This is a genomic window from Formosa sejongensis (assembly GCF_033447105.1).
GTDB lineage: Bacteria > Bacteroidota > Bacteroidia > Flavobacteriales > Flavobacteriaceae > Formosa.
In genome coordinates, this window is the sequence record NZ_JAWQUN010000006.1 from 1 (window position 1) to 115,343 (window position 115,343).

At 31.8% G+C, this 115,343-nt stretch carries 95 protein-coding genes and 1 other RNA gene (1 of these 96 running past the window's edge); 60 read left to right on the top strand and 36 right to left on the bottom strand.

Annotation, left to right across the window (positions count from 1 at the left end; translation table 11 throughout):
- Nucleotides 1-117: 117 nt before the first annotated feature.
- The 6 genes from R6X41_RS08110 to R6X41_RS08135 all read right to left on the bottom strand — a co-directional run bounded on the left by R6X41_RS08110 (nucleotide 118) and on the right by R6X41_RS08135 (nucleotide 7,914).
- The gene (locus R6X41_RS08110) at nucleotides 118-360 is read right to left on the bottom strand and encodes a transposase (protein WP_318499438.1); all 243 of its coding nucleotides are present in this window, start codon (nucleotides 358-360) and stop codon (nucleotides 118-120) included.
- A 146-nt stretch (nucleotides 361-506) separates the two neighbouring features.
- Nucleotides 507-1,352: a DUF7281 domain-containing protein gene (locus R6X41_RS08115; RefSeq protein ID WP_318499128.1), complete on the bottom strand. Its 846-nt coding sequence runs from the start codon at nucleotides 1,350-1,352 to the stop codon at nucleotides 507-509.
- Nucleotides 1,352-5,050, bottom strand: coding sequence for an ATP-binding protein (locus tag R6X41_RS08120; RefSeq protein WP_318499130.1), 3,699 nt, complete (start codon nucleotides 5,048-5,050; stop codon nucleotides 1,352-1,354). Before R6X41_RS08120 ends, R6X41_RS08115 begins: the two co-directional genes overlap by 1 nt.
- Nucleotides 5,034-5,606 carry a condensin complex protein MksE gene (locus R6X41_RS08125; RefSeq protein ID WP_318499132.1) on the bottom strand — a complete coding sequence of 191 codons (573 nt, stop codon included), beginning with the start codon at nucleotides 5,604-5,606 and terminating at the stop codon, nucleotides 5,034-5,036. The genes R6X41_RS08120 and R6X41_RS08125 overlap by 17 nt, the downstream gene beginning before the upstream one ends.
- 5 nt (nucleotides 5,607-5,611) lie before the next feature.
- On the bottom strand, nucleotides 5,612-6,808 hold the full coding sequence (locus R6X41_RS08130; RefSeq protein ID WP_318499134.1) for a hypothetical protein: 1,197 nt from the start codon (nucleotides 6,806-6,808) through the stop codon (nucleotides 5,612-5,614).
- Between the two features lie 65 nt (nucleotides 6,809-6,873).
- The gene (locus R6X41_RS08135) at nucleotides 6,874-7,914 is read right to left on the bottom strand and encodes a WD40/YVTN/BNR-like repeat-containing protein (protein WP_318499136.1); all 1,041 of its coding nucleotides are present in this window, start codon (nucleotides 7,912-7,914) and stop codon (nucleotides 6,874-6,876) included.
- A 62-nt stretch (nucleotides 7,915-7,976) separates the two neighbouring features.
- Here R6X41_RS08135 and R6X41_RS08140 point away from each other — a divergent pair, with 62 nt between their 5' ends.
- From R6X41_RS08140 to R6X41_RS08170, 7 genes are all read left to right on the top strand, one after another.
- Nucleotides 7,977-9,188, top strand: a complete 1,212-nt coding sequence (locus tag R6X41_RS08140; RefSeq protein WP_318499138.1) for an RsmB/NOP family class I SAM-dependent RNA methyltransferase — start codon at nucleotides 7,977-7,979, stop codon at nucleotides 9,186-9,188.
- Between the two features lie 116 nt (nucleotides 9,189-9,304).
- The gene (locus tag R6X41_RS08145; RefSeq protein WP_318499140.1) at nucleotides 9,305-11,545 is read left to right on the top strand and encodes an endonuclease; all 2,241 of its coding nucleotides are present in this window, start codon (nucleotides 9,305-9,307) and stop codon (nucleotides 11,543-11,545) included.
- A gap of 161 nt (nucleotides 11,546-11,706) precedes the next feature.
- Nucleotides 11,707-15,393 (top strand): phosphoribosylformylglycinamidine synthase, encoded by a 3,687-nt coding sequence (gene purL, locus R6X41_RS08150; protein WP_318499142.1) that lies wholly within the window; start codon nucleotides 11,707-11,709, stop codon nucleotides 15,391-15,393.
- A 32-nt stretch (nucleotides 15,394-15,425) separates the two neighbouring features.
- Entirely contained in the window at nucleotides 15,426-17,450 is a 2,025-nt protein-coding gene (locus tag R6X41_RS08155; protein ID WP_318499144.1) for a tetratricopeptide repeat-containing sensor histidine kinase, read from the top strand.
- Nucleotides 17,451-17,453: 3 nt separating this feature from the next.
- Entirely contained in the window at nucleotides 17,454-18,086 is a 633-nt protein-coding gene (locus tag R6X41_RS08160; protein ID WP_318499146.1) for a response regulator, read from the top strand.
- A gap of 153 nt (nucleotides 18,087-18,239) precedes the next feature.
- Entirely contained in the window at nucleotides 18,240-18,653 is a 414-nt protein-coding gene (locus R6X41_RS08165; protein ID WP_318499148.1) for a hypothetical protein, read from the top strand.
- Nucleotides 18,654-18,927: 274 nt separating this feature from the next.
- Entirely contained in the window at nucleotides 18,928-20,346 is a 1,419-nt protein-coding gene (locus R6X41_RS08170) for a T9SS type A sorting domain-containing protein (protein WP_318499150.1), read from the top strand.
- A gap of 95 nt (nucleotides 20,347-20,441) precedes the next feature.
- Here R6X41_RS08170 and R6X41_RS08175 read toward each other — a convergent pair whose 3' ends face one another.
- Together R6X41_RS08175 and R6X41_RS08180 are read right to left on the bottom strand one after the other, a co-directional pair.
- Nucleotides 20,442-22,187, bottom strand: coding sequence for a chondroitinase-B domain-containing protein (locus R6X41_RS08175; RefSeq protein ID WP_318499152.1), 1,746 nt, complete (start codon nucleotides 22,185-22,187; stop codon nucleotides 20,442-20,444).
- A 102-nt stretch (nucleotides 22,188-22,289) separates the two neighbouring features.
- Nucleotides 22,290-22,955 (bottom strand): TrmH family RNA methyltransferase, encoded by a 666-nt coding sequence (locus R6X41_RS08180; RefSeq protein WP_318499154.1) that lies wholly within the window; start codon nucleotides 22,953-22,955, stop codon nucleotides 22,290-22,292.
- Nucleotides 22,956-23,015: 60 nt separating this feature from the next.
- Between R6X41_RS08180 and R6X41_RS08185 the strand changes: the two genes are divergently transcribed.
- The 12 genes from R6X41_RS08185 to R6X41_RS08240 all read left to right on the top strand — a co-directional run bounded on the left by R6X41_RS08185 (nucleotide 23,016) and on the right by R6X41_RS08240 (nucleotide 38,723).
- Entirely contained in the window at nucleotides 23,016-23,696 is a 681-nt protein-coding gene (locus tag R6X41_RS08185; protein WP_318499156.1) for an SIR2 family NAD-dependent protein deacylase, read from the top strand.
- A 76-nt stretch (nucleotides 23,697-23,772) separates the two neighbouring features.
- Nucleotides 23,773-25,989: a RelA/SpoT family protein gene (locus R6X41_RS08190; protein WP_318499158.1), complete on the top strand. Its 2,217-nt coding sequence runs from the start codon at nucleotides 23,773-23,775 to the stop codon at nucleotides 25,987-25,989.
- 28 nt (nucleotides 25,990-26,017) lie between these two features.
- A complete protein-coding gene (locus R6X41_RS08195; RefSeq protein ID WP_318499160.1) occupies nucleotides 26,018-26,473 on the top strand; it encodes a Fur family transcriptional regulator in 456 nt (151 codons plus the stop codon).
- A 12-nt stretch (nucleotides 26,474-26,485) separates the two neighbouring features.
- Nucleotides 26,486-27,757: an adenylosuccinate synthase gene (locus tag R6X41_RS08200; protein ID WP_318499162.1), complete on the top strand. Its 1,272-nt coding sequence runs from the start codon at nucleotides 26,486-26,488 to the stop codon at nucleotides 27,755-27,757.
- A 128-nt stretch (nucleotides 27,758-27,885) separates the two neighbouring features.
- Nucleotides 27,886-29,694, top strand: coding sequence for an OstA-like protein (locus R6X41_RS08205; RefSeq protein ID WP_318499164.1), 1,809 nt, complete (start codon nucleotides 27,886-27,888; stop codon nucleotides 29,692-29,694).
- A 4-nt stretch (nucleotides 29,695-29,698) separates the two neighbouring features.
- On the top strand, nucleotides 29,699-30,880 hold the full coding sequence (locus R6X41_RS08210; protein ID WP_318499165.1) for an aspartate aminotransferase family protein: 1,182 nt from the start codon (nucleotides 29,699-29,701) through the stop codon (nucleotides 30,878-30,880).
- 141 nt (nucleotides 30,881-31,021) lie between these two features.
- A complete protein-coding gene (locus tag R6X41_RS08215) occupies nucleotides 31,022-32,407 on the top strand; it encodes a tetratricopeptide repeat protein (protein ID WP_412176261.1) in 1,386 nt (461 codons plus the stop codon).
- A 55-nt stretch (nucleotides 32,408-32,462) separates the two neighbouring features.
- The gene (locus R6X41_RS08220) at nucleotides 32,463-33,470 is read left to right on the top strand and encodes a DUF368 domain-containing protein (protein WP_318499168.1); all 1,008 of its coding nucleotides are present in this window, start codon (nucleotides 32,463-32,465) and stop codon (nucleotides 33,468-33,470) included.
- Nucleotides 33,470-34,489: a DUF368 domain-containing protein gene (locus R6X41_RS08225; RefSeq protein ID WP_318499170.1), complete on the top strand. Its 1,020-nt coding sequence runs from the start codon at nucleotides 33,470-33,472 to the stop codon at nucleotides 34,487-34,489. Before R6X41_RS08220 ends, R6X41_RS08225 begins: the two co-directional genes overlap by 1 nt.
- Nucleotides 34,482-35,219 (top strand): shikimate dehydrogenase family protein, encoded by a 738-nt coding sequence (locus tag R6X41_RS08230; protein ID WP_318499172.1) that lies wholly within the window; start codon nucleotides 34,482-34,484, stop codon nucleotides 35,217-35,219. Before R6X41_RS08225 ends, R6X41_RS08230 begins: the two co-directional genes overlap by 8 nt.
- 101 nt (nucleotides 35,220-35,320) lie before the next feature.
- Nucleotides 35,321-37,240: a DUF349 domain-containing protein gene (locus R6X41_RS08235; RefSeq protein ID WP_318499174.1), complete on the top strand. Its 1,920-nt coding sequence runs from the start codon at nucleotides 35,321-35,323 to the stop codon at nucleotides 37,238-37,240.
- A gap of 214 nt (nucleotides 37,241-37,454) precedes the next feature.
- Nucleotides 37,455-38,723: an NAD(P)/FAD-dependent oxidoreductase gene (locus R6X41_RS08240; protein WP_318499176.1), complete on the top strand. Its 1,269-nt coding sequence runs from the start codon at nucleotides 37,455-37,457 to the stop codon at nucleotides 38,721-38,723.
- A 239-nt stretch (nucleotides 38,724-38,962) separates the two neighbouring features.
- Here R6X41_RS08240 and mazG read toward each other — a convergent pair whose 3' ends face one another.
- The 4 genes from mazG to ruvX all read right to left on the bottom strand — a co-directional run bounded on the left by mazG (nucleotide 38,963) and on the right by ruvX (nucleotide 41,860).
- Nucleotides 38,963-39,736 (bottom strand): nucleoside triphosphate pyrophosphohydrolase, encoded by a 774-nt coding sequence (mazG, locus tag R6X41_RS08245; RefSeq protein WP_318499178.1) that lies wholly within the window; start codon nucleotides 39,734-39,736, stop codon nucleotides 38,963-38,965.
- Between the two features lie 107 nt (nucleotides 39,737-39,843).
- Nucleotides 39,844-40,296 (bottom strand): DUF5606 family protein, encoded by a 453-nt coding sequence (locus tag R6X41_RS08250; protein ID WP_318499180.1) that lies wholly within the window; start codon nucleotides 40,294-40,296, stop codon nucleotides 39,844-39,846.
- Between the two features lie 55 nt (nucleotides 40,297-40,351).
- Nucleotides 40,352-40,942 carry a peptide deformylase gene (gene def / locus R6X41_RS08255; RefSeq protein WP_318499182.1) on the bottom strand — a complete coding sequence of 197 codons (591 nt, stop codon included), beginning with the start codon at nucleotides 40,940-40,942 and terminating at the stop codon, nucleotides 40,352-40,354.
- Between the two features lie 507 nt (nucleotides 40,943-41,449).
- Nucleotides 41,450-41,860, bottom strand: a complete 411-nt coding sequence (gene ruvX, locus R6X41_RS08260; RefSeq protein ID WP_318499184.1) for a Holliday junction resolvase RuvX — start codon at nucleotides 41,858-41,860, stop codon at nucleotides 41,450-41,452.
- Nucleotides 41,861-42,001: 141 nt separating this feature from the next.
- Here ruvX and R6X41_RS08265 point away from each other — a divergent pair, with 141 nt between their 5' ends.
- From R6X41_RS08265 to R6X41_RS08275, 3 genes are read left to right on the top strand one after another with little or no spacing between them, the layout of a single operon-like run.
- Entirely contained in the window at nucleotides 42,002-42,817 is an 816-nt protein-coding gene (locus R6X41_RS08265) for a 2,3,4,5-tetrahydropyridine-2,6-dicarboxylate N-succinyltransferase (protein ID WP_318499186.1), read from the top strand.
- Complete coding sequence (locus tag R6X41_RS08270) at nucleotides 42,818-43,876, top strand: glycosyltransferase family 9 protein (RefSeq protein ID WP_318499188.1); 1,059 nt, start codon at nucleotides 42,818-42,820, stop codon at nucleotides 43,874-43,876.
- Nucleotides 43,877-43,892: 16 nt separating this feature from the next.
- Entirely contained in the window at nucleotides 43,893-44,648 is a 756-nt protein-coding gene (locus R6X41_RS08275) for a glycosyltransferase family 2 protein (RefSeq protein WP_318499190.1), read from the top strand.
- A 3-nt stretch (nucleotides 44,649-44,651) separates the two neighbouring features.
- Here R6X41_RS08275 and R6X41_RS08280 read toward each other — a convergent pair whose 3' ends face one another.
- Together R6X41_RS08280 and R6X41_RS08285 are read right to left on the bottom strand one after the other, a co-directional pair.
- Entirely contained in the window at nucleotides 44,652-45,422 is a 771-nt protein-coding gene (locus R6X41_RS08280; RefSeq protein WP_318499192.1) for a Kdo domain containing protein, read from the bottom strand.
- A gap of 11 nt (nucleotides 45,423-45,433) precedes the next feature.
- A complete protein-coding gene (locus tag R6X41_RS08285; protein ID WP_318499194.1) occupies nucleotides 45,434-46,438 on the bottom strand; it encodes a glycosyltransferase family 4 protein in 1,005 nt (334 codons plus the stop codon).
- Nucleotides 46,439-46,708: 270 nt separating this feature from the next.
- On the opposite strand from R6X41_RS08285, the gene R6X41_RS08290 reads away from it, so the two are divergent.
- From R6X41_RS08290 to R6X41_RS08310, 5 genes are all read left to right on the top strand, one after another.
- Complete coding sequence (locus R6X41_RS08290) at nucleotides 46,709-47,818, top strand: glycosyltransferase family 4 protein (protein ID WP_318499196.1); 1,110 nt, start codon at nucleotides 46,709-46,711, stop codon at nucleotides 47,816-47,818.
- A 31-nt stretch (nucleotides 47,819-47,849) separates the two neighbouring features.
- Nucleotides 47,850-48,410: an L-threonylcarbamoyladenylate synthase gene (locus R6X41_RS08295; RefSeq protein ID WP_318499197.1), complete on the top strand. Its 561-nt coding sequence runs from the start codon at nucleotides 47,850-47,852 to the stop codon at nucleotides 48,408-48,410.
- A gap of 75 nt (nucleotides 48,411-48,485) precedes the next feature.
- Nucleotides 48,486-49,907, top strand: a complete 1,422-nt coding sequence (locus tag R6X41_RS08300) for a CCA tRNA nucleotidyltransferase (protein WP_318499199.1) — start codon at nucleotides 48,486-48,488, stop codon at nucleotides 49,905-49,907.
- A 115-nt stretch (nucleotides 49,908-50,022) separates the two neighbouring features.
- Nucleotides 50,023-51,042, top strand: coding sequence for a COX15/CtaA family protein (locus R6X41_RS08305; RefSeq protein ID WP_318499440.1), 1,020 nt, complete (start codon nucleotides 50,023-50,025; stop codon nucleotides 51,040-51,042).
- Between the two features lie 37 nt (nucleotides 51,043-51,079).
- A complete protein-coding gene (locus R6X41_RS08310; RefSeq protein ID WP_318499201.1) occupies nucleotides 51,080-51,601 on the top strand; it encodes an IS1096 element passenger TnpR family protein in 522 nt (173 codons plus the stop codon).
- Here R6X41_RS08310 and R6X41_RS08315 read toward each other — a convergent pair whose 3' ends face one another.
- Nucleotides 51,602-52,663, bottom strand: coding sequence for a hypothetical protein (locus R6X41_RS08315; protein ID WP_318499442.1), 1,062 nt, complete (start codon nucleotides 52,661-52,663; stop codon nucleotides 51,602-51,604).
- Between the two features lie 96 nt (nucleotides 52,664-52,759).
- Between R6X41_RS08315 and R6X41_RS08320 the strand changes: the two genes are divergently transcribed.
- The 5 genes from R6X41_RS08320 to uvrB all read left to right on the top strand — a co-directional run bounded on the left by R6X41_RS08320 (nucleotide 52,760) and on the right by uvrB (nucleotide 63,924).
- A complete protein-coding gene (locus tag R6X41_RS08320; RefSeq protein WP_318499203.1) occupies nucleotides 52,760-53,656 on the top strand; it encodes an ABC transporter ATP-binding protein in 897 nt (298 codons plus the stop codon).
- A gap of 16 nt (nucleotides 53,657-53,672) precedes the next feature.
- Nucleotides 53,673-54,497, top strand: a complete 825-nt coding sequence (locus tag R6X41_RS08325; protein WP_318499205.1) for an ABC transporter permease — start codon at nucleotides 53,673-53,675, stop codon at nucleotides 54,495-54,497.
- A gap of 71 nt (nucleotides 54,498-54,568) precedes the next feature.
- Complete coding sequence (locus tag R6X41_RS08330) at nucleotides 54,569-57,304, top strand: T9SS type B sorting domain-containing protein (RefSeq protein ID WP_318499207.1); 2,736 nt, start codon at nucleotides 54,569-54,571, stop codon at nucleotides 57,302-57,304.
- 143 nt (nucleotides 57,305-57,447) lie between these two features.
- Nucleotides 57,448-61,863, top strand: a complete 4,416-nt coding sequence (locus R6X41_RS08335) for a T9SS type B sorting domain-containing protein (protein ID WP_318499209.1) — start codon at nucleotides 57,448-57,450, stop codon at nucleotides 61,861-61,863.
- A gap of 57 nt (nucleotides 61,864-61,920) precedes the next feature.
- Entirely contained in the window at nucleotides 61,921-63,924 is a 2,004-nt protein-coding gene (gene uvrB / locus R6X41_RS08340; RefSeq protein WP_318499210.1) for an excinuclease ABC subunit UvrB, read from the top strand.
- A gap of 2 nt (nucleotides 63,925-63,926) precedes the next feature.
- On the opposite strand, the gene R6X41_RS08345 is transcribed toward uvrB, so the two are convergent.
- Nucleotides 63,927-64,328, bottom strand: coding sequence for a TerB family tellurite resistance protein (locus tag R6X41_RS08345; RefSeq protein WP_318499212.1), 402 nt, complete (start codon nucleotides 64,326-64,328; stop codon nucleotides 63,927-63,929).
- A gap of 384 nt (nucleotides 64,329-64,712) precedes the next feature.
- On the opposite strand from R6X41_RS08345, the gene R6X41_RS08350 reads away from it, so the two are divergent.
- Nucleotides 64,713-65,060 (top strand): DUF1456 family protein, encoded by a 348-nt coding sequence (locus tag R6X41_RS08350; RefSeq protein ID WP_318499213.1) that lies wholly within the window; start codon nucleotides 64,713-64,715, stop codon nucleotides 65,058-65,060.
- A 41-nt stretch (nucleotides 65,061-65,101) separates the two neighbouring features.
- On the opposite strand, the gene sucC is transcribed toward R6X41_RS08350, so the two are convergent.
- The gene (gene sucC / locus R6X41_RS08355; RefSeq protein WP_318499214.1) at nucleotides 65,102-66,292 is read right to left on the bottom strand and encodes an ADP-forming succinate--CoA ligase subunit beta; all 1,191 of its coding nucleotides are present in this window, start codon (nucleotides 66,290-66,292) and stop codon (nucleotides 65,102-65,104) included.
- 178 nt (nucleotides 66,293-66,470) lie between these two features.
- Here sucC and lysA point away from each other — a divergent pair, with 178 nt between their 5' ends.
- Nucleotides 66,471-67,676, top strand: a complete 1,206-nt coding sequence (gene lysA / locus R6X41_RS08360) for a diaminopimelate decarboxylase (protein WP_318499215.1) — start codon at nucleotides 66,471-66,473, stop codon at nucleotides 67,674-67,676.
- 166 nt (nucleotides 67,677-67,842) lie between these two features.
- Here the strand turns inward: lysA and nadB are convergent, their stop codons facing one another.
- The 3 genes from nadB to R6X41_RS08375 all read right to left on the bottom strand — a co-directional run bounded on the left by nadB (nucleotide 67,843) and on the right by R6X41_RS08375 (nucleotide 72,098).
- Nucleotides 67,843-69,420 (bottom strand): L-aspartate oxidase, encoded by a 1,578-nt coding sequence (gene nadB / locus R6X41_RS08365; protein ID WP_318499217.1) that lies wholly within the window; start codon nucleotides 69,418-69,420, stop codon nucleotides 67,843-67,845.
- Nucleotides 69,421-69,422: 2 nt separating this feature from the next.
- Nucleotides 69,423-70,418 carry a quinolinate synthase NadA gene (gene nadA / locus R6X41_RS08370; protein ID WP_318499219.1) on the bottom strand — a complete coding sequence of 332 codons (996 nt, stop codon included), beginning with the start codon at nucleotides 70,416-70,418 and terminating at the stop codon, nucleotides 69,423-69,425.
- Nucleotides 70,419-70,862: 444 nt separating this feature from the next.
- Complete coding sequence (locus R6X41_RS08375) at nucleotides 70,863-72,098, bottom strand: ABC transporter permease (protein WP_318499221.1); 1,236 nt, start codon at nucleotides 72,096-72,098, stop codon at nucleotides 70,863-70,865.
- 9 nt (nucleotides 72,099-72,107) lie between these two features.
- Here R6X41_RS08375 and R6X41_RS08380 point away from each other — a divergent pair, with 9 nt between their 5' ends.
- Nucleotides 72,108-73,331, top strand: a complete 1,224-nt coding sequence (locus R6X41_RS08380) for an exo-beta-N-acetylmuramidase NamZ family protein (RefSeq protein ID WP_318499222.1) — start codon at nucleotides 72,108-72,110, stop codon at nucleotides 73,329-73,331.
- A 121-nt stretch (nucleotides 73,332-73,452) separates the two neighbouring features.
- On the opposite strand, the gene R6X41_RS08385 is transcribed toward R6X41_RS08380, so the two are convergent.
- On the bottom strand, nucleotides 73,453-74,352 hold the full coding sequence (locus R6X41_RS08385; RefSeq protein ID WP_318499224.1) for a hypothetical protein: 900 nt from the start codon (nucleotides 74,350-74,352) through the stop codon (nucleotides 73,453-73,455).
- 3 nt (nucleotides 74,353-74,355) lie between these two features.
- On the bottom strand, nucleotides 74,356-74,847 hold the full coding sequence (locus R6X41_RS08390) for a YkgJ family cysteine cluster protein (RefSeq protein ID WP_318499226.1): 492 nt from the start codon (nucleotides 74,845-74,847) through the stop codon (nucleotides 74,356-74,358).
- Nucleotides 74,848-74,914: 67 nt separating this feature from the next.
- On the opposite strand from R6X41_RS08390, the gene R6X41_RS08395 reads away from it, so the two are divergent.
- Nucleotides 74,915-75,619, top strand: a complete 705-nt coding sequence (locus tag R6X41_RS08395; RefSeq protein ID WP_318499228.1) for a class I SAM-dependent methyltransferase — start codon at nucleotides 74,915-74,917, stop codon at nucleotides 75,617-75,619.
- Here R6X41_RS08395 and R6X41_RS08400 read toward each other — a convergent pair.
- From R6X41_RS08400 to R6X41_RS08410, 3 genes are all read right to left on the bottom strand, one after another.
- The gene (locus tag R6X41_RS08400; RefSeq protein WP_318499230.1) at nucleotides 75,609-76,142 is read right to left on the bottom strand and encodes a DUF2059 domain-containing protein; all 534 of its coding nucleotides are present in this window, start codon (nucleotides 76,140-76,142) and stop codon (nucleotides 75,609-75,611) included. The genes R6X41_RS08395 and R6X41_RS08400 overlap by 11 nt on opposite strands.
- Nucleotides 76,143-76,309: 167 nt before the next feature.
- Nucleotides 76,310-78,043, bottom strand: coding sequence for a TonB-dependent receptor (locus R6X41_RS08405; protein WP_318499232.1), 1,734 nt, complete (start codon nucleotides 78,041-78,043; stop codon nucleotides 76,310-76,312).
- Nucleotides 78,044-78,073: 30 nt separating this feature from the next.
- Nucleotides 78,074-81,091, bottom strand: a complete 3,018-nt coding sequence (locus R6X41_RS08410) for a tetratricopeptide repeat protein (RefSeq protein WP_318499234.1) — start codon at nucleotides 81,089-81,091, stop codon at nucleotides 78,074-78,076.
- A 183-nt stretch (nucleotides 81,092-81,274) separates the two neighbouring features.
- Between R6X41_RS08410 and R6X41_RS08415 the strand changes: the two genes are divergently transcribed.
- From R6X41_RS08415 to R6X41_RS08425, 3 genes are read left to right on the top strand one after another with little or no spacing between them, the layout of a single operon-like run.
- Nucleotides 81,275-81,958 (top strand): cell division ATP-binding protein FtsE, encoded by a 684-nt coding sequence (locus tag R6X41_RS08415; RefSeq protein ID WP_318499235.1) that lies wholly within the window; start codon nucleotides 81,275-81,277, stop codon nucleotides 81,956-81,958.
- Nucleotides 81,959-81,982: 24 nt separating this feature from the next.
- Nucleotides 81,983-82,870, top strand: coding sequence for a glycosyltransferase family 2 protein (locus R6X41_RS08420; protein ID WP_318499237.1), 888 nt, complete (start codon nucleotides 81,983-81,985; stop codon nucleotides 82,868-82,870).
- The gene (locus tag R6X41_RS08425; RefSeq protein WP_318499239.1) at nucleotides 82,863-83,795 is read left to right on the top strand and encodes a glycosyltransferase family 2 protein; all 933 of its coding nucleotides are present in this window, start codon (nucleotides 82,863-82,865) and stop codon (nucleotides 83,793-83,795) included. Before R6X41_RS08420 ends, R6X41_RS08425 begins: the two co-directional genes overlap by 8 nt.
- Here R6X41_RS08425 and R6X41_RS08430 read toward each other — a convergent pair.
- Nucleotides 83,771-84,205 (bottom strand): sugar 3,4-ketoisomerase, encoded by a 435-nt coding sequence (locus R6X41_RS08430; protein WP_318499241.1) that lies wholly within the window; start codon nucleotides 84,203-84,205, stop codon nucleotides 83,771-83,773. The two genes, R6X41_RS08425 and R6X41_RS08430, sit on opposite strands and share 25 nt — an antisense overlap.
- Nucleotides 84,178-85,281, bottom strand: a complete 1,104-nt coding sequence (locus R6X41_RS08435) for a glycosyltransferase (RefSeq protein ID WP_318499243.1) — start codon at nucleotides 85,279-85,281, stop codon at nucleotides 84,178-84,180. Before R6X41_RS08435 ends, R6X41_RS08430 begins: the two co-directional genes overlap by 28 nt.
- A 29-nt stretch (nucleotides 85,282-85,310) precedes the next feature.
- On the opposite strand from R6X41_RS08435, the gene R6X41_RS08440 reads away from it, so the two are divergent.
- Nucleotides 85,311-86,450, top strand: coding sequence for a glycosyltransferase (locus tag R6X41_RS08440; RefSeq protein ID WP_318499245.1), 1,140 nt, complete (start codon nucleotides 85,311-85,313; stop codon nucleotides 86,448-86,450).
- Between the two features lie 4 nt (nucleotides 86,451-86,454).
- Here R6X41_RS08440 and R6X41_RS08445 read toward each other — a convergent pair whose 3' ends face one another.
- Genes R6X41_RS08445 through R6X41_RS08465 form a run of 5 tightly spaced genes read right to left on the bottom strand, consistent with a single transcriptional unit; the run spans nucleotide 86,455 to nucleotide 92,270 of the window.
- Entirely contained in the window at nucleotides 86,455-87,819 is a 1,365-nt protein-coding gene (locus R6X41_RS08445; RefSeq protein WP_318499246.1) for an O-antigen translocase, read from the bottom strand.
- Nucleotides 87,820-88,920 carry a DegT/DnrJ/EryC1/StrS family aminotransferase gene (locus tag R6X41_RS08450; protein WP_318499248.1) on the bottom strand — a complete coding sequence of 367 codons (1,101 nt, stop codon included), beginning with the start codon at nucleotides 88,918-88,920 and terminating at the stop codon, nucleotides 87,820-87,822.
- Nucleotides 88,917-89,894: a GNAT family N-acetyltransferase gene (locus R6X41_RS08455; protein WP_318499250.1), complete on the bottom strand. Its 978-nt coding sequence runs from the start codon at nucleotides 89,892-89,894 to the stop codon at nucleotides 88,917-88,919. The genes R6X41_RS08450 and R6X41_RS08455 overlap by 4 nt, the downstream gene beginning before the upstream one ends.
- Nucleotides 89,895-89,912: 18 nt before the next feature.
- Complete coding sequence (locus R6X41_RS08460) at nucleotides 89,913-90,821, bottom strand: hypothetical protein (protein ID WP_318499252.1); 909 nt, start codon at nucleotides 90,819-90,821, stop codon at nucleotides 89,913-89,915.
- Entirely contained in the window at nucleotides 90,822-92,270 is a 1,449-nt protein-coding gene (locus R6X41_RS08465) for an MBOAT family O-acyltransferase (protein WP_318499254.1), read from the bottom strand. It lies immediately after the preceding gene.
- Nucleotides 92,271-92,612: 342 nt separating this feature from the next.
- Between R6X41_RS08465 and R6X41_RS08470 the strand changes: the two genes are divergently transcribed.
- Together R6X41_RS08470 and R6X41_RS08475 are read left to right on the top strand one after the other, a co-directional pair.
- The gene (locus tag R6X41_RS08470) at nucleotides 92,613-93,902 is read left to right on the top strand and encodes a hypothetical protein (RefSeq protein ID WP_318499256.1); all 1,290 of its coding nucleotides are present in this window, start codon (nucleotides 92,613-92,615) and stop codon (nucleotides 93,900-93,902) included.
- The gene (locus R6X41_RS08475; protein WP_318499257.1) at nucleotides 93,899-95,050 is read left to right on the top strand and encodes a glycosyltransferase family 2 protein; all 1,152 of its coding nucleotides are present in this window, start codon (nucleotides 93,899-93,901) and stop codon (nucleotides 95,048-95,050) included. Before R6X41_RS08470 ends, R6X41_RS08475 begins: the two co-directional genes overlap by 4 nt.
- Nucleotides 95,051-95,060: 10 nt before the next feature.
- On the opposite strand, the gene R6X41_RS08480 is transcribed toward R6X41_RS08475, so the two are convergent.
- Both R6X41_RS08480 and typA read right to left on the bottom strand, forming a co-directional pair.
- A complete protein-coding gene (locus R6X41_RS08480; protein ID WP_318499259.1) occupies nucleotides 95,061-95,291 on the bottom strand; it encodes a uroporphyrinogen decarboxylase in 231 nt (76 codons plus the stop codon).
- Nucleotides 95,292-95,401: 110 nt separating this feature from the next.
- A complete protein-coding gene (gene typA, locus R6X41_RS08485; protein WP_318499261.1) occupies nucleotides 95,402-97,201 on the bottom strand; it encodes a translational GTPase TypA in 1,800 nt (599 codons plus the stop codon).
- A gap of 457 nt (nucleotides 97,202-97,658) precedes the next feature.
- Between typA and kdsA the strand changes: the two genes are divergently transcribed.
- Genes kdsA through R6X41_RS08505 form a run of 4 tightly spaced genes read left to right on the top strand, consistent with a single transcriptional unit; the run spans nucleotide 97,659 to nucleotide 100,656 of the window.
- Entirely contained in the window at nucleotides 97,659-98,477 is an 819-nt protein-coding gene (kdsA, locus tag R6X41_RS08490) for a 3-deoxy-8-phosphooctulonate synthase (RefSeq protein ID WP_318499263.1), read from the top strand.
- A gap of 18 nt (nucleotides 98,478-98,495) precedes the next feature.
- The gene (locus tag R6X41_RS08495; RefSeq protein WP_318499265.1) at nucleotides 98,496-99,353 is read left to right on the top strand and encodes a hypothetical protein; all 858 of its coding nucleotides are present in this window, start codon (nucleotides 98,496-98,498) and stop codon (nucleotides 99,351-99,353) included.
- Nucleotides 99,354-99,369: 16 nt separating this feature from the next.
- A complete protein-coding gene (locus R6X41_RS08500) occupies nucleotides 99,370-100,185 on the top strand; it encodes an META domain-containing protein (RefSeq protein WP_318499267.1) in 816 nt (271 codons plus the stop codon).
- Nucleotides 100,186-100,188: 3 nt separating this feature from the next.
- Complete coding sequence (locus tag R6X41_RS08505) at nucleotides 100,189-100,656, top strand: GNAT family N-acetyltransferase (protein WP_318499269.1); 468 nt, start codon at nucleotides 100,189-100,191, stop codon at nucleotides 100,654-100,656.
- Nucleotides 100,657-100,934: 278 nt separating this feature from the next.
- On the opposite strand, the gene R6X41_RS08510 is transcribed toward R6X41_RS08505, so the two are convergent.
- Together R6X41_RS08510 and R6X41_RS08515 are read right to left on the bottom strand one after the other, a co-directional pair.
- Nucleotides 100,935-101,300, bottom strand: a complete 366-nt coding sequence (locus R6X41_RS08510; protein WP_318499271.1) for a DUF1801 domain-containing protein — start codon at nucleotides 101,298-101,300, stop codon at nucleotides 100,935-100,937.
- A 23-nt stretch (nucleotides 101,301-101,323) separates the two neighbouring features.
- Nucleotides 101,324-102,529, bottom strand: coding sequence for an NAD(P)-dependent oxidoreductase (locus tag R6X41_RS08515; protein ID WP_318499273.1), 1,206 nt, complete (start codon nucleotides 102,527-102,529; stop codon nucleotides 101,324-101,326).
- Between the two features lie 291 nt (nucleotides 102,530-102,820).
- Here R6X41_RS08515 and ssrA point away from each other — a divergent pair.
- From ssrA to R6X41_RS08585, 14 genes are all read left to right on the top strand, one after another.
- Nucleotides 102,821-103,217: a transfer-messenger RNA gene (gene ssrA / locus R6X41_RS08520) on the top strand.
- Between the two features lie 143 nt (nucleotides 103,218-103,360).
- Nucleotides 103,361-104,446, top strand: coding sequence for a hypothetical protein (locus R6X41_RS08525; protein WP_318499275.1), 1,086 nt, complete (start codon nucleotides 103,361-103,363; stop codon nucleotides 104,444-104,446).
- 90 nt (nucleotides 104,447-104,536) lie between these two features.
- Entirely contained in the window at nucleotides 104,537-104,827 is a 291-nt protein-coding gene (locus R6X41_RS08530; RefSeq protein WP_318499277.1) for a hypothetical protein, read from the top strand.
- Nucleotides 104,828-105,100: 273 nt separating this feature from the next.
- Nucleotides 105,101-105,544, top strand: a complete 444-nt coding sequence (locus R6X41_RS08535) for a helix-turn-helix domain-containing protein (protein WP_318499278.1) — start codon at nucleotides 105,101-105,103, stop codon at nucleotides 105,542-105,544.
- Nucleotides 105,541-106,227 carry a P-loop NTPase family protein gene (locus tag R6X41_RS08540; RefSeq protein ID WP_318499280.1) on the top strand — a complete coding sequence of 229 codons (687 nt, stop codon included), beginning with the start codon at nucleotides 105,541-105,543 and terminating at the stop codon, nucleotides 106,225-106,227. Before R6X41_RS08535 ends, R6X41_RS08540 begins: the two co-directional genes overlap by 4 nt.
- A gap of 252 nt (nucleotides 106,228-106,479) precedes the next feature.
- Nucleotides 106,480-106,986 carry a BfmA/BtgA family mobilization protein gene (locus tag R6X41_RS08545; protein ID WP_318499282.1) on the top strand — a complete coding sequence of 169 codons (507 nt, stop codon included), beginning with the start codon at nucleotides 106,480-106,482 and terminating at the stop codon, nucleotides 106,984-106,986.
- A gap of 1 nt (nucleotide 106,987) precedes the next feature.
- Nucleotides 106,988-107,908 carry a DUF5712 family protein gene (locus R6X41_RS08550; protein ID WP_318499283.1) on the top strand — a complete coding sequence of 307 codons (921 nt, stop codon included), beginning with the start codon at nucleotides 106,988-106,990 and terminating at the stop codon, nucleotides 107,906-107,908.
- Nucleotides 107,862-108,452: a ParA family protein gene (locus R6X41_RS08555; protein WP_318499285.1), complete on the top strand. Its 591-nt coding sequence runs from the start codon at nucleotides 107,862-107,864 to the stop codon at nucleotides 108,450-108,452. The genes R6X41_RS08550 and R6X41_RS08555 overlap by 47 nt, the downstream gene beginning before the upstream one ends.
- Nucleotides 108,453-108,502: 50 nt before the next feature.
- Complete coding sequence (locus tag R6X41_RS08560; protein ID WP_318499287.1) at nucleotides 108,503-108,739, top strand: hypothetical protein; 237 nt, start codon at nucleotides 108,503-108,505, stop codon at nucleotides 108,737-108,739.
- Between the two features lie 16 nt (nucleotides 108,740-108,755).
- Nucleotides 108,756-109,121 (top strand): hypothetical protein, encoded by a 366-nt coding sequence (locus tag R6X41_RS08565; RefSeq protein WP_318499289.1) that lies wholly within the window; start codon nucleotides 108,756-108,758, stop codon nucleotides 109,119-109,121.
- Nucleotides 109,122-109,315: 194 nt separating this feature from the next.
- Entirely contained in the window at nucleotides 109,316-110,770 is a 1,455-nt protein-coding gene (locus R6X41_RS08570) for a DUF3375 domain-containing protein (protein ID WP_318499291.1), read from the top strand.
- A complete protein-coding gene (locus R6X41_RS08575; RefSeq protein WP_318499293.1) occupies nucleotides 110,767-111,345 on the top strand; it encodes a DUF4194 domain-containing protein in 579 nt (192 codons plus the stop codon). The genes R6X41_RS08570 and R6X41_RS08575 overlap by 4 nt, the downstream gene beginning before the upstream one ends.
- Nucleotides 111,329-114,724 carry an ATP-binding protein gene (locus tag R6X41_RS08580; protein ID WP_318499295.1) on the top strand — a complete coding sequence of 1,132 codons (3,396 nt, stop codon included), beginning with the start codon at nucleotides 111,329-111,331 and terminating at the stop codon, nucleotides 114,722-114,724. Before R6X41_RS08575 ends, R6X41_RS08580 begins: the two co-directional genes overlap by 17 nt.
- Nucleotides 114,721-115,343: the 5' portion of a Wadjet anti-phage system protein JetD domain-containing protein gene (locus tag R6X41_RS08585; RefSeq protein WP_318499297.1), read on the top strand. Its footprint extends 526 nt past the window's final position; 623 of the gene's 1,149 nt are visible here — the first part of the coding sequence; it begins with the start codon at nucleotides 114,721-114,723; its stop codon lies off the right edge, out of view. Before R6X41_RS08580 ends, R6X41_RS08585 begins: the two co-directional genes overlap by 4 nt.

The following is a 115,343-nucleotide window of genomic DNA, read 5'->3' on the forward strand; positions in this document are numbered from 1 at the left end:
ATAGAAAGACCTATAAAATCAAGAAATAGTACAAAAATCTTTTTTTTAAGATAAAAAGTAAGTCAAATCCATTTAAAAAACATGGAACTTAGAAAATTATTAAATATTGCAACGGTCTTAAATTTTAAAATTCAAATTAGGGTGAAGCCTACATTCCCGCCCGACTTCTAATTCAATCTCATTGTTGCTAAGTAGCTTGCGTAATATTCTATTCTCCTCTTCTAATTGTTTTAATTCTTTGCCATGAGTATCATAAGTAACTTTTAAACCTGCTTCTCCTTGATTCTCATGCTTTTTCCTCCAACTATATAGCGTTCCTGTATTAACAGAGTATTTACGATAAGCCTCAACAGCTCCTATTTCCTCTTAAATAGCTAGTATCTATAATTTATCTTTTAAAGTCCATTTCTTGTATTTCACATCTCAAATATATAAGTTTTGAAATTTAAAATAGCACTCCGAACTTATACGGGGCTAAACTAATAATCAGTAACACAAAAAATTCACTAGATGTAAAACTCTTGATCCAATCCTTTTTTCTCGATGTTTATCAATGCTATTAAGTCTTTAATTTTTGACTCCCGTATCTCTTCTATCTTGAAATTTGGTTTTTGCTTATCAAATCTTACTCTATTTCCATGTTGTCTTAAATCATTTTTAATATTTTTAGGAATAAAGAACGTTGCCTTATCATACAAATATTTTTTGTATTCATTCAAGTAAATACCAATTCCTGCCATATCAAAATCTCCAAAATGTAAATAATTATTAGGAATAGATTTCATCCATTTTATAAAATCTTTATTTTGATTTTGTGGATAACGGGAAACAAACAAAGGAGTCAAGTGTTTAAACAAATACTTCTGTTCTTGAATTCTACTAAAATTTTTAGCATTTTCAACTCCTATAATGGTTACATGCTCTGGAATTTTAAATGTCTCATAATCAGAAATAAACACAAAACTTCCTAAGACAGGACAAATGGTAATCTTTTGATTGTTTAACTCTGCCTGAATTGACTCATAACTATTCACTAAAAAACCTTTAAAAGCTCTTTCCTTTGAGTTTTTCGAATCAGTAGTAATCTTCACAAAATCCGATCTAGTTGATTCATTATTTTCTAAAGCTAAAATATAGTTAGTTAAATTATTTATTTGCAACTGATTATGCAAATACTCATACAAATCCTTTTTACAGATAAGTGCAATTTTTTTTTGGTGTTTCCCTTTTCTTATAATTATATTCTCCGTAACTAAAACGTCAATAACTTCACTTTTAGCAGCACTATTAGGGATGGTTTTTCCTTCTATTAACTGTACTAATACTTTTGCTATTTTTAATGTTAATTCCATTAATTAAGAACTTTAGTCTTTATTTTAACCAAACGATTAATTTTTGTAATGTATTTTTTCGCCTCTGTTTTAGACTGTTCTTTGGCTAATTTATAGGTGTATTTATAATCCGTTGCATTTTGACTTGTCGGAGAACCATTGATTAACAAGATATTTCTTTCATTAGCAAATCTTAAAATCCCTTTTACATTATTAGGATGAAGCCTTCCTATTTCGTCCATCATACAATGCAATTTAAAATCTTTTATTTTTTTTGATGCACTCTCTTTAAAAACATTTAAAAGCAAAATATTAATCATTGCTTTAACTAGAACATCTGTTCCTTCACTACCAACATTCGACAATTTTTCTACCCAACCAGAATCATTATCATTTTCGACAATTCTAAATTGTAAATCAAAAGATTCTGACAATGTTAGACTGGAGTTTTTGTGTTTTCCGAGTTCATTTACCAACTGTTTTAATAAATCTACTGCTTTTTGATTTTTCGAATTACTATTCGAACATGTAAAAAGATTGGTTTCTCCTAAAATCAAACTATTTTCGTCATTAAAGTCTTTTATTTCTATTAACAACTTAACTATTGGGTTGGAACTTTTTTCTGTACGCATTTCCATTTCTTTAATGGCTTCTACAAAATTCTTAGTTAAAAAATCATCATTAATTTTCTTAATAATCTTTTCAATCTCCGCTTCTTTAGAATTTAGCTCCGTGGTTTCTCGACCTATTAACTGAATAATATCAGCAAATCTTCTATTTACTCTTGTTTCATACTCACTAATTTTATCTGCTTCTATAAATTCTTTTAGGTCAGCTGAAAAAATTAAAAAATCCTCTTTTGAAATTAGTTTTATTACGAATCTAAAAACATTATGTTCATCAAAATTTCCGTTAAAAAGATTGACAGCCTGCCTTAAATCCTCATATACTTGTAGGCTTCTTGAATGTTTTTCAAAAATATCTTTGATTAATACAACTGCTGTTTTAAAATGATTATCAACTATTATTGGATTAAAAATAAAGGACTCAATTTCTACAAAGGCATCCGATTTTTTAAATTCCACAAATGCATTCAAATCTGCTTCAAACAGATCTATTTTAAGTTTAATAGATTCAACCATCTCTTTTTGATGCTGATATTTATGGATAAATTTTTGCAATTCAATTCTATGTTCTTCAAGAATTGTAGCTTGTTTTTTTTCCAAACTTATTTTATCGGCCTTTAATTGTGGGACTTTATCAAATAGCTCTCTTTTATCTTTTTTAAATTCTATTACAATGGTTTCTTTTGTATTAATATCATTTAATAAACGATTTATTTCATTTAAGTTATCATCAATTAAGCTCAACCTTTTGGTATCTGCACCTTTGTCATCAAGCTCAGTAATTTTATTTTTTTGCAACACATTAATCCTTAGCTCAGACTCTTCTTTCAACTTAAAAACAGATGTATTTATATTCTCAATTTTATCACTTATTATTTTTTCTAAAACTGAAATTTCTTTATTTCGCTCTGTTTCTTTTAAACTTATTTTTCGGTTGATCCCTTTCTTAAGTTTTTCTAAATTTTCTTGGCTTTTTGATTTTCTTACTACAATTTTATCTAAATCATTTTCAGAATTTTGAAGAATAGTCGCTTTTTCAGAATTCGATTTTTCCATCCAATCTTCTAACTCTATTTTATTTTTCTTTAATCTATCTTCGCTTTGCGATGCTATGTATTCGTTTTCTGCAATAGTTTCCTTAAGCTCCTTTAGTTTTTTCTTAAATCTTATTTTTAACTTTTGTAAATCAGTTTCGTTAACACTATTTAATTCTGAAATTGATTTTTGAACGTCATTAACTTTAACGTTATACTCATCAATTTCTTGATGATATTCTTTTACCGTTTTAACACGACTTTTAATCGCACTTAAGTTCAATTCCAACCCATACACATTAGACGACTTATTATCACTTAATTTCGGATTTAATTCAGTATTAAAAAGCACCTGCTCTTCATCTATTACTTTACCTATATTGTTTTCCCAATTAGGAATATTATCATGTAACCAACCGTAAAGTGAAGATTTACTTTGTTTAATTTTATTTTCAATGGCTTGAATTTTCTCCCTATATTTTAGTTGTGTAATTTTATCTTTATCAACTTTTAGATCAAAAACTCTTTTTACATCTTTTACTTCTAAATCCCATTCTTTACGCAGTGTTGTTGTTTCGTTAATTGCATTAAAAACGATGTTTTTTGAACTTGATATTTTAGCATTCAATTCTTTTGTTTCTTCTTTACAATTTTCTATCTCAGTAACAAAAAAGATTTGATGTTTTAGTTCAGCCTTTTTTCTTTTAATCCTATTTTCATCATCAACAAATCCTTGTAGTTCATTTACAAATTGTTCTTTTTCTGCTTTATTATCTTCTTTAATTTGCTTGATTAAGTTCTCATAAATCTCAAAAAGCGAGGTTTTATCCTCTACAAAATCACTTCTTAATTTATTTATTTCAGCATCTTTATGATTCGTGAACTCTTGTTGTTTATTTTTTAATTGAGAAATCAACGCTTCATATTTTTGATTGACTTCTGTAAATTTAGAAGTCAATAGGTTTTTTTCATTTTCCAGCGTTTTTTGTTCTGTCATTAAGGTTTCTTTCTTAGACACCTCTTCAATAATTACATGAATATTTTTAGCATTATATTCAGCTTCTTTTTTTGCAGTTTCTTTTAATTTTTCAGAAATCGAATACATTTTTGAGATCAAATCTTGCTCTCTTCTTTTATGTATTTTTTCTAAATTTTCTTTTTTATTAAATAATTCATTTAACACCTTATTCTCTTCAATAAAACTTACAGATAATGTTGGTTTTTCCTTTTCTATAAAATCCATCCTACCAGCCAAGTTTAAGGCTAATTCTTTCTTTTCTCTTTTTAAAAAATTAAAAACTCGGTATTTATCAATAATTTTATCTGCCTGATTTCTAACAACAATTTGTCCTTTTTTATTTTTTTTGAACCATATTTTAATATCATTTATTTGAGATTCAAAATCACGTAAATGATTTTTAGAATAGTTCTCTATATCTATGGTAAACTCATCTTCATTTAAAGAATTTATAATGGTATCCTTTATAAACTTTGCCTCTAAATTAGAATTCAGCAGTACATTTTGAATGGTTCTAGGTATGTTTTGATATTGTTTACTTTCAACTAAAGCATACTTTCTAAAATCTGATTTTAAACCTTTATTATCTCCATAAATAATTTTACGAAATTCTTCATAGCTTGAAATCAATGAGGTATAATGAATTTCTTTTCCAAATGCATTTCTAATTTTATCCCAACTTTCAAAAGCTCTATTGTTATCATCAACAAACAATGCTCTTTTGTATCCCGAATTAAAAAATCTAAAAGCAACTTTACCATTTACTTTATATGCCAACACACAAAAGGGAATGTTGTCTTTTATGATTTCGTAAATAATATATGAGTTCTGATATTCAAAATAATAATCATCAAACCCTTTTTTCTCTCTAGGGATTCCTAGTTTAGATTTATTGGCATTGTAAAAAAACAAAATTGCACGTAACAAAGTACTTTTCCCCACTCCCTGCGTGCCTATTAAATGCACATTCCCATCTAATTCTATCTCTGCATACTTTACAGATGCGCTATTTATAAAAACTATTTTATTCAGGTATCTCATTTTCTGTTTCTTCTGGAATATTAATAGTTGTTACTATTTCTTTTAAATAATAAAAAGAAGTTAACACTTTATAAGTTTCTGATATTTCACTTTCTAAGGTGATAAAATTTTCCTTTTCTAATTTTTCAATTATTTTTTTTATTCTATCTATATAACTTTTTTTATCACCACTGATTTTTTTTAAATAATCCAGTTTGCTTTTTAAATCCGCATTATTTTTTAACTGATTTACAACATCCGAAGGGGTAAATCTAAATCCAACATCAAAAGATGAATCAAAAGTTTTAAAAAAATCTAAAATATCAATCCAATTAAATACCTTCTCTAGCTTTCTATCAAGATCTACATTCTTTTCTAGACGACTAAAGTAGAAATACTCATTCCCCTGCTCTAGAATATAATTTATCTGTTTAAAATAATTATGTAAATCATTAAAAGTATCTTCATCTTCTAACACTTTATACAAAATCTGAATATTGTCTTTGGGACTATTAGAACAAATAAACTGACCTCTTCTAAGAACATCAAATATTTCTGAAGTATATTTTGTTTTCATAAATTTTATTTAGGGTAAATCAGTGCATACTCAACACCATTTGCTGTTTCAAAAACATCCTGAAAGTTAAATTCTAACTCATATTGCGAAGCCATTTGACAAAATATGGTTACTCGTTCGTCAAAATCAACCTTTTTTAAAAAATCATAATTCATAATAAAGTTAAACAAATGATCACTTGTAGGTATAAAATGATTTCTTACTTCTTCTAAATTAATCATCACTTCCTCTTCAATATTATCTTGAAGATACGCTTCTGAAATACCACCTGCCAATTGTGGTTTAAAGTATTTTCTGTTTTTATGATTTTTGGAAATTCGCTTAATAACATCAAAAGCTTTTTCGTCATCTCTAAGAAAGTCCAATGACAAATTTAAAGACTCACTTATTCTAGTCTCAAAAACCAATTGATTCTTATTCGTTAATACTTGCTTTATATCTGTTTCTGCTTCAATGGTAAAATGATCCTTTAGATATTTTAATTTTCTAAGTTTCTCTATAAATATCCCTTGATGCTTGGTTTGATTTATATAATCAATGATCTGTTTCTCAATTTCGATCAAATTATGAGAACACTCCCTAAGTTGGTATTTTAGTTCTGTAATAATCTGATGTAATTCTTCATCTAAAGCTATTTTAAAAAAGGTTAGCTCCTTTTCATTAATCAACAACAATGTTTGTTTGATGAGATTGGTCACTACAGTTCTTTTTTCATCAAAATTTTCTAACTTTAATTGTTTGTTCTTGTAGTTGGCTTCGTTTTTAAATGTATTCTCTATGTTTCTTCTTAAATCTACTACACTTTTAAGTGTAATAATTCCCATTTTCCTGAACGTCTTTTTTATAAATTGTAAATAGGTATTCTTTCTATTTTCATTCTTTTCGTTCAAATAATAAAGAATCTTCTCTCTAATATTTTTGATATTTTCATCAATATAGGACAAGTTAATTTCTTCATTCACATCTAGTACTTGTTCAAAAAATTCTTGAAACTGATCGTCAAGTTCTAAAAAACTACCATTTTCTCTAATAACAGATCTTTGTATTAAAAAATCAATGCGATTTTCATCATAATCTACCAGTTCCAAGGCATAACTCAATTTATAATTAAGCGTTTTTCTTTTACCAAACATTTCAGTAATTAACTTTTCCTCTCTTTTTAAAGTTGAAATTAATTCTTTTATATCGTTAAAAGTGTCCATTTTTCTTTATCTATTTCCTGTAAATCAAGTTAATATTAGTAATTTAATTTTATTATTAAACCTTCTTACTCGGTAAACGTTAATTTAGAAATACGACCTTGTCCTGCGGCATACGTAATCGAATCATTTACAAAACGAATGGTATAAAATGGCTCATCACTTATATGTTGCCAAGACATTCCACCGTCATTAGAAAGATCTATACCGTTAAAACTAACGGCAACTAAACCTTCTGCATTGCTGTTCGGGATATATTGCACACAACTCTTATAACCCGGTGCTTGTCCATCGGCAACTAACTGCCAAGTTTTCCCACCGTCTGTTGTTTTCATTTTATTGTTTGTATTGCCTTCAGGGTTTGTGTAATCTCCACCGATAGCAAAACCGTTTTGTTCATCATAAAAATCGATAGAATAAATGCCTTGAGTCGCTTCAGTATTCTGCATTGGTGTTTCAATTGTACCCCAAGACGCTCCTTTATTTTCAGAATAGTAAATGGTTCCGCTAGTCGTTCCTATCCAAGCTTTATCTCCTAAAACTTTAATATTTGTATTACTTGCTGCAAAAGCACCTTCACCTTCGATAGTTTTAGGCAAGTTCTCGCAAGGGAATGGCGACCAAGTTTCTCCACCATCTCGAGTTATAATTATGGACAAACAACCATTAACACTATCGCCCACTGCAATACCATCTGTATCGTTCCAAAAGGTCATGGCATCATAAAACACTTCTTCTCCTTCTTCTTTATAGACGAGTTTCATAGATCCATCGTCTCCCGTTTTATATAATAAGGCAGGACTTTCAATACTCAACATAAAAAAATCGTTTGCTGTATGCGCAACGGCTCTAAAATGTAAAGGCACAGAGTCATAAAGTTGTATAGATGTTGCTAACTGTTCTTTCTTCGGAAAATATAATCCGTAAGTCCCATTATCTGCAGCAAAGGCCAACGTTCCGTCTCCCATTAACTCAATGGCACGAATGCTAAGGGAATCATTATAAACATCCTGAATTTCAACAGATTCATATATTTTTAAAGGTTTCTGAACATCTTGTTTACAAGAACTGATTAAAACAAAAAGTAAAAGGCTCGCTATTAGTCGCATTTATTAAAATTTTGGCTAAAAATAATTAATTAAACTTACCTTTGTCCTCTTAAATACACAAAATGCGATTACATAGAAATTTATGCTTTGCGGTAGTAGACGGATTAATGCTCATTTTTAATGAAGGAGTTTATGCCGACAAAGTTGTTCAACAATTATTAAAACGCGATAAACGCTGGGGAAGTCGCGACCGCGGTTTTGTAGCCGAAACGACTTACGAGATCGTTCGCTGGAAACGCTTATATGCTGAAATAGCAGAAGTAAAAGAACCTTACGATAGAGATAACATTTGGAGAATATTTGCCGTATGGGCAACCCTTAAAGGTATTAAATTACCGGATTGGAGCTATTTTGAAAAAACACCGACACGTAAAATTAAAGGACGTTTTGATGAGCTTTCTCAAATTAGAAAATTTAAAGAATCTATTCCTGATTGGATGGATGAAATTGGTGTTAAAGAATTAGGCGAAGAACTTTGGACAAAAGAGATTGCTGCTTTAAACCTTCAAGCCGATGTTGTTTTAAGAACAAACACTCTAAAAATAACGAAAGACAAGTTACAAGCCGATCTTTTTGATAATGACATTGAAACTGAATTTATAAAAGGGTATCCTGATGCACTTAAATTAAAAGAGCGTGCAAACGTATTTACTACAGAGTCTTTTAAAAACGGACACTTTGAAGTGCAAGATGCATCTTCTCAATTAGTAGCTAAATATTTAGAAGTTGAACCTGGTATGCGTGTTATAGACACCTGTGCTGGTGCTGGAGGAAAAACATTGCACTTGGCTTCTTTAATGGAAAACAAAGGTCAGATTATTGCTTTAGATATTTATGCGCATAAATTGCATGAGCTGAAACGTCGTGCAAAACGTGATGGTGCTCATAATGTTGAACCTCGTCATATAGATACTACTAAAGTCATTAAGAAATTATACGATAAAGCCGATCGCGTTTTAATCGATGCGCCTTGTTCTGGTTTAGGAGTTTTAAGAAGAAATCCTGATGCGAAGTGGAAATTACAACCTGAATTTTTAGATAGAATTCGTGCAACACAGCAAGAAATTATTCAAACGTATTCTAGAATGGTTAAATCTGGAGGACAAATGGTTTACGCTACATGTTCGGTTTTACCTTCAGAAAACAGACAACAAGTTGACACTTTCTTAACATCAGAATTCGGAAAAGATTTTACCTTAGTGCGCGACGATAATATCTACGCTCACAAAACAGGATTTGATGGATTCTATATGGCATTACTTAAAAGAAACTAAGGCTAAAAAGAATATTCAATAATAATTACGAGCTAGTAGAGATTTTTCTTTACTAGCTTTTTTTATTTTGTAAATTGAGCAATAAAACTTAATAAATTAAATTTAAATAACTCCCTATGAAACACTTTTACTTTACATTTTTCTTACTTTTTATTACAGCATTGGGCTTTGCTCAATTAAACCCGCCCGAAGATTTACAATCGTACTATAACACGGTAAATTTCACAAAAACAGGTGTAGAACTTAAAACAGATTTAAGCGCTGTTACCATTGCAAAGCATGTTAACGAACTGATTTATACGCCAGGTGTATGGGAAGCTCTAAAGGTTACTGATTTAGATCCTGACAACCCTAACAATGTACTTTTAATGTACGGTTACGACGACACGGATAACGATATTACGACAGATAGAAGCCGAGGTAAAAACAATAACGGAGGTTCTGATGGCGAATGGAATCGTGAACACGTCTACGCAAAGTCTTTAGGAACTCCTAATTTAGGAGAAGAAGGTCCTGGTTCTGATGCACAAATGTTGCGTCCGAGTGATGTTAATAGAAATGCCGACCGTAATAATTTAAAATTTGCAGATGGTAATGGTACTTCAAATTTTTCTAACAGTGGCTGGTATCCTGGTGACGAATGGAAAGGTGACTGTGCCCGTATAATAATGTACATGTATATTAGATATGGTGAGCGTTGTTTACCAACTAATGTTGGTTTTGGAGATGCAGCTCAAACACCTGACGACATGATTGATTTATTCCTAGAATGGAATGTAGAAGATCCTGTTTCAGATTTCGAAAAACAAAGAAACACCTACCACGGAGATACGTCTAACACCTATGCACAAGGAAACAGAAACCCATTTATCGATAACCCATATTTAGCAACTGTTATTTGGGGCGGAGCAGATGCACAAAATTTATGGGATGGAAATAGCGGTATTACAGATACCGAAGCGCCAACTGTACCTACAGATTTAGCTTCAAGCGAAATTACTGCGTCTTCAATTACATTAACTTGGACGGCTTCTTCAGACAATATTGCTGTCGCTTCATACAATGTTAATAAGGATGGTGCATTTTATGCAAAAGCCTATACAAACACGATTACAATTTCAGATTTAACAGCTGAAACGTCTTATGCTTTTACTGTATCTGCAGAAGATGCTTCAAATAATGAGTCTGCTGCAACAGGGTCTTTAACGGTTACAACTACAGAAGAAATTGTTTACGATTACTGTGTCACACAAGATTTCGAAGATATTACAGGTGAAATAAACACCTACTACGATGAAATTTCTTGGTCAGGAGAAGATCGTTTACGTTGGTCTGCTACAGACGCAAGAGTAGATCAGACTATTGACGGAAGTAAAGCAATTACTATAAGAAATGGTGTTTTAACTGCACCTCAAACCACTGATGGTATTGGATTTTTAACAGTGACCACACTACGTGTATTTGGAGGTGGATCGGGAACCTTCGATTTGGTTGTAAATGGTACCGTAGTCGGACAAATTCCGTATTCTGGATTTGAAGAAACGACTACTATCGAAAATATTAATATTGAAGGTAAAGTTTCAATACTTTTCAATAATAAAGAGTCAACCGAAGACCGTGTGGCTTTCGATAATTTAGCATGGACATGTTATGAAGTTTCTAATGAAGTAGACTACTGTACTGAAGAAACATTTACTAATTTAACTTCAACTCAAGATGTTAATGATAACTCATATGCATTAAGAACTTGGACAGGAGATGATGGACTTGAATGGTCTGCTACAGATGCTAGATTAGATCAAAGCATTAACGGGACTAAAGCTATCACCATAAGAGATGGTGTTTTAACTGCTCCCCAAACAGCTAATGGTATTGGCGCTTTAACTGTGACAACGCAACGTTTTTTTGGTGGTGGATCTGGGACTTTCGATCTAGTAGTTAACGGAACTGTTGTTGGAGAAATTCCTTACGGAGATGAAGCACAAACTGTAACTATTGAAGATATTAATATTGCAGGTGAAGTTTCAATACTTTTCAATAATAAAGAGGCAACCGGAGACCGTGTTGCTATTGATAATTTAGCGTGGACTTGTTATGATTCTTCTTTAAGTATTGAAGAAGATGCTTTATCAAGTATAAAAGTCTACCCTAACCCTATAAAAGATGTATTAAACGTTGCAATGCCAAACGGTGAAGCAACTCAGCTTGACATTTACAATATGTTAGGAAAATTAGTACTTTCTAAAACCATTCAGAATAACACAAGTATCAGCACTCAAAATTTACAATCGGGTGTTTATATTTTAAGAGTTACTCAGAACAATAAAACGATTAGCAAGAAATTAGTTAAGCACTAATTCTTTAAAAATCTATATTGAAAAGCGACCTTAACGGGTCGCTTTTTTTATGAAAAAATCTCTGGTATGAGGCATATAAAAGACTACATATTTTTTTGAAAAAATATCGCTAAAAAACACTAATTTTGTGCTTTCTTAAAAAATAATACAAACCACATTATATGATTCATTTCTTTGGAAACGTAAACAGCAAATTATTTGCTGTACAAACAGTTAAAGAATTATCGACTGAAACTATTTCAAAATTATCATGGCTTTTTGGCAACCAGCCTAAGTTAGAACAAGCATCAATCGATGCTTTTTTTGTTGGTCCTCGTGCCGCTATGATTACGCCTTGGAGTACAAATGCTGTTGAAATTACTCAAAACATGGGTATCACAGACATCATTCGAATTGAAGAATTTGAAGCTGTAGCTGAAGACTTTTCAAATTTCGACCCGATGATTTCTCAGAAATACGATGCCTTAAATCAAGAGTCATTTACAATAGATATCAAGCCAGAACCAGTTTTAAATATTGAAGATATTGCAGCTTACAACGCAAAAGAAGGATTGTCTTTAAGTGATGAAGAAGTAGCCTATTTAGATGGTGTTGCAAAGAAAATTGGTCGTCCTTTAACAGATTCTGAAGTCTTCGGATTTTCACAAGTGAATTCTGAGCACTGTCGTCATAAAATTTTCAACGGAACATTTGTTATCGATGGTGAGGAAAAAGAAGTTTCATTATTCAAAATGATTCGTGAAACATCAAACAAAAATCCTAACGATATTGTTTCGGCTTATAAAGATAATGTAGCATTTGTAAAAGGTCCTGTTGTAGAACAATTTGCACCGAAAACAGCAGATAAACCTGATTTTTACGAAACTAAAAATTACGAATCTGTAATTTCATTAAAAGCAGAAACACATAATTTCCCTACTACAGTAGAGCCTTTTAACGGCGCTGCAACAGGTTCTGGAGGAGAAATTCGCGATAGACTTGCAGGAGGAAAAGGATCTTTACCTTTAGCTGGAACTGCGGTTTATATGACGTCGTATTCGCGTTTAGAAGAAAACCGTCCTTGGGAACAAAAAACACAAGCACGTCCGTGGTTATACCAAACACCAATGGACATCTTAATAAAAGCTTCAAATGGAGCATCTGATTTTGGAAACAAATTCGGGCAGCCATTAATTACAGGTTCTGTATTGACCTTCGAGCATAACGAAAACGCTTCCTCAAGTACAGCAAGTCCTAGAAAATTAGGTTACGATAAAGTCATTATGCAAGCGGGAGGTATTGGTTACGGTAAAGCCGACCAAGCTTTAAAAGACACTCCTAAAGTAGGTGATAAAATCGTTATTCTTGGTGGTGAAAACTACCGCATCGGAATGGGTGGAGCTGCAGTATCTTCTGCAGATACTGGAGCATTTGAATCGGGTATTGAATTAAATGCCGTACAACGTTCTAACCCTGAAATGCAAAAACGTGCTGCAAACGCCGTTCGTGGTATGGTAGAAAGTGAAGAAAACTTCATCGTTTCTATTCACGATCATGGTGCTGGTGGACACTTAAACTGTTTATCAGAATTAGTAGAAGATACAGGAGGAAAAATTAATTTAGACAGTTTACCTGTTGGAGATCCTACCCTATCGGCTAAAGAAATTATCGGTAACGAATCTCAAGAACGTATGGGATTAGTGATTGCCGAAAAGCATTTAGAAACACTTCATAAAATTGCAGACAGAGAACGTTCTCCAATTTACGATGTTGGAGAAGTTACAGGAAACGACCGTTTTACTTTCGAATCTAAAACGACTGGTGAAAAACCAATGGATTTAGCTTTAGAAGATATGTTCGGGAGTTCTCCAAAAACAATACTAACTGACAGTACAATTGTCAGAAAATATAAAAATCCACGTTACAAGTCTAAAAACTTAAAAATCTATTTAGAGCAAGTGTTACAGTTAGAAGCTGTGGCTTGTAAAGATTGGTTAACAAACAAAGTAGACAGATGTGTTGGTGGTAAAGTGGCCAAACAACAATGTGTTGGACCATTACAAATTCCGTTAAATAATGTTGGTGTTATGGCACTAGATTATAACGGAAAAGAAGGTATTGCAACCTCTATTGGGCACGCTCCTATTTCAGCTTTAATTCAGCCGGATGCAGGAAGTAGAAATGCCATTACAGAATCGCTTACCAATATTGTTTGGGCACCTTTAAAAGATAATTTAAAAAGTGTGTCATTATCGGCAAACTGGATGTGGCCTTGTAAAAATGAAGGTGAAGACGCCCGTTTATATAAAGCAGTTCAAGCTGTTTCAGAATTTGCAATCGACTTAGGTATTAATGTGCCTACAGGAAAAGATTCTCTTTCTATGAAGCAAAAATATCCTAACGAGGATGTTATTGCTCCTGGAACTGTAATTATTTCTGCAGCAGGAAACTGTAATGAAATCTCTAAAGTTGTAGAACCGCTTTTAAAAGCTGATGGTGGAAATATCTATTATATTAACATCTCTCAAGACGACTTTAAATTAGGTGGTAGTTCATTCTACCAAGCATTAAACGCTATTGGAAATGACACGCCAGATGTTAAGAGTACAGATTTCGTTAAGAATGCCTTTAATACAATTCAAGATTTAATTAAAGCTGATAAAATTGAAGCGGGTCATGATATTGCTTCAGGTGGATTAATCACAACTTTATTAGAATTGTGTTTTGCCGATATGAATTTAGGAGCTGATTATGACTTATCTAGCTTAAATGAAGAAGATTCACTTAAAATATTATTCTCTGAAAACGCAGGACTTGTATTCCAAGCAGATGCTTCAGTAGAAGAAAGCTTTGCAGCAAACGGTGTTGAGGTTTTCAAAATCGGAACAGCGAACAATTCAGGTCAAGTAAGCATTAAAAATAACGAGGAATTATTCTCTTTTAATGTTTCTGAAATGCGTGACGTTTGGTACAAAACGTCTTACTTATTAGATAAAAAGCAAACAGCAAATAACGTTGCGGATGCGCGTTACGAAAACTATAAGAATCAGCCACTTCAATATACATTCCCTAAAAACTTTACAGGGAAGTTACCTAAAATAGATGCTAGTAAGCCAAAACCAAAGGCTGCTGTTCTTCGTGAAAAAGGAAGTAATTCTGAACGCGAAATGGCAAACGCTATGTATTTAGCTGGTTTTGATGTGAAGGATGTACATATGACCGATTTAATTTCTGGTCGTGAAACACTAGAAGACATTCAGTTTATTGGTGCCGTTGGTGGTTTTTCTAACTCGGATGTTTTAGGTTCGGCTAAAGGTTGGGCCGGCGCTTTTATGTATAACGAAAAAGCAAACACTGCATTACAAAACTTCTTTAAAAGAGAAGATACACTTTCTGTTGGAATTTGTAACGGTTGCCAGTTATGGATGGAATTAGAATTGATTAACCCTGAACACGACGTTCACGGAAAAATGTTACATAACGATTCTCATAAACACGAGAGTTCATTTACTTCAGTAGAAATTCAGAAAAACAATTCTGTGATGTTATCGAGCTTAGAAGGTAGCACACTTGGGGTTTGGATTTCTCATGGAGAAGGAAAATTCAACCTTCCTAAAGAAGAAAGCGAATACAATATTGTAGCTAAATATGGTTACGAAGGTTATCCTGCAAATCCTAATGGTTCGGACTTTAATACAGCCATGATGTGTGATGCTTCAGGAAGACACTTAGTAACAATGCCACATATCGAGCGTTCTACATTCCAATGGAACTGGGCAAACTATCCGGCAGGTAGAAAAGACGAAGTTTCTCCTTGGTTAGAAGCTTTTGAAAATGCTAAAAAATGGATTGACGGAAATAAACAATAAATTTCATTACATTCGTTTTATAAACGGAGTGAATGAAATTTATATTACTAGTCTTTATATTACTGACTAACACAATTATACTTGCACAAGACACAACGCATCAGCTTGAAGTTGATGCGTTGAAAGTGCAAATAAAATCTGAAACTAATAAAGGTCAGAAACTAAAATTACTTGATAGTTTAACAGACATTATTTATCAGAAAACAGAATTGGGTTTCGACTCTATCTCTAGATTCACTATAAATTATGCTATCCAATTAGATTCCTTTAATATTGCCTCTCGCAACACTCAAAATCTTATAAATTATTACAATAATGTTTTAGGACAACCCGAAGAAGGTGTTATACTTTTCAAAACCTATTTCAACACTTTTAAAAATCATTTAACCGACAGAAACCTTGCCGGAATCTACATCGATGCTGGAGATAGTTATTATTTCGTAAAAGAAGTCGACACCGCTATGTCTTATTATAGCAAAGCCAAAGACTACGCGACAAAAGCAGGTAACGATCACGTAAAGGCCTTTGCTATTTTATACCAAGGATACACCTACACCGACGAAGGTGATTTTGCTAAGGCATCTCAACACATACAGGAAGCTTCAAAAATTTTTCAAAAAGTTAAGGATACCTTCAATATTATTACCTCAAGAAATGCCTTATCTATATTATATAGTGCCAACGGATTTTTAAAGGAAGCAGAACTAGAACGTAAAGAAGCTATTGAGCTGGGAGAGCTTTCAAAAAATTACGGGGTATTAATTTCAATTTATGCCAATTCTGCAACCGATAATAAGAAACAGGGTTTACAAAAAGAACGTTTAATTAATATACATAAAGCGGTTGCGGCAAGTGAAAAATCAGATCACCTTGATTATTTTAGACCGATACTTCTACATACCTTAATTATTGCGTATGCGGAAAATGACAGTCTAGACAAAGCTAGATCGTATTATAAAACATTAAAAGCAGATAAAAAAAACACTGAAGGCATCTATGAAAGTAATTACTATAGAGCTTCTAGCCGTTTAGCTTTTGCTGAAAAGGACTATCCTTCTGCTGTAGAATGGGGTAAGAAATATCTCGATCTTGTTAAAGCGACAAACAACATTAACAACATAGAAGATGGCGAATCCTTTTTAGCTGATGTTTACGAAAAACTCAATCAATATAACGAAGCGTATACACATTTAAAAGCATCTAAAAAGATTGAAGATTCTTTAAAATCTGTTCAGAAAAATAATGCCTTAAGCTATTACCAAACGCTTTATGAAACCAATAAACGCGATCAGAAAATAAAAGATCAGAATAGTGAGATAAAATTATTAGACGAACAACACACGCGTAAAGCACAATTAATGTGGCTCAGCATAATTATTCTTATTGCTTTATTTTCAATCATTTATTTGTATCGTTCACGGAAGTATTCACAAAAGAATGCTCTACTTCAAAAAACTTTCGCTGAAGATCTAATATATAGCGTAGAAGCAGAACGTAAACGTATTTCTAGTGAGCTTCATGATAGTGTTGGACAAAGTCTCTTACTTATTAAAAATAAAATCTTTTTAGAAAGCGAAAATAAAACCGATACGAGTTTAGTTGATAGTGCTATTGATGAAGTAAGAACGATATCGCAGCAATTACACCCTTTTCAATTTGAAAAATTAGGTTTAATAAATTCAATAAAGAATACGATAGAAAACTTTCAGAAAAATTCTAATATTTTCTATTCAGAAGATATTGAAATTGAAACTTTAGAGATCTCGAAAGACAAGGAAATATTTATTTATAGAATGCTACAAGAATGCTTAAATAATGTTGAAAAACATTCTGAAGCAAAAGCCTGCGTTATTAATGTTGAAAATTTAAAAGATGCTGTTCTTTTCGAAGTTAAGGATAATGGTACTGGTTTTGATGTTATAGAAGACTCTAAATTACTTAATAGTTTAGGTATGAAAACGCTAAAAGAGCGTGCACAACTTATTGGTGCACAATTAAGCATTAATTCTGTTAAAGGAAAAGGCACAACGATTCAAATAAAAATTCAAAAAAAATAAGCTATGTCTACCACTATTCTACTTGCCGACGATCACCCTTTATTATTAAACGGTACTAAGGAGTTTTTAGAAAAAAAATGGTTTAAAGTCATTGCCACCGCAACTGATGGTAATACTGCTTATAATAAAATTGTAGAATTGCAACCTGATATTGCCATTCTAGATTTTGATATGCCAAAACTGAACGGCCTAGAGGTTGCACATGAAATTCAACGTAATAAACTAACTACAAAAGTGGTTATTTTAACCTTACACAAACAAGAATCTATATTAAAAGAAGTTGGAAAATCTATACATGGCTATGTTACAAAAGATAGTGCTTTAGAAGAATTGGAGGCCTGCTTGGAAAGCATAAAAAGCAATACTAATTATATTGGTGAAAAATTAAAAAGTAATATCCAAATAAATAGCGATTCAGATTCTAGCGTTAAAAATCTTACGCCTACAGAACTAAAAATTTTAAAGTATTTAGATAAGAATTTCAGCAGTCCTCAAATCGCTGAGGAATTATTTATCTCGAAACGTACAGTTGAAAAACATAGAAGCAACATTATTAAAAAATTAGATATAGATACAACTAAACAGAACGCACTCTTTTTTTGGTTAAAAAAACATCCAAACATATTCAATACGTAATCTTACGAATAGTATAATAATGCGAAATTATTTATATTTAGAACAACTTTAAATCAACGCATTATACATAATAAACATACATATTACACACCAATTAACTACTGGGTTCTGAATGTTTTTTCTATTGAATTACATGATGGTGAAACGTATGCAATGCAGCCAGATGGTTATAGCTACATTATTTATAAACTAGAAAAGGTAAGCTCTATTACCTACTATAAACCATTCATTACACCTTTAATTCTTAAATCGGAACATGAAAGCATGTATTATATTGCAAGGTGTAGACCAACTTACATTGGTTATTTAATGAAACAAAAAATTAAAATGACCCCTAACAAACCAAACGATTTTTTGATTAGTTTATCTTCAGTAAAATTAAAATCTATAGTTCCTACCATCTTAGACAACATTTTGATTCATTTACATTCTAAAGACGAAAAAGCATCTTTACCTCAACTAAAAAAACAATATCAGTGCAATCACCTTAATATTGACTCTCTTTTTAAAAAGAACACAGGAATAACGTTTAGCCAATATCAAAATATTTTATTAAATATTACGTAATCCTACGCATTGTAATACATTGATAAAATTTATAATTTAGCAGTAATAAAATCTATTAGACATTTTCAGGCTTTAGAAAACTTTAAAGTAAAAAAGACTGAAACGCTATAAAAGTGCTATTAATCGAAGGGTAAATCAGGTTGAGACAATTTTGTTCTTAACCTGATTTTTATTTATAAAGTTATTCATAATCAATTTTAAAATTGATATTTTTTAAAAGCTTCTACAGATGTAGAGGCTTTTTTTATTCCTAAAAATAATATATTTTCAACTTGTGAAATTATTTATTATTGGTTTAATCCTTTTGTGGTCAATTGGAAACCTTAGTGCTCAAAATACAGACAGTCAAAATAAACGTATAGAACAATTTTTCTATCGTGACAGTGTCATCTCCATGCAACAATGGTATAATACTGATAACGACTTGGATAGTTTAAAAACTTACCACAAAACGGGCGAACTGGACGAATCTTTTTATTTGTCTAATAAAAAATTTCATGGCACTAATTATAAATATAATCAAAAAGGGAAGCTCGTAACCACTTGGGTGTTTGACCATGGAAAACTAATTAAAAGAACAGATCACATTCTTGAATACACTAAACAGAATGAAGTAAAAATCATACAATTTCACACCGATTTAGTTGCTGTTAATCTTGCCCTAAAGGAAACGCCTAATAAAACATCTTTAATTGCAAAACGGGCACGAATCCGCACGTATTTAAATGACCATATATTAGCTATTAATGACTACCAAAAATTAATAGATATCCTTTTTAAAGTATCAAAAAATAAAAACACCCCACCTCCTGCTCAATTACTAAGAAACATTTATAGCACGTTAGCTACTAACTATCAAGCTTTAGAAATGGACAATTATGTGATTAATTATAAGCTTAAGGCTATGGTTGCCGACCCGGGAAACACGATAGCAATTTATAATTTTAGTGCATTTCTCTATGAAATTAAATCTTACGAATTGGCGCTCTATTATCTTAATAAAGTAATTGCTATAAAACCAGAACACTCCTTTGCCAATAGTTTACTTGCTGCTGTTTACACCGAATATGACGATTATGACAAAGCACTTTACCATATAAATATTGCATTTAAAAATGAAGAGAGTCTGTTAAAAAATGGATATGGAACAGAAGAACAAGATTTAAGAACACAAAGAGGTTACATTCTTCATAAATTAGGAAAATCTGACGAAGGTATAACGGATTTAAATGAAGCTTTAAATCTAAATGAAAACAATTCCTTCGCTTATAGAAATTTAGGAGTTGTGTATTACGATTTAGAAGAATACAATCTTGCTTGCGAAAATTTAGAAAAAGCAAAAAATCTTGGTTATGAAAAAACGCACGATAGATACGATTTACAAGTATACCTAGATTATTCTTGTAATTATAATGCAAATGAAACTCCAGCGATAGCTATTGATCAATCTATTAACAATTTAAAACTAGCCAACAAAGCTTCCATTTACCCAAACCCCGTTAAAGATGTTATAAATATCAAAAATCTGTCATTCAAAGATTATGATTTTTTGATTTTTGATTACTCTGGGAAATTATTAAAACAAGGGAATAGCAAAACATCTATCAATATCTCAGATTTATCTAGCGGTGTTTATATTCTAAAAATAATTAACAACGACTTAAGTGAAACATTTAGAGTGATTAAAGATTAAAACTTCCCTTTATAACACAAAAAAAGGTGGTTTCAATACTTGAAAACACCTTTTAAACTCATTAAATATTTTTAAAAACAGAAATACAATTCCTCTTATCTTATTACTATTTTTTTAGAAACGTTCTGTACTTTCACAATATAAGTTCCTGTTTTAAGATTCTTAATATCTATTTCAGCTTTAGATGAATTAAAATTTTCTTTAAGAATTAATCGTCCAGACATATCTGTTATCTCTACATCTCCTATGTTTTGATTGTCTAAGGATAGATTCAAAAGAGCTCCATTTGATGGCACAGGATAAATTTTAAGTCTACTTTCAAATTTTGTATTAGCTCCTATTCCTAATGTTTCTTTAGAACCAAAACCTACAGTAACACCAACATCAGATTGACTGTAGGGAAACATATCTCCTCCTGCATCTAACTCTTCTGCTCCGCCATCATATTTCTCTGGTCTATCTCCACCAAGAATATCTTCAGTTAAAAAAGAATACGATCCCATTCCAGAATCTATAGCTGCACTTCCTGAAACAATTCTATAAAAATCGGAGTTGTAAGCTAACAACCCTGACGATACAGATTGGTTTCCATCTGCACCTGTTGTAATATCCCAAGACCCATTTTGTTTAATATTACCTTCAAATTTTGATGAGGTTCCAACGGGATCTGTGGTAACCTGAATCGCTTTAACTGTGTTTTCGTAAAGGATATTATTCGCTATGATTAAATTTTCTGGAGCAAGTGTAAGACTACTATTAATTTTCGTTCCTATTCTTAAACCATAATCACAATCTACAAACGTATTGTTTGTTATCGTTACGTTTTTAACCTGATAATATTCATTTAGTGCACTTCCAGGTTTTCCATTAGACACATTTATTCCACCAGTTCCGCCAGAAGTAGAATTATCCGGTTTTTTTGAGTTTACACCTTCAATATAATTATTGTAGATATTATGATTTTCTCCCATAACTCGAATCCCTCCAGAATACGTATTTTTCTTTGCAAAGAAGAAATTACTATACACTTCACAACCATTTCCATGTCGTAAAGTTAACGTCCCATTATAGTCGTCGAAAGTGTTATAAAAGTATTTATTCTTTCCACTTTTATTAGAGATAACTTCTATTTCACCACTAAATTTATAAAAATAGTTACTATACACTTCGGTATAAGAATCGGACAAAGATGTAGAGCTACTCCCTATTCTAATGGCATCTTGGTCGTTTAATTTATTCACTTCTCCAACTGGAGTTCTATTTGCAAAATAATTATGATGAATTTTATGATAATTCGCGACACCAGAACTTCTATTGTCGTTAATAATACTTCCAACACCGTGTTTCCCTACAAACGAAGAGTAACTTATTTCGTTATGAATTCCCCTAAGCAAAATCCATTTAAAAATATCTTCCTCTTGTGCTACCGTCCCATTATAACCATCAATCTTTATATTGGTAACTGTACAATTATTACAGTCGTTAGACGATTTAAATTCGATTACAGGATTACCTGTATCCAGGTTTGAAGGGTTTTGAAAAACCACACCCTTAAAAACAATATACTCACCTCCCATTTCAACATAAGAGTTTCCTTCAAAGAAAACACTCCCAAGGGTTTCTGCCTGAATAGTTATGGGTTTTTCTAATGTACCCGTTTTATTAATACTTAAATGCACATCTTTCCAAGTGTTATTAGCCAAGGTTATTGTTGTACCTGCTGTAGCATTAGAAATGGCTTTTTCAAGTTCGGAATGTGTACGAACTAATTGCCCATAAGTAGACATTGTACTTACAAGTACAACACCTGTTAAAAGGTTTAAAAATGTAGTTTTCGCCATAGTATTTAGTTTATATAGGTCACGTGTTAATTTACAAAAACCCTAGCATTTACTAAAGTTTTATATCATACATTAATCAAAAACTGAACCAAAGAAAACGTCTTATAATTTGTCAGAATTATTATAAAAACGAGAAACAATCTCATCGTAACTTTTAATCGTACTTTTTATCCAATCCATTCGTTTTTCTAACTGTTCTTGTTCAGATAATCTCCAATCAATATCAGTTCGTTTCAACTTGGTCGTAACATGCTGTAAAATAATAGCAGCCGAAACCGATATATTCAAACTTTCAGTAAAACCAACCATGGGAATCTTCAAAAAAGAATCCGCTTCATCTAGAACAGCTTGAGACAATCCTTCTGTTTCTCTCCCAAAGAAAAAACATGACGGCTTTGACACATCGAAATCATGCAATTCACAATCGTTTGTATGAGGAGTTGTTGCAACAATCTGATAGCCTTTCTGTTTTAAATCTGCAATACAATCCTTAACGTGATTATACCTATTTAAATCTACCCACTTTTGTGCGCCCATCGCAATTTCTCGGTCAATGCGTTTTGAATTTTTCTCTTCCACAATATGCACTTCTTGAATACCAAATACATCGCAACTTCTAATTACGGCACTTGTGTTATGTAATTGATACACATCTTCTGTTGCCACCGTAAAATACTTTGTGCGTTCTGGCAAAACAGTATCAAAACGCGCTTTACGCTCTGGAGTAATTATATTTTCTAAATGTTCAAGGAGTTTTAAATCGACCATTAAATGAATTGCTTATTATGAATCTTCGAATTTATAAAAATGATTTCTTATTTTTAGATTATGAAACATATAGTTGTACTTAGCGGTGCTGGAATTAGTGCCGAAAGCGGATTAAAAACATTTAGAGATAGTGATGGTTTGTGGGAAGGACACGATGTTATGGAAGTTGCCACACCGGAAGGTTTTGCGAATAACCCAGAATTGGTTTTAGATTTTTACAACCAGCGTAGGAAACAACTTCTTGAAGTTAGTCCCAATAGTGCGCATTGCGATTTGGCTGCGCTAGAAACCAAATACAAGGTTACCATAATCACCCAAAATGTAGACGATTTACACGAACGCTCCGGCAGCACTAATGTTATTCACTTACATGGTGAATTGTTAAAAGCAAGAAGTTCCTTTAATGCACTTGACATTTTTGAACATGCTGAAGCTATTAAAGTTGGAGATTTGTGTAAGAAAGGTCATCAAATCCGGCCTCATATTGTTTGGTTTGGAGAAGCTGTTCCTATGATAGATTTGGCTATGGAAGAATGTAAAACTGCAGATATCCTGATTATTATTGGCACCTCCATGCAAGTATACCCAGCTGCGGGATTAATGCATTACGTTCAGGCTCAAACTCCTGTATTTTATATAGATCCTAATCCAGCGACAATGTCTGATAAACATGTAAACACGATTCGTGAGAACGCCACTTCTGGCATGAAAACGGTATTAGAAATCTTATCTAAAAAATAAGAATCTTATAATAACTGAATATCAAAAAACAGCAAAACTGTTGTAAGTTAATATTCTTTATACTACTTTTAATTTTATGACAGATGCCGAGATAGAACAAGAAAATGCAGCGATTGCAAAAGCTTATAAAGACCTTTTAAAAGTTAGTTACAGAACCCTTTCTGAAGACGATAAAAAACTGATTCGTAAAGCATTCGACATCGCTGTTGATGCCCATAAAGACCAACGTCGAAAATCTGGAGAAGCTTACATTTTTCATCCTATCGCCGTGGCCAGACTTGTCGCCAAAGAGATCGGATTAGATGCAACATGTATTGCCGCAGCACTACTTCACGATGTTGTTGAAGATTGCCCTAGATATAAGATCGAAGATATTAGGGAACTTTTTGGAGAAACCGTTGCATTAATTGTAGAAGGTTTAACCAAAATCTCTTCCATGTCAAAAGATTTGGAAGACGTGTCCTTACAAGCAGAGAATTTTAGAAAAATGCTGCTGACTTTAAATGATGATGTACGTGTTATCATTATTAAAATCGCAGACCGTTTGCACAACATGCAAACAATGGATTCTATGCGTCCCGATAAGCAAATTAAAATTGCTAGCGAAACACTATATATTTATGCACCTTTAGCGCACCGTATTGGACTTTATAATATAAAAACAGAATTAGAAGACTTAAGTTTAAAATACACAGAACCTGAAGTCTATTTCGATATTCTGAATAAAATTAAAGATAGTAAGGAACAACAAGATGAATACATTAGAGAATTTAATGAACTAATTGAAAAATCCCTTGATAAAGAAGGCTTACAGTATACTATAAAAGGACGACCAAAATCAATTTTCTCTATCCGAAGAAAGATGATGAAGCAAGGGGTGTCTTTTGATGAAGTTTACGACAAATTCGCGGTTAGAATTATCTATAATAGTGATACGGCAAACGAGAAATTCATAGCTTGGAAAATTTATTCCATCGTTACAGATCATTTTCGTCCAAATCCTATCCGATTAAGGGATTGGATTTCTTCACCTAAATCTACAGGTTACGAAGCGCTTCACATTACCGTTATGGGGCCAAAAGGCCGTTGGGTAGAAGTTCAGATTCGTAGTGAACGTATGAACGAAATTGCAGAAAAAGGGTACGCAGCACATTACAAATACAAACAAGAAGATAATAAAGAAGATAGTTTAGACGATTGGGTTGCAAAACTACAAGACGCCTTAGAAAGTAATGAAACTAATGCCGTAGATTTTGTTGAGCAATTTAAACTCAACCTCTACTCTAAAGAAATTTTTGTCTTTACACCTAAAGGCGATTTAAAATCGTTGCCAAAAGATGCGACACCTTTAGATTTTGCATTTAATATTCATACCGAAGTGGGTATGCGTACTCGTGGTGCCAAAGTAAATGGTAAATTGGTTCCTCTTAGTTATAAGCTTAATAGTGGAGATCAAGTCGATATTTTAACTTCAGATAGCGCTAAACCAAATGCAAACTGGCTAGATTATGCCACTACTGCCAAAGCAAGAAGTAAAATTAAATCGGCTTTAAAAGAAGATAAAAAACGTATTGGCGAAGATGGAAAAGAAATTTTAAGACGAAAATTAAAACAACTTAAAATAGATTTAAACGAGAAATCTATTAACGAGTTGGTTCATTATTTCAAACTTAAAACCAGTCTAGATTTATTTTATCGCATTGGTATTGGAGCGATAGATAACACCATGCTAAAAGCGTATGCTGCTTCTAGAAGTAATGCGCTTGTAAGTTTCTTTAAAAGTAAAATAACCAGACGGTCAAATGTATCTAAAGAAGACATTGAAAAAGATGAAGTCTTCGCAAAATACGATCTGCTTGTTTTTGGAAAAGAAGAAGAAAAATTAGACTACAAGCTTTCAAGTTGTTGTAATCCCATTCCTGGGGACCAAGTATTTGGATTTATAACCGTAAATGAAGGTATAAAAGTACACAAGAAAAACTGTCCAAATGCCGTATCTTTACAATCCAATTACGCGTACAGAATTATTCAAGCCAAATGGATCGATTCCTCACAGCAAGAATATTCTGCACAATTAACGTTATCGGGAATAGACAATTTGGGTATCGTTAATCAGATTACAAAAATCATTTCTTCTAATATGCATGTTAATATTAAAAGCATGAGCTTTGAGACAGATGGCGGGCTATTTTCGGGGAAATTAAATGTAATTGTTAAGAATAATTCAATGCTAGATAAATTAGTTACGAATCTTAAAAAAATTAATGGGATAGATAAAGTGTCTAGAGTCTAAAAATATATGTAAATTTGCGGTTGAAATTATGAGTTTAAAATCAGATACAAAAAATCAGGACATTGTAAAGAATGTCTTCACTAAGTTCTTAGAAGATAACGGTCACCGTAAAACACCGGAACGTTATGCTATACTTCAAGAGATATACGATAGTGAAGTTCATTTCGATATAGAATCTCTATATCTTAACATGAAAAACAAAAAATATCGTGTTAGTCGTGCTACCCTTTACAATACTATAGAGCTACTTTTAGATTGCAGCTTAGTTAGAAAACATCAGTTTGGTCAAAATCAAGCACATTATGAAAAATCGTATTTCGACAAACAACACGATCATATTATCCTTACAGATACGGGTGAAGTTATCGAGTTTTGCGATCCAAGAATTCAATCCATAAAGCAGACTATTGAAGACGTTTTTGATATCGAAATTAAAAATCATTCGCTATATTTTTATGGCAACAGAAAAACAACAACCAAATAATATATTTTTATAATGGCAGTAGATTTACTACTAGGGTTACAATGGGGTGACGAAGGCAAAGGAAAAATTGTTGATGTACTTACTTCAAAATACAATATTATTGCCCGTTTTCAAGGGGGCCCAAACGCAGGACACACATTAGTTTTTAATGGTAAAAAACACGTTTTACATACCATTCCTTCTGGAATTTTCCACGACGATGCTATGAATTTAGTAGGTAATGGCGTTGTTATAGATCCAGTAATTTTTAAAAAAGAATTAGATAAGCTTGAAGAGCAAGGTGTAGATTACAGAAAATCGCTTCTTATATCTCGTAAAGCTCATATTATTTTACCAACACACCGTTTATTAGATGCTGCAAGTGAAGCTTCTAAAGGAAAAGCCAAAATTGGTTCTACTTTAAAAGGTATTGGTCCAACTTATATGGACAAAACTGGCCGTAACGGTTTACGTGTTGGAGATTTAGAATTAAGCGATTGGAAAGAACGTTACAGAGCTTTAGCAGATAAGCACGAGGCGATGATCGATTTTTATAATGCTGAAATTCAATACGATTTAGCAGAACTTGAAACTGAATTTTTTGAAGCTGTAGGTGTTTTAAAATCTTTAAAATTTATCGATTCTGAAGAATACGTTTACCAAGCACAAAAATCAGGAAAAACAATTCTTGCTGAAGGTGCTCAAGGGTCTCTTCTAGACATCGATTTTGGTACATATCCATTCGTTACATCTAGCAACACAACTGCTGCTGGAGCGTGTACAGGACTTGGAATAGCACCAAACCAAATAGGAGATGTTTTCGGAATTTTCAAAGCGTATACAACTCGTGTTGGTTCTGGACCTTTCCCTACCGAATTATTTGACGAAGATGGTGCAATGATGGCTAAAATCGGAAACGAATTTGGAGCTACTACAGGACGTGCTCGTCGTTGTGGTTGGTTAGATCTTGTCGCTTTAAAATATGCTTGTCAAGTAAACGGAGTTACAAAACTTATGATGATGAAAGCAGATGTATTATCTGGTTTTAAAACCTTAAAAATATGTACTGCGTATAAATATAAAGGTGAAATAATCGAACATTTCCCTTACAATATCGAACCAGAAAACGTAGAACCTATTTACACCGATTTCAATGGTTGGAGTGAAGATTTAACGAAAATGTCAGATTACTCTGAACTGCCAAAAGCATTAAACGAATATATCGACTTTTTAGAAAAAGCCTTAGAAACACCTATTACTGTTGTTTCTGTTGGTCCAGATAGAAAAGAAACTATTTTTAGATAATATTAAATAGTTTTAAAACTTTTAAAACCTGCTTAAAATATATTTAAGCAGGTTTTTTTATGCTAAATCTTTTACAATTCAGTATCGCAAATCATTTATATCCTTATTTTTGTTACAAATATTTTAATTTGAAAACAGCACAACTACGCTATATATTTCTAGTATTCCTCTTCATTTCGTTTACACAACTGTACGCGCAGCAACAAAAACGAATTAAAATCGAATACTCCGGATTCTTAACACGGGAAGTTGAATACCCAGATGCGAATGTATTAACCCGAGACGATTCTGGCCAGATACACATCATACACGAAGGTGTAAATATGTGGTGCGATAAAGCCATTTTTTACAGTAAAGAAGATTTTATTGAAGCCTATGGTAATGTTAAAATGAAACAAGGCGACACCATAAACATGGATGCCAAGTACCTGGAATATAGCGGAAAAACAAAATTAGCTTTTGCAAGTGGAGATGTTGTTTTAACAGAACCTAGTTCCGTCTTAACAACAGACACTCTATATTTTGATCGTGCTAAACAACAAGCCTTCTACAAGACTGGCGGAACTGTAGTTCGTGATTCTTCAGGAACCATTACCAGCAGAATTGGTCGGTTTTACATGGACGTAAAAAAATATCAATTTGTAAACGATGTTAAACTAGTAAACCCCCAATACATTCTAAATACAGAGCGATTGGATTATTACACCGAAAACGCCTTAGCTTATATGTATGGGCCTAGTACAATTGTTGGTGAATCGTCTAAAATATATTGCGAACGTGGATTTTACGATACCACAAACGACATTGGTTATTTTATTAAAAACTCACGAATAGATTACGATAACCGAACCGTTGAAGGTGATAGTTTATACTTCGACAGGAATAAAAGTTATGCTTCTGCAACTAACAACATTACGGTAACAGACACCTTAAACAAAAGTGTTATTAAAGGGCATTATGCCGAAGTGTACAGAGCCAAAGATTCGGTTTTTATCACCAAACGCGCCTTAGCCATTTCAGTTCAAGAAAAGGATTCATTATATATTCATGGAGATACGCTAATGGTTACAGGAAAACCTGAACATAGAATTACACGTGCGTTCAGAAATGTAAAATTATACAAGTCGGATATGAGCGGGAAAGCCGATTCTATTCACGTCGACCAGCAATCTGGTTTAACACAACTTATAAATCTTAAACGCTTAGCACCTAAAGATAATTTTGCTGTAAAACGCAGACCAATTCTTTGGAATCTTGGCAACCAAATGACTGGCGATACCATTCATATTAAATCGAATACAATTGAAGAAAAAATAGATTCACTAATCGTTTTCGAAAATGCATTTATAATTAGTAAAGACACGTTTGGACTTGGATTTAATCAAATTTCTGGTCAGAGATTATACGGAACATTTAATGATGCTAATCAATTAAAACAAGTTGATATTATTAGAAATGCAGAATCTATTTATTATGCCCGAAACGACAAACAAGAGCTAATAGGTATTGAAAAATCTAAATCGGCAAGTATCGCCATGTTCTTCGAAGGCAATGAAATCAATGAAGTCAGAAAAAACGATGAAGTTGATGGCTCCTTATATCCTGAATCTAAATATCCTCCAAACGCAAAAAAATTAAGAGGTTTTGATTGGCGAGAAGACGAGCGACCAATTAGTGTTGAAGATTTATTTAGAGATGATGAACCTTTAAATCTTCCCATTATAAAGGGATTGGATCCATATGTGCCACAAGATGAATTTTTCGATGAAGAATTAATGAAACGTGCCGAAAAAGTAGAAGAAAGCAATAAGACTAATAATCTTCAGAATCCTTCAAAAGCCTCTAGACACTTTCCTAGTCAGGATTCAATTCCAAAATTAACTCAACCCTTAAAAAAACCAATAAAACAACCTGCAACTCTAAACGAAACACCTTAAAGTAATGAAGGATAAATTCTTTAAATATCAAGCGCAAACATCTCCATTCCCTTTGGCTCTGGAAATATCACATGCTAAAGGATCTTACATTTACGACACAAATAATAAGGCATATTTAGATTTTGTTGCTGGAGTTTCGGCTTGCAGTTTAGGCCATGGTCATCCTAAAGTTGTAAACGCAATAAAAGATCAATTAGATAAATATATGCACGTTATGGTGTATGGAGAATATATTCAAAAACCTGCAGTAGAATTGGCTCAATTTTTCGCAGAACACACCCCAGAACCCTTAGAGAAAACGTATTTTGTAAACTCTGGAACCGAGGCTATCGAAGGTGCTTTAAAGCTAGCCAAACGTGCTACAGGCAGGAGTGAAATTATTGGAGCAAAGCATGCATATCATGGAAATACTATGGGATCTATGAGTGTTATGGATTTCGAAGAACGCAAACAAGCATACAGACCTTTAGTTCCGGGAGCAAAATTTATTACATTTAATAACGAAGCCGATTTAAAAGAAATAACAACTAAAACTGCCGCAGTAATTTTAGAAACCATACAAGGTGGTGCTGGTTTTATAGTGCCAAAAAACGGATATTTAACTAAAGTAAAAGCGCAATGTGAAGCTGTAGGTGCTCTTTTAATTTTAGATGAAATTCAGCCAGGAATAGGCAGAACAGGAAAATTATTTGGGTTTGAAAATTACAATTGCACACCCGATATTTTGGTCACCGGAAAAGGTCTAGGCGGTGGTATGCCCATTGGAGCCTTTACAGCATCAACCAAACTCATGGATCAATTAAAAGAAGATCCTAAAATGGGACACATTACAACCTTTGGTGGACATCCCGTTATTGCTGCAGCTGCATTAGCAACATTAAAAGAGGTTACCGAAACGAACTTAATGACAGAAGCTTTAGAAAAAGAACAGTTAATTAGGCACTTATTACAGCATCCGTTAATCACGGAAATTCGTGGAAAAGGCTTAATGCTTGCTGCTTTAACACCGAGTGCAGAGATTACAAATCAGGTGATTTTAGAAGCTCAAGACCAAGGTTTAATAGCATTTTGGTTACTTTTTGAACCCAGAGCAATCCGAATAACACCTCCTTTAACCATTTCTAACGAAGAAATAGAAAAAGGATGCGATATTATTATTAACATTTTAAACGGTATAAAAATCTAAATTCCAACACAATACATTAAAACAATTCCTTTATCCTTTCTAGATGTTGATTACTTTGTTGAAAAGATTTATTTGGCTTTTTAATAATGCTTAAATTTGTACGTTACATTTAATAGTATAAGAAACCATATACATTTGCCTATGGAGTTCAGTCCTAACAACAACGAGTTACCCTTAACTAAATTTGAATCAATGCTTAAAACTAATCATGTTTTATTTTTTGATTCAGAAGAGTTTGAGAATATCATTCATTATTATTTAGATTTAGGTAAAATCGCTTTAGCTAAAAAAGCAATTAAGTTGGGTTTAGATCAACATCCTACATGTACCAATCTAAAACTTTTTAGAATTGAGGTTTTTGTTTTCGAAAACAAATTAGAACAAGCAGATACTATGCTTAATGATTTATACACGTTAGAACCTCAGAATGAAGAAATTTATATTCAGAAAGCAAATATCTTATCTAAAAGAGATCAGCATGAACAAGCGATTGATGTCTTAAAAAAAGCAATTAATCTGTCTGAAGAAACTGCCGATTTACATTCTTTAATAGGCATGGAATATTTATTCCTTGATAAATTTGAAGAAGCAAAAAACAGTTTTATAAAATGTTTAGAAGAAGATCTTGATGATTATTCTGCTTTATATAATATGATTTATTGTTTCGAGTTTATGGAACAATATGAAGAAGCAACAGAATATCTTAACATTTACTTAGACAAAAACCCTTATAGCGAAGTAGCTTGGCACCAACTTGGTAAACAATATTTTGCATTAAAACGCTATAAAAAAGCAATTGCAGCTTACGATTTCGCCATTATTTCCGACGACACTTTTGTAGGTGCATATATTGAAAAAGGAAAGGTTCTTGAAAAATTAAAACGTTTTGAAGCTGCTATAGAAAGTTACACAACATCTTTAACGTTAGATGATCCAACCTCTTTTGCGTTATTACGTATTGGCCTTTGCTACGAGAAATTAGGAAAAAATGATTTAGCTATTCAATTTTTTAATGAAACGGTTCGTGAAGATCCGATGTTAGATAAAGGTTGGGTTGCAATAACGAAATTTTACAGCAAGCAAAAAGATTATCAAAAAGCATTATACTATGTTAATAAAGCTTTAAGTATTGATGGAGATAATGTAAAGTATTGGAAAATATACGCACAAATTAATCACCGTTTAAACTTTTTAGAAGAAGCAGAACAAGGTTACAAAAAAGCGATAGAATTAGGTAATTACGAATTGAACACCTGGTTATCTCGTTGCGACATTTTAATAAAAATAGGAGAACCTGAAGCTGCCATTTACAATCTATTACAAGCCGCAGAATTTTATCCTGAAAATGCAGAAATTGAATATAGATTGGCTGGTTTATATTTTAAAGGGAACGAACCTGAAAAGGCATCTTTTCATTTAAAAAACGGTTTGCATTATAATCCTGAATATGTTTTTATAATTGAAGAACTTTTTCCTGAAACTTACAAATCTAAGCTTGTAAAAAAAGCACTTAAAGCTAAAGATTAGCCAACTCTATCTAGGTAAAATTCATACCTTTGGGTTTCGAATTTAAAACCTAAAAATGCAACGACATTTAAAAGACTACCTAATTATTTCGCTTAAAGGTATGGCCATGGGTGCTGCAGATGCGGTTCCCGGTGTTTCTGGTGGTACAATAGCTTTTATTTCTGGAATATACGAAGAACTTATATCAACCATTAGTGGTGTCAATCTTTCACTTTTTAAAACATTAATTAATGAAGGTTTAGCATCGTTTTGGAAACAATTAAACGGAAACTTTCTATTAGCATTACTTACAGGTATTATAGTAAGCTTTGTTTCGTTTATGCGAGTTGCCAAATATTTACTAGAGCACCACCCCATCCTTATTTGGTCTTTCTTTTTTGGACTAATTATCGCTAGTATTTTCTTTGTAGGAAAACAAATTAATCGGTGGAATTTACCCACAATTATTAGCCTAATTATTGGTGCAGTATTAGCCTTTTACATCACGACTCTACCCTCTTTAAATAGTAACGACAGTCCTTGGTTTTTATTTTTTGCTGGAGCAATAGCAATTTGTGCTATGATTTTACCTGGAATTTCCGGATCTTTTATTCTTGTTATTTTAGGAGCTTACAAAACATTAAGTGATGCACTAACTGACTTAGATTTAAAAAAAATTATATTGTTTGCTGCTGGAGCTTTAATAGGATTACTAAGTTTTAGTCACATTTTAAAATGGCTATTTAAACATTATCACAATACGACTTTAGCAGTTCTAACCGGGTTCATTTTTGGTTCATTAAACAAAGTATGGCCTTGGAAACTTACCACTACAGTACTAGAAAAAGAAACGGGACAAATTTTACCATTTTCAGAAGTTTCTAATTTAGGAACATTATCTATCTATGAAAAGCAAATGCAAGTTAGTGAAGTCTATAAAACGATAACTGAACACAGTACATTACCTTCAATGTATTCTAATTTGAACCATATTGATGCACATGTAATTCCTGCAATAACACTTATGATTTTCGGATTTTTAACTATCTTTATTTTAGAAAAAGTAGGAACTAGAAAGAGTTAATGGAAAACACTAGAACATTATCAGATAAAATTTTCTTAGTCTTAAAAGGATTAGGAATGGGAGCTGCCAATAAGGTTCCTGGGATTTCTGGTGGTGTCGTCGCTTTTGTTTCTGGTTTCTATGAAGAGTTTATTTATTCGCTTCAAAAATTTAATGGAAAAGCCTTTAAACTTCTTATTAGCGGAAGGTTTAGAAGTCTTTATCAATATATAAACGGTAAATTTTTAAGTCTTCTATTTTTAGGAATGATTATCAGTTATTTCAGTATTTCTAAAATTTTAGATTTTTTAATTCAACATTACGAATTGTTTGTTTGGAGTGTTTTCTTCGGCATGATTATAGGCTCGATATATTACATAAGTAAAGATTTTGAAGATTGGAATTACCGAACTCTAATCTCCCTAATTATAGGGACAGCCTTAGGTATAAGTATAAGTTTTTTAGACCCCGCGAAGGAAAATGACAATCTCTGGTTTGTATTTTTCTGTGGAATTATTAGCGTCTCCGGAATGACACTTCCTGGTTTCTCCGGTTCGTTTATACTAATTTTATTAGGCAACTACGTCTTACTTCTTGTAGACTCTGTAAATGCACTATACGATACAGTTGCAGACATAATACGTTGGAATTTCGATTTCACAACAGATCCATTCAGGGTTCGTTTATTACAAGTTTTGGCCGTTTTTACACTAGGATCTATAACAGGGTTGGTCACGTTTTCTCATGTTTTAAGTTATATTTTAAAACACTACAAAAGCATAACAATGGCATCTATTATTGGTTTTATAGTTGGTTCTTTAGGTGTTGTCTGGCCATGGAAACACACCATTTACAAAACATTAGAATCTGGAGAATTATCTTTAGATTCAACAGGAAACAAAGTAGTAACTAATTACATACGATATATTCCCGATTTAAATTCTGAAACCAGCATTGCATTAATTCTTATTATTTTAGGGATTGGCCTAGTGTTATGGTTAGGTGTTTACGGTGAAAAAACACGAACAATCCATGAATAAATTAGGCCTTGTAGGAAAGCAGATTTCATATTCGTTTTCGAACTCTTATTTTAAACAAAAGTTTGAAGATTTAAATATTACAGACACTACCTATCAAAATTTTGATTTAGATGATATTTCTGAATTTCCTTCAATATTTAAAAATCATCCTGAAGTAAGAGGATTAAATGTTACTATTCCGTACAAGGAACAAGTGATACCTTTTTTGGACAAATTAGATAAAAAAGCAAAAAAAATTGGTGCAGTAAATACAATTAAAATCACTAAAAAAGGGAAATTAATTGGAAGCAACACTGATTATTACGGCTTTAAAAAATCTATAGAACCGTATTTAAGATCTTATCACGATCATGCTTTAATTTTGGGGACTGGTGGTGCAAGTAAAGCCATCGCTTTTGCTTTAAAGAAACTAAAGATAAAATTTAAGTACGTATCTAGATCGCCTAAAAATGACCAAACCATTAGTTACGACGCATTATCTTCTGAAGTGATTAAAAATCACAAATTAATTATTAATTGTTCGCCTGTAGGCACATTTCCTAATATTAAAGATTGTCCAAATATTCCTTACGACGCACTTACAAACGAGCATTTACTTTTCGACTTAATTTATAATCCAAGTGAAACTACATTTTTAAGAAAAGGTCGCGAACAAAAAGCAACGACTTTAAACGGATTAAACATGTTAGTTTTTCAAGCCGAAAAAGCTTGGAAAATCTGGAATTTATAAATCAAAAATACGGTCTCATTAAAATTATACAACACTTTGTAATTATGTGAGTTGTTAGTATCTTTAGAGACTTATAATAATGAACCAAAACATTTTTTAAAATGTCAGAGCAAGATAACCTACAACCTGTAGACGGAAACGAAGAACAAAAACCGATAGCAGAGACTTCGGAATTAACTCCACAAATTGAAACAACTTCAGCACCTCTAGAGGATGCAAAAAATGAAGATGTTGTATTTGAAGAAATAGAAGCCTCAAACGCTGAAGATGCAGAAGATGAAGGCAGTAATGAGCGACACACCATTCCGGTTAAAGAATATGACACCATGTCGTTGGAAGCTTTAGTTATCGAACTTGAAAAATTGGTATCAGAAGAAAAAGCTCAAGCCATTAAAGATCATGTAGATGGTATTAAAAACGAGTTTAATTCAAAATTCAACACATTAATAGACGAAAAAAAGGAAGACTTTTTAAATGAAGGCGGTAACGAAATAGACTTCTACTTCTCTAGCCCAGTTCAAAAACGTTTTAAAGACGCCTATAAAGATTACAAAGGAAAACTACATTCGCATTATAAAAATATTGAAACCAATTTAAAAGGCAATCTTGAGAATAGGCTTCGAATTATTGAAGAAATTAAAGGTTTAATTAATGTTGAAGAAAACATTAATACAACATACAAGCATTTTAAAGACTTACAAGATCAATGGGGCAGCGCAGGTCCTATTCCTAGAGATAAATACAATAATGCTTGGAATAGCTACCACCACCATGTCGAAATTTTTTACGATTTCCTTCATTTAAATCGTGATTTGAGAGATTTAGATTTTAAACACAATCTAGATTTAAAAATAAAAATTATTGAACGTGCTGAAGAATTATCTCAAGACGACGACACAAATCGTTCGTTTAGAGAATTACAAGTGCTTCATAAAATGTGGAAAGAAGAACTAGGCCCTGTTTCTAAAGAACATCGCGAAGAGATTTGGAACCGCTTTAAAGCTGCTACAAAAATAATTCACAATAAACGTCAAGCGTATTATGACGTGTTAGATAAGGTTTATGAAGTAAATCTTGAGAAGAAATCAGAAATCATTCAGAAAATTGAAGCTATAACCAACGAAGGAGCAAAATCTCACAACGGTTGGCAAGCTAAGATTAAAGAAGTAGAGCAATTAAGAGAATCATTTTTTAGCGCTGGAAAAGTGCCTATAAAATTAAATGAATCTACTTGGTCGAAATTTAAAGAAACTGTTAGAGCATTTAATCGCAAAAAGAATGTGTTCTATAAAGATTTAAAGAAAGAGCAATTTGATAATCTTCAGAAAAAACTTGACTTAATCAAAATTGCTGAAGACCATAAAGACAGCGAAGATACCGATGCGACTACACCAATAATGAAGAGAATTCAGAACGATTGGAAAAAAATCGGTCATGTGCCACGTAAGGATAGTGATAAAATATGGAAGCAATTTAAAGCCGCTTGTAATGCATATTTCGATAAAATACATTCTAAAAAGAATGCAGAAAATGAAGTAGAAGCTGCCGCCTTTAAAGCTAAATCCGAACTTTTAGACACTTTAAAAACCTTAGAATTCACAGATGAAAAGGAAAGTGATTTAGAACTTATTAAAACACAAATTTCTGCTTGGAAATCGATTGGTCGCGTACCAGCAAACAAACGATTTATAGAAGGTAAATTCAACAAAACTTTAGACGATCTTTTTAAACAAGCAAAAGTTAGTAAAAATGAAGCAGAGCTAATTAAGTTTGAAAACAAATTAGACGAGCTTAGTAATGCTGAAGATTCAAGACATTTAGACAACGAACGATTATTTATTCGTAAAAAGATAGACGAACTTAAAGGAGAAATTAACCAGTTGGAAAACAACTTACAATTTTTTACAAATGTAAAAGACGATAATCCTTTGGTTAAAGAAGTTCATGCAAATATTACAAGACACAAGGATGCTTTAAAACTTTGGAAAACAAAACTTAGTAAAATAAAAGCGTTGTATTAATTCGCCTTTTTAATATTCTTAAAAAAGTTCCTTCTAAATGGTTTAGAAGGAACTTTTTTTATGTTTTTAGGTTTCAAAAATTAACGAAAAACAACTGCAAATAATAAATTTTCAATCGAAAACGATTGCGAAAAATCTTATTTCTAAGTTTCCTCTTTATTAGAAAAAACCACATTATCTTTGACGTTAATTCAACGAAATTCAACCTATTAATATGGAAGATAAGAAAACAATTATAGTTGTTGGTGGTGGTTTTGCAGGTTTAGAATTAATCAATCAATTAAAAAATGCACCCCAATATAATATTATTTTAGTCGACTTAAATAACTACAACTTTTTCCCTCCTTTATTATATCAAGTTGCCGCTGGTTTTATGGAACCATCTGCAATTAGTTATCCATTTAGAAAAATTTTAAGAAAACATGAAAATGTAAAATTTTGGATGGGAGAATTACAAAAAGTAATTCCTAGTGAAAACAAAATCATTTTAAGTAATGGTGAATTAAATTACGACATTTTGGTTATGGCTTCTGGTGCTGAAACTAATTTCTTTGGCAATAAAAATATCGAAGAAAACAGTTTACCTATGAAAACCATTTCTGATGCTTTAGCTTTACGAAATTTAATTTTTACACGCTTAGAACGTGCAACAAGAATAACAGATACTGAAAAAAGAAAAAAACTACTCTCGTTTGTAATTGCCGGAGCTGGCCCAACTGGGGTAGAACTTTCAGGATTGTTCTCTGAAATGCGTTTACACATTTTAACCAAAGATTATCCGGAGCTAAATTCTAGTGACTTAGGGAACATTTACCTTATCGATGGTCAAGATGCAGTGCTTGCTGCTATGTCTAAAAAAACACAAGGTTATACTCACGAAAAATTAGAAGAATATGGTGTGGTTATTAAACTTAACACCTTTGTAAAAGATTTTAAAGACGATGTTGTTTCACTTTCTGATGGTACAGAAATACAATCTAGAAACTTAATTTGGGCTGCAGGAATTTCGGCTAAAACTTTTGAAGGATTTAAAGAAGAAAATCACGGTAGAGGGAAACGCTTAAAAACAAACAGCTTTAACCTTGTAGAAAGCTATACTAATATTTATGCCCTTGGTGACACATCTATAGTTATTGGAGATAAAGATTATCCAAACGGACATCCGCAATTGGCTCAGGTTGCTATTCAGCAGGCAAAAACATTAGGTAAAAACATAAAATCTAATACGTGGGAACCATTTAAATATTCGGATAAAGGTTCTATGGCCATTATTGGAAGCAATAAGGCTGTAACAGATGGTCCCGATCATAAATTCTTCCTAAAAGGATTCATCGCCTGGTGTGTTTGGATTTTTGTGCATATTATGTCCTTGGTTAGTTTTAGAAATAGAATGCGTGCATTTTACGATTGGATGGGGTATTATATTAATAAAGACCAATCTTTTAGAATGATAATTAGACCTAAAGAGAAAAAAAATAATTAAGAAATCTTTATAAAAAACTAAATCCTACTTGAGAGAAATTAACACAAGTGTAATTTTCAAGTAGGATTGAGTTACTAACTAAACCGATATTCCCTAACCTATAAAGAAATAATCTATTTTGAATGACATAGTTTAAAATGTAAGGATTATGCTATTAATCTCAACCTATGAAGAATTATGCCATTCATACTATTATATACGGGAGAATAATGGGATTGGATTACGAGTATTGAAAAAAATTAGAGTTTTTTTGCTTCTTCCCAAAACACATCCATTTCTGCTAACGTCATATCTTTTAAAGATTTGTCTAATAGCGCGGCTTTCCCCTCTAAATATTCAAATCGTTTCTTAAATTTTTTATTTGTGCGTTCCAATGCATTTTCTGGATTTATTTTTAAAAAACGAGCATAATTAACCAACGAAAACAGAACATCTCCAAATTCATCTTCCATAGCATCCTGGTTTCCGTTTGAAATTTCAGCTTTAAATTCCTGTAATTCCTCTTCCACTTTTTCCCAAACTTGTTGTGGTTCTTCCCAATCGAAACCAACACCTGCTACTTTTTCCTGAATTCTACTTGCTTTTACTAAGGCCGGTAAACTATTTGGAACGCCTTGCAAGACACTTTTATTTCCTTCTTTAAGTTTTAATTTTTCCCAATTTCGTTTTACATCTTCTTCATTTTCAACTTTAACATCTCCATAAATATGCGGATGTCTACTCACTAATTTATCGCAAATACTATGGCAAACATCGGCGATATCGAAATCTTTAGTTTCACTACCAATTTTAGAATAAAACACAATGTGTAACAATACATCTCCTAATTCTTTTTTAATTTCTTGTAAATCTTTATCTAAAATAGCATCTCCTAATTCGTACGTTTCTTCAATGGTTAAATGACGTAAGGTTTCCATGGTTTGCTTTTTATCCCACGGACATTGTTCTCGTAATTCGTCCATAATGGTTAATAGTCTATCGAAAGATTCAAGTTGTTGAGCACGTGTATTCATAGGATATAAGTTAAGAGAAATGATGAATTTTTAATTAGTCTAAAGGTAATGAAAAACAAAAGTCCGACTCTAGGTCGGACTTTAATTTGTTTGTTTGAAGTTTGAATTTATTCTTTTTCAGAGATCGTTTCTTCGCTAGCAACTTCTTCAGTTTCTAATTCTTCAGATTCACTTTCGAAATCTAATAAATCATTTTTCTGAAGTAAATTATACCATTGAATTACTTTTTTAATATCGCTTGGATACACGCGGTCTTCATCGTAGTTTGGTAAAATTCCGAAGAAATACTCTTCTAATTTATCCTTACTGTCTTTATGACTAATAGTTGAAGGTGCGTTATTCTCTTTTGTTGCAATAGTTTGAAGTACGATTTTTAAAGGCACTTCTTCTGTTAATGTGTAAATAGCAATTTCGCTTAACACGCTAACATTATGATTCATCGTTACAGAAAGTCTCTTATTATCTAATAAAGATTCTGCGATAAACCCGTTACGCGTTTGCATGATTAATTTGTATAATCCTGGTTTTCCTGAAATAGCTAATACTTTATCTAAGCTCATAAATTATTTTTTAAAAGATGGCAAATATCTTGTGTTTGTATGTGTTATACAAATATTATCGTTTCTTATTTTGTTTTGGAAATCGCATTTTGTAATCCACATTGATTTTTCCTTTGGAGATGTTGTCTAAACGTCCTTTAATTAAACGTTTTTTTAAGGTAGATAGTTTCTCTGTAAATAAAATTCCTTCAATGTGGTCGTATTCATGTTGAATAACACGCGCTATAAGACCTTCGTAAGTTTCAACATACGATTTAAAATTTTCGTCTTGGTACTCAATAGTTACTTTTGGTTTTCTAAAGACATCTTCACGAACATCTGGAATGCTTAAACAGCCTTCATTAAAAACCCACTCATCACCTTCTTCAACAGTAATTTCGGCATTAATAAATACTTTTCTGAATCCTTTTAAGGCCTCTTGTTCCTCTTCAGACAAATCCTCATCTTCGGCAAAAGGCGTGGTATCTATAATAAACAAACGAATTGGCAAACCTATTTGTGGCGCTGCAAGTCCTACCCCAAATGCATTGTACATGGTTTCGAACATATTATCCAAAATCTCATTTAATTTCGGATATTCTGGATCAATATCTTGTCCAACTTTTTTTAGTACGGGATCGCCATATGCGACTATTGGTAATATCATTTTTGTGCGTTGTAAAAATTGAAATGCAAAAATACAATTCTTACTGTTAATAGCCTATAGTAAAAAACTCCTTTAACAAGTAGTCTTAAATTTTATGAAGTTTTAACTTTTAGCAAGTCGCTTTATCATTAAGAACACTAAACAAATCTAGTGTACATTTAATTTTAGAGTTTACAGTAGTATTAATTAAATCTTGATGTTTGTTAACAATATTTAGAGATTTAACATTTTTAAGAGAAAATGTCTCGCAAGGCAGTACTTTTGCGACTCTTATTTCTGTTGGAATAGTTTGATCAATTTTTTTAATATCGTGGTTCTGTGCCTTAAGATGCATGGAGCCAAAGCCCAACACGATTATAAAAAAAAATAATTTATTATAGTTCATAGCATTAACTAATTTGAAACAAATATAGATGCTAAGTATTGTTCTTATAAAAATTTTAGTCAAACACCGATTAATTCTCGATAAGAAGCTAAAATTTAAGAAAATTCTCTAAAAAACGCTATTTATTTTGAAGATAAGTAACTCTGTAAAATTAAAGTAGCGCTAATTTCGTCGACCAAAGCCTTATTTTTACGTTGTTTTTTTTTCAAGCCACCATCAATCATGGTTTGAAAAGCCATTTTAGACGTAAAGCGTTCATCGACTCGGGCTACAGGAATTTCTGGAATTGCTTTTAATAATTTTTGAAGAAATGGTATAATTAAAGCTTCACTTTCAGATGCTGTGGCATCCATTTGTTTAGGTTCTCCAACCACAAAAAGCTCAACATTTTCTTTAGCAATATAATCTTTTAAAAACGGAATTAACTCTTTTGTATTTACTGTAGTAAGTCCAGAAGCTATAATCTGAAGCTCATCGGTTACTGCAATTCCTGTTCTTACTTTTCCAAAATCTATTGCTAAAACACGTGCCATTTTATATCTTTTTCAGCAAAGTTACTATTAACAATCTCAATTATAATAGATTCTATATATAAAGATTTAGGTATTTTTTATGGTAACGGTTTTAAGGAGATAGATTATAAAACTATATTTGAGGAAATTTAAAGATTTACAATGAAAGAATTACAATCTATCATAGAAGAAGCTTGGGAAAACAGAGCTTTATTATCAGAAGAAACAACTCAACAAGCGATTAGAAAAGTAGTTTCTCTATTAGATGCAGGAGAATTACGTGTTGCAGAACCAACCGAAAATGGATGGCAAGTAAACGAATGGGTAAAAAAAGGTGTTGTACTTTATTTCCCAATTCAGAAAATGGAAACTATAGAATGTGGACCTTTAGAATTCCACGATAAAATTCCATTAAAAACAGGTTATGCTGAAAAAGGAATTCGTGTTGTACCTCACGCAGTTGCACGTCATGGAGCTTACATTTCTTCTGGTGTTATATTAATGCCTAGTTATGTAAATATTGGTGCTTATGTAGACGAAGGAACGATGGTCGATACTTGGGCTACTGTTGGTAGTTGTGCACAAATTGGTAAAAACGTTCACCTTTCTGGTGGTGTTGGTATTGGTGGTGTATTAGAACCATTACAAGCTGCTCCAGTTATTATAGAAGATAATGTTTTTGTTGGATCGCGTTGTATTGTTGTTGAAGGTGTTCATGTTGAAACCGAAGCTGTTTTAGGTGCAAATGTTGTATTAACAATGAGTACTAAAATTATTGATGTTACTGGAGATACTCCTGTAGAAACTAAAGGTCGTGTTCCTGCACGTTCTGTTGTGATCCCTGGAAGTTATACTAAAAAATTCCCTGCTGGAGAATTTCAAGTGCCTTGTGCCTTAATTATCGGAAAACGTAAAGAAAGTACAGATAAGAAAACCTCTTTAAATAATGCGCTTCGTGATAATAACGTTGCGGTATAAATGAAGATTTTAGTTATACAACAGAAAATGATTGGAGATGTGCTTACAAGTAGTATTTTATTTGAAATACTACGAAAAGAATATCCCAATGCAACCTTGCATTATCTTATTAATGCGAATACATTTTCTGTTGTAGAACATAATCCGTACATAGATAATTTTATTATTTTCCCAAAAACGGCTGAGAAAAACACGAAAGCGCTGTTCAAATTTGCGAAAGATATTCAACATCACGAATTTGATATTGTTATAGATGTTTACTCGAAACTTTCAAGTAAAATAATTAGCTATTATACTAAGGGAAAAACAAGAATATCTTATCATAAATGGTATTCTGAATGGATTTACACAGAAACAGTAAAACGTTCTAAAAAAGCAAAAACTAGTGCTGGTTTAGCCATAGAAAACAGAATTCAACTTTTAACACCTTTAGTTAAAGCACTTCCTGAGTTTATAAAACCAAAAATTTATTTAACTCATCCAGAAATTGAACAGAGCAAACAGTTTTTAGAATCCAATGGTCTTAATCTAAACGAAACTGTATTTATGATTGGTGTTTTAGGAAGTGGCGATTCCAAATCCTATCCTTTAAAATACATGGCAGAAGTAATTGATACTATTGTTGAAGCTACAAAAGCTCAAATTTTATTCAATTATATCCCTTCTCAGCTAAGTCAGGCACAACAGATTTTTGATGCCTGTAAACCAGAAACTAAAAATTATATTTTTTTCAATGTCTACGGTAAAAGCTTAAGAGAATTTTTAGGAATTTTACATCATTGTGGAGCTATTATAGGTAATGAGGGTGGCGCTATAAACATGGCAAAAGCACTGAATATTAAAACCTTTACGATTTTCTCACCTTGGATAGACAAAGAAACGTGGAGTATTTTTGAAGATAGCACCAATAATGTTTCTGTTCATTTAAAAGATTATCAGCCAGAACTGTACGGAGCGAAACATGAAAAGGATCTGAAAAAGGAAAGTCTATCTTTATATAAAAAATTTACCCCAAATTATTTTAAAAATGTTTTAATCAATTTTTTAAAACCTTTTTAAAGCATAACACATTTTAATGACCAAGCTAACTGCAATTATTCCTACGGGAAACGAAATACATAATATAGAAGCCGTTATCGAATCGGTAAAATTTGCCGACGAAATTCTAATTGTAGATAGTTTAAGTACAGATGGAACCTACGAAAAGGCATTGTTTTTGGCTACAAAAGTTATTCGTAGAGATTATGAATATTCCGCATCACAAAAAAATTGGGCGATTCCGCAAGCCAAACACGAATGGATTTTATTAGTTGATGCCGACGAACGTGTCACTCCTGAATTACAAGCCGAAATTTTAGAGATTCTTAAACAACCAGACCCAAATATAGTAGCATATTGGATGGGGAGAATGAATCACTTTATGGGCGAACGTGTAAATTATAGCGGATGGCGAAACGACAGCGTAATTCGTTTATTTAAACGTGATTTTTGTATATACGAAGACAAACATGTTCATGCAGAAATTAAAACGAACGGAGACGTTGGACATTTAAAAAACAAACTCTACCATAATACCTACATCACTTTCGATAAGTATTTAGAAAAAATGAATCGTTATGCTTGGTGGCAAGCTAAAGATTACGATAAAAAAACAGGGAAAATAACGCCTTATCATTTTGTAATAAAGCCTTTTTGGGGCTTTTTTAAACACTATATTATACAAGGTGGGTTTAGAGATGGAGTTGTCGGCCTTGCTATTGGTTACATTCAGGGTTACGTGATTTTTATGCGTTATATAAAATTATGGTTATTGCGAAAAGACAGAAAATAAAGTCTAATCGTGTTTTTTCCAAAATTTCAATTTCTTTTTTAACTTTTGCTTACGCTGAAATTTCTCTTGAAATGCTTCGGTATATCCCCACATTACAACAAATACTTTTTCTGGAGATTCTCCTAAACATTTAGCGTATTCGTCGCTCATGGTTTTAACCATAGATTTATGAGTGGTTAATCGACCAAAGTTCTTCATTCTGGCTTCAAAATCCATAGGACCAAATTCCATTCTATTTAAATCTACCAAAAAATATTGATACGTATCCCCTACTTTTTTAATTAATGTGTTACCTGGAGAATGATCCAAAAAGTTAATTTCTTTTTCATGTAAATCGAAAGTAAAACGTGTAAATCCTCGTAAAATAGCTTCATGGTCTGGATAGTTTAAATCATGACACAGTTCGCGATAGGTTAATTCACAGTCTAATTGTTCGCTTATATAATAGCTGTTTTTAAAAACTAAAGGTGTAGTAAATTCATAGTAAGCGATAGGTTCGGGTGTACCTATACCTTTTTGAATTAAGATATTGGCATATTCAAAAGAACGTTGTGCCTTGCTTTTTCTAAAGAACCTGTAAGCTATTTTGTTTATAAGATTTGGAATCTTAAACGATTTTGCATTGATAGTTTTACTCCCCAAATCAAATAACCTTAAAGAGTTACGATCCTGATTTCCGAACGCTTTTCCTTTACTATTAAAATTCAGAATATAATCGTCAAGCAATGCCTTCTGATTGATATAAGCCTCCTGTATATGTTCTTTTTTATTCAATTAAAATATTATTAGTTTAAAAAATAACCGTCTATTTTTTTAGAGCAGTTCTCCCAAGTGTAAGGCAAAACTGTTTCTCTTACATTTCCTTTTAACTCGTAAGCTTGATTTATCAAAGATATAACCTCCTTATAATTAGCATCGATTTCGAATAAAAATCCATTTTTTCCATGGTTTATCAAATCTGGACAAAAACCTGTATTTGATGCCACAGGCACACAATTAGACATCATTGCCTCTAACACAGGAACTGGACCGCCTTCTAATATAGATGGAGACACAAAAACATCTAATTTATTATATAAATCTGGGTATGTTTCATATGGAACATTATCATAATAGGTAAAGTTAGGCAAAGCTTTTAACTCACTAAATTTATCAAAGTTTTCCCAATCTCTACCAATAATATAGAATTGTCTTTCTGGTAAATTTTTAATGATCTGGTATACCAACTCAGGATTTTTTCTTATTCCGAAATTAGAGCAAAAACCAACCCCTCCATTTTCTCGATTATGATTGTAAAAGGTCGAAGATGATGTTGCAATATGCAAAACTTTTAATATCTCAGGTTTAACACCCAGCTCAATTAAGTCTAATTTAATTTTAGAATTTAAACAGATTATATAATCTGCTTTATTAAGACACCAAACAACATGTGTTTTAGAATATTTTTTAGTCCAAGTTGGATGCGTAAACATAACAATATTCTTTTTATTTAATATACTTGGTGTACTACGAATACATTTGCAAAAATAATTCTGATAAATAAAATAATAACCATCTGCGTCCGGTAAATTCTTTAATTTATTATGGAAATAAGTTGAAGCGTTTAATCCAGAAAACTTCGAAAGTCTTCTAACTTTTGCACCAAAAATCCAATCTTTATCTTTTTCCCTTGCGACATAAACCAATTTCTCCATTGATTTAGACTTCGAATGAAATTTTGAAAGTAAAATTGCCAATAGGTATTTCCATTTATGAAATACCGTAAAATAAAGTTGCTCTCCTATATCCATTACAAAATGTATTATTAAATGCGTAATTCATCAAACGCTTACTTAATGTAAAATATAGTTGTTCAATGTAATTCTTAGATTACAAATGTATAAAAACGGTTGTTACTTTAAAAACATTAGAATGTATACTTAAAACCTTCTTTGTCTAACATTAAAACAGGAAAGAAAGTTAATTGAAATAACTTTTCTATTTTTGCAGCACGCAATTGACAACACATACTTTATTTATAATTTTAAATTGTTGATTCTAATAGTAAAACCCATAAATGAATGACAATTTTACATGTTTCAGGAGTATCGAATTGGGGTGGTGGAGAAAACCATATTGAAAATTTATATTACGAATTAGAAAAATCTAATCTAGATGTCACTCAATATATTTTTTGCGTAAAAAATTCTGTTTTCCATAAAAGGTTAATAGAAAAAAATTACGCATGCATTGCTGCTCCATTAGGTTTTAAAATAGATCCAAGATATATTTTAAAACTTATTAAAACTTGTCGCAGTAAAAAAATTGATCTCATTCATTTACATGATCCAACGGCCTTAACATTATCTGTTATTGCGGATAGAATTAGTAAAAAATTACCACCTTTTATTTTTAGTAAAAAAACTGTTTTCGAAATTAAAAACAGAAAATCTACACTCTTTAAATACAATTATAAAAAAATTGAAAAATATATTTGTGTTTCTAAAGCTGTAGCCCAAGTTACTGCTAAAGGGATAGAAGACACTTCTAAAATAACAACCATTTATAACGGTATCCGATTTAGCAATAAAACAGATATTACAGAATTTAAATTAAGAGCAAAATATCAGATTCCTGAGAACAAAATAATTATAGGAAACATAGGAAATCACATAAGAGCAAAGAACTTACTTACTTTTTTAAATGTGATAGACGATATCGTTAATATAAAAAAACTCACTAACTTTCATTTTGTACAAATTGGAGATTTCACAAAAAAAACAGACGAGTATAAAGCAAAAGTTAAAGAATTAAAATTAGAGGACTATATTACATTTACAGGTTTTGTTAATAATGCGTCTAACTTTATTCCACAGTTCGACATCTTTATGTTAACATCTCAATCTGAAGGATTACCCCAAGTAATAAATGAAGCTTTCTATTTTAAAACTCCTGTTATATCCACAAATCCGGGGGGAATTCCTGAAATTATAAGTAGTGGTGTAAATGGTTTTTTGTCTGATGTGAATGATTACAAATCACTATCAGACAATCTTGTAAATCTATCTGCGGACAAAGAATTACAACAACAGTTTATAGAGAGATCACACACTCAAATCCTTGCTAATTTTTCTTCAGAAGTTATGGCGAGAAAAACATTTGATGTTTATAAATCTATTCTTAAAAAATAAGCTCATCTATTTAAATTAATAAAAGTTACCCATGCAAAAAGAAATCAACACAGCCTTGCAAATTCTAAAACAAGGCGGGCTTATACTCTACCCTACAGATACCGTATGGGGAGTAGGTTGCGATGCATCGAATGCAGACGCTGTAGAAAAAATTTTTAAACTAAAACAACGTCAAGACAGCAAAGCTTTAATTTGTTTAGTTGCCGATGATAGAATGCTAAAAAAATACGTGAAGGAGATTCCGGAAGCTGCCTTCAGTTTATTCGATATTCAGGAAACACCTATTACCATAATATACGACGAGCCACAAAATCTAGCTTTAAATTTAATAGCAGAAGACAATACCATCGCTATTAGAATACCTGATGATGATTTTTGTTTTCAATTAATACGCAGATTTAATGGTGCTATTGTCTCAACCTCAGCTAACATTAGTGGAAAACCCACACCAAAATCTTTTAAAGAAATCGCTCCCGATATTTTAAAAGGAGTAGACTATGTCGTAAATTTGCACCACGAAAAAAAGAACGCAAAACCATCGGCTATTATTAAATTAAGTAATAGTGGTGTTGTGAAAGTTATAAGAGAGTAACCTCTCAAATTTTAAGCACCAAATCCCAAACTAGAATGAGTTGGAATTTGGTATTTAAAAATTGGAATTTCATAAATGAATTACAAAGAAGCACTACAGAACCCAATATTTAGAATTATTTCTAAATCTGCCAAAGAATTAGAATTAGACAGCTATGTTATTGGTGGATTTGTCCGCGATTTCATTTTAAATCGTGGCAGTGTAAAAGATATTGATGTTGTTGCCATTGGTAACGGTATTAACTTAGCTAGACAAGTCGCAAAAAACTTACCCAACAAACCAAAAGTTCAAGTCTTTAAAACCTATGGTACCGCCATGTTGCGTTACGATGGTATAGAAATTGAATTTGTAGGTGCGAGAAAAGAATCTTACAATGAAGATAGTAGAAATCCTATTGTTGAAAATGGTTCTTTAGAAGATGATCAAAATCGTCGTGATTTCACTATAAATGCACTCGCTTTAGATTTAAATGAAGACCGTTTCGGAAATCTTTTAGACCCGTTTAATGGTGTTCAAGATTTAGAAAACAAAATTATTCGTACACCGCTAAATCCAGATATTACTTATAGCGACGATCCGTTGCGTATGATGCGTGCTGTGCGATTTGCGTCTCAATTAAATTTTGTAATAGAAACAGAATCTTTAAATGCTATTACAAGAAATAGCGAACGTTTAGAAATTATTACCCAAGAACGTATTGTAGTAGAATTGAATAAAATCCTTGAGAGCAAAGTGCCTTCTATCGGATTTTTACTTCTAGAAGAAACAGGACTTCTTAATTATATTTTACCAGAAATTACAGCTTTAAAAGGTATAGACGAAGTTGAAGGACAGAAACATAAAGACAATTTTTATCATACTTTAGAAGTGGTCGATAATATTTCTGAAAACACAGATAATCTTTGGCTACGTTGGGCTGCATTACTTCATGATATAGGAAAAGCACCAACCAAGAAATTCAGTAAAAAAGTAGGTTGGACGTTCCACGGACATGAATTTGAAGGTTCGAAAATGGCATTTCATTTATTCAAGCGTTTAAAAATGCCTTTAAATGAAAAGATGAAGTTTGTACAGAAAATGGTTTTTATGAGCTCCCGACCAATTGTGTTGGCTCAAGATATAGTAACCGATTCTGCTGTAAGACGTTTAATTTTTGATGCTGGAAATGCTGTAGAGGATTTAATGACCTTATGTGAAGCAGACATCACGACTAAAAATCCAAAGAAATTTAAAAAGTATCACAATAATTTTAAAATCGTAAGAGATAAAATTGTTGAAGTTGAAGCGCGTGATCATGTTCGTAATTTCCAACCGCCTATTTCTGGAGAAGAAATTATGGAGACATTCAATTTAAAACCTTCACAAGAAATTGGCAAGATTAAGGATGTTATAAAAGAAGCTATTTTAGAAGGTGAAATTCCTAACGAACACGAAGCCGCTTTTAAATTAATGTTAAAAGCTGGTAAAAAGTTAGGATTGGAAGTATCGGATAAATAAAGTAAAAGAGAAATTGAATGTATGTTATCAAGCTTTATTTCCAAAATAAAACAATCTAATTAAACAAACTTTGCTTCTCAGAGCCTTTGGCACTTTGTAGCTTTTAAAGCAAAAGATATTGAAAACAAAAGACAATAAAAACGTTATTTACTGGTTATTTACCGGGTGTTTTTTAATTTTTATTATGGTTATTATTGGCGGGATTACACGTCTTACAGATTCTGGCCTTTCAATTTCTAACTACAAACTTATTACAGGAACAATTCCTCCTATTGGTGATACAGAATGGCAAGAAGCTTTTAAATTATACCAGCAACATCCAGAATTTAAGCAATACAATTCGCATTTTAATATAGACGATTTTAAAAGCATTTACTTTTGGGAATGGCTGCATCGTTTAATTGGCCGCATAATAGGTTTGGTGTTCTTTTTCCCTTTTGTTTACTTTTTAATGACAAAACAACTTACAAAATCAACCATAAAAAAATGTATTGTACTACTTTGCTTAGGTGGTTTCCAAGGATTTTTAGGATGGTATATGGTAAAAAGCGGATTGGTAGACATGCCAGATGTGAGTCATTTTAGATTGGCCGCTCATTTAACAGCTGCCTTTTTAACATTTGCTGCAACACTATGGGTCGCTTTAGATTTAATTTATCCTAATAAAAAACGGGTAAATAAAAAATATAAAAACCTTATTATTCTTACTTATGTTGTGTTGTTAATCCAGATTGTTTATGGCGCTTTTATAGCAGGATTAAAAGCAGGATTAGTACACAACCATTGGCCTTTAATGAACGAAGGAAAATTTATGCATCCTAGTGTTTATGCTTCCCATCCTTTATATATCAACTTTTTAGAAAACCCAAGCGGTATTCAATTTGTGCACCGCATTATGGCTTATGTAGTTGTAGGACTGATTGTATTATTATGGTATAAATCAAGAAAACTACAATTAACGACCAATCAAAAGAAGGCGATTAATGCGTTATTAATCCTAGTTGTTTTTCAATTTTTGCTAGGGATTTTCACCCTAATTTTATATGTTCCTGTATGGCTTGGCGTATTGCATCAAGTAGGTGCATTTTTCTTATTAACAGCCATGACATTTATGTTGCATCGTTTTAGCAAATAATCATAAAAATAGTATCTTTACCCCTTAATTTTTCAGCATGATTTATAGATTTAGAGTAATCTTAGACAACGACACAGAAGAGGATGTATTCCGCGATTTAGAAATTCGTAAAACAGACACCTTAGAAGATTTACACAATATTATTACCCAAGCTTTTGGGTTTGATGGTGGTGAGATGGCGTCCTTTTACAAGAGTGACGATGAATGGAATCAAGGTGAAGAATTTTCTTTATTCGATTTAAGCGACGGACAAGAATCTGTGAGTTTAATGAATCAAACAGCTATTGATAGCATTCTAAATAGTGAACAAACTAAATTAATTTATGTTTACGATTTCTTCAATATGTGGACGTTCTTTGTTGAACTTGGCGATATTGTTAATGAAACCGAAGGCATAGACTACCCTAACTTAATGTTTGTGCATGGTCAAATCCCTGACGAAGTTCCTGAAAGAAACTTCGAATCGGATGATGATGATTTAGATGACTTTGACGAGTTTGAAGACGATATGGATTTAGAAGATTATGACGGTTTAGATTTCGACGAAAACTGGAATTAATTACGATAATTTTTTCATATTAACATCTTCGTAATTACGTTTTACGAAGGCTAAAGCATGCTTTAAAATTTCGCCCATAGTTGTACAATATTTAAAATTCATATCTAGTGTATAATTGTAAATCACAGATTTTAATAGTTCAAGGTTCTCATCTGTAGAAATCTTATCGCTCATCATACAATCAATCAATTTTGTTAAACGTTTATTATAACTAATAACACGTTTAGCAATAATTGAGCGCTCTTCAATTTTGTATTGGTCAATAGAAGCTTCACTTATTTTTTCCTTGACTAGTTTAACCAATTCATAGTTTTCCTTAAAAAATTGCGGCCGATAAATATTCAATTTTCCCTCGTAACATTGCTGATCAAAATCAATTGCACGAACTTTATATACAATCTGATCAAAATCGTGAGTAGGAATTACCACGTAGTTATAAGAACGCATATCTCCCAATAAGCGAATCATACAACGTTCGTTAAACTTCACAAATTCTTTAGCAATTTGGGATTTTTCGGGAGCTGTACAATTTGGCAACATATCTTTTATAAACACATCTCCAGGTATTCCTGCTATATGTTCTTCAATCAAAGTATCTTTATACACCAAAAAGTTAAGGCTATTTGGAGACAACATATGCTCAAGTTCTAAACCATAAACACGAGAAGCATCTGCCTTTTTTATATAAAAATGAGTATAATTATCATTTAAAATATTTCGGACTTTAATTCGGAAAGGTTGTGAATTTCCAAAGGTACAGAAGTCAATACAATCTACATTTAAGAACTGAAAAATCTTTTCATTACCATCAGAAACTAAATTCGAATAGACTCTTTTTAAAGCTAAATCAATTTCTGCGCGCTCATATTCATTATAATATACGCGAAGCCAAAGTGTATCTTCATCGTCCTTATCATAAACTGTTATAGCACCTTGATAGCGCAATAAATCATCGTAAAAAATAGGAAGTTTGAAGTTTCTATTATATTCAGATAGATATTTATCTAACTTTTCAATAATAGGATATGAAGGCTTCTTTTTTGATATTTTTAAATCGTCCATAGTTACAAATTTACTCAATTTTAAGCTTTTATTTATTAGCTTGTAACAAATTTAACTCATATTCGTCTTACTAATATAACCACAAAACTATCCATTTTGGCAGGCATACTCACAATTACCAATCTTACAAAAAAATTCGGACCACTTACCGCCGTAAATAATCTATCATTCAATATTAATAAAGGTAATGTTTATGGCATTTTAGGGCCTAACGGAAGCGGAAAATCTACTACTTTAGGTATCGTTTTAAATGTAGTAAATAAAACCTCTGGCGATTTTAATTGGTTTGGTGGCAGCGTTTCTACACACGACGCATTAAAGAAAGTTGGAGCAATTATAGAACGCCCAAACTTTTATCCGTACATGACAGCTTACCAAAATTTAAAATTGGTTTGTAAAATTAAAGAAATTGATTTTAGTAAAATTGATGAAAAACTAGAAATCGTTGGTCTTTTAGACAGAAAACATGGCAAGTTCCAAACCTTTTCTCTAGGTATGAAACAGCGTTTGGCCATTGCCTCTGCCCTATTAAACGATCCTGAAATTTTAATTTTAGATGAACCTACAAACGGATTAGATCCGCAAGGAATTCATCAAATTAGAGAAATTATAAAAGATATTGCACAACGCGGAACCACCATTTTATTGGCTTCACATTTATTAGATGAAGTTGAAAAAGTGTGTACTCACGTCGTTGTATTAAGAAAAGGAGTGAAATTATATTCTGGTCGCGTAGACGAAATGATTGCAAGCCATGGTTTTTTCGAATTAAAAGCTGAAGACAATTTAGCCTTAAGAACATTCTTAGAAACGAATAAAGCTTTCGGAACAATTACTGAAGACAATGCCATTCTAAAAGTACTTTTAAACGAACCTTTGGAAGCTTTAGAGCTAAACAAAATTATGTTTGAAAGAGGTATCGTTTTATCTCATTTAGTAAAAAGAAAACAAAGTTTAGAAGAACAATTTTTACAATTAACTGACAACCAATAAGCCAAAAATCAAACCTATGTTACGACTTATAAATTTAGAATTACAAAAACTTCTACTTAATCGCGCCAGTAAAGTATTGATTTTTATTTCATTTATTTTACCGTTTACCGTATTAATATTATCATCAATAAAAATAAATTTCTTTGGCTTATTCACTTTAGAATTAGGTGAATTGGGCATATTCAATTTTCCAATTATTTGGCATATCACCACCTTTTTTGCTTCTCAATTTAAATTTTTCTTTGCCATAGTTGTGGTGAGTATGATTGGGAACGAATATAGCAACAAAACCATTAAGCAAAACCTCATAGATGGATTGAGTAAAAAGGAATTTATCTTATCTAAATTCTACACCATAGTATTTTTCTCTTTAATCGCTACCGTTTTAATTGGGGTTGCAACCTTATGTATTGGATTATACTACTCAAGTTATAACGAACTCAGTATCATTTTTAGAGAAACAAACTTCTTACTTGCCTATTTTGTAAAACTTGTTGGATTTTTTAGTTTGTGTTTATTCTTCGCTATGTTGGTTAAACGTTCGGCTTTTGCCTTAGGCGGCCTTTTTGTTTTATTCATTTTAGAATGGGTTGCTTACGGCATTTTAACATGGCAGTTAAATGCAGATATAGCTGAGAAAATCCAAAGATTTTTCCCTTTAAAGTCTATGTACAATCTTATAAAACAACCTTTTCAGCGTGTTATGATGACCAAATTCCCTGAAAAAAATGAAATGTTTTACGACTATGCGGTGCACAGTTCCGATATTATAATTGTTGCAGTTTGGACAGCTATCTTAATATTTTTATCTTATAAATTACTTGAAAGAAGAGATTTATAATATCTTTAGAAGGACTATTAGCTAAGTTCACCTTCTAAATGAAAAATTGTTTTGTTATCTTTATTTTTTTTATGCACGGCATTGTCTATGCACAATATGAAGCTGCTAATTGGTATTTTGGTGAAAATGCAGGTATACAGTTTGACTCGAATACCAATAAAGTTTCTGCACTAATAGACGGGAAATTAAACACCAAAGAAGGTGCTTCATCTATTTCAGATGAGTTTGGAAATTTACTATTTTATACTGATGGTACTACCGTTTATAACCGAAATCATGAGGTTATGGATAATGGTACCGAGCTTTATGGAAACTCTTCTAGTACGCAATCTGCAATAGTTATTCCTAAGCCTAAAAGTACAACTGAATTTTATATTTTCACAGTAGGCACTGGTGCCGAAAGAAGTGTTAATCACGGATTTAACTACTCTATTGTTGATATTACAGAAAATGGAGGCTTGGGAAAAATCATCTTAAAAAATCAAAATTTATTACCCTATAGTTCAGAAAAACTAAGTGCAGTTATTAAAGATTGTAATACGCAGTCTATATGGATGATTACATTATCTACAGCAACAGCGAAAGATGACAATTCCATTTTAAACACATTTTATGCCTACGAAATCACTGAAAAAACTATTAATACAACACCTGTAAAATCTACTATAACTTCTAAAATAACCGATATTCGGGGTGCTTTAAAATTATCTCCAGACGGTACTAAAATGGCTAATGCCAATATGAAAGGAGGTTTGTATCTTTATGATTTTGATGCCTCTACAGGAGCTATTACCCAAGAACAAAGACTTACCATTAGCACAACCTCTAGCAACAATCCCTATGGCGTAGAATTCTCGCCAAACAACAAATTTTTATACGTTCACGCTACCAATGATTATAATGGAGATGATTCTAATCTAGCCACAAGGCACCAATCGGCGTTAATTCAATACGATCTTGAAGCTGCAGATATATCTAATTCACAAGTCACTTTAGATAATAGAAAGTTGTTTAGAGGTGCACTTCAACTAGGTCCAGACGGCAAAATTTACAGAGCGCTTTCCGAGACTTACGAGCAAGGCCTACCCTATCTAGGTGTTATCGAAAACCCGAATGCAAAAGGGACTTCTGCAAGCTACAAACACAATGCAATCCCTTTAAAAGGTAATAATTCTACTCAAGGTTTACCTCCTTTTATTCAATCGTTTTTTAATCAAAAGATCGATATTATTCATGCAAACGACGGTATCAAAACTAGTAATTTACCGCTTTGTACTGCCGAAGAATATACATTAAAAGCAGAAGAAGTTCCAGCTGCCACATACCTTTGGACCATTAATGGAAATACGATCACCAATACAGGAAATGCTTGGGAAATGGAAGTTTCCGATGCAGGTCTTTATAAAGTACTTATCACACCTAATCATGCTACTATTTGCGACATTAAAGAAGGTGTTGCAAATGTTACATATAACGAAATTCCTGTTGCAAACGCTGTTACTTATTTAGATCCTATTTGCGATTTATACAACGATGAAACAGAAACCGTTGATTTAACGACACACAATAATCAAATTTTAAGAACTCAAAATCCTGATGATTTTCAGATTATTTATTTTAAAAATCAATCGGATGCAGACACTAAAGTAAATGCTATTTTAGTTCCTGGAAGCTACAGAATATCTTCTGCAAACCAAGGCATTATTGCTAGAATTGAAAATAAAAGCAACTCCAATTGTTACGACACCACCTCGTTTTCATTACAATTAATTTCAAGTCCAAATTTACAAGTCACAGACATTACACAATGCGATGTCACATCTCCTTTTAATGATGGCCTAACGCATTTTAATTTAGAAGAAAGTATTGTTTTCGCAGATGCAGATTACTTGTTTTACGACACAGATCCCAATTCTAGTCGAACACCTTCAGCAATAGTCATTCCTACAAGTTATTCAAATACAACACCGAATCAGATTATTTATGTTCGTGCAACAAATGATAAAACAGGTTGTTATACAGACCAATCGTTTCTTATTCGGTCTATAGACGCACAAACAACAGAAGAAACAGCCTATTATTGCACAGGTTCTGATGTGATTTTAAATTCTGAAATCCCTTTATCCGATATTGGAGATTATACTTTCCAGTGGTTTTTAAATGACTCAGCAATTTCTGGAGCAACACATTATGAGTATTTAGCTAATTCCACAAATAGTTATGAAGTCGTAATTACAGAAAAAGCATCGGCTTGTGTTCAACTAAAAAGGTTTACAATTAATGAATCTGGTATTGCGATAATTGATGCAGATAGAACTAAAACTACTTATTCAGGAGGATATAATAACATAACAGTTACTGCCAACGGATTGGGGATTTACGAATATGCATTATTTAAAAATGAAGAAAACCACTCAAATTCAACACAATACAGAGGTTACCAAAGTGAATCTATTTTTACAGATGTCTATCCTGGCAAATACACGGTAAAAGTAAGAGATATAAAAAATAATTGTGGCCTAGCAGAGCAAGTGGTTTATGTTGTTGGTTTTACCAAATTCTTTACCCCAAATGGAGATGGTTATAACGATACTTTTAAAATTGAAGGTGCAACCAACCTATTTATGGAAAACTCTAAAGTATATATTTTCAACCGATATGGTAAATTACTTATAGAAATTCACCCTAAAAATGCAAATTGGGATGGAACATTTAATGGTAACGTGCTTCCTGAAGACGATTATTGGTTTTCGGCAACCTTATCTGATGGGCGTACATTCACTTCCCACTTTACATTAAAACGTTAATATTTGCATTTCATACAATTAAAGGTGTATTTTGCCGTTGAATTCCTTGATTTTAACTAATAATATTTTATTTGTACCTCCCAATTTTCTAGCAAATAATTCTTCTATTATCTTAACAGAAACAAACTGACTTTTAGCTGTTTATGAAATTACTATTTTACACCTCCCTTATTTTTGTATTGCTATGTAATGGTTTAGTTGCACAAACTAATGCTGATTTAATTTCTGTAACACCATCTTCTGATCCCCTAACATTAATTGAAAACAACTTCCTTTCAGGAAACGGAATAATAATCTGTGATCCTAAATCTCCAAAAAACGCATCAGCATCGGGAGAATCGTTTTATAGTTTAGGTTCTTTTGATAAAGCGAGTTCTAATTTCCCATTCGAACAAGGTATTGTTTTAACAACAGGTAATGTCATTGAAGGAGGAAACGATACAACTACAGATCCTAATGGCCTAAACTCTGGTTCAAACTCATGGTTGGGAGATCCCGATTTAGAAACAGCACTAGGAATATCGAACACAAGGAATGCTACCGTTTTAGAATTCGATTTTGTTGCTATTACAACCACGATTGCTTTCGATTACGTGCTAGCTTCAGACGAATACAGAAGTCCTAATATTTGCAATAATGCAGATGGATTTGCGATACTAATTCAAGAAGAAGGCTCTACAACTTTTCAAAATATTGCTATAATTCCAAATACAAATACTCCTGTTAGTACTAAAACAATTAATGGTAATAGTTGCTCAGACACTAATATTCAGTATTATGAAAATGAAGTTTCAAAATTAGAAAGTACAAACTTTTACGGACGTACTAAGGTTTTAACAGCTAAAGCAGAAATTAAGCCTTATAAAAAATATAAAATTAAGATTATAGTTGCAGACCAAGGTGATACTAATCTTGATACAGCTGTATTCATAAAAAAAAGTGATGTAAATGTCTCTCTAAATTTAGGTAACGATATTACCACCTGTACCGATACGGAATTAACTCCCAAACTTCAGTCCGATTTTGGCGTTGATACTGAAGAACTTAACATTTCGAGTTATACCTGGTATAATAATACTGGTGATGTTGTTTCTACCAATCCTACATACCAAACAAGCGATTCTGGAAACTATACATTGGACGTCCAAATCTATAAACCTGATTGTATAAATGGTAGCAGTCCTACAAATATTTTTACTATTTCCGACGAGATTAGTATAACTGTTTTAACAAGCACTCCAATTCCATTAAATCCAGCATCAGACTTTTCGCGCTGCAGTATAAATGACGAAATTTTCATTCTAACAAATTTTGATAATTATATTATAGATCAAATAAAAAGTACTGTTCCTGGTAATGCTTATACTATAGAATACATAAACTCCTTCGGAAAAGATATTACAGAAACCACAGTAGCACCCGGAGAACGAGAAACAATTAATGTAGAAGTTACTAGTACTCAATTTAAATGTGTGGTGACTTTAGAGTTTGATTTAATAGTAAATATTCAACCAGATCCACAACCTATTCAGAATTATCCGCGTTGCGACAACGATTTGTCTTATAATTTAGAAAATCTTAATAGTCTATTTGTTACAGGAGATTTAAATGATTTCACTATTACCTACCATTACACAGAATATCAGGCTGAACAAGGAACGAAACCTATTACTGGTCCATATTTGGATGAAACAAGCTCATTATATGTAAGAGTTGAAGATAAAAATACGGGATGTATAGGGACAACAACACTTACTTTAGAAGATATAGAAAGCCCAAAACTTAACAATTCAAGTAGTTCTGTAATTGCTGGATGTACACCAACAACCGGAGGCGGAATTACACTAGAACAATTAGAAGATGCTCGAGATGACGTTTTAAACGGATTAGATCAAAGCTTATTTAATATTACATATTTCAAAAATGCAACAGATGCAGAAAATAATGTAAACAAACTAACGGGTACAGATTTAGCCGCTTATCTAGACAATGCACCCTCGATACTCTTTGTTCGTGTAGAACCTATTGATGGCGGTTGTCCTTCTATAGCTCAAATCGATATTTATCCAAATATTTTATTAGCATTTCAAGGACAGATTCAAAATTATGCGATTTGTGGTGGAGACACATTTAATCTAGAAAAAATTGCAAATGATATTGTAAATGGAGATAATGCTGCTAACATAACTTTCTTTGAAGATAGTACACTCAGTACAGAAATTAATAAAATAGCAAATTACGAAATCCCAAATTCCGGCCTTTCACAAACCATTTATATTGAAATAACATATCCTGGGTGCGGTGGTTTCGATTCTAAATTTGACATTTTTAAAGCCCCAGAATTAGAGTATGTAGAACCTTATATTCCACATTGCTCTAGCGAACGCGTTATAGATTTATATGCTTACAACGATTTAATAGACACGAATAATAGCGGATATAAAATTCAATATTACTTATCAGAAACAGATAGAGATTTAGATACTAATAAACTACCACAATATATTGACTATACAGATATTATAGGTAGCTCACTTTATGCCAGAGTTATACAAGAAAAGGTAACAAACGGCACCTTAATTGGTGAATGTTACGACTCGATAGAATTCACTGTAGAGATAATTTATATGCCACAGGTCTATTTAGATTATACAGACTTCCAATATTGTATAACTAACTCTGAAAAAGAAATCACATTAGATCAAGTCGTTATTGAATTGAAAGATTTAATAACTAATAACACTATAAATTCACATATAGATCCGGATGATATTGATATTAAATTATATGAAGTTGAAGACGATGCCATTGCAGGAAACTCAAATTTCATAACAGATCCAAGTACATACACAACAGTATCAACAATTTTTTATAGCCGGGTTACTAATAAAATAAACACATCATTTTGCCCAGTTATAGACCCAATAAATATAGAAGTATTCCTTGAACCAGAGTTCAGTAAATCTGAATTTTTCGCATGTGATTCTCCTGATTTCAGGATTGGTGATATTGATAAATCACAATTACTAGTATATGATTTACCTGAAATTGAAGTTATTTTTTATGATTCAAAAGATGGAACTATTTTAAGTAACAATACAATTATAGACGTGTCTTCAGGCGCTAAAACCATTTATGCAGAAGCTAAAAACACTAACAATAGCAAATGTAATATCCCGGGAATTACTATAACATTAGACACTGCCATTACTCCTGAAGAAAAAATAGTAGATGTACCTATTTGTGTGATAACAGGTCAATCTGAAACTGAGATTGATTTGGTAGCAACAGCATTAGCGATTGATGACGGAAGGGGATTAAATATTACCTTTTACAAATCTGAATCTAATGCGAACAACCGTGTAGATTTAATTCCTAATACAGTTTCTTATAAAATTCCTACCACTCCAACACGACAAAACATATATGTGCGTATTGAAAACCAAAATACATCCGATTGTTTTAAAGTTCAGCCCTTATTAATTCAAATAAATGATATTCCCGATTTTAGTAGTGCAATAATTGCTGCAAGTTGTTCAACGAATTATACAGGAGAAAATGTAACTTTCAATTTAAGCGAATCTATAAGAGTTATTAATGTTAAAATAGGTTTCAATGCTCCAGACATATATTATTTTGAGGATGAAAACGATGCCAATTCATTAAATATTTCAGAACAAATAACCGATATTGAAAATTACATTAACCCCATTGGAAATCAAGTAATATATATTGTAGCCCAAGATCCCGACACAAAATGTTACGAAATACAACCCTTAGAATTAATCGTTAACTATCCTCCAGACACCAAAGAGCTAAATGAATTTATATTTTGCGAAGATGGCACTGAAACACTAAACTTAACAGAAATTGATAACCGCTTAGTATACGATTTAGATGCGGTTACAATAACATATTATAGCACAACTGCTGAAGCAAATACAGGCACTAATCCTCTAGATAACATTTACGATTATATAACAAATGGGGTAATAATTTTTGCACGTGTACAAAGTAACGACACAGGCTGTAATATCGTAAAACAGCTGATTTTAGTGCCTATTATAAATCCAAACGGAACAACTTTAAACGTAACAACAACATCTACATTTTTATCAAGTTCTAACGCCATTACCGTTTCAGTAACTGGAGGAAGTGGCGATTATTTATATAGCTTAGATAATGGTGAATATCAATCTTCAAATATTTTTAATAATGTAACTATCGGTCAGCATACAGTATTTGTAAAAGATAAGGGTGGATGTGCTGAAGGATTTGCAGATGAAATTGTAATAGATATTCCAAAATTTTTCACCCCTAACCAAGATAGTTTTCACGACACTTGGCACATTATTGGTATTGAAGAATTAGAAGACGCGGAAGTTTCTATCTTCGATCGTCAGGGAAAACTTTTAAAAATCATCACCCAAGATACGACTGGTTGGGATGGTTTATATAATGGTTCACCAATGCCTACAGACGATTATTGGTATGTAGCAAAGATTAATCAAGATAATAGGTATTATGAACGCACAGGACATTTCACTTTAAAACGATAGCAAAAACAGCACACGTCTTTTATTTTTCCTACGCCCAAAATAGTTTAAATTTGCAACATGCGATTTAAAATAAAATCAGAATTCAAACCTACCGGAGATCAGCCTTCAGCGATTAAAAAATTAACGCAAGGCATAAATGCCGACGAGAAATACCAAACACTTTTAGGTGTTACAGGTTCCGGAAAAACCTTTACCGTTGCCAACGTTATAGAAGAGGTGCAACGTCCTACTCTAGTTTTGGCGCATAACAAAACGCTGGCGGCTCAGCTCTATTCAGAATTTAAGCAATTTTTTCCGGATAATGCTGTCGAATACTTTGTGTCTTACTACGATTATTATCAGCCTGAAGCTTATATTCCTGTATCTGGAACTTATATCGAAAAGGATTTATCTATAAACGAGGAGATTGAAAAACTACGTTTAAGCACAACCTCATCCTTGCTTTCGGGACGCCGGGATGTGTTAGTTGTCGCTTCTGTATCCTGTTTATATGGTATCGGAAACCCTGTGGAATTTCAGAAAAACGTGATTTCTTTAGAACGTGATCAGGTAATTTCCAGAACTAAATTATTACATCGTTTGGTGCAGAGTTTGTATTCTAGGACTGAAGCAGACTTTAATCATGGGAGTTTCAGAATTAAAGGAGATACTGTTGATATATTTCCGAGTTATGCCGATGATGCTTTTAGAATTCATTTTTTTGGTGATGAAATTGAAGAGATTGAAGCTTTTAATGTTCAAACCAACGAAATCATAGAAAAATACGATCGCCTAACTATATATCCAGCAAATATGTTTGTGACATCGCCAGATGTACTACAGGGAGCTATTAAGGATATCCAAGATGATTTGGTTAAGCAGCATGATTATTTTAAAGAAATCGGAAAACATTTAGAAGCAAAACGTTTAAAAGAACGTACCGAATTCGATTTAGAAATGATTCGAGAATTAGGGTATTGCTCAGGAATTGAAAACTATTCGAGATATTTAGATGGCAGACTACCAGGTACACGACCTTTCTGTTTATTAGACTATTTCCCAGAAGATTTTTTAATGGTGATAGACGAAAGTCACGTGACCATTTCGCAAGTTCATGCCATGTATGGAGGAGACAGAAGCCGAAAAGAAAATCTAGTCGATTATGGGTTTAGATTGCCTGCAGCTATGGATAACAGACCGCTTAAATTTGAAGAATTTGAAGCGCTTCAAAATCAGGTGATTTATGTTAGTGCTACGCCAGCAGATTATGAATTAGAAAAAAGTGACGGTGTATTTGTAGAACAACTTATTAGACCTACAGGACTTTTAGATCCAATTATAGAAGTGAGACCAAGTTTAAATCAGATTGATGATTTAATTGAAGAGATTCAACTTCGAATTGAAAATGACGAACGGACTTTAGTCACTACGCTTACAAAACGTATGGCAGAAGAATTGACTAAATATTTAGATCGTATTCAAATTCGTAGCCGATATATCCATAGTGACGTAGATACGCTGGAGCGTGTAGAAATCATGCAAGATTTAAGAAAAGGATTGTTTGATGTTTTGGTAGGTGTAAATTTATTACGAGAAGGTTTAGATTTACCAGAAGTGTCTTTAGTGGCTATTTTAGATGCCGACAAAGAAGGTTTTTTACGTTCGGCAAGATCGTTAACACAAACTGTTGGTCGTGCGGCTAGAAACTTAAACGGAAAAGCAATTATGTATGCTGATAAGATTACAAAAAGTATGCAAAAAACAATAGACGAAACTAATTACAGACGCGAAAAACAAATCAATTATAATACAGCGAATAATATGGTGCCTACAGCACTAAATAAAAGTTTAGACAGTGCTTTAGCCAAAAACTCTGTAAGTACATATAGTTACGAATTGGAAGCTCTAAAAGCTGCCGAACCAGAAAGTGAATATTTAACTAAACCCCAATTAGAACAAAACATTCGAGATAGACGAAAATTAATGGAGGCTGCTGCAAAAGATTTAGACTTTATGCATGCTGCAAAATTTCGTGACGAAATAAAATTCTATCAAGATAAACTTGAAAAATTAAAACAGTAATTTTAGTTATACTGAACCTTAAAAATATCTATTAAAACATCTGGTGGAACAATTTTATTTGGAAAGCCTTCCATTAGATAGAGCACTTTATTTATAGACTCATGACTTAAACCCATAAGTAACCCAAAATTAAAAAGTTTTATAACTTCTTTTTCGGTGCGTTCGTTATCTAAGTTCATTAACAACACCAAACGGTGAAATTGTACAATACGCTCGCTATAAGACTCGATGTGTTTATAAGCAATTGGATTTTTCATTAGATATTCAAAATCTTCCCTCGAAATATCTAATTGTTGAGATACACCCAAAAGAAAATTATATTCAATGGATTTAATTTTTGTGTCTGTTTTAGCGAATGCAATCATTTCAGATAGCAAACTCAATTTTTCTACGCGGTTTATCATAAAAGAGGGAGTGATAATTATTAATATTCTAAAGTTAATTATAATAGCTATTTTATAATCGTAGATATAATGTAACTTGTCGAAAAATTAAATGTATTTAATCGGCTTTTATGAACACTCACCCATCGCAACCCATTTAAAACATGACAGTTAAGTCATTTACTTTTAAATTATAAGGTATTTAAACAGGAAAATAAATTGATGTAATTATTTGATTATCAGCAAATTATATAAATTTCATTTTTATTTACAAAGACAAAATACAAGAACGAAAAATCAGCATAAAATGGAATCATTACAGAATACCAAAAAAGCGCAGATTTTGAAAATTTTACAACTCGTTTTATAACAAATTCTGAATAAAAAATTAAAAAAAATAGTAATATGACAAATAATGATGTTCTTAAAAAATTACGTGTCGCTCTTAAGTTAAGAGATGAAGATATTGTGAAGATTTTAGAATTAGTAGATTTTAGAATCAGTAAAAGTGAACTTGGGGCTTTTTTTAGAAAAGAAGACCATCCTAAATATATGGAATGTGGCGACCAGATTTTAAGAAATTTCTTAAACGGGTTAGTTATCCATCTACGAGGACCATTACCTAAGAAAACAGCGCCTAAAAATACTGAGGACACTAAAGTGCTAGGAAAAAAGACTGAAGCGAAAAAAACGCCTTCAAGAAAATCGGAAACCAACAAAACAACATCACATAAAAAAGCGTCTAACAACTAAGTTAGACGCTTTATTTTTATATAATAGTAAACGTATTTAGACTATCCTAAAACTTGTTGTACTTTATCTGCAGCTTCTTGGAATTGTGTAGCACTCATTACATCTAATCCAGAATTGTCGATTAATTCTTTAGCGATATCTGCATTGGTTCCTTGTAAACGTACAATAATAGGCACAGTAATGTTCCCCATGTTTTTATAGGCATCAATAACACCTTGTGCAACTCTGTCACAACGTACAATACCTCCAAATATATTAATAAGGATAGCTTTTACGTTAGGGTCTTTTAAAATAATTTTAAAAGCAGCCTCTACACGAGCAGCATCAGCAGTACCTCCAACATCTAAAAAGTTAGCTGGCTCACCACCTGCTTGCTTAATTAAATCCATTGTTGCCATTGCTAAACCAGCACCATTAACCATACAACCTACGTTTCCGTCAAGGTCTACATAGTTTAAACCAAGTTTCCCTGCTTCAACTTCTATAGCACTTTCTTCACGTATATCACGTAAATCAAGATAGTTTTTATGTCTGTATAATGCATTGTCGTCTATAGTAACTTTAGCATCTACAGCAAGAATACCATTATCGCTAGTTTTTAAAACTGGATTAATTTCAAATAAAGAAGCATCAGACTTTACGTAAGCTGTATACAGATTAGTAACGAATTTCGTCATTTCTTTAAAAGCATTTCCAGATAAACCTAAATTAAATGCGATACGTCTAGCTTGGAAAGGTAAAATACCTACAGCAGGATCTATTTCTTCATTAAAAATTAAGTGTGGAGTTTCTTCAGCAACAGTTTCGATATCCATTCCACCTTCGGTAGAATACATAATCATGTTACGACCTGTAGCACGATTTAATAAAACAGATACGTAAAATTCTTCTGTTTCAGACTCTCCAGGGTAGTAAACATCTTCTGCAACTAATACTTGGTGTACTCTTTTACCTTCTGCAGAAGTTTGTGGTGTTACAAGGTCCATACCTATAATTTCACCAGAAATTTTCTCTACCTCTTGTAAATTCTTGGCTAATTTTACTCCACCTCCTTTACCACGTCCACCTGCGTGAACTTGGGCTTTAACAACGAACCAACTTGTTCCTGTTTCAGATGTTAATTGTTTTGCAGCGACAACAGCATCTTGAGCACTTTTTGCTACGATACCGCGTTGTATGCGTACGCCAAAACTATTTAAAATTTCTTTTGCTTGATATTCGTGTAAGTTCATTGGTATTTTAATTTATTGCCTCACAAATGTAAACAACCCATAGGTTTTAACCAATATTTTTTACCATCTAATATTAGATATTATTAATCCTGTATTCTTTTCTTTAATTTTTTGACAAATAATAAGTATTAAACTGACAAAAACTTTATAAATTGCGGCGAATTTAATTTATCATAAAATGAATAATAACACTTTATTAAAAATTGCAAGCGACTTTGGAAGTCCGGTGTATGTGTACGACTCTGAAAAAATAGTGTCTCAGTATAAACGTTTAACATCTGCATTTAATAAGGTGAAACAGGTAAAGGTGAATTATGCCGTAAAAGCGTTATCTAATATTTCTATTCTGAAATTAATGAAAAGCCTTGGTGCAGGCCTAGATACTGTGTCTATTCAAGAAGTTCAATTGGGTTTAAAAGCTGGATTTTCTGCTGAAGAAATTATTTTCACTCCTAATGGCGTGTCTTTAGAAGAAATTGAACAAGCTTCTAAATTAGGTGTTCAAATTAACATAGACAACCTTTCAATCTTAGAGCAATTCGGAACAAAGCATCCAGAAGTTCCTGTTTGTATTCGTATTAATCCGCACGTTATGGCTGGAGGAAATGCTAATATTTCTGTAGGACATATAGATTCTAAGTTTGGTATTTCTGTACATCAAATTCCGCATATCTTAAGAATTGTAGAAAATACAGGTATGCATATTAACGGTATTCACATGCATACAGGAAGTGATATTTTAGATATCGACGTCTTTTTATACGCTAGTGAAATCTTATTTGATACCGCTAAACATTTTAAAGATTTAGAATTTTTAGATTTCGGTTCTGGTTTTAAAGTCCCTTACTCTAAAGGTGATATTGAAACTAATGTAGAAGAATTTGGAACTAAATTATCTAAACGTTTCAATGAATTCTGTAAAGAATATGGAAAAGAATTGACATTAGGTTTCGAGCCTGGTAAATTTTTAGTGAGTGAATCTGGAGTGTTTTTAGCAAAAGTAAATGCTGTAAAACAAACCACTTCTACCGTATTTGCACAAATCGATACTGGTTTTAACCATTTAATTCGTCCAATGCTTTACGGATCGCAACACGTAATTACAAACGTTTCTAACACTAAAGGACGCGAGCGTTTTTATTCAGTTGTTGGTTATATTTGCGAAACGGATACTTTTGCGAACAACCGTAGAATTAATGAAATTACTGAAGGAGATATTCTTGGCTTCCAAAATGCTGGAGCTTATTGTTATTCTATGGCCTCAAACTATAATTCGCGTTTCCGTCCTGCTGAAGTACTTTGGCATAAAGACAAAGCGTTGTTAATTAGAGAGCGAGAAACTTTCGAGGATATTATAAAAAATCAAATTGAAGTAACTATATAAATCACAAAAGCGTTAACCTAAACAGTTAACGCTTTTTTTATGTCTTAAAACAATCTTTTGTCTTGACAATTAATTAGCCTAAATAAAAATATCCTGCTAAGGTAAACAGAACTAGATTTACGTCTGTTTACCTTAGTAGGATATTAATTTTTTAAGATGTGTCTTTTTATTCGGCTTTTATTAAATCTGAATTATAGAAACCTCCCATATTTTTTTTACGCCCTTCTGACTGTGCTACGATTAAATTCGCAATAGTATTTAAATTCCGCAATTCACAAATCTGAACAGACAACTTAGATCCCACATATAAATCCTGAGTAGAATCTTCAACGTAACGTAAGTGTTTCGAAGCCTCTTTTAGTTTACTGTTGGTTCTTACAATAGCAACTAAATCCGACATAATATGCTGAATAGTATTTCTGTAATGTGTAATTAAAATCAACTCCTTTGGGGTGGACGTTCCGTCGTCATTCCAATCGGGAGCATTTACATTTATAGGTTTAACTTCATCTACATTTTCTATAACATGGTCTGCAATATGATTCGCATATACCAACGCTTCTAACAACGAATTCGAAGCTAAACGGTTTGCCCCATGTAAACCCGTACTTGTGCATTCTCCTGCAGCATACAAGTCTTCAATAGTGGTTTCGCCATTCATGTTCACCTCTACTCCACCACACGCATAATGGCAAGCTGGCACCACAGGAATCATATGTTTTCTAATATCTATTCCTATACCCAAACATTTTTCATTAATATTCGGAAAATGTTTAATAAACGCATCATAATCTAAATGTGTACAGTCTAAATATACGTGACGTTCACCGGTAGTATGTATTTCGTTGTCTATCGCTCTAGCTACAATATCCCGAGGTGCTAATTCTGCACGATCATCGATAGCAAGCATAAAACGTTCACCTTTTTTGTTTTTCAGATAAGCTCCGAAACCACGAACAGCTTCAGAAATTAAAAATGAAGGACTTTGCTCTGGTTCAAATAATGCTGTTGGATGAAATTGTACAAATTCCATGTCCTTTATATTCGCTAATGCGCGATGTGCCATTGCAATTCCATCGCCAGTTGCAATTAACGGATTGGTTGTAGATGCATAAACTTGTCCTATTCCTCCAGCACATAAAATAGTTTTGCCAGCAATATAAGGTTCGATTGCATTCGTTTTCTGGTTCATTATATATGCACCATAACATCTAATATTATTTGTATCCTCTTCTGAATCTCTTAATTGGTGATCTGTAATTAAATCGATAGCAAAATGATAAGGCAAAACTTTAATATTTGCTAAGCTTGCAACTTGATCTAGGAGTGTACGCTCAATTTCTAAACCGGTAATATCTTTATGGTGTATAATACGGTTTGCAGAATGTCCGCCTTCTTTTCCTAAATCGAATTTACCAGAACCGTCATAATCAAAATCTGCTCCCCAAGACATAAGTTGCCTCATACAATCTGGAGCTTCTTCAATAACCATTTTTACAACTTTAGGATCGTTGTGATATTCTCCTGCAATCATGGTATCTTTAATATGATCTTCAAACGAATCAAATTTATCCCAAACTACTGCGATTCCTCCTTGAGCATATTTGGTGTTCGATTCACTTTTGTTGGCTTTAGTAACTACTAAAATCTCTTTATTAGGTAAAGATTTAGCCAAACGAATGGCTGTAGTAAGACCCGCGACTCCCGATCCTAATATTAAATAATCTGTGTTATATTGACTCATTCTTATTTTGAAGAAATTTCTAGCATGCGCTGTATCGGAATTAATGCTTGTTTCTGAATGGCTTCGTCTACATGAACTTCTGGTAATTCATGCTTCATACACGTGTATAATTTTTGAAGCGTATTCATTTTCATATAAGCACATTCGCTACACGCGCAGGTATTATTCTCTTTTGCTGGTGCTGGAATTAAAATTTTATTTGGTACTTCTTTTTGCATTTCATGTAAGATACCAGCTTCCGTAGCCACAATAAATTCGTTGGCAGGATTAGTTTTTACATAATTTATAAGACCAGAAGTAGAACCAACATACTCTGCAATTTTTAATAAATGCGCTTCAGATTCTGGATGTGCAATGATTTTTGCTTTAGGATGTTCTTTATGAACAGCCAATATTTTATCCATAGAAAATGCTTCGTGAACAATACATGCACCATCCCACAACACCATTTCTCGTCCAGTAACTTCCTGTATCCAAGCACCCAAATTTTTATCTGGCGCAAAAATAATAGGCTGATCTAAAGGTACAGAGTCTACTATTTTTTTGGCGTTCGAAGACGTACAGCACAAATCACTAATAGCTTTAACTTCTGCCGATGTATTTACATACGTAATCACAATATGTCCTGGATATTTTTTCTTAAACGTTGCCAAATCTTCAGCACTACAAGAATCTGCTAAAGAACAACCTGCATTTAAATCTGGAAGAATAACTTTCTTAGTCGGATTTAAAATTTTTGCTGTTTCTGCCATAAAATGAACACCAGCAAACACAATTAAATCAGCATCGGTTTCAGCCGCTTTATACGATAATCCTAAACTATCGCCAACATAATCTGCTAAATCCTGAATGGCAGGTTCTTGATAATAATGCGCTAAAATCACAGCATTCTTTTCTTTTTTTAGCTTTTTAATCTCTGCTACATAATCGATATTCTTTGCATCTTCCGATACTGGAATATACCCCAACTTCTCAATACTTTCTTTTACAGAATCCATAATCATTATTAAATTGAAGGCTAAATTAATGAATTTTATAATGTTTATTTAATGTTTTAATATAGTATTTCTATTTCGAATCGCTTAAACCCTTGTTTTCAACACTTTTCAACCACTTCTATTTCATAATTGTATATACTTTTGTAAATAAATTGAATAGGCATAATTCTTAAAATCTGCATGTTAAGAGAAATATCTTGACCAAGAAAGGTTTAAAATAAGTAGCTGATTTCAAATAAAGTGCGTGCTCGGCAACTAAATCGACTAAGAATATGAACAAGATTCAGATCGAAGAAACGTAGCTTTAAACTCAATAGAATAGGCTGCAGAAATATTCTCAGCTTTGTTTGAAATCAACAAAACAAATCATAATTTAAGTGTTTTAGCAAGGGGAAAGTTTAAGACTTAAAGAAACGCATGCTCTAAATTAAACACTTTAATATCCTACTCAAAACGCATCGCTTTTACTGGAGAAATTTTAGTTATTATATAAGAAGGTATTAAAAGCATAATTAAACACAATAAAAAGGTACCCACATTTAAAGCGATTATGTAGTTTAAGTTAATATAAACTGGAGCTTCTGTTACATAATAGATACTTGGGTCTAACGGAAAAAGTTTTAAATATTTCTGAGCAAAAAGCAAACTTAAGCCTATAACATTCCCCCAAAACAAGCCTAGAACAATCAAATAAGACGCATTAAATAAAAATAATTTCCGAATACTCCAATTGTTACTTCCTAAAGCTTTTAACACACCTATCATTTGAGTACGTTCTAGAATAAGAACCAATAAGGCCGTAATCATATTAATTCCGGCAACCAAAATCATGATTCCGATAATAGCATAAATATTATTATCAAAAATTTTTATCCATTCAAAAATAGAATAGAATTTCTCTACTATAGTTTGAGAGTTTAAAGTTGGCGGTGTGCTTTTATAAACTTCATCACCAATCTCTTTAATATTATCGAAATCGTCTATAAACAATTCAAAATTTCCAATTTGGGTGTCGTCCCACTTATTTAAACGTTGTATATGTCTAATATCACCTATAATAAAAGAGGCATCGAATTCCTGAAAACCTGAATTATAAATCCCGACAATAGTATAGGTAATAATATTTGGCGGTTTATTTGTATCGTCTTTAATAAAATAGGTATTAAACTTATCGCCAAGTTTAAAGCCCATTTTATTCGCGATAAACTGAGACATTAAAACATCTTCATTTCTATCTTGCGTATAATCAGGCAGACGCCCTTCGATTAAAAAATCTTTAAAATATTCCCAAGTAAAATCTTTACCAACACCTTTTAAAACGATGCCTTCAAAATCTGTTGCTGTTCGTATCACACCAAATTTAGTTGCAACAGCTTGAACGTGATTTACACCTTCAATACTATTAAATTCTGGGTAAAATTCTTGGTTTGTAGAAATTGGGAATACACTCTCTTGTGAATTATTACTATCGAAGTTAGAAATAGTAATATGGCCATTAAACGCAACCACCTTATCTCTAATCTTTTGCTGAAGTCCAATTCCAGTTGCGATGGCAATCATCATCACGATAATACCAATTGCAATTGCTGCGATTCCAATTTTTATTATTGGTGCCGAAACACTACTTTTATACGCTTTACTGCCTATTATGCGCTTAGCTAAAAAATATTCGTAATTCAAATTATTGGTATGCATTTAAATGTCCTCAAAAATACAGTTTTATTATTTGTTTTCATCATGATTTCTGCTAGTTGTCTAGCAAAACCTTCGACTGAAACTAATACACAAGAAAATTCAGTTACACAAAATGACAGTACCATTATTGTTGGTGCAAACAGAACTCAAGAGTATCTTCCGCTTTTAGAAGGAAAAAGAATTGGGATAGTTGCAAACCAAACGTCTGTTATTTTTAAATCTGATAACACCTATACGCATCTGGTAGATTCGTTATACCAATTAGATGTTAATCTGGTTAAAGTATTTTCTCCTGAACATGGTTTTCGTGGCACTGCTGATGCTGGCGAAGTGGTTAAAGATGGTATTGATTCAAAAACTAAATTACCTATTGTTTCGCTTTACGGTTCTAATAAGAAACCAACTGCAGAGCAACTTAAAAATATAGATATATTAATTTTCGATATTCAAGATGTCGGTGCACGTTTCTACACATATATTTCCACGTTGCACTATGTAATGGAAGCTTGTGCAGCACATAATATTCCGGTTTTAATATTAGACCGCCCAAACCCTAACGGACGCTATATTGATGGTCCTATTTTAGAAATGGAATATAAAAGCTTTGTTGGTATGCATCCCGTTCCTATTGTTCATGGGATGACGATTGGTGAATATGCACAAATGATAAACGGACAACAGTGGTTAGAATATGGGGGATTATGTGAATTGGCTGTAATTAAAATGGAGAATTATTCTCATGATAAATTATATCATTTACCTATAAAACCATCGCCTAATTTACCTAACGACCAATCTATAAATTTATATCCAAGCTTATGTCTTTTTGAAGGCACAAATGTAAATGCAGGTCGCGGTACAGAAACACAATTTCAAATTTACGGTTCACCTTTCTTAAAAGATCAAACATTTAGTTATACACCACAACCAAATAATGGAGCTAAACACCCGAAATATGAAGGTAAATTATGTTATGGTGTAGATTTGACAAACGAAAAACAACTGAATCAGATTAATTTATCTTACGTTATTAAAGCCTATCAAGCCACAGCTAATAAATCTGAGTTTTTCTCATCTTTTTTTACCAAGTTGGCGGGTTCTAAAAAACTTCAGAAGCAAATTGAAGGTAATTTAAGTGTTACGGAAATTAAGCAGTCTTGGAAAACAGGTTTAGACGGTTATAAGAAAATGCGTAAAAAATACGTGTTGTATAATTAATTGACTTATTGTTTTTAAACTTCAATAACTGAACGGTTTTATATAAAAAGTAACAACTGGCAAGTTAATACATCTAGATCTAACACTATAAAAGTTAAAATCTAAATCATGATTTTGAAAATCAATTGGATGAATTATCAATCAAAATCATGATTTTTTTCTTATCTAAAGCGTTCACTTTAGATTCCCACATAGAAGCATTATGTTCATCTTGTAACATCTTATAAGATGCTAAATATAAAAACGAACGCAAATTTGCATTCACTTTCTCTACTTCAGATTCTTTTATCTTATTTAATTTTCTAAGAACTTTTTTAGGTTTTAATAAAACAAGATCTTTTTCTATATCTAATAAATCTACTCTTTGTTTTAAAGCGGGTTTGTTTTCCAAACTTTCATTTTCTAAAAACCCAGAAGCTTCATTTAAGTATATTGAAGCTAAACCTACTAGTTCTGGACGCACAGCATTCTTTCCGAAAATTGCAAAATCCATATATTGGGCAGCAAGATAAAACGCCGAATAAAAGTTCTTTTCACTTTTATAATTGGTTAGTTGTGTTTCTAAAAACGAAGTATCCATGCTATACTTAAGGATAAAATCTGAGAGATTAAAAAGATATTTTTCCTCGCTAATATTTAAAATATTTCCATTAGCATCCATTACCTTCAAACTATCATCTTTAAACTTACCTAAATAGCTTGAAGAAGATCCTATCATTTCAATTGACTCGTAAAGTTCAGGATATGCATTTTCACTTAATACCACAGGAATAAAATGTGCCCAAATTAAACTATCAATTACAGGTTCTTCATACATATTTTCTACAAATACTTGATTCCCTTTTCCATCGTTTACATACGCAGGAGCTCCATTATAGTAGGAATTTTGCCAAACTACAACTAATAATTTATTTTGCACTAAAGCCAATCGCTCTGCCACATCCAAATTTGTCATCCACTCTTGGGCAAAACTAATGTTAATCGAAAAACTAACTAAAATAGCGAATAGTAATCTTTTCATAATTTACTTGATACGTTTTTTCATTTCTTCTACAATATTAAATGCTGCGGGACAAATAGCAACATTCTTTAACGTAAGATTAGAAATTTGTTGAAACTTTTTTCTATCGGTATGCGGAAACTCACGACATGCTTTTGGCCTAACATCATATATTGAACAGTAATTATCGGCTCCTAAAAACGTACATGGTACACTTTGTAATACGTAATCTTTATCTTCATCTACTTGCAAAAACTGGTCGACAAATTGTTGTGGTTTCATTTTAAAATGCTTTGCAATACGCTCTACATCTTTATCTGTAAATAAGGGCCCTGTAGTTTTACAACAGTTTGCACACTCCAAACAATCTGTACGTTTAAATTCGGCATCATGCAATTCCTGCATTAAATAATCTAATTGTTTGGGCGGCTTCTTTTTTAGTTTTTTAAAAAAGTTAGTATTCTCGTTATGCTTATCTTTGGCCTCTTTAGGCAGATGTTTTAAAATGTCTTGCATATGGCAAAAATACGATTTAATTAAAATAAATCATTTTAGGCCATAAAAAAATCTATACCCTATTATTATGAAAGACCTTTTAGGACAAGCCCTTTTAGATTACCAAAATGGTAATTACACCGAAGACATAATTACATCGACAAATATTTCTGATGAAGACGAATTACCGCTTCCCTATTTGTTTCGCGAATATAAGGACATGCCTAAATTAGAACAAACAGCTTTGAATTTAGCTACTGGACATGTTTTAGATGTTGGTTGCGGTGCTGGCGGACATAGTTTATACCTTCAGAATAAAGGATTAGTAGTGAAGTCTATCGATATTTCTAAAGGTGCTATTTCTGTATGTAATATTCGTGGTGTAAATCATGCACATGTCGCTTCCGTTTTAGATGAAACTGAACAATTTGATACTATTTTAATGTTGATGAATGGTACAGGTGTTTTTCAGAAATTAAGTTATGTCACTAAATATTTATCGCATTTAAAATCACTTTTAAAGCCTAACGGACAACTATTAATCGATTCGTCTGATATACAATATATGTATGAGGATGAAGATGGCGGATTGTGGATTGACACCAACGCTAATTATTATGGCGAACTAGATTATTATTTAAGCTATAAAGGTGAAAAAGAAACCGCTTTAACTTGGTTATATTTAGATTTTGAAACGTTAAAAACTGCCTGTATTGAAGTAGGATTAACTTGCGAAAACATAAAAGAAGGCGACCATTTTGATTATTTAGCGAAACTAACTATTAACGAATAGAAAACCCCTTGGCTTCCAGTTTTGAGTTTACGGTTTTATACATATCACCACACCAAAAATCTGAAATAAGTTGCATTTTATCTTTCATTCCCGATTCTGAACTTACAATTTTTTTACCTGTTGATGATTTATAAAAACTGTCAATCTGTTTTTTATCCTTTTTAGTTAAACCATTCGGATTTTTAATCATGGTTTTTCCTGCTTGAGAGCCGTATAATGCATTCATGTTTTGAACGTCTTCGATAGTAAAATATTCGGAATATGCAGATACTAATTTACTATTAACCGTTGCCATAGCTTCAGCTTTTATCGATTTAAGCTCAACCCACGTATCCGAAGGAATATTAAATTTAGCATATTGATCTTGCATTTGTTTAAAGCATGCATTGAAAACTGTTTCGTAGTAAGCAGTAGTGCCATTACTTTTAAGACATTGGGTTGCAGCTTCGGTATAAGCACTGTTTTGAGAAAACATAGAGGTACTAAAAAATAAGCCAACACATAAAAATAGAATTGATTTCATAAAGGTCGAATTTAGTTAGATTTGAATTTTAACGAATTAAATATACTAAAAAATCACAAAACATCATTTCTTAATAAAAATAAGCCTTGTTTTTTGAATAATACAAACTTTATAAAAACAAAAAAGTGTTCCTGTAGAACACTTTTTTAACTGTATTTAATTCTATTTTAGAAATCGAATTTATAAGTCGCACCTCCCAATACTTGAAAGCCTTGAACATAATAATTATCCCAACGATCGTAATTCTGTCCAGCAATATTATTCAACTTTAGAAAAACTGTAATTCTATTGTTAAAATTATAACCTCCATTTAAATTTAAATCAATATATCCATCAATGTCAATTATTTCCGTAGAGGTAATCGTACCAACAGATGATATATCTTGATCTTTACGCTCGCCCACATAGAAAATATTTGCACCAGCAAACCATTTACTATCCGATAAATAATCACCAAAAACGGATGCTTTTATATTCGGTAAGTTCCAAGCCTCTTCCTGAAATTCTGTATTATACGACATGTATTCTGCTCGTAATCCCATTTTCAGATTCTTATTCATATCCATAGTTAATTCACCTAACGCATGAATAGTCTTGATATCGTCGTATACTACTGTAAATGAATTTCCATGTTTATAAACCCGCTCACCTTCATTAGTCGTGTTTTTTCTAAACAACGATTTATCTTTCTCAGAAGTATACCCAACCTTAACGTTATACCCAATACTATTGGTAAACTTACCTAACATACCTGCATAAGCATTTAAATTATTGTCTGTTGGTTTCACATTAATAGTAGGTGATAAAAACTGATTAGTATGAGCAAATTCTCGATATGTATTCTGTATAACATCTCCTGTTAGTCCTCCATAAGCTATTACTGCATCATCTACAATCCTGTATGATCCTGTGATATTCGGATAGGCGTAAAAGTTACTTTCAGTACTATTCATTCCTACCATATAATATATAGAAGCTCCTACATTTAATGTAAAATCATCGCGACGAAGTTCGTATGATGGTGATATTCCTAATAACAAATTCCCATAATCTGGTATTGTTCCACCTTTCGCATAACTAGCTCCTGCATGTCCATTAAAATATTCTAACCTAACATCTGTATGAATCTCTTCATCCATAATTGGCAAATCAACTCTTCCTGTAAACTTAAGATGACTTTCTCCAGAATCGAAATCATCATAAAAACGTCTTAAGGTCAGACTTGCAGATTTAACATACGTATAATCAAATGCTAAATCACCAATAAAATATAAATCGTAATAATTATGTAACACATCTGTATTATTCGGAACAGAGCTATCTCCTACTCCGTACCAGTTAAATTTTTGTCTTTCTAAACCACCCTTGATACTCCAGGTTATATCTCTTTGTCTCTTGATATATTCCATTTCTAAATTAAAATTCGAATAAGAATTATCTAAAATTTGATCTAAAGGCTCAGGATCTGAATCTGGATCAAACGCGTTAGCCTTATCAAATGCAAGCCTAGCCCCAAACGAACCAATACGATCTATTTCTTTAGTAATGTATAATTCCGAGCGTAAAGTTCCATAAGATCCAAAACCTAATGTCAAATAATTCTCGAAAAACAATTCTGGTTTTTCTCTTTCAACAAGTGCTGCTTTTCCTTTTGTAGGAATAAAAGTAGATGCCACAGGAACAGAAAGAATTTCATATTCAATTACCTTCTTATCTGACGACAAATTATCTTCTAATGCAGGATTTGTTTTCACTTTAAAAGCATCCGATATTGTTGGTGTGTAAGGTTTAACAACGCTTATCACATCTGTTTGAATTGTATCTTTTTCTTGTGAGAACATAAGGGTCGCACTAGATAAGAATACCAAAGTGGTTAATATATATTTAAATTGCTTATACATAATATAAGTAGATTTTATGACCAATTAAGGTTAGTTTTGGGTTTGTACTGAAGAATTGGTTTTAGCCTGTTCTTTCTTAATTTGTGTTAGCTGATTATTCGCTTGTAAAACAACATCGTTATATTCTTGAAAGTTTTCAATCACACTTTCTAAGATGTATGTTGCTTGAAAAGCATCGCCTAATTCTTTATAGTTCATTGCCATAATTACCAAGCCTTTAGCACTAAAATATTTATAACTAGAATAATCTTTTGCCAAACGCTGCACAGCTACATTCGAGCCTTCAAAATCTCCATCTTGATTTTTAAAATATGCATTATAAAACAAAGCCTCTGCAGCAGTTTCTCCTGTTGCAACTACGCTTACCACTTCGTAAGCCTCCCTAGCACGAACAAAGTCTTTAGAACTATAAGCAGATCTAGCTATAATAATATTAGCATCACTTTTAATCTTGTTATCTATGTTTTTATTCGCAATTACTATTTCAGCATAACTTACCGCACTATTATATTTACTTAATTGATAGTTTGCTTTCATTAAATTAGATTGTGCAAAAATTACATTCTGAGGAAAAGTAGCTTCGACCTCTAAACGCTCTAATACAGGAATAGCATCTATCCAGTTTTTTCCATCTAGATAACTTTGAGCCAAACGGACTAAGGCTTCTTCAGAAAACTCGCTATTTGGTGCATCTACAACAAATTTATAATGTGGTGAAGCATTCGCTTTTAATCCTTTTTGATAGTATAATTGAGCTAAATAAAAATGAGCTTGTGTGGCATGTAGTCCCGTTTGAAATTGATTTAGATAGCCATTAAACTGCTTTATTGCATTGTCTGTGTCATTATCTAAATACTTTTTCTCGGCTGCTTCATAAGTAGAGTTATCTAAATCGGCATCCGTAACACTAACATAATCTAGAGTTTTTACCCATGTTGCATATGTGTCAACTTCTCCTAAATCTATATAAATTAAGCGTGCTGTAGACACGGCCTGAATGGCCTCTGGAGTACTTGGATAATTTGCTGCAACAGTTTTAAAACGTTCTAATGCTTTCTGATTCTGATTGTCGTTATAAAAAATTAATCCTTCACGAAGCATCGCTTTTGGTGTTAAAGAACTCATTCTATATTCTGTAACCAACTGATTGTACATTATTACAGCTTTGTCGTTCTGATTCGATTTTGTATACGTATTTCCTAATTCGTACATCGCGTCGTCTCTTAATTTCGATTTCGGGTATGTATCAATAAATAGTTCTAATTGTGAAACTTTTGTATTAGAATTTCCTCCATAACCATAACTAATAGCTTTCTGAAAAGCAGCATAATCCGATTCAATTTCGTCTAATTCGATTGCAGAATTGTAGGCCTTAATAGCACTTTCGTAATTGCTAGCTACAAAATAACCATCTCCTAATCGCAAATAGGCATCATTTAATTTTACTTGATCTTCGGTATAATTTTGTGTAAAGGCACTAAAATAGGTTGTTGCTTGTGCATAGTCTTTTTGTTTGAAATACGCGTAAGCTAAATTATAATCTACTACTTTCCCTTCTTCAGAATTTAAAGTTGAAAACTGTTTAAATGCTTTAAAATTTAAAACTGCTTCGGCATAATTATTTAAGTTATAATTACATTCTCCTTTCCAAAAATTGGCACGTGCTGTATATTCTGGATTAATTTGTTCTTTTAAAGAGTAGTCGAAAAATAATAAAGCTTCAGAGTAATTTTCAGCTTCAACAAGCTCTAATCCTCTATAAAAAGAAACCTTTTGATATGCTTCTTTACTTGCAGCATCTTTCTTGCCTTCTAATAATTTTAAAGCTTCTTTGTAGTTTTTAGATGTGATGTACGAATCGACCAATAATCCTTCAACTTCAGAACGGTAAGCGGTTTCTGGATATTTAGTTAAATAACCACTTAAAACCAAAGGAACAGATTCGTATGGATTTCCTATATCATAACTAATTTTCGAATAATTATACCAAGCATCTGTTTGAATTTGAGGAACAAAATCCATTTGCGAAGCATTTCTAAAGGCATTCAATGCTTCTGTTTTTTTATCTAAACGAATATAACTATCACCCAAATGATAATATGCGTTTTGAGCTACACCATTATCACCACTTATAATTTTATTAAATTCTGAAATTGCTCTATCGTAATCACTTTGCATATAATATGCATAGCCTAACAAATAGTAATCGGTGTTATTCCACTTCCCGCGTTTACCTTCATAAAGCGTTAAATACGGAATTGCCTCGTCGTAATTTCCTAAATTAAAATAACTCTCTCCTATAATCTTATTAAGTTCAGATTCTTCATCTCTACTACTGTATGGTAATTGCTCTTTAGATAAGGCAATGGCTTGTTGGAAGTTTCCTAATTTAAAGTTTAAATCGGCTTTATAATAAGACATTTTATCTTTATACTTCTGCTGATCTTTAATTTGATCGAAATACTGATTTGCCTGATTAGCATCATCACTTTGGTAAGCCATATACCCAATATAATATTTGGCCTGAGCACCATAAGTTGCCGAATTTTCAACTTTAGTTAAATACAACTTTGCATTACTATAATTTTTAGTTGCAAAAGCAGTGTACCCCTTATTAAAATAATATCTATCCTTTTCTAAAACGGTTAACGAACGCTCGTCTACACGGTCGTACCATTTTTTTGCTCGGGCATATTTTCCGCCTTTAAAATAAAAATCTGCAACATCTATGTATGCTGAATTTCGTTTTGGACTTGTGGGATAATCTACTACAAAACTTTCTACTAAATCGTCTGCTTTAATCTGATTTAACCGAATAGCGGCACTCGCAATATAATACGCACATTCAGATTTCAGAACCATATCCTTGGTTTCCTTTTGAATGGTTGTAAAAATATTTTGAGCTGCTAAAAACTGATTGCTATTATATAAAGACAATGCTTTTAAATAATCTACCCGATCGTTTGTGTAAATTGCTGTTTGTTGTGCCAACATTTTGCCACTCAACATAATTACTATTAAAAATAATACAATCTTACTTCTAGTCATTAACCTTAAGTTTTATTTAAATCAAAGATAATTTAATCTAAATTCTATAACGAAAATATATCATAATAATTATTCATTAAATACACAAATTTGCAAATATTAATTAAAAAAAGCAATCTTACAGTCTTTTATAAGTTATTATAAAATGATACATTTACAACACCAAAAAAACGGTCTATTCTTATGTCGCAAACAGTTCTCCATTTAAAAGATGTTTCTATATTTCAAGGCGATAATCTTGTACTCTCTAATGTAAATGTTGAAGTTTTTAAAGGAGATTTTGTCTATTTAATTGGAAAAACAGGAACTGGAAAAAGTAGTTTCATGAAAACGCTTTACGGCGACTTACCCCTAACACAGGGCGAAGGTAGTATTGTAGACTTTAATCTTAAAACCTTAAAAGAAAGAGAAATTCCGTTTTTAAGGCGTAAACTTGGCGTAGTTTTTCAAGATTTTAAACTTTTAGTTGATAGAAATATAAATGAAAACTTACGTTTTGTATTAAAAGCTACAGGTTGGAAGAGCAAAACAGAAATGCAAACTCGCATCGATGAAGTTCTAGAAAAAGTAGGTATGAAAACCAAAGGCTTTAAGTTTCCACACGAACTTTCTGGCGGCGAGCAACAACGTGTGGCTATTGCACGTGCTTTACTTAACGATCCAGAACTTATACTGGCAGATGAGCCAACAGGAAACTTGGATCCTCAGACTAGTATTGAGGTTATGAAAGTACTCCAAGATATTAACAAAAACGGAAACACGATTTTAATGGCGACTCACGATTATGCTTTGCTTCTTAAATATCCAAGTAAAACATTAAAGTGCGACAACAACCAACTTTACGAAGTCGTGCAACGAAAAAATTAAGATTATAAAACACTTAAAATTTTAATGGTATCTATTCTTATTCCTACTTATAATTATAACATATTACCGTTAATAGTTAAACTTATTGAAGAAACTGAATTACTACCATTTAAGACAGAAATTATTGTTATTGATGATGCTTCAACTGTACTAAAAAATTCTAACTCTGATTTTTCTCTATTCAAAAATGTTGTATTTATTCAACTTAAAAAAAATATTGGACGAAGCCGAATAAGAAATCGACTTTCTGAAATTTCAAAATTTGACCATCTTATCTTCCTAGATTGTGACACCTTACCTTCTGAACCGCATTTTATTTTAAATTATTATAATGCACTAAAAGAGAATAAAGTCATTTTTGGTGGTCTTGCTTATAAACCTAATAACGATACTAAATATTCACTAAGATATCTTTATGGTATAAAAAGAGAAGCTGTATCTTTTAATGAACGTTTAAAAAAGAAAACGAAGCATTTTACTACTGCCAATTTTGCAATAAAAAAAGAAGTATTCAACAGTATAAAATTTGATGAAAATCACGATAATTACGGACATGAAGACACCCTATTTTCTATAGAACTGCTAAACAAAGGGTACGTAATAAAGCAAATAAACAATCCTGTTTATCATTTACAATTAGACACTAACAAAGAATATCTTAATAAGATTGAATCTTCTTCGCGTAACTTATTCGTGTATTATAATTTAAATAAAATAAATTCGGAAGATGTGAAATTTATAAAATATTATGAATTTATAGGCAAGTTACACCTTAAATTTATTGTGGCTTTTGTCTTTAAAATCACCACACCTCTTTTATTTAAAAATTTACTTTCAGGCAATCCAAAATTATATGTATTTGATTTTTATCGTTTTGGTTACTTATGTACTTTAAATAAAAAAAATGATTAAAATATCTGTCATCATATCTGTTTACAATAAGGAGGCTCATATAGAGAACACGCTACAATCTGTTTTCAATCAATCCTACAAAAATTTTGAGATAATAGCGATTAACGACGGGTCGACAGATAAAAGTTTAGATATATTACATCAAATTAAAGACACGCGATTACGTGTTTTCAGTCAACAAAACCTAGGCGCTTCTGCCGCGAGAAATCGAGGTATAAAAGAAGCCTCAACTCAATATATTGCCTTACTTGACGGCGACGATATTTGGCTACCTAACTATTTGAAAGACATGGTTACTTTAATAAAAAATCATCCCCAAGAACATGTATTCGCCTGTGCTATTGCAAATACGTATAACAATAGAATTATACCTGTTACTTATAATTTTAAAGATAATGATTTAATAAAAGTTAGAGACTATTTTAAAAATAGCACGCATAGTTATACCTTATTAACAAGTTCTAGTATTATTTTTAAGAAAGATATTATTGACACCACGGGTTGGTATGATACCTCTATAAAATCCGGACAAGATACCGATATGTGGATTCGAATTGGGATGCATTATAATGTGGTCTTTTTAAACAGCGTATTGGTGCATTATAAATACATTAACGATAGTTTATCTAACACTTCTTTTAATCCAAATACTAAACCTAAATATGACAAGTATAAAATTGAAGAATCTAAAAATTCAGATTTAAAAGCATTTGTAGATAGAAACAGATATTCCTTAGCTATTTTAAGTCGATTAAACGGAAATAGAACGGCATATACATTCTATAAAACTGCTATCGATTTAAAAAACATTCGAACTCATCAGAGAATATTATTATACTGTCCTTCTTGGCTTTTAAAAACACTTTTGAAGTTAAAATCTTTAAAAGGAAAAAAAGTATACTATATCCCTTTAAACAAGGTATAATCTTCGAATTCTCTAATATAATCCTCTTCATCAAACTCTTTAGAAGCTAAAACTAAACATACAGAACCTGATGAAAAATTTTCTATTTCACGCCAAATTCCAGGCACAATTAACAAGCCTATATCTGGTTTATTCATAGTAATTAAACGCTCGTTTTTTCCATCTTTTACACGAATTTCAAAACTTCCACTTAAAGGAACTAAAAACTGATACAGCGTTTTATGTGCATGACCGCCACGAGAAGCATCACTAGGCACATCGTATAGATAGTAAACACGTTTTATTTCAAAAGGAATACAATCCTTCTCTATTACAGCTATATTTCCGCGAGCTTCTTTTATTTTAGGTATTTCTATGCGTTGTAAATCGTGTACTGTTGAATTTACATTTTGTCTAGTAGTTGTTTCCAATCGTTTGTTATGTTTTTAACCGAAAACCGTTGCACACTTTCTTGTGTATTCGATTTACAGGTTTGGTATAAAGTGCTGTTTGATATAAAACTATTCATTGCCTCAGATATTGCCTCTGTATTAAAATTTTCGACTAAAAGCCCATTAAACCCCGAAGTTATAACCTCGCTTGGTCCCGATTTACAATCTACAGAAATCATTGGTGTACCTAAACCTAATGTTTCTGGAATAACCATAGGAAATCCTTCATGCCTACTCGTTAACATGGCAAAATGTGCATGTTTTACATATGGATAGGGATTTTTTGTAAACCCTTTAAAAAGGACACATGAATTTAATTTTAATGTAGACACATAATTTTGAATATCTTCTAAATCTGGCCCGTCACCAATCAATATTAGCTTAATATTAGCATTAGGTAGTTTTGATTGTTTATAAGCGTCTAATAATAGTTTTAGATTTTTAGGTTCGTCATGAATTCTTCCGAAGAAAATAATGTATTTTTTTAACTCAGATATATCAGAAACCTCAGATTCGGCCTTCTCGTTAATCTCCAGAAAATTGAAACCATTATAAATGGTTTCTACATTAACCAAACCTAATTCTTTTCTAAAATGTGTTGCTGCCAATTTAGAAACTGTAACCATTTTTGCGGTTTTATATAAATAAGTATTGAGCCATTTATACGGTGTAAATGCTTTTCCAATTTCGTAACAATGCAACACATAAACCACAGGAATTCCAGAATACACCCATTTAGAAATAAAAAACTCTCGATAGGCTTGGCCGCGAGATCGACTATCTATAACAACATCAAACTGTTGTACTTTTAAATATTTTTTAAAATACTTTAAACGTTGTAATCGACCTCGTAAAGTATCATTTTCGTCTTTTAAAGCACCTAAATTTAAGAGCGTGCCTTTGTATTCGAAATCGACATGATTTAAAACAATCACGATATGAACATCATGCCCCAAATCATGCAACATCTCAGATAACTGTGCAGTCGATTTTTCCGCTCCTCCTTTTCCTAGAGAGGATGCTACGATACAAATCTTTTTATTGTTACTTTGCATACAGTGTTTTAATCGTTCAAATATACTAAATGAAAATCTTATTAATCGGCGAATATAGCCGACTTCACAATTCATTAAAAGAGGGGCTAGAAAAAGGAGGTCATTTTGTTACTATTATCGGGTTTGGAGATCATTTTAAAGATTATCCAGTCGATATAAAACTGAATCTAAAATATCAATCTGGTATTTCCGAATTCGTAAAACGCGTGATCTACAAGCTTTTTAAAATCGATTTAATTTCATTAGATATTCATAAACAATTTAACGCTGTTAAAGAACGACTTAAAGGATATGATGTCGTTCAGCTTATTAATGAAAACGCTTTCAACACTATACCTCAGGTTGAAGTCAAATTATTAAAATTCATTTTCGAAAACAATAAAAATGTGTTTTTAATGTCGTGTGGTACTGATTATATCAGCGTGAATTATGCCATGGAAAAACGATTTAAATATTCAATTTTAAATCCATTGTTTGAAGGTCGAGCATCTGAAAAATCGTTTTATTATGCCTTAAAATTCACAACCGAACGCTACAAGAACTTACATAAATATATTTATAAAAATATTAAAGGTGTAATCGCTTCAGATTTAGATTATCATATCCCATTAGTAAATAATCCAAAATATCTCGGACTTGTTCCTAATCCTATAAATACAGATATTCTAGATTATATTCCTTTAAATACCTCAGACAAGATTGTTATATTTCATGGTATAAACGCTTCAAAATATTACAAAAAAGGCAATAATTTTTTTACTGAAGCTTTAGTTGAAATTCAGAACAGATACAAAGATAAAATTGAAATTTTAACAGTTACAGATCTTCCATACCATGCGTATATTCAAGCTTTTAATAAAGCACATATTGTCCTAGATCAAGTGTATGCTTACGATCAAGGGTTTAACGCACTTGAAGCAATGGCAAAAGGAAAAGTCGTTTTTACTGGCGCTGAACAAGAATGGCTTGACTACTACAACTTGAAAGAAAACACAGTTGCAATTAACGCCTTGCCAGATGTGAATTATTTGGTTAACACCTTAGAATGGTTGATTCTAAATCCGAATAAGATTGATACCATTTCTAAAAACGCACATGCTTTTATAGAAGACAAACACCATTATAAAATGTCTGCAGAACTGTATTTAAAACTTTGGGCAAAGCATTAAATAATTAATTTTTATCGTTCTCTTCTTTATTATCATCTTCCTCCGCTTCTGATTCAGACTCTTCTGATACTATTTCACTCTCTGGCAACACACCAAATAAAGACGAACTAAAAATAAGTAAGATAATCCCGTAGTACATTACATAGGTTACAAAATGTGCTATAGTTGCACCTTTAACTCCATATAAATCGATAAAATAAATACTTGTTAAATACAAAATTAATACAGAAAAAGCTTCCGTTACAATGTAATGCCAGAACATTTTTTTTGCTAAAAACTGATATGAAATAACGATAGAAAGGACTTTTACAAAATCGCCTAACAATTGCCATAAAAACAGATCTTCAACAGGTTTAAATTCATCTGTAAATACAATCGCAACAATAAATCGTCTCAATAAAAAGATAGCCAATAATCCTAAACCAAACACGGGAATTATAGTCTTATAGAACCCAAAAACTTCGTCTCTAAAATCCTTAACATTATCAATTTCAGAGAAACGCGGTAAGATGTACAACGACATTAAAGAACTGACAAACATTAAATAATATTTCGAAATTCTAACCATCGCTTCCCAAAATCCAGCATCTTTATATCCTATATTATCTATAATATAAGTACGAATAGAAATAGCTACAAGAGGTAGTATTATGGCCGAAAACAAAGCCATAACGGAATAAGAACTTAACTTCTTTATATATTCAAAACTAACTTGACTAGAACGAATTAACGGGATTAAACTACGTTGATTTACAACGCCAACAAGCGTAATTAAGAATATAATAGACTCTGCAATTACAATAGAAATTAAAGCGCCATCTATTCTGTTCTGATAAATTAAAATAAGCGTAATAGAAGATCCTAAAATCTGACCAATAATATTTATAACGAGCAACATTTTATACTTCGAAAATCCGTTCATTATAGAAAACGCGAACATATTCATGGAATAAAACGGAAGCGCAATTGCCATGACTCGAATTACATAAGCATAGTCGTTATAGGTAGGAAAAATAAGGGTATTTATATATTCTGCATTATAATAGCAGAAAAAGGAGACGAGTATAGTTGAAATAAAACCGAGATAAAATGATGTGGACAACATCCTACTAAGTTCAATTGTATTGTTTTTAAACTCAGCAATATATTTAACAACGCCATTATACATCCCTAAAATCGCAAAGGATTGCATAGAACTCACTAAGTTTCTTAAATTCCCTATTAAAGCCAAGCCTTCAGGGCCTATAAAAATAGCGATGGCTTTAGACGTTAAGAATCCCGTAACAATTTTAGTAATTACAGACGCCGAATTTAATGAGGCGACCTTAATTAAAACATTATTATTTATATAATTTATTAATTTTTTCAATCAATAAGCGTTTAAAACATTTATCAAATAATCCACATCTTTATCGTCCATTACAGGACTTATTGGCAAACTCACAACTGTATTGTGAATTTGCTCCGTTACCGGAAGCTTTAAAGAATTAAATCCTTTTAGCGCTTCTTGTTTATGAGGAGGGATTGGGTAATGAATTAAAGTTTCGATGTGATGCTTTTTTGCATAAGCTATAAAATCGTCCCTTTGGGCTACTCTAATTACAAAAAGATGAAATACATGAGCATTCAAATCTGAGCATAAAGGTAGTATTATTTTATTATTTTCAACATTTGAGAGATACCGATTTGCGATTTTTCTACGAAAGTTATTATCAGAATCTAGATGTTTTAATTTTACACTTAAAAACAAGGCTTGAATTTCGTCTAACCTTGAATTACAGCCAACTAACTCATTTACATATTTTGAGGATGTACCATAATTTCGAAGTTTTTTAATGGTTTCAGCAAGCTTAGAATCGTTAGTTGTAACAGCACCTCCATCGCCTAAGGCTCCTAAATTTTTACTCGGATAGAAACTAAAAGCTGCGGCATCTCCTAAAGCTCCTGCTTTTCTACCATCTTTATAAACGGCACCATGTGCTTGTGCAGCATCTTCTATTATTAATAAATTATTCTGATTCGAAATATTTTGAATAGCATCCATCGCTGCTAACTGTCCATATAAATGAACTACTAGTACAGCTTTGGTTTTAGAAGTTATCTTTTGTACTAAATCTGAAATTGAAATATTATAAGTCTCTAAATCTGGTTCAACAAAAACAGGTTTTAATCCTGCTTGCATAATACCTAAAACACTTGCGATATAGGTGTTCGCTGGCACTAAAACTTCGTCGTTTTCTTGTAACTTCCCTAAAGCTATATACGATTTTAAAATAAGTGTAATTGCATCTAATCCATTTCCAACTCCATTGGCATGTTTAGTTCCACAAAACGTAGCAAATTCAGATTCGAACGTTTCTACTCCTTGACCTAAAACACAATACCCTGAATCTAAAAATTCTTGAAATTTTAATTGAAATGCGATATGAAAGCGTGCATTAATTTTATGTAAGTCTAAAAATTTAATCATATTAAAACGCTATCTAAAGCAGTAAAATTCTTTGTTTCTAACGTATAAAAGTCTTGAATAATTGTTCTTGTCCCAAAACCTTCTTTCCAATATTGCAGTCCTTTATTTATTTGTTTCCCATCATTTTCGTTCGACGTTCCAAAATCAAAATACGCTTTATCTTTAAAAACGACCTCAATTAAGTGCGCATGCAATACATCTAGACTTCCTAAAGTGTTTTTTGAAGCATTACCAGAAATGTATTGTGAATGTGCAACACGATCGGTAACAAAAACAGTCGTTCCTGCAACAAGTTCTCCTTCTTGATACACATTAAACTGACGAATATTATTTGGGAATTTAGATTTAAGCAGCGTTATTTCTTCTAAACTATGTACAGGTGATGCTTCATGTTTCGTTATCAAATTCGGAATTAAAATCGTGTTCCAAAAGGCATCGAACGTATCGACTTCTTTTATAATTAATCCGTGTTTTTTTGCTCGTTTACAGCCTTCTATTCGGTTTTTCGAAAAGGGAATAGGTGATTTCAAATTAAGAACAGAAAGTGAATCGCGACGGTACAAATCTGCCTGTACCAGAAACATTAAATATAATATTTCATCGTTTGGTATAGCAGAATAAATAGAAGGTAACATCTTTAATTTTAAAATTAAAACACCTTCTAACGAAAGCCACTCCAAAACTGATTTAAAGATTTCTAAAACCTGTTGAAATTTTAGTTTGGATTCAAATAGTAATCCGCCATAGGTTAGACCTTGATGAGAATAGAGCACATCGTCTTTTTTGTTTGCTGGCAAAATGGCGATTACCTTTTCGTTTTTAAAAACTATTAAGGAATAATCTTCAAAACGATCTTCATGATAATCCATAAAGTCCCGATGAAACAAAAATGTCCCATTCTTAGCTTTAGAAACAAAAGTATTCCAAAGTTTAAAATCATGCTTATTATAGCGTTCTACTCTAATCTGATTCATTAATTAAAAATACGTTTTTTATTGACTAAGTATACTATCAATTACTTTCGAAAATTTTTCAGCACCATATTCATTCAAATGATCTGCATCTAAAAAATCCTGTGTACCAAATCGTTTATCTTCTAAAAAATTAAAATAGCTACAGTTTGTAAAATTATTCTGCATAAATAATCCAGCTGAAATTGTTTTTTCTAACTGATCTTGGTCTAGATGTTGAACATAACTTGTATATGCCGGCATGGTGACTAATATAACTTTGACACCTTTTTCTTTACACTCTTCAATAATACTTTCCAGTATTTTTAAATTTTCAACATACAATTCATCATTAGTAATCGTATGCTTTTTTGCAATTAAAATCCCAACTTCATCAATATTTGCGGTACTATCATACACTTTACTTCTGCCCCAGCCTGTTTTATTAACAAGTTCAAAGTTTTCTTTTAAAATGTAATAATTATAAATCCGTTCTAGATTATACTTAAGCTTGACACTTAAAATTTCGAAATTGTATTTTAATTTAGAATCAAGGTCTACAGTTGTATACAACGTATAATCTTTAAGTCTCCAACTTTCATTTCCATGCTTTAATTGCTCAAAAAGTGTAGTATAAGACAGTCTTAAAACAACTGTTTCTAACGCCTCTAAATTGTTTAAATTTTGATGAATAATCCCGTAATCTATATCTATAGTCTGAGACACATTACCGTAATTAAGCGCTTCTTTACTTAAAAAAACAGGATTGATTCCATATAAAATATGAGAACTTCCAACTAACAATGTTTTTATGCTTTCTTGATGTGTTATTAAATAATCGGACTTAACTTGATATCCATTAGGAATATGTCGCAGCAACACCTCTAAAGAAAATCCTATAACAAAAACAGGAAGGCAGAAAAATATAAATATGTTAAGAAATTTCTTCATTTAGAACTGAAAATAAATAAACTGTTGTGGTTTCGCGTAAAAGTAAAAAATACAGAAAATAAGGATATAATAAAAAGCCCACCTGTACTGTCGTTTCCATGCGATACCAAATTTTTCTATCGCATATTCGCTTGTTTTACCAATCCATTCCATGCACATAAAAACAATAATACCCAGAAAAACAAGAATGGCTCCAGTTCGATTTTCAAATTCTGGAATGGTAAAAATTGAAGATGAAAATATTTCTCCAAGATAACTTACTGCGCTATGCAAATCGTCTGCTCTAAAAAATACACGAACCAAAACCAAAAAAGTAAATGTTTTTAAAATACCAAATAGCTCTTTTGAACTTGGCATAAGGCTATTGGTTTTAACGACTTCCTTATTCGATTTCTTTCTACCCCAGATAATAATTGGTAAAAAATGCAATGCATTTATAAGTCCGTATACAATAAATTTCCATGCAGCTCCATGCCAAAACCCAATAACTATAAAAATTAAAAGGGTATTTCTGATTTGAAAAAGTTTAGAACCTCGACTTCCTCCAATAGGAATATAAAAATAATCTCTAAACCATGTGGTTAACGATATATGCCAGCGCCTCCAAAATTCGCCTATGTTTCTTGAAAAGTAAGGAAAAGCAAAATTCTTTGATAGATTAAAACCGAATAATCTAGACACACCAATAGCAATATCTGAATATCCTGAAAAATCGCAATATATTTGAATAGTAAAGAAAAAAGCGCCTATTAAAAGTGTACTTCCAGAATATGCTTCTTGGTTTCCGAAAAACTCATCGACAAAAATGGCACAATTATCGGCGATAACCATTTTCTTAAACAAGCCCCAAAGCACCTGTTTTAAACCATCGACTGCCTTGTTGAAATTAAAAGTTCGCTTAACTTGAAATTGAGGCAACAAATCCCTTGCGCGTTCAATTGGTCCTGCAACTAACTGTGGAAAAAAACTTACGAATGCCATAAAATTGACAAAATTATTCGTGGGTTTTAATTGCTTTCTATAAATATCTATAGTATAACTTAACGTTTGAAATGTATAAAAACTGATTCCTACAGGCAGAATAATATTTAAGGAATTGTATCTTAAATCAGATCCGAATAAAGAAAAGGCTTGAACAAAATTTTCGAGAAAGAAATTATAGTATTTAAAAAAGCCCAACATTCCTAGATTAACAGAAACGCTTGTCCAAAGTAATAGTTTTCTTTTAAATTCGTCTTGATGTTTAGAGAGTGCCAAACCAATAAAATAATCGACAGTCGTGCTGAAAAAGATAAGCGATAGAAAACGCCAATCCCACCAAGCATAAAAGAAATAACTAGCGGCAACGATTAAGAGGTTTTGAATGCTCAATTTTGTATTGCAGACAAACCAATAGAGTATAAAAACTATTGGTAAAAACACTGCAAAATCTATTGAATTGAATAACATAAAATAATATTCGTCTGTATCTTACTCTAATTTCAATAGAAAATTGAGAAATAAAACAATGCTAAAAAGTTTCTAATTTGTGAATTATATTTAAACTACGAATATAAATAATTAGCATCGAGTTTTGCTTTATTTAAGTGACCAATTCATTTTTATAAAATGTCAAAGTTTCTATTTTTATCTATAATTTCTAGACTGAAGTCAAATCATTATTCTAAAAAATAGTCAGCTGGAATCTGAAAGTGTAAAAAAGGGCAAAATAAAGTAACAAATATTAGATTTTACATTCCTTTTTTCTCTTTTCCTATATCTTTACTAAAAACAACAAAACAAGCAAAAAGCGTGTCTATTAAATTAACCGAAAAGCTATTTAACTATACAATTATATCATCGTTTTTAGCTGGTTTTATTATTGTTATTAATAACCCAATTCAAATTGTAAATGATTCTGAAGGGTATTTGAATATGGTAATTACCAGATCTGCAAGTTATCCTATTTTTCTACAAATTATACGCACTCTTTTTGGTTCTTATTTTAATACTGCAACTATCATTTTACAATATATTTTAGGTGTAGGTTCCATTTATGTTTTCATTTCGACATTAAAAAAATACTATAAATTAGAATTAATATGGCTGATTCTTCTTAATGTTATTCTACTTATCCCCTATTTATACAATCATAAATTGGCAAATGTATTTCTATCTGAAGCACTTGCTTATCCATTGTATTTAATTACCATTAGTTTATTTTTAAAGAGCATTTTAACATCTAAAATTAAGCCTATTATAATAGCGCTTCCTATACTTTTAATACTCATACAAACCAGAAGTCAGTTTCTGTTTTTGGTTCCAATAGCAATAGGAATTCTATTATGGTTTTGGTATCAGCAGAAAAAATTAGAAAACAAATGGCTATTAGCACTACTCCTAGTATTTCCAATATTAAGTGGTTTAACAGACAAAACATATCATAAGATAGCGCATAATCATTTTGTATCTACGCCATGGACTGGAATCCATTTATTAACACCCGCCTTTTTTGTAGCAGATTCCGAAGACTTTACAATCTACAAATCTAAAGTTGAACAAGATTTGTTTAGAAAGATATATTCAGATTTAGCTGAAAAACATTTGAATATTAATGAATTTGAATCCGAATCGAACATTACAGACGAACTTCCAATTTATGTAGAATACTACGCAGACATTGCAAACTTCACCATTTTACCTGCAGGAATGCAATTTGCAGATTCATCGAAAACAAATGATGAAAAATTAATTGAAGTAGATCTGCTCACGAAACAAATGAGTACTCCTCTTATACTTAATAATTTTAAACCTTGGCTGAAACTCTATTTTAAGAATTTTGTTTATGCTTTTGGTAATGCAAAATACGCTTTACTACTATTTATAATTTTAATTTTTAGCTTTATAAAAGGTTTAAAAACGAATGCTATAGAGTATAAAATTATTTTATTTATTTCACTTTTAAGTATTGGGAATGTTGCACTAATATCTATAGGAATGCATACTTTAAAACGTTTTACTTTTTATAACGATTGGGTGTTTTTTCTTATTTTCTTCATTTTAATAAGCGCCAAAAACCTAGCAAACAAACCAAAGCCATGAGTATTGAATTAACTGTTGTAATGCCATGTTTAAATGAAGCTGAGACCTTAGCAATCTGTATAAAAAAAGCTCAATCTTTTTTTAAAAAGAACAATGTAGAAGGGGAAATTGTTATTGCTGATAATGGAAGTACAGATGGCTCCATACAAATTGCAGAACAACTTAATGCAAAAGTGGTACATGTTACAGAAAAAGGATACGGAAGTGCCTTAAAAGGAGGTATTGAAGCAGCCAATGGAAAATACATTATTATGGCTGATGCAGATGATAGTTATGATTTTTCGGCCTTACTACCCTTTTTAATACAATTACGAGCTGGTTATGATTTGGTTGTAGGTAATAGATTTAAAGGCGGAGTTAGGGAAGGTGCAATGCCTTTTCTTCATAAATATCTTGGCAATCCTGTGTTATCTTTTATTGGGAAGTTATTTTATAAAATTAAAATTGGTGACTTTCATTGTGGACTAAGAGGTTTTTCTAAAGAAGCGTTCCTGAAAATGAATTTAAAGACTTCAGGAATGGAATTTGCTTCAGAAATGATAGTGAAATCTAAACTTAAAAATTTAAAAATAACAGAAGTTCCTACTATTTTATATCCCGATGGTAGAACGCGGAAACCACATCTAAATACATGGCAAGATGGCTGGAGACATTTACGCTTTTTATCACTTTATAGTCCGAATTGGCTGTTTTTATATCCTGCGATCTTTCTTATGATAATTGGATTAATTAGCTCGACTCTACTTATCATAAACCCCATTCAAATTAAAAGTATAATTTTAGATATTCACACCTTATTATACACCTCTAGCTTTGTTTTAATCGGGTTTCAGTTTTTAGTATTTTACTGTTTAACCAAAATTTATGCGGTAGAAAATGATTTATTACCAAAAAGTAATCGTTACGATAAATTGTTTAAATACATTAATTTAGAACGTGGATTGTTGCTTGGAATTTTGATTTTAATTGTAGGTTGCGGATTAAGTTACTACGGATTATTTTTATGGGAACGCACAGATTTCGGAAACTTAAACCCAACAAATACGTTACGAATTGTTATTCCAGCAGTGTTTACTATTTTACTCGGTATTCAGGTCATTTTATTTAGCTTATTTTTTAGTATACTCGGACTTAAAAACAATCGCTAAACAGAAGTCCCTACTTTTTCTTCAGAAATAAATAATAGGCATTTATTAACATGATAGAACCGTTAGTTATAACAACGGGCCACGATGTTTGAAGCATAAACCCATAAGCTACAAATAGTGCACAACCCACAGAATTTACTATTCTTAGCTTAATAACATCTTTCATTGTAAACGATATTAGCAAAACAAAAGACGCTAAATAGCCTACCCATTCTGTTGCCGAAATTCCTAACACATCCATAATTTTACTTTTAAAGTATATAGTAGAAAACAAAAAAGAGGAACCCGACTAAGGATTCCTCTTTAAATATATAGATTATCTTACAATAACTATTAAAAGTCGGTAAGTAATTACATTATTTTATTACGCTTACGATCAACTTCAGATAAGTGAATTTTACGAAGACGTAAGAAATGAGGTGTAACTTCTACGTACTCATCTTTTTGAATATATTCTAAAGCTTCTTCTAAAGAGAATTTAATTGCAGGTACAATTTTAGCCTTATCATCTGCTCCAGACGAACGTACGTTACTTTGCTTTTTAGCTTTAGTAATGTTAATGTTCATATCGTCTTGACGAGAGTTTTCACCAATAACTTGTCCTTCGTAAATATCTTCTCCAGGTTCAACGAAAAACTTACCTCTATCTTGTAATTTATCAATAGAATAAGGAATTGCTTTACCATTTTCCATAGATACTAAAGATCCAGAAACACGTCCAGGTATTGCTCCTTTTAATGGTTGGTATTCTTTAAAACGGTGTGCCATAATAGCCTCACCTGCTGTTGCTGTTAATAATTGGTTACGTAAACCAATAATACCACGAGAAGGAATCATGAATTCGCAAATCATACGTTCTCCTTTTGCCTCCATAGACAACAATTCTCCTTTACGTAAAGTAACGAATTCTACAGCTCTACCAGATACAGTTTCAGGAAGATCAATCATTAATTCTTCTATTGGCTCACATTTAACACCATCGATTTCTCTAATGATTACTTGTGGTTGTCCAATTTGAAGCTCATAACCTTCACGACGCATAGTTTCGATTAAAACAGATAAGTGTAATACTCCACGACCAAAAACCATGAATTTATCTGCACTACCAGTTTCTCCTAAACGAAGCGCTAAGTTCTTTTCTAATTCTTTCGCTAAACGATCTTTAATATGACGAGATGTTACAAACTTTCCATCTTTACCAAAGAAAGGTGAATCGTTAATTGTAAACAACATACTCATCGTAGGCTCATCGATAGCAATTGTTTTTAAACCTTCAGGATTTTCAAAATCTGCAACAGTATCACCAATTTCAAAACCTTCAAGACCAACAATCGCACAGATATCTCCTGTTTGAACTTCGTCAACTTTTAAACGTCCTACACCTTCGAAAACGTGTAGTTCTTTAATTTTATTTTTAACCACAGAACCATCACGTCTAACTAAAGATATGTTTTGTCCTACTTTTAATTCTCCTCTTGTTAAACGTCCAATAGCAATTCTTCCTGTAAAAGAAGAAAAGTCTAAAGATGTAATTAACATTTGTGTAGTTCCTTCAGTAATTGTTGGAGCTGGAATATGTGCGATAACCATATCTAATAATGGTTCGATATTATCCGTTTCATTTCTCCAATCGTCACTCATCCAGTTGTTCTTTGCAGAACCGTATACTGTTGGGAAATCTAATTGCCATTCTTCTGCACCTAATTCGAACATTAAGTCGAATACTTTTTCATGTACTTCTTCTGGCGTACAGTTTTCTTTGTCTACTTTATTTACAACAACACAAGGCTTTAAACCTAAGTCGATTGCTTTTTGTAATACAAAACGCGTTTGTGGCATAGGCCCTTCAAAAGCATCTACCAATAATAACACACCATCGGCCATGTTTAACACACGCTCTACTTCACCACCAAAATCGGCGTGACCAGGAGTATCAATAATATTGATTTTTGTGTCCTTATAAATAACTGAAACGTTTTTAGAAGTAATTGTAATTCCTCTTTCACGCTCTAAATCATTACTATCAAGGATTAAATCTCCTGTATTTTCGTTATCACGAAATAAATGACAGTGGTACATAATTTTGTCAACCAACGTCGTTTTCCCGTGATCTACGTGTGCAATAATTGCAATGTTTTTAATATTAGCCATATTTGATGCCTTATTTAAGCGTGCAAAGGTACATTATATTTTTATAGAATTATGACTATAATGTCATTTATTATTCATATAATAATATGATTTATTATTTATTTAATATCAAAGCTTCTTTACGCAACAAACAAACGCTTACTAATTGCATATCAAATCGTTAAAAAAACATTCGATAATTATGAAATACATAATTTCGCCGTTCGTTTTTATAATCTGATAGTCTCATCAATAATATGGTACCTATTATTCAGGTATTAGTCCCTTTAAATAGATCATATTTTCTTCTTTATTTCACTTTATCAATTATATCAACCGCAAGATTATAATCGTCCCCTTTATTAATGTCAATTGGTCTTCTTTTTTTTTAACATGCTATCTATTTAAACTCCTAAACATACACCTGTAAAAGCGTATTAATTTTCCGTAACTTTGTGCCCTAAAAAATTTATAGCATATGAAACTTTCAGATGTTCCTCAATTAAAATATACCGATGCTAACAATTTCTTTCTTCTTGCTGGTCCTTGTGCCATAGAAGGAGAAGACATGGCTTTACGCATTGCAGAAAAAATAGTAAAAATTACAGATGCATTACAAATTCCTTTTGTTTTTAAAGGAAGTTTTAAAAAAGCAAACCGTAGTAGAATTGATAGTTTTACGGGTATTGGTGATGAAAAAGCACTAAAGATTTTAAAGAAAGTTTCAGATACTTTTCATATTCCTACGGTCACAGATATTCATGAAATTTCTGATGCGGCCATGGCTGCCGAATATGTAGATGTTTTACAGATTCCCGCCTTTTTAGTGCGTCAAACAGATTTACTTATAGCAGCTGCCGAAACGGGTAAAGTTATCAACCTAAAGAAAGGTCAGTTTATGAGTCCTGAAAGTATGAAACATGCTGTGCAGAAAGTAAAAGATTCAGGAAATAACAACGTTTGGATTACAGATCGCGGTACTATGTTTGGCTACCAAGATATGATAGTCGACTTTAGAGGCATTCCTACTATGCGCGAATATGCACCTACGGTTTTAGATGTTACACATTCGCTGCAACAACCTAACCAAACTAGTGGTGTTACTGGCGGAAGACCTGACATGATTGAAACGATTGCAAGAGCAGGTATTGTAAACAATGTAGATGGCTTGTTTATTGAAACCCATTTCGACCCAGCAAATGCGAAAAGTGATGGTGCAAACATGTTGCATATAGATCATCTAGAAAGCTTATTATCACACTTAGTCGCCATTAGAAAAACAGTAACGGCGTTTTAAATTTTGATTCCCTTTTTAATGAAAATAAAGACTATTATATTTTTAATAGGAAGTATTGTATTACCCTTATTAAACCTAAACGCTCAAAGTGCAGATACGCTAAAATACACAGCTTCTAACAAAGGAAAAATATTTGTAAGCTGGGGAGGAAATAGAGATATATACTCTAATTCGGATATTACGTTTACGGGAGATGATTATAATTTTACATTGTATGATGTAGAAGCTCACGATAAACCTAAAGGTTGGCATGTAGATTATATTAATCCGTTTAGAATGACAATCCCACAGACTAATTTCAGATTGGGATACTTTATAAGCGATCATTATGCCATTTCCATTAATTTGGATCACATGAAATATGTTATGACCCAAAACCAAGTGGTTCGTGCAAATGGTTATATAGACATTCCTGAAGATGAACAAAGTGCGATGTACAACAATACGTTTAAAGACGATCCTGTTTTTTTACATGAAGGTTTCCTAACTTTTGAACATACCGATGGATTAAACTATATTCATACTGAAATTGCAAGATTCGATGATATTTCTAAACTTTTTGGCATTCGTAACACTGATGTTTTTCAAATTAATATTACAGAAGCAATTGGTGGTGGAGTATTATATCCGAAGACCAATGCGAAAGTTCTGGTTTACGACCGACAAGACGAATTTCATATTGCTGGATTCGGAGTATCGGCTAGTGCAGGATTAAATCTAACGTTCTTTAAATACTTTTTTATTCAAGGTGATTTAAAAGGTGGTTTTATAAATATGCCAGATATTCGTACAACCAACAACCCTAATGATCGTGCTTCTCAACATTTTTTCTTTGGTGAAACTATATTATCTATTGGTGGAATTTTTAGACTATAACCATTACTTCTAGCATATGCATTTCCTAAAAATCAGTTTAGTATTCATCATTTTAATTACAGCTTTTAGTTGTGAAGAATTAAAAAATAATGCTGTAAACACGACCTCAACAGTTACCAAAAGTGCTGATTCAATAGTAGAATTATCTTCTACAGAAGTTACAAAAAACAACAGTATTGCATTTTTTAAAGGAACGGGCTCAAATACAGATTGGGACCTACAGTTAACAGCAAGCACGATTCAGTTTAAATTAAAAACTGAAGATTCTAAAGTCTACACTTTCCCTTTACCAGAACCTATTCTTGCAGCCGATGCCAATGTAAAAATGTACAAAGTAGAAACTGAAGCTGCAACTATAAAGATTCAAATTGCAATGGGAGATTGTATAGACTCAAATTCTAAAACACATCCATATGCTATTTCAATAGACTTTAAACCTAACACAGATACCGATTTCACATCCTTTAAAGGCTGTGGCGAATATATTACCGATTATCGCTTACACGACATCTGGGTTTTAGAATCTATAAACGATAACAAGGTAAGTCCCGAACAATTTAGCAAAGAATTACCCAATATCGAGATTTACGCCAAAGACAATAGATTCTTAGGTTACGCTGGATGCAACACCATGAGTGGTTCTATTTTTTCTGAACAATCGAAAATCCGATTTACACAAATTGTAACAACACGTAAAATGTGTGCATCACCAAATAATGAAGCATTATTTCTAAAAGCATTAGAACGCAGTACGCAATTTAAAGTTGAAAACCTTCGCCTATATTTATCTAATCCCGACGGAAACACATTAACATTTAAAAAAGTTGACTAATAAATGGATATCAGTATTCGACAAGCTACAGCAGAAGATTTACCCGAAATCACCACGCTTTTTAGAAACACAATTACAAAAGTTAATGCGAAGCATTACAACGAAAAACAAATCGCGGTTTGGTCTTCTGTAGCAGATGAAACGGATTTGTGGCTAGAACGTATTTCTGACTTTTACTTTATCGTAGCCCAAAACGAAACTGAAATTATAGGTTTCTCCTATTTAAAGAAAGGCTATTATTTAGATGGTTTATTTGTTCATAAAGACTACCAAAGACAAGGTGTTGCCTCTGCCCTATTACGTACTATGGAATCGCAAGTTATGGTTAACGAATTTCCCGAAATCCGTTCCGATGTTAGTAAAACAGCATTACCGTTTTTCGAAAATAAGTATTACGACATTATTAAAAAACAGAAGAAATCTTTTAAAGGTTTGGTGTTTGAGAATTATATAGTGAAGAAGACTTTATAGCATTATTAAAAGGATTGTACTGTATGAACCTTCCTTAGGTTTTAGAAAACAGATGATTTAATATATCTAAATACATAATAAAAAACACTCTTTTTTAGTCCTCTGTAACGCACGTCACCCTGAACTCGTTTCAGGGTCTCAATTCTAGTTTCCTGACATCCATATAACAATGAGAGACTGAAACGAGTTCAGCAAGACGGTTAAATAAGACTATAACTAAAAACAATATTCGTAAATACTTTAATTATAATCTCGACTCCGCTCGATTTGACAGCAAATTATTTTTTAAGGTTTAATTTAACTTCCGAAGCATAATTTAAAAGTTCAACAAACCGTAATTCATCTAGATCTTCTAAATTTTTAATCTGAATAGAGCGTACTCGCTTACGGTTATTACTGTCTTGCAACTCTGGAAATTCAGATTCTAGCAGCATCCCATCCATAAAGACCACATCTACATAATCCGTTCCCTTTAAAACATTTAAAAACACGAATGGTTTTTTATGGCAATAGTAAAAAGGAAGTTTGTAACTGTATTTCTCTTCAGTATCTGGCAGAGTTTTTAAAATCACACTACGCACATACAACATAATGGATTGATACGGTTCGGGCTGACGTAGTATATGCTCTTCTGCTGGTTTCAATAGAAATTAGATTTATTTACCTTCTACTCCTTACCATCTACAAAATCTTGAAGATAAGCAAAACGTGGTGTTAATTTTCCATTTTGGGTCATTCGCGAGCGTTCTAAAACACCATCGGCATCATCATTAAAAAATGCAGGGATCACACTTTTTAGAAACATTTTTCCAAAACCTACACTAGAGTCTTTCGGTAATTCGCAAGGCAAATTATCTACTGCCATTACGGCAATCGCATCTTCAGATTTATAATCAACTTCTTCTTCCGTTTGTGGATTATAACCATAAATCGGATTTTCGATAGTAGAAGGACGCAAGGTTGTCGCTACAGGTCCATCGATATCACAACTAATATCTGCAACCACTTTTATATTGAAATCGGCCGTTTTGACATCGTCTCTAGTAAATAAAAATGGCGCACCGTCACCATAAAAATGACCCGTAATTAACATGTCTGTCTCTTTTGCAAATCGCATAAAAGTAGATTCGTACTGTTTTGGGAATTTAAAAAAATCTTTAAGAGGTTTTACTTTTCCATCTTTCCGTGCATTGTAGTCTAACGAATCGATATTACAATATACTGGGGTAGTAAAGCTTTTTGATAAGTAATCGTTTATACTCACTTTCGGTATTTTAAGCGCTTCTAAAATTTCAATCGCTCCGTGTGATACTTTACCGCCTCCGGTTAAAAGGATTTTTATATTTGGAACATGTATTGTATTTAATTTAGAGTTCAGTGCTTTTTGATCGGCTAAAGTATTGGCTTTTGGTAAATTCCATGTATCAAATTTCAATCCCCAAGTCCTAAAAGCATTGTAAGCACCTACAATCCCAGCGTAAAGTCCGAAGCCAATTAATCGGTTGTTTTTAGCATCTATTATTGTTTCGTGATCGTAAAGGGTAATATTTTTATCTAAAACTGCCTGTAATAATTTTCTGTTATACGGTTGCTTTTTTATAGTATGTGAGAAGAAAAAATAAGACTTATTAGGTATTAAATAATCTACTGGAACCTCTTTTACACCTATAAACACATCGCAATCTGAAATGTCTTTTGCTAAAGTAAACCCTGTTAGTTTATAAACTTCGTCCGGAAATATTCTTATTTTAGATTTTTCAACCTTAAAACTCGCCTCTTTAAACTGCTGTTTGACTTGCAATAATATTTTCGGAGAAAACACTACACGTCTATCTGGTGGGGATTTACGTTCTTTAATAATTGCAAATTTCATAGTTGAGGATTTTAGAGTTCTGACACTTTAATGTATTGGCACAAATTTTGCACTAAATTACATGGAATTGCAAGTTTAAACAAATTTTTTAATAGCTTTGCATCTCTAATTTTTTCTTATAGTATAAAGTTAAAATTAGTTGCGTTAAGGATTAAAGTTCCATCCTTTTTAATTTTTATTAAAATAAAAAAGAGATAGCGGAAGACCTGACCCGGAGGGGAACGCCCACTTCTCGATACTATTTCGACATAAATCGAAATAACTCGAAGTGACAAATTTACTTACTACAATGGGGTCGACTGGTTTTGACAGCGAGATTTATTGGACGGTAAGCACGTCGTGTAATGATTTTGAAACACGTAAAAGGCTAGATCAAACTTTTTAAACGGCGAGAATAACTACGCTTTAGCTGCTTAATCCGAACTATAGTAGGATTGGCCTAGGTACACAAGGTGTACAAGCTTTATGTCTCCGGAAAGCCTTGATTGACGGCGGTCCATTTTGAGGCATCGTAAATGTCAATATAGAAAGTGAGGTGCTTTGACTCGTTTTTGAAACTAAAGAAGATAAGTTGTAAGTGGGTTGTCTTTAACCAGCTTACAAACGAAAACCTAAGAAAAGAATAAACGTGTAGAAAGCCCTTTGGTGACTTGTTTGGACGAGAGTTCGATTCTCTCCGACTCCACTTTTAAGCCCCGTAAGCCTAGTGTTTACGGGGATTTTTGTTTCGCGTTGACAAAATCGTTGACAATCCCGTACTGTTATAATATTTTGTTGTTATGTGCTAAAGTAGTAGTTTTATATTAATTATAACTTATAAGACGTAAAATTATGGATATAACCTCCTATACACTTTTAACATTACTCACATTCGAAACTTTACTTACAATATTAAGTTATGGTATATTAATTAGGACTGCACTTTCTTTTTCACCCAATTATGATTTAACAATTATGAAATGGGTTAATGATCGTAATTACAACTCACATGTAATATTCTTAAAATTATGTGTTTCGATATTTTTAGTATCCTGTCCTATTTTGTTTTACAAAACATATACAAGCTTTTCATTTCAAAATGAAAGTTTAAATATTGTATTTCTATTAGCACTAATTACACTTACTTGTTACCTTATTTATTTTAATAAAAACAAAGTCTGGTCGGATAAAAACAATTTAAATGTAAAAGGATGGATTCCAGTTTCAAAACGAATTGATAAAAACAATGAAAAGATAGAAGATTGTATTAAAAAACAGCATTTAGATAATAGTGAGCTAGACACCTATAAAAGGAATACTTCTAAAAGTATAACAGATTTAAATCAAACCTGTATTAAAAGAGAAAAAATTGAAGTAAAACACGAATTAGCTATTAAAAATCTTGATACAAATCAAAACTATACAGATAAAAGAGTATCTGTTCTAGAAATAGCTCGTACTAAAACAAATAAAACTGTATTAAAACACGAATTAAGTATTAAGAGTCTTGATACAAATCAAAACTACACACATAAAAATATTACTGACTTGAAAATAAGCTTTGATAAAAGTCAATCAAAAAATAAACGAGTTTCTTCAGATAAAGAAGAAAAGTGTATAAAAATCGAAAATGAATTTAATAAATTATTAGAAGACTTAGAAACATCCTCCGAATACAATTCTAAAAACAAAACATTAAATTATAAGGGTAATGATTTAACAGAACTACAAGCATATCAAACTCTAGTCATTTTTTTTAAAGATAATTATGACGTGCCAAAGGAAAAATTCAATAATGTTATCTTCAAAATATTTAATTCCCATTTTTCAATTAAAAATACTCAATTACAGTCGAGTAACTGGAGTGATTTTAGAAACAGACTTTTACCTGATATAGAAAACAATACATTTTATTCAAACTTATGCCTCATTAAATAAAAAATCACTCTACAGTAGAGCGATTAGAGTAAACAATATATCTTAATAAATAATATTGCAATGTAAACAACTATTAAACACATTGCAATTATGAGAGATCCACACAATCCTTTTACTATTATCAATGACCAGCTAACAGAACTTCGAAAACTGGTTATTGAAATTAAAAACAGTCCAAAAGAAGACTTCACACACAAGTATTACACTTACCATCAAGCTGCGGAATTACTTCACGTAGACTATCAATCTATTCGAAACTATGTAAACTTAGGTTATATAGAGGCGGAAGAAATAGGCCCTAGAAAGAAACTTATACACCACTACCAAATTTTCAATGATGATCAATCATTGAAGGAATTTAAATATAAAAGAAAAGCATAGTAGTTTCTCCAGAACTTCTATGCTTTATATTTTTCTAAAAAACAGTATTAACTACCGTGTATGCGAATATATGGTAAAAAATTTATCTAAAAATGGATATATTAAATATTAACATCATATCATATTCAAAAACCAATAGATTTCAACATTCTATTTATTACTACCTCTTCCCTATTTTAATCAGCTTTTTATTTCAAGAACATTGCTATTCAAATTTAAAGGAACCAAACCTTAATAAATTATTTTTTAACCTTCTAAATACCACGAAAAATCATGGGATATCATAGAAATTTTAAAGGTATATGGATAACAAAAGAAATTTGGTTAAGCAAAGAACTAACTCTTCAGGAAAAAGTTTTTATTGCGGAAATTGATAGCCTTGATAATCCAGAAAAAGGAGGCTGCTTTGCAGGAAACAACCATTTTGCCGAGTTATTTAATCTTTCAAAAAGTAGAGTTTCGGACATTATTAAATCACTTGTTACTAAAAAAATGATAACAAGAAAAATTATTAAAAAGCAAACTGGCTCTATAAGGTATTTAAAAATTTCGCACTACCTGAAAACACGTATTGCCCAGAGCCAGAATCTGGACGTGCGCACTTCGCAGAACCAGGTTCCGCACAGTGGGGAAAGTGACAACATAGTAATACAAGATAATAATAATACATTTAATATTAAAGGAAAAAGTAAAAATAAAAGAAGAGGACCGTTATGAAATCATCATCAGAAATTATTCAGGAATCTAAACTTTTAGAATTGAAAACACCTAACAAATTAAAAAGTGGAGAATCAAAAATTTCAACACCTGAATTAAAAAAAATATTTTACATAGAAGCTAAGAAATACTTTAAAAACAGACATAGAGAATTCCAAGTTGACAATGAGAATAAGCGTTTTCTTGATATTTTTTGTAAATATTTCTCTAAGGACCTTGAATTCGAAAAATTGTATGAGGGCGAATTACAAAAAGGGCTTTTAATAATTGGACCACACGGTACTGGAAAAACTTCTGTATTAGAAATAATACAAATAGTTTCCCTGAAATATAATATTAAACAAATTTGGTATCCGATAAAACCTACTATAGAAATTGTCGGTGAATTTAATAGATCTGAAGGTACTACTAAAGATAATATTATTCAATATTACTCAAAAGGGAAATACTTATTTGATGATTTAGGAGCTGAAAAAGATGCGTCTAACTATGGAAAAGAAAATATTTTTGAGCGGATTTTAGAATTAAGATACAACAATTTTAAGTCAAAAGGTATTATAACACACCTAACTACAAATTTGACATTAAAAGAGCTACAAACACGTTACGGTAATAGAGTTTTTGATCGCATTCATGAAATGTTTAATATCCTTGAATTGAAAGGAAATAGTAGACGGTTTTAGAATTGACCTAACAAACTTTAATGGTAGTGAGATTACTTTTTAAACACAGAGTGGTGCTCACTGCTTGGTGTTAAGAAATTAAGCAAGTTGAACAGGGGTTTCGTTGCTCTTCACCCCTATTATCAACTTGCCCTACGGGGCTTAAAACACTGATATCATTGAACTTACATTAACAACAACGAATATAACATATTATAACTCAATTATAAACAGCACCATAACAAACTGATTAACAATGTAAAAAAGAATAAAATGAAGAAAAAAAGTATCTTAATTAAAGAATTTTACCACAAGGAATTAGTCATTATTTCTAAGGCCTTTGGTGTTCCATATGGCGATTTAGTACAATCTATGATCCTCTATTTTAAGAGAACAGGTATCAATCCTGTTGAAGCTATCAATGAGAATCCTGCCACAATGGTAAAGGCTTTAGACAAGCGAATTGTTTCTTTTTTAAAAGTTCAAGAACGCGATATTTTAAAACCTTTAAGAAGTGAAGTATATCAACAATCTTCAGAACAAAAAGAACAGTTTTCCATTTTATTAGAATGGGTGAAAGATGCTATAATAAAAATAAATCAATTGGATAGTGAAAGAACAAAAAACCTAACAAAAGAACTAGATAAAGTAAAAAGTGAACTAGATAGACTTCAAAGTAAAATACGTAAACAACAGGATGCTTTTGTAGAAATAGCAACACTAATTGACACTAAAAACAAATCTGGAATCAAAGGAGCTCTTAAATCTATTTTTGAATAATATGCCAATAAGTAAACCTCATAGCACATTAGGAGCAACAAACACTTCAAGTTGTATTGATCTAGCCTTGTATCTGGAGAAAGAAAACAATGAGTTAGATCGTTTACAACAGAGAGCAATAAATAGCCAAAAAAAAATAGCTATTGAAAACAGAAAGCAATTCTTTTTTACACATTCTAAGGATAACATTAGCACTAACGAGGTAATTTCCAGTATTGATAAGAATATTAAAAGACTTGGAAAAACAGATGCTAAATATTTTGCGCCAACAATCAATTTTAGCAAACAAGAACTAAACCACATTCTTTCAAAAATCACAACTAAAAAAGACGTTAAAAATGTATGGGAATTAAACCAAAAAGAATACACTCTTTTTAATGACAAAATCAAGGAGTATACTAAGGACATCATGACCAATTATGCAAAAAACTTCAACAGAGAAGACAAAGGACTTAAAACGGGTAATGATCTCGTTTACTTTGGAAAGATTGAACATTTCAGAAAATTTAAAGGAACAGATAAAGAAGTGTTAAACAAAACGGCTAAATCAGGAACCTTTAAGCCAGGAGTAACCACTCACGTGCACCTGATTGTCAGCCGCAAGGACAAAACTCAAAAATTAAAGTTAACACCAACAACTAAAGAACGGTCTACAACACGAACTATTGGTGGCAACACCTACCATGTTGGCTTTGATAGAATGAATTGGATTAACATGAATGAAAGAAGTTTTGATGATTTTTTCAAATACAAACGCCCCGAGCTAGAAAAATTCAACAATCAATACATTTTAAAAAATGGCTCTCCTAAAGAGAAAGTAGCACTTTTAAAAGAAATAGAATTTAAAGAACAATCCATTAAAAACACTAGAGAATATGCCCAAAATAATACTCGTAAGCCATCAAAAGGGAGGCGTTGGTAAAAGCACCCTAGCCTTCAATCTTGCTCAAAATATTTCTAAAAATGCCAAGGTAGCTGTTTTGGATCTCGATTTACAAGGCAGTCTTAGCCAGTTATCAGAAATAGTAACAGATTTTGAAATAATTCCTTTCAAAGGGGAAATAAAACAAATTGAACAACTAAACTATGACTTCATTTTTATAGATACACCTCCTTACCTATCAAATCATTTACCGAGATTAATTGAAATGGCAAATTTGATTATTATACCAACCAAAGCCGGAATTTTAGATCTTTTAGCCATAAAAGGCACTTTAGAACTCATAGAAGAAGAACAAAAAACTTCACAAACCTTGGTGGTTTTTAACATGATAAAAGCCAACACCACGCTAACACTAGATATTTTAATTGGTTTAGCAGAATATCATGTAAAGATTGCAAATACACATATTAGCGATTTAGTCTCTTTTACTCGATCTGTTTTAGTAAAAGGTGTAAAAAATGATAAAAATGCTCAAAAACAAATAGATAATCTCACAAAGGAAATATTAACCGAACTTATATAATTATAGACTTCTACATCTATAGAAATATATAATAATCTAAATCTAGAATTATGGAAAAAGAAAACATTAATGATTTAATATCAAAAGTAAAATCTAGTATTCAACCTAAAACGATACAAAAGATTATACCATTAAAAAAGAATACCAAAGAGGAAGAAATTCAATTTTCATTTTATCTACCTAAATCGCTTTTAAAAAAAATTAAGCAAAAAGCATTGGATGAAAATCAATCCATTAAAATTACTATAAATAAAATCATAGAAACTTCATTTAAACAAAAATTCTAAATACCCATCTAAAATTATGAAACAAAAAGAAATAATCATAAGAGAAAAATTAAGTCATAAAGTAATTGAATTAATCAAAGAATATTATGCTGTCAATAGAAAACATGAAGTTGAAGGTTTTATTCATTCTGAAAAAGATATTATAAGCCGTTACAAAGGCACTCAATCATACAAAAAATTCTTATCAGCAAACTATGATTTAGTTTATACCATTGAAAAATGTGATTTATGCTTTGAATCTTTTGATACATCAATAGAAAGCAGAGAACATTTAAACAATTATCTTAATGCTACATATAAATTATGCGATAAATGCAAAGCGCTTCAATTAGCTATACAATTTGGATTCGGTCTCGGACTGGATGGAGATATTGCAATTTAACAGAACTGACAATTAGCTATTTACTTTATCTCCTAAATCATCAATTAATTCAAAATAAGGAATGCTATAAAGTTTTATAGAAGATCAATATTTCTTATTTTAGTAGTTCTATTAATTTTTAAAAAAAATTGGTTATAAAACCTTTGGAATAACATCAATTGATCTGACTCCAAGTTTAAAGTAAATTATTCACTATGGATGAAAGTTCTAAAATATTAGCTATTCTAAATGATTCTCCTAGTATTGAATTGATACGCCTAAGAAATAGAGATATTATTATTGAGTTTCTTTTACAAACATTTTCAAATAGTCAAGGTTCCATATCTGACGAGAATATCCATAATCAATTGGCAGATTTCTTAGAGTTTAAACAAGTAGATAATGATGAAGATAGCGAAATTATTACCACAGATACCTATGAAGAAAAAGCTAAAAAATATATCTCAAACTGGACAAACAAAGGATTTTTAACTAATTTTTTTGATGATCAAGGAGATATATTTTTTGAGTTATCCACACATTCCAGTAAGACATTAGACTGGTTATCAGGCTTAAAAAAAGAAGAATTCGTTGGTACAGAATCTAAATTTAATAATATCCTAAATCAATTAAAAGAGCTCGTTGAATTCACGAATGAAGACACTTCAAAACGAATTGAACTCCTAGAAGCAAAGAAACTAGAGATTGAACAACAAATTCAACGTATAAAAATCGGGGAAGATGTTAAAATCTTTGAAGATTTTGAAATCGTCCCCCGATTCAACCAACTAAATCAATCAGCAAAAGAACTTTTATCTGATTTTAAAGAGGTTGAAGATAATTTTAGAGAAATTACAAAGGAAATTTACCGAAAACATGCTGATGAGAGTTTAAGCAAAAATGATATCCTTGAGTTTACTTTTAATGCTCTTGATAGTATTAAAGAAAGCCAACAAGGAAAAAGTTTTTACGCATTTTGGTCATTTATTTTAAATCCTGAGTTACAACACAACTGGGAAAGTCTTACCAAAGAACTATATCATACATTAGAAAAAAAATCTATTCATGTAAACGACCTTTTCCTTAAAAGGATGAAGACAAACCTTCATAGTTCCGGGCAAAAAGTATACAAGGCCAATGATAAAATGGCTGAAAAATTGAGTCGTATAATTCGAGAAAGTGAAAGCTCTAAATCTGAAGTGACAAAAAAAACGATTCAGGATATCAAAAAACTCCTTCTAGAATTCAATAAAAAAAAGTATAACATCTCATTTGAACTAGAAGATGATATTGAGACTAATATGCCCTTTGAACGAAAACTTTCTTTTGAACAAAAACAAGAGATTGTTTATGCCAATAAACCTATTGTTGCAAACGAAGATATTACAACTTCAAAACAACTAGGCAACCTATTTTCTCAATCAACAATAGATAAGAATGTTCTAAGAAAGAGAATAAAAAATATTTTGAAAACTAAAACTCAAGCAACGCTATCAGAAATTATTAAAAACCAAGGAGGACTTGAAAAAGGGTTGCCTGAATTGTTTGGATATATAGGAATAGTTAATGAATTTAAGCATACCATAAACCTTGAAAAAAATCAAAGTATTGTATTTGATACCGAAAATAAAAAACAAATTAAAATACCTGAAATCATATTTACAAAATGAATCATTTAGAACAGAATATAAAACCTTATAGTAAAGCAATAGTAAAACTGATTAAAGGTGTTGTCGAACGTAAATCTATTGTTTGGGACGACATTATTCTTTATCAAAATGAAATACAAGAATATATAAGCCAAATTGGCTTAGAACTTATTGTAAAAAAAGATGATGGATTTGCTTTTTTAAAACAATTCGAAGATAGTGAAGGTAAAACTCTTGGACTGATTACAAGACGTCAAATTGGTTTCGAAACATCCATAGTACTTATGGTTCTGAGGCAAAGTTTAGAAGAATTTGATAGTAACCCAACTCAATTGGCTACCGATAAATTTATTACAGATTTAGAAATAAAAGATGAATTGGAGTTATTCCTTCAAGAAGGTTATAATAATCTAAAATTTCAAAAAGATTTAGACAGCTACATTAGAAAAGCTGCAGATTTAGGTTATCTCATCGAAGTTAGTAAAAAAGATAAGGAGACAAAATATAAAATACACCGTATCATCAAAGAAAAAATAACCCTGGATATTTTACAGGATTTCAAATCAAAATTACAAGAACATGTTGAGTCTGTTTAATACAAGTTCTGAAACTTCAGGTTTTAGACTCCAATATATGGAAGTTTATAATTGGGGTACATTCGATAAGAAAGTATTCCGTATAAACCCACAAGGAAACAACTCTTTGCTTACAGGAGGAAATGCTTCAGGAAAAAGTACTTATATTGATGCTTTACTTACTTTAGTTGTTCCTGCTAAAAAGGATAGATTTTACAATCAATCTTCTGGTGTTGAAAAAAAGGGTGATCGAACTGAAGAAACCTATGTTCTTGGCCATTACGGAAATATCCAAGAAGAAGGAAAAAACTCAACATCGACACAAAAACTACGTGATAAAAACACATACTCTGTAATTCTTGCCCATTTTAGCAATAAAGACCAGAAGCTAATTACCATTTTCCAGGTACGCTGGTTTTCAAACAATGAAATGAGAAGACAATTTGGTATTGCTCATGAAGCTCTTTCTATAGATACAGATTTTAATGAGTTTGACGGAAAGGGATTATGGAAAAGGCGTTTGGATAAAATGTATAATTCTAATAGTTCTAAAAAGAAAATAGAATTTATTGATGGGCCTAATGCATATGCAGAACGTATGTCTAACTTATTTGGAATGCGGTCTGTTAAGGCATTAAGTTTGTTTAATCAAGTTGTAGGCGTAAAAGTTTTAGAGGATTTGGATGAATTCATTAAAACTAATATGTTGGAAGAACGTGATTCCGAATCGGAATTCAAACACTTAAAGGAAAGCTTTTTAACCTTAATGGATGCCAAGACTAACATTGAAAAGGCTAAGGAACAAATTAAACAGCTTATTCCCATAAATGAAATTGCTAACACGTTAAATGAAATTAAAACAAAAATTGAAACCCTAGAAGAATCAAGAAGCTTGGCTTTATATTGGTTTGCGAAAAAAGGGATTGAATTAGGAGAAAAAGAATTAAACAAAAGTAAAGTTGAGCTAGAAGAGCTTAATAAGTATTTAGAAGCCCTTAGAGATAAAGAAGATGAATTAAATAAGGAAGAAAGAGAAATATCTATCTCAATAGAAAAAGATGAAGTTGGAAGTAAAATAAAAACCTTAGAAAAAGAAATAATACAGCTTACTAAAGATAAAAATTTAAGAAGTAGAAAACTTGACAACTATAATAAAATTAGTCAGTTTGTTAAATTAATTACCAATCCAGACGAAGACACTTTTCTTTCCAACAGAAAAAAAGCAAATGAGTTAAAACAAAGCACAGAACTTAAAATTGAAGATGAGAATGAAAACCTTCGTGCTTTAAAGAACAAGGCTGATGAACTAGAATCACTAACAGATGATTTAGTTAAGACAATACAAACTCTCCAAAGGAACAAAAACAATATTACTGGTCGAGTGGCGGAAATAAGAGATGAATTAATTGATCATATTGGAGCTAGTAGAGAAGAAATACCATTTATTGGTGAACTCATAAAAGTAAAAGAGACTGAAGCGATTTGGGAATCTTCTATTGAAAAAATCCTTCACAATTTTGCTTTACGTTTGATAGTCCCTTCTAAGTATTATTCAGAAGTTAATTCATATGTAAACAACAATAATCTACGAGGAAGAATTCGTTACGATAAGTACGAGAACCAAGAATATCTCAATAACTTCCGTACAAAAAAAACAAATAAACAATCTTTAATCAACAAGATTGAAATAAAACCTAAAACTCAATATGACGAGTGGATTGAGGCTTCTTTGGAGAATCAATTTAATTTCACCTGTTTAGAAAGTCTATCTGAATTTGAACAATATTCTGAAATGGCTATCACCCAAAATGGACTGATTAAATATCGAAAAGGAAGGCACGAAAAGGACGATCGCCCACATATCACAAAAAAAGAAAATTATGTCTTAGGTTGGGATAATAAAGAAAAAATAAAAGCATTAACTCTCGAATTAAAAACCCAACAAAACCTTCAAAAAGAAAACAAAGTCAATATATCTAATAAAAGTAAAGATATAAATGTTCTAGGCACTTATAGGGACAATTGCCTTAATCTATATTCTCAATTTAAAAATTACGACGACATAAACTGGCAAGCTTTCGCCAATCAAATTCAAATTAAGCTAGAGGAAAAAGTAACTTTAGAAACTACTAATGATCGTATAAAGCAATTGCAGAAACAGTTAGAAAAAGTTAAGAGCAATTTAAAGCAATCTAAATTAGAAATTGAGGTTAAAATAATTGAAAAAGGTAAAAAACAGACAGCAATTGACTCCATAACAACAACAGTACATAGTAACATTAATATTATCGAACAATTTGGCGAAGTTGATGTGTCTGATTTTGAGATCTTAAATGAAGATTTATTACGTATTAATTTTAATGGTTTAGAAACTGGACGTGTAGATTTTCAAAATAATATTTCAAAGGAAATATCAGAACTTAATAAACAAAGACAACAAAATGAAAGAGATATTAGTCATAAAATTAATACGTTTAAAAACCCTTCTCCAAAAATCGCAGACAAATTCAATGACTGGCGTTCTGATGTAAACCCCTTACCAGATTCCACAAATTTAGAGTTCACAAGCGAATATCAGAAATTTTTGGAAAGATTAGAAAAGGATAACCTACCTAAATTTGAAAAACAATTCAACGATTACTTACAAGAAACCATTACCAATAAGGTAGGAGATTTCAGAATGTATTTTGAAAACTGGTCGGATTCTATTAAAGACAACATTAAACATTTAAACGATTCATTACGAGGCATTGATTTCAAGAGTAAACCGAACACATATATACAATTGGTTGCCCCTCCTAAAATCAATGAAGAAGTAAAAGAATTTAGAAAATTACTAGAAGCTGCAATTCCAAACATTCGAGAGATTAACGCATCCTTAGATGGTAGAAAATATCATTTTCATAATAACATCGAACCTTTAATTTCAAAGTTAGATAAAGAAGAATGGCGTAAAAAAGTAATGGATGTTCGTTCTTGGTTTAGTTACAAGGCAGAAGAATTTTTTAAAGAGAATAATCAGAAGTTTAAAACTTACGAAAATATGGGGCAACTATCAGGAGGAGAGAAGGCCCAACTTACCTATACCATTTTGGGGTCTGCAATAGCCTATCAATTTGGTCTAACAAAAGATGGTCTTCATAGCAACTCTTTTCGTTTCATTGCCATTGATGAAGCCTTTAAGGCACAAGATGAAGAAAAAGCACGCTATTTAGTAACCCTATGTAAACAATTACATTTGCAACTCCTAGTTGTAACGCCAAGTGATAATATTCATATCGTAGAAAATGATATATCCTTTGTACATTTTGTAGAGCGAAAAGAACAACGACATTCCTGGTTGTACGATATGCCGATTGAGCAATTTAAGGAAGAAAAAGCAAATTATGTAACCCCATGATTACACCTAAAGAAATAAAAATTAAAGCCAGTAGAAAATATACTTCTGTTTTACAAACACTAGTATTAAATAAGCCCTTTGAAAAGCTTATTATTCGTGGTGATAAAAAATATCAAAAAGATTCGTTACAAGAATTCGAAAAAGAAATACTACTAATAAACAGCTTATCTAAAGAGAAAAAAGGATTTGGCTATACTTTAGATTTTCAACAGATTAAAACGAAACATTTAGGAACTCAAGATTTACCTACTTCAATCTATTTTGAAACTAAATACGATTATTTAAAATTTCTTGGTAAAGAAAAAGAAGAAGCCTTATTCGTTGAAAGTACTACTAAAATAAAAGAAGCGTTTCCAGAACTGGAACCGTGGATATTAAAAAATCCGCTAAAAGTAATTCAAAATCAAACAGAATGGGACAGCATTCTAAGAGTTTGCAGCTATTTCAAACATACCCCTAAACCAAACTTATACATAAGAGAATTACCCATTAGTATACACACTAAATTTATTGAAAACAACCAAAGTATAATTAAAGATTTACTTGATTTTATAATTTCAGATCATATTAAAGTTGATGAAAAACTATTTGAAAAAAGATTTAATTTAAAATATGCGGA

Excerpts from the sequence above, each read along its gene's own strand:
- R6X41_RS08115 (WP_318499128.1), bottom strand. The coding sequence starts at position 1,352 with ATGGAATTAACATTAAAAATAGCAAAAGTATTAGTACAGTTAATAGAA.
- R6X41_RS08120 (WP_318499130.1), bottom strand. The coding sequence starts at position 5,050 with ATGAGATACCTGAATAAAATAGTTTTTATAAATAGCGCATCTGTAAAG.
- R6X41_RS08125 (WP_318499132.1), bottom strand. The coding sequence starts at position 5,606 with ATGAAAACAAAATATACTTCAGAAATATTTGATGTTCTTAGAAGAGGT.
- R6X41_RS08130 (WP_318499134.1), bottom strand. The coding sequence starts at position 6,808 with ATGGACACTTTTAACGATATAAAAGAATTAATTTCAACTTTAAAAAGA.
- R6X41_RS08135 (WP_318499136.1), bottom strand. The coding sequence starts at position 7,914 with ATGCGACTAATAGCGAGCCTTTTACTTTTTGTTTTAATCAGTTCTTGT.
- R6X41_RS08140 (WP_318499138.1), top strand. The coding sequence starts at position 7,977 with ATGCGATTACATAGAAATTTATGCTTTGCGGTAGTAGACGGATTAATG.
- R6X41_RS08145 (WP_318499140.1), top strand. The coding sequence starts at position 9,305 with ATGAAACACTTTTACTTTACATTTTTCTTACTTTTTATTACAGCATTG.
- purL (WP_318499142.1), top strand. The coding sequence starts at position 11,707 with ATGATTCATTTCTTTGGAAACGTAAACAGCAAATTATTTGCTGTACAA.
- R6X41_RS08155 (WP_318499144.1), top strand. The coding sequence starts at position 15,426 with ATGAAATTTATATTACTAGTCTTTATATTACTGACTAACACAATTATA.
- R6X41_RS08160 (WP_318499146.1), top strand. The coding sequence starts at position 17,454 with ATGTCTACCACTATTCTACTTGCCGACGATCACCCTTTATTATTAAAC.
- R6X41_RS08165 (WP_318499148.1), top strand. The coding sequence starts at position 18,240 with ATGCAGCCAGATGGTTATAGCTACATTATTTATAAACTAGAAAAGGTA.
- R6X41_RS08175 (WP_318499152.1), bottom strand. The coding sequence starts at position 22,187 with ATGGCGAAAACTACATTTTTAAACCTTTTAACAGGTGTTGTACTTGTA.
- R6X41_RS08180 (WP_318499154.1), bottom strand. The coding sequence starts at position 22,955 with ATGGTCGATTTAAAACTCCTTGAACATTTAGAAAATATAATTACTCCA.
- R6X41_RS08185 (WP_318499156.1), top strand. The coding sequence starts at position 23,016 with ATGAAACATATAGTTGTACTTAGCGGTGCTGGAATTAGTGCCGAAAGC.
- R6X41_RS08190 (WP_318499158.1), top strand. The coding sequence starts at position 23,773 with ATGACAGATGCCGAGATAGAACAAGAAAATGCAGCGATTGCAAAAGCT.
- R6X41_RS08195 (WP_318499160.1), top strand. The coding sequence starts at position 26,018 with ATGAGTTTAAAATCAGATACAAAAAATCAGGACATTGTAAAGAATGTC.
- R6X41_RS08200 (WP_318499162.1), top strand. The coding sequence starts at position 26,486 with ATGGCAGTAGATTTACTACTAGGGTTACAATGGGGTGACGAAGGCAAA.
- R6X41_RS08210 (WP_318499165.1), top strand. The coding sequence starts at position 29,699 with ATGAAGGATAAATTCTTTAAATATCAAGCGCAAACATCTCCATTCCCT.
- R6X41_RS08215 (WP_412176261.1), top strand. The coding sequence starts at position 31,022 with ATGGAGTTCAGTCCTAACAACAACGAGTTACCCTTAACTAAATTTGAA.
- R6X41_RS08220 (WP_318499168.1), top strand. The coding sequence starts at position 32,463 with ATGCAACGACATTTAAAAGACTACCTAATTATTTCGCTTAAAGGTATG.
- R6X41_RS08225 (WP_318499170.1), top strand. The coding sequence starts at position 33,470 with ATGGAAAACACTAGAACATTATCAGATAAAATTTTCTTAGTCTTAAAA.
- R6X41_RS08230 (WP_318499172.1), top strand. The coding sequence starts at position 34,482 with ATGAATAAATTAGGCCTTGTAGGAAAGCAGATTTCATATTCGTTTTCG.
- R6X41_RS08235 (WP_318499174.1), top strand. The coding sequence starts at position 35,321 with ATGTCAGAGCAAGATAACCTACAACCTGTAGACGGAAACGAAGAACAA.
- R6X41_RS08240 (WP_318499176.1), top strand. The coding sequence starts at position 37,455 with ATGGAAGATAAGAAAACAATTATAGTTGTTGGTGGTGGTTTTGCAGGT.
- mazG (WP_318499178.1), bottom strand. The coding sequence starts at position 39,736 with ATGAATACACGTGCTCAACAACTTGAATCTTTCGATAGACTATTAACC.
- R6X41_RS08250 (WP_318499180.1), bottom strand. The coding sequence starts at position 40,296 with ATGAGCTTAGATAAAGTATTAGCTATTTCAGGAAAACCAGGATTATAC.
- def (WP_318499182.1), bottom strand. The coding sequence starts at position 40,942 with ATGATATTACCAATAGTCGCATATGGCGATCCCGTACTAAAAAAAGTT.
- ruvX (WP_318499184.1), bottom strand. The coding sequence starts at position 41,860 with ATGGCACGTGTTTTAGCAATAGATTTTGGAAAAGTAAGAACAGGAATT.
- R6X41_RS08265 (WP_318499186.1), top strand. The coding sequence starts at position 42,002 with ATGAAAGAATTACAATCTATCATAGAAGAAGCTTGGGAAAACAGAGCT.
- R6X41_RS08270 (WP_318499188.1), top strand. The coding sequence starts at position 42,818 with ATGAAGATTTTAGTTATACAACAGAAAATGATTGGAGATGTGCTTACA.
- R6X41_RS08275 (WP_318499190.1), top strand. The coding sequence starts at position 43,893 with ATGACCAAGCTAACTGCAATTATTCCTACGGGAAACGAAATACATAAT.
- R6X41_RS08285 (WP_318499194.1), bottom strand. The coding sequence starts at position 46,438 with ATGGATATAGGAGAGCAACTTTATTTTACGGTATTTCATAAATGGAAA.
- R6X41_RS08290 (WP_318499196.1), top strand. The coding sequence starts at position 46,709 with ATGACAATTTTACATGTTTCAGGAGTATCGAATTGGGGTGGTGGAGAA.
- R6X41_RS08295 (WP_318499197.1), top strand. The coding sequence starts at position 47,850 with ATGCAAAAAGAAATCAACACAGCCTTGCAAATTCTAAAACAAGGCGGG.
- R6X41_RS08300 (WP_318499199.1), top strand. The coding sequence starts at position 48,486 with ATGAATTACAAAGAAGCACTACAGAACCCAATATTTAGAATTATTTCT.
- R6X41_RS08310 (WP_318499201.1), top strand. The coding sequence starts at position 51,080 with ATGATTTATAGATTTAGAGTAATCTTAGACAACGACACAGAAGAGGAT.
- R6X41_RS08315 (WP_318499442.1), bottom strand. The coding sequence starts at position 52,663 with ATGGACGATTTAAAAATATCAAAAAAGAAGCCTTCATATCCTATTATT.
- R6X41_RS08325 (WP_318499205.1), top strand. The coding sequence starts at position 53,673 with ATGTTACGACTTATAAATTTAGAATTACAAAAACTTCTACTTAATCGC.
- R6X41_RS08330 (WP_318499207.1), top strand. The coding sequence starts at position 54,569 with ATGCACGGCATTGTCTATGCACAATATGAAGCTGCTAATTGGTATTTT.
- R6X41_RS08335 (WP_318499209.1), top strand. The coding sequence starts at position 57,448 with ATGAAATTACTATTTTACACCTCCCTTATTTTTGTATTGCTATGTAAT.
- uvrB (WP_318499210.1), top strand. The coding sequence starts at position 61,921 with ATGCGATTTAAAATAAAATCAGAATTCAAACCTACCGGAGATCAGCCT.
- R6X41_RS08345 (WP_318499212.1), bottom strand. The coding sequence starts at position 64,328 with ATGATAAACCGCGTAGAAAAATTGAGTTTGCTATCTGAAATGATTGCA.
- R6X41_RS08350 (WP_318499213.1), top strand. The coding sequence starts at position 64,713 with ATGACAAATAATGATGTTCTTAAAAAATTACGTGTCGCTCTTAAGTTA.
- sucC (WP_318499214.1), bottom strand. The coding sequence starts at position 66,292 with ATGAACTTACACGAATATCAAGCAAAAGAAATTTTAAATAGTTTTGGC.
- lysA (WP_318499215.1), top strand. The coding sequence starts at position 66,471 with ATGAATAATAACACTTTATTAAAAATTGCAAGCGACTTTGGAAGTCCG.
- nadB (WP_318499217.1), bottom strand. The coding sequence starts at position 69,420 with ATGAGTCAATATAACACAGATTATTTAATATTAGGATCGGGAGTCGCG.
- nadA (WP_318499219.1), bottom strand. The coding sequence starts at position 70,418 with ATGGATTCTGTAAAAGAAAGTATTGAGAAGTTGGGGTATATTCCAGTA.
- R6X41_RS08380 (WP_318499222.1), top strand. The coding sequence starts at position 72,108 with ATGCATTTAAATGTCCTCAAAAATACAGTTTTATTATTTGTTTTCATC.
- R6X41_RS08385 (WP_318499224.1), bottom strand. The coding sequence starts at position 74,352 with ATGAAAAGATTACTATTCGCTATTTTAGTTAGTTTTTCGATTAACATT.
- R6X41_RS08390 (WP_318499226.1), bottom strand. The coding sequence starts at position 74,847 with ATGCAAGACATTTTAAAACATCTGCCTAAAGAGGCCAAAGATAAGCAT.
- R6X41_RS08395 (WP_318499228.1), top strand. The coding sequence starts at position 74,915 with ATGAAAGACCTTTTAGGACAAGCCCTTTTAGATTACCAAAATGGTAAT.
- R6X41_RS08400 (WP_318499230.1), bottom strand. The coding sequence starts at position 76,142 with ATGAAATCAATTCTATTTTTATGTGTTGGCTTATTTTTTAGTACCTCT.
- R6X41_RS08405 (WP_318499232.1), bottom strand. The coding sequence starts at position 78,043 with ATGTATAAGCAATTTAAATATATATTAACCACTTTGGTATTCTTATCT.
- R6X41_RS08410 (WP_318499234.1), bottom strand. The coding sequence starts at position 81,091 with ATGACTAGAAGTAAGATTGTATTATTTTTAATAGTAATTATGTTGAGT.
- R6X41_RS08415 (WP_318499235.1), top strand. The coding sequence starts at position 81,275 with ATGTCGCAAACAGTTCTCCATTTAAAAGATGTTTCTATATTTCAAGGC.
- R6X41_RS08420 (WP_318499237.1), top strand. The coding sequence starts at position 81,983 with ATGGTATCTATTCTTATTCCTACTTATAATTATAACATATTACCGTTA.
- R6X41_RS08425 (WP_318499239.1), top strand. The coding sequence starts at position 82,863 with ATGATTAAAATATCTGTCATCATATCTGTTTACAATAAGGAGGCTCAT.
- R6X41_RS08435 (WP_318499243.1), bottom strand. The coding sequence starts at position 85,281 with ATGCAAAGTAACAATAAAAAGATTTGTATCGTAGCATCCTCTCTAGGA.
- R6X41_RS08440 (WP_318499245.1), top strand. The coding sequence starts at position 85,311 with ATGAAAATCTTATTAATCGGCGAATATAGCCGACTTCACAATTCATTA.
- R6X41_RS08450 (WP_318499248.1), bottom strand. The coding sequence starts at position 88,920 with ATGATTAAATTTTTAGACTTACATAAAATTAATGCACGCTTTCATATC.
- R6X41_RS08455 (WP_318499250.1), bottom strand. The coding sequence starts at position 89,894 with ATGAATCAGATTAGAGTAGAACGCTATAATAAGCATGATTTTAAACTT.
- R6X41_RS08460 (WP_318499252.1), bottom strand. The coding sequence starts at position 90,821 with ATGAAGAAATTTCTTAACATATTTATATTTTTCTGCCTTCCTGTTTTT.
- R6X41_RS08465 (WP_318499254.1), bottom strand. The coding sequence starts at position 92,270 with ATGTTATTCAATTCAATAGATTTTGCAGTGTTTTTACCAATAGTTTTT.
- R6X41_RS08475 (WP_318499257.1), top strand. The coding sequence starts at position 93,899 with ATGAGTATTGAATTAACTGTTGTAATGCCATGTTTAAATGAAGCTGAG.
- R6X41_RS08480 (WP_318499259.1), bottom strand. The coding sequence starts at position 95,291 with ATGGATGTGTTAGGAATTTCGGCAACAGAATGGGTAGGCTATTTAGCG.
- typA (WP_318499261.1), bottom strand. The coding sequence starts at position 97,201 with ATGGCTAATATTAAAAACATTGCAATTATTGCACACGTAGATCACGGG.
- kdsA (WP_318499263.1), top strand. The coding sequence starts at position 97,659 with ATGAAACTTTCAGATGTTCCTCAATTAAAATATACCGATGCTAACAAT.
- R6X41_RS08495 (WP_318499265.1), top strand. The coding sequence starts at position 98,496 with ATGAAAATAAAGACTATTATATTTTTAATAGGAAGTATTGTATTACCC.
- R6X41_RS08500 (WP_318499267.1), top strand. The coding sequence starts at position 99,370 with ATGCATTTCCTAAAAATCAGTTTAGTATTCATCATTTTAATTACAGCT.
- R6X41_RS08505 (WP_318499269.1), top strand. The coding sequence starts at position 100,189 with ATGGATATCAGTATTCGACAAGCTACAGCAGAAGATTTACCCGAAATC.
- R6X41_RS08515 (WP_318499273.1), bottom strand. The coding sequence starts at position 102,529 with ATGAAATTTGCAATTATTAAAGAACGTAAATCCCCACCAGATAGACGT.
- R6X41_RS08525 (WP_318499275.1), top strand. The coding sequence starts at position 103,361 with ATGGATATAACCTCCTATACACTTTTAACATTACTCACATTCGAAACT.
- R6X41_RS08530 (WP_318499277.1), top strand. The coding sequence starts at position 104,537 with ATGAGAGATCCACACAATCCTTTTACTATTATCAATGACCAGCTAACA.
- R6X41_RS08535 (WP_318499278.1), top strand. The coding sequence starts at position 105,101 with ATGGGATATCATAGAAATTTTAAAGGTATATGGATAACAAAAGAAATT.
- R6X41_RS08540 (WP_318499280.1), top strand. The coding sequence starts at position 105,541 with ATGAAATCATCATCAGAAATTATTCAGGAATCTAAACTTTTAGAATTG.
- R6X41_RS08545 (WP_318499282.1), top strand. The coding sequence starts at position 106,480 with ATGAAGAAAAAAAGTATCTTAATTAAAGAATTTTACCACAAGGAATTA.
- R6X41_RS08550 (WP_318499283.1), top strand. The coding sequence starts at position 106,988 with ATGCCAATAAGTAAACCTCATAGCACATTAGGAGCAACAAACACTTCA.
- R6X41_RS08555 (WP_318499285.1), top strand. The coding sequence starts at position 107,862 with ATGCCCAAAATAATACTCGTAAGCCATCAAAAGGGAGGCGTTGGTAAA.
- R6X41_RS08560 (WP_318499287.1), top strand. The coding sequence starts at position 108,503 with ATGGAAAAAGAAAACATTAATGATTTAATATCAAAAGTAAAATCTAGT.
- R6X41_RS08565 (WP_318499289.1), top strand. The coding sequence starts at position 108,756 with ATGAAACAAAAAGAAATAATCATAAGAGAAAAATTAAGTCATAAAGTA.
- R6X41_RS08570 (WP_318499291.1), top strand. The coding sequence starts at position 109,316 with ATGGATGAAAGTTCTAAAATATTAGCTATTCTAAATGATTCTCCTAGT.
- R6X41_RS08575 (WP_318499293.1), top strand. The coding sequence starts at position 110,767 with ATGAATCATTTAGAACAGAATATAAAACCTTATAGTAAAGCAATAGTA.
- R6X41_RS08580 (WP_318499295.1), top strand. The coding sequence starts at position 111,329 with ATGTTGAGTCTGTTTAATACAAGTTCTGAAACTTCAGGTTTTAGACTC.